At 75.0% G+C, this 114,268-nt stretch carries 107 protein-coding genes, 2 tRNA genes and 1 other RNA gene (1 of these 110 cut by a window edge); 76 read left to right on the top strand and 34 right to left on the bottom strand.

What is annotated here, in order from left to right:
* The 12 genes from KPL60_RS22800 to KPL60_RS22745 all read left to right on the top strand — a co-directional run.
* Positions 1-1,332 carry the 3' portion of a hypothetical protein gene (locus KPL60_RS22800; RefSeq protein ID WP_226367293.1) on the top strand. The gene continues 816 nt to the left of window position 1, outside the view, so only the last 1,332 of its 2,148 coding nucleotides appear in the window; the start codon falls outside the window, past its left edge; the stop codon is at positions 1,330-1,332.
* A 499-nt stretch (positions 1,333-1,831) separates the two neighbouring features.
* Positions 1,832-2,659, top strand: coding sequence for a TIGR02569 family protein (locus KPL60_RS22795; protein ID WP_226355349.1), 828 nt, complete (start codon positions 1,832-1,834; stop codon positions 2,657-2,659).
* Between the two features lies 1 nt (position 2,660).
* The gene (locus KPL60_RS22790) at positions 2,661-3,470 is read left to right on the top strand and encodes an NAD(P)-dependent oxidoreductase (RefSeq protein ID WP_226367143.1); all 810 of its coding nucleotides are present in this window, start codon (positions 2,661-2,663) and stop codon (positions 3,468-3,470) included.
* 131 nt (positions 3,471-3,601) lie between these two features.
* Positions 3,602-4,975, top strand: coding sequence for a NarK/NasA family nitrate transporter (locus tag KPL60_RS22785; RefSeq protein WP_226367142.1), 1,374 nt, complete (start codon positions 3,602-3,604; stop codon positions 4,973-4,975).
* 3 nt (positions 4,976-4,978) lie between these two features.
* Positions 4,979-7,132, top strand: a complete 2,154-nt coding sequence (locus KPL60_RS22780) for a molybdopterin oxidoreductase family protein (protein ID WP_226367141.1) — start codon at positions 4,979-4,981, stop codon at positions 7,130-7,132.
* A gap of 184 nt (positions 7,133-7,316) precedes the next feature.
* Positions 7,317-7,694: a hypothetical protein gene (locus tag KPL60_RS22775; protein ID WP_226367140.1), complete on the top strand. Its 378-nt coding sequence runs from the start codon at positions 7,317-7,319 to the stop codon at positions 7,692-7,694.
* A gap of 178 nt (positions 7,695-7,872) precedes the next feature.
* Positions 7,873-9,312, top strand: coding sequence for an FAD-dependent oxidoreductase (locus KPL60_RS22770; protein WP_226355354.1), 1,440 nt, complete (start codon positions 7,873-7,875; stop codon positions 9,310-9,312).
* Positions 9,313-9,323: 11 nt separating this feature from the next.
* Positions 9,324-11,867, top strand: coding sequence for a nitrite reductase large subunit NirB (nirB, locus tag KPL60_RS22765; RefSeq protein ID WP_226367285.1), 2,544 nt, complete (start codon positions 9,324-9,326; stop codon positions 11,865-11,867).
* Positions 11,864-12,250, top strand: coding sequence for a nitrite reductase small subunit NirD (gene nirD / locus KPL60_RS22760; protein WP_226367139.1), 387 nt, complete (start codon positions 11,864-11,866; stop codon positions 12,248-12,250). Before nirB ends, nirD begins: the two co-directional genes overlap by 4 nt.
* A 106-nt stretch (positions 12,251-12,356) precedes the next feature.
* Positions 12,357-13,547, top strand: a complete 1,191-nt coding sequence (locus tag KPL60_RS22755; RefSeq protein ID WP_226367138.1) for a uroporphyrinogen-III synthase — start codon at positions 12,357-12,359, stop codon at positions 13,545-13,547.
* A complete protein-coding gene (locus tag KPL60_RS22750) occupies positions 13,544-14,251 on the top strand; it encodes a sirohydrochlorin chelatase (RefSeq protein WP_226355357.1) in 708 nt (235 codons plus the stop codon). Before KPL60_RS22755 ends, KPL60_RS22750 begins: the two co-directional genes overlap by 4 nt.
* Before the next feature lie 2 nt (positions 14,252-14,253).
* Positions 14,254-15,036, top strand: coding sequence for a putative protein N(5)-glutamine methyltransferase (locus KPL60_RS22745; protein WP_226367137.1), 783 nt, complete (start codon positions 14,254-14,256; stop codon positions 15,034-15,036).
* A 172-nt stretch (positions 15,037-15,208) separates the two neighbouring features.
* Here the strand turns inward: KPL60_RS22745 and KPL60_RS22740 are convergent, their stop codons facing one another.
* Positions 15,209-16,162 carry a zinc-binding alcohol dehydrogenase family protein gene (locus KPL60_RS22740; protein ID WP_226367136.1) on the bottom strand — a complete coding sequence of 318 codons (954 nt, stop codon included), beginning with the start codon at positions 16,160-16,162 and terminating at the stop codon, positions 15,209-15,211.
* Positions 16,163-16,242: 80 nt separating this feature from the next.
* Here KPL60_RS22740 and KPL60_RS22735 point away from each other — a divergent pair, with 80 nt between their 5' ends.
* Positions 16,243-16,872 carry a TetR/AcrR family transcriptional regulator C-terminal domain-containing protein gene (locus tag KPL60_RS22735; protein WP_226355361.1) on the top strand — a complete coding sequence of 210 codons (630 nt, stop codon included), beginning with the start codon at positions 16,243-16,245 and terminating at the stop codon, positions 16,870-16,872.
* 6 nt (positions 16,873-16,878) lie between these two features.
* On the opposite strand, the gene KPL60_RS22730 is transcribed toward KPL60_RS22735, so the two are convergent.
* A complete protein-coding gene (locus KPL60_RS22730) occupies positions 16,879-17,160 on the bottom strand; it encodes an MGMT family protein (protein ID WP_226355362.1) in 282 nt (93 codons plus the stop codon).
* Between the two features lie 44 nt (positions 17,161-17,204).
* On the opposite strand from KPL60_RS22730, the gene KPL60_RS22725 reads away from it, so the two are divergent.
* Positions 17,205-20,696: an ATP-dependent DNA helicase gene (locus tag KPL60_RS22725; RefSeq protein ID WP_226367135.1), complete on the top strand. Its 3,492-nt coding sequence runs from the start codon at positions 17,205-17,207 to the stop codon at positions 20,694-20,696.
* Positions 20,697-20,802: 106 nt separating this feature from the next.
* Here KPL60_RS22725 and KPL60_RS22720 read toward each other — a convergent pair whose 3' ends face one another.
* The gene (locus KPL60_RS22720) at positions 20,803-21,477 is read right to left on the bottom strand and encodes a phosphatase PAP2 family protein (RefSeq protein ID WP_226367134.1); all 675 of its coding nucleotides are present in this window, start codon (positions 21,475-21,477) and stop codon (positions 20,803-20,805) included.
* 10 nt (positions 21,478-21,487) lie between these two features.
* Positions 21,488-22,336 carry an LLM class F420-dependent oxidoreductase gene (locus KPL60_RS22715; RefSeq protein ID WP_226367133.1) on the bottom strand — a complete coding sequence of 283 codons (849 nt, stop codon included), beginning with the start codon at positions 22,334-22,336 and terminating at the stop codon, positions 21,488-21,490.
* Positions 22,337-22,416: 80 nt separating this feature from the next.
* Here KPL60_RS22715 and serS point away from each other — a divergent pair, with 80 nt between their 5' ends.
* The 4 genes from serS (at position 22,417) to KPL60_RS22695 (ending at position 29,667) form a co-directional block, all read left to right on the top strand.
* Complete coding sequence (gene serS, locus KPL60_RS22710; protein ID WP_226355366.1) at positions 22,417-23,667, top strand: serine--tRNA ligase; 1,251 nt, start codon at positions 22,417-22,419, stop codon at positions 23,665-23,667.
* Between the two features lie 97 nt (positions 23,668-23,764).
* Positions 23,765-25,450 (top strand): family 16 glycosylhydrolase, encoded by a 1,686-nt coding sequence (locus KPL60_RS34830; RefSeq protein WP_308016811.1) that lies wholly within the window; start codon positions 23,765-23,767, stop codon positions 25,448-25,450.
* Between the two features lie 72 nt (positions 25,451-25,522).
* Complete coding sequence (locus tag KPL60_RS22700; protein ID WP_226355368.1) at positions 25,523-28,900, top strand: ATP-dependent DNA helicase; 3,378 nt, start codon at positions 25,523-25,525, stop codon at positions 28,898-28,900.
* 113 nt (positions 28,901-29,013) lie between these two features.
* Positions 29,014-29,667, top strand: coding sequence for an ester cyclase (locus KPL60_RS22695; RefSeq protein ID WP_226355369.1), 654 nt, complete (start codon positions 29,014-29,016; stop codon positions 29,665-29,667).
* A gap of 82 nt (positions 29,668-29,749) precedes the next feature.
* Here KPL60_RS22695 and KPL60_RS22690 read toward each other — a convergent pair whose 3' ends face one another.
* The 6 genes from KPL60_RS22690 to KPL60_RS22665 all read right to left on the bottom strand — a co-directional run bounded on the left by KPL60_RS22690 (position 29,750) and on the right by KPL60_RS22665 (position 35,864).
* Positions 29,750-31,372 carry a cation acetate symporter gene (locus KPL60_RS22690; RefSeq protein WP_226367132.1) on the bottom strand — a complete coding sequence of 541 codons (1,623 nt, stop codon included), beginning with the start codon at positions 31,370-31,372 and terminating at the stop codon, positions 29,750-29,752.
* Complete coding sequence (locus KPL60_RS22685) at positions 31,369-31,722, bottom strand: DUF485 domain-containing protein (RefSeq protein WP_226367131.1); 354 nt, start codon at positions 31,720-31,722, stop codon at positions 31,369-31,371. Before KPL60_RS22685 ends, KPL60_RS22690 begins: the two co-directional genes overlap by 4 nt.
* Before the next feature lie 189 nt (positions 31,723-31,911).
* A complete protein-coding gene (locus tag KPL60_RS22680; protein ID WP_226367130.1) occupies positions 31,912-33,579 on the bottom strand; it encodes a cation acetate symporter in 1,668 nt (555 codons plus the stop codon).
* Positions 33,576-33,914 (bottom strand): hypothetical protein, encoded by a 339-nt coding sequence (locus tag KPL60_RS22675; RefSeq protein ID WP_226367129.1) that lies wholly within the window; start codon positions 33,912-33,914, stop codon positions 33,576-33,578. Before KPL60_RS22675 ends, KPL60_RS22680 begins: the two co-directional genes overlap by 4 nt.
* Positions 33,911-34,771, bottom strand: a complete 861-nt coding sequence (locus tag KPL60_RS22670; RefSeq protein ID WP_226367128.1) for a LytTR family DNA-binding domain-containing protein — start codon at positions 34,769-34,771, stop codon at positions 33,911-33,913. Before KPL60_RS22670 ends, KPL60_RS22675 begins: the two co-directional genes overlap by 4 nt.
* Before the next feature lies 1 nt (position 34,772).
* Positions 34,773-35,864 carry a sensor histidine kinase gene (locus KPL60_RS22665; protein ID WP_226355375.1) on the bottom strand — a complete coding sequence of 364 codons (1,092 nt, stop codon included), beginning with the start codon at positions 35,862-35,864 and terminating at the stop codon, positions 34,773-34,775.
* A 117-nt stretch (positions 35,865-35,981) separates the two neighbouring features.
* On the opposite strand from KPL60_RS22665, the gene KPL60_RS22660 reads away from it, so the two are divergent.
* The 10 genes from KPL60_RS22660 to nudC all read left to right on the top strand — a co-directional run bounded on the left by KPL60_RS22660 (position 35,982) and on the right by nudC (position 46,900).
* Entirely contained in the window at positions 35,982-36,980 is a 999-nt protein-coding gene (locus KPL60_RS22660) for a TrkA family potassium uptake protein (protein WP_226356653.1), read from the top strand.
* Positions 36,981-37,026: 46 nt separating this feature from the next.
* Positions 37,027-37,719 carry a transketolase gene (locus KPL60_RS22655; protein ID WP_226367127.1) on the top strand — a complete coding sequence of 231 codons (693 nt, stop codon included), beginning with the start codon at positions 37,027-37,029 and terminating at the stop codon, positions 37,717-37,719.
* Positions 37,716-38,657 carry a transketolase family protein gene (locus KPL60_RS22650; protein ID WP_226355377.1) on the top strand — a complete coding sequence of 314 codons (942 nt, stop codon included), beginning with the start codon at positions 37,716-37,718 and terminating at the stop codon, positions 38,655-38,657. The genes KPL60_RS22655 and KPL60_RS22650 overlap by 4 nt, the downstream gene beginning before the upstream one ends.
* Positions 38,658-38,667: 10 nt before the next feature.
* Positions 38,668-39,531 (top strand): exodeoxyribonuclease III, encoded by an 864-nt coding sequence (locus KPL60_RS22645; RefSeq protein ID WP_226367126.1) that lies wholly within the window; start codon positions 38,668-38,670, stop codon positions 39,529-39,531.
* Positions 39,532-39,637: 106 nt separating this feature from the next.
* A complete protein-coding gene (locus KPL60_RS22640) occupies positions 39,638-40,513 on the top strand; it encodes a DUF4142 domain-containing protein (RefSeq protein WP_226367125.1) in 876 nt (291 codons plus the stop codon).
* The gene (locus KPL60_RS34825; RefSeq protein WP_226367124.1) at positions 40,510-41,469 is read left to right on the top strand and encodes a class F sortase; all 960 of its coding nucleotides are present in this window, start codon (positions 40,510-40,512) and stop codon (positions 41,467-41,469) included. Before KPL60_RS22640 ends, KPL60_RS34825 begins: the two co-directional genes overlap by 4 nt.
* Positions 41,470-41,776: 307 nt before the next feature.
* Positions 41,777-43,054: an aldehyde dehydrogenase family protein gene (locus tag KPL60_RS22630; protein ID WP_226367123.1), complete on the top strand. Its 1,278-nt coding sequence runs from the start codon at positions 41,777-41,779 to the stop codon at positions 43,052-43,054.
* 39 nt (positions 43,055-43,093) lie between these two features.
* A complete protein-coding gene (locus KPL60_RS22625) occupies positions 43,094-44,434 on the top strand; it encodes a pitrilysin family protein (RefSeq protein ID WP_226355382.1) in 1,341 nt (446 codons plus the stop codon).
* A 49-nt stretch (positions 44,435-44,483) separates the two neighbouring features.
* Positions 44,484-45,878 (top strand): pitrilysin family protein, encoded by a 1,395-nt coding sequence (locus KPL60_RS22620; protein WP_226367122.1) that lies wholly within the window; start codon positions 44,484-44,486, stop codon positions 45,876-45,878.
* Positions 45,875-46,900, top strand: coding sequence for an NAD(+) diphosphatase (nudC, locus tag KPL60_RS22615; RefSeq protein ID WP_226367121.1), 1,026 nt, complete (start codon positions 45,875-45,877; stop codon positions 46,898-46,900). The genes KPL60_RS22620 and nudC overlap by 4 nt, the downstream gene beginning before the upstream one ends.
* An 84-nt stretch (positions 46,901-46,984) precedes the next feature.
* Here the strand turns inward: nudC and KPL60_RS22610 are convergent, their stop codons facing one another.
* A complete protein-coding gene (locus tag KPL60_RS22610; protein ID WP_280118320.1) occupies positions 46,985-47,209 on the bottom strand; it encodes a glutaredoxin domain-containing protein in 225 nt (74 codons plus the stop codon).
* Positions 47,210-47,386: 177 nt separating this feature from the next.
* On the opposite strand from KPL60_RS22610, the gene KPL60_RS22605 reads away from it, so the two are divergent.
* The 4 genes from KPL60_RS22605 to KPL60_RS22590 all read left to right on the top strand — a co-directional run bounded on the left by KPL60_RS22605 (position 47,387) and on the right by KPL60_RS22590 (position 50,776).
* Positions 47,387-49,483 (top strand): ATP-dependent DNA helicase UvrD2, encoded by a 2,097-nt coding sequence (locus KPL60_RS22605; protein ID WP_308016819.1) that lies wholly within the window; start codon positions 47,387-47,389, stop codon positions 49,481-49,483.
* Positions 49,484-49,635: 152 nt separating this feature from the next.
* Positions 49,636-49,929, top strand: a complete 294-nt coding sequence (locus KPL60_RS22600) for a hypothetical protein (RefSeq protein WP_226367120.1) — start codon at positions 49,636-49,638, stop codon at positions 49,927-49,929.
* A 192-nt stretch (positions 49,930-50,121) separates the two neighbouring features.
* Positions 50,122-50,460, top strand: a complete 339-nt coding sequence (locus tag KPL60_RS22595; RefSeq protein WP_226367119.1) for a WhiB family transcriptional regulator — start codon at positions 50,122-50,124, stop codon at positions 50,458-50,460.
* A 67-nt stretch (positions 50,461-50,527) separates the two neighbouring features.
* Positions 50,528-50,776, top strand: coding sequence for a hypothetical protein (locus tag KPL60_RS22590; protein ID WP_226367118.1), 249 nt, complete (start codon positions 50,528-50,530; stop codon positions 50,774-50,776).
* Between the two features lie 146 nt (positions 50,777-50,922).
* On the opposite strand, the gene KPL60_RS22585 is transcribed toward KPL60_RS22590, so the two are convergent.
* From KPL60_RS22585 to KPL60_RS22575, 3 genes are all read right to left on the bottom strand, one after another.
* Positions 50,923-51,339, bottom strand: a complete 417-nt coding sequence (locus tag KPL60_RS22585) for a VOC family protein (protein WP_226367117.1) — start codon at positions 51,337-51,339, stop codon at positions 50,923-50,925.
* A gap of 407 nt (positions 51,340-51,746) precedes the next feature.
* Entirely contained in the window at positions 51,747-53,078 is a 1,332-nt protein-coding gene (locus KPL60_RS22580; protein ID WP_226355389.1) for an AarF/ABC1/UbiB kinase family protein, read from the bottom strand.
* Complete coding sequence (locus KPL60_RS22575) at positions 53,075-54,025, bottom strand: hypothetical protein (RefSeq protein WP_226367116.1); 951 nt, start codon at positions 54,023-54,025, stop codon at positions 53,075-53,077. Before KPL60_RS22575 ends, KPL60_RS22580 begins: the two co-directional genes overlap by 4 nt.
* Before the next feature lie 91 nt (positions 54,026-54,116).
* On the opposite strand from KPL60_RS22575, the gene KPL60_RS22570 reads away from it, so the two are divergent.
* Entirely contained in the window at positions 54,117-54,758 is a 642-nt protein-coding gene (locus KPL60_RS22570) for a M48 family metallopeptidase (protein WP_226355391.1), read from the top strand.
* Between the two features lie 7 nt (positions 54,759-54,765).
* On the opposite strand, the gene KPL60_RS22565 is transcribed toward KPL60_RS22570, so the two are convergent.
* Positions 54,766-56,358, bottom strand: coding sequence for a zinc-dependent metalloprotease (locus tag KPL60_RS22565; protein ID WP_226367115.1), 1,593 nt, complete (start codon positions 56,356-56,358; stop codon positions 54,766-54,768).
* 97 nt (positions 56,359-56,455) lie between these two features.
* Positions 56,456-57,460 (bottom strand): PDZ domain-containing protein, encoded by a 1,005-nt coding sequence (locus KPL60_RS22560; protein WP_226367114.1) that lies wholly within the window; start codon positions 57,458-57,460, stop codon positions 56,456-56,458.
* 268 nt (positions 57,461-57,728) lie between these two features.
* Between KPL60_RS22560 and KPL60_RS22555 the strand changes: the two genes are divergently transcribed.
* Together KPL60_RS22555 and KPL60_RS22550 are read left to right on the top strand one after the other, a co-directional pair.
* Entirely contained in the window at positions 57,729-60,650 is a 2,922-nt protein-coding gene (locus KPL60_RS22555; RefSeq protein ID WP_226367113.1) for a UPF0182 family protein, read from the top strand.
* Positions 60,651-60,744: 94 nt separating this feature from the next.
* Positions 60,745-60,821, top strand: a tRNA-Met gene (locus KPL60_RS22550).
* Between the two features lie 42 nt (positions 60,822-60,863).
* Here the strand turns inward: KPL60_RS22550 and KPL60_RS22545 are convergent.
* Positions 60,864-61,442 carry a dihydrofolate reductase family protein gene (locus tag KPL60_RS22545; RefSeq protein WP_226355395.1) on the bottom strand — a complete coding sequence of 193 codons (579 nt, stop codon included), beginning with the start codon at positions 61,440-61,442 and terminating at the stop codon, positions 60,864-60,866.
* 87 nt (positions 61,443-61,529) lie between these two features.
* On the opposite strand from KPL60_RS22545, the gene KPL60_RS22540 reads away from it, so the two are divergent.
* Positions 61,530-62,132 carry a TetR/AcrR family transcriptional regulator gene (locus KPL60_RS22540; RefSeq protein WP_226367112.1) on the top strand — a complete coding sequence of 201 codons (603 nt, stop codon included), beginning with the start codon at positions 61,530-61,532 and terminating at the stop codon, positions 62,130-62,132.
* On the opposite strand, the gene KPL60_RS22535 is transcribed toward KPL60_RS22540, so the two are convergent.
* Positions 62,099-62,701 carry a class I SAM-dependent methyltransferase gene (locus KPL60_RS22535; RefSeq protein WP_062400588.1) on the bottom strand — a complete coding sequence of 201 codons (603 nt, stop codon included), beginning with the start codon at positions 62,699-62,701 and terminating at the stop codon, positions 62,099-62,101. The genes KPL60_RS22540 and KPL60_RS22535 overlap by 34 nt on opposite strands.
* A 33-nt stretch (positions 62,702-62,734) precedes the next feature.
* On the opposite strand from KPL60_RS22535, the gene KPL60_RS22530 reads away from it, so the two are divergent.
* The gene (locus KPL60_RS22530) at positions 62,735-62,959 is read left to right on the top strand and encodes an RNA-binding S4 domain-containing protein (RefSeq protein WP_178374284.1); all 225 of its coding nucleotides are present in this window, start codon (positions 62,735-62,737) and stop codon (positions 62,957-62,959) included.
* A gap of 3 nt (positions 62,960-62,962) precedes the next feature.
* Here the strand turns inward: KPL60_RS22530 and KPL60_RS22525 are convergent, their stop codons facing one another.
* Together KPL60_RS22525 and KPL60_RS34820 are read right to left on the bottom strand one after the other, a co-directional pair.
* Positions 62,963-65,017 carry an acyltransferase family protein gene (locus tag KPL60_RS22525; RefSeq protein WP_226367111.1) on the bottom strand — a complete coding sequence of 685 codons (2,055 nt, stop codon included), beginning with the start codon at positions 65,015-65,017 and terminating at the stop codon, positions 62,963-62,965.
* 122 nt (positions 65,018-65,139) lie between these two features.
* A complete protein-coding gene (locus KPL60_RS34820; RefSeq protein ID WP_226367110.1) occupies positions 65,140-65,976 on the bottom strand; it encodes a transglycosylase SLT domain-containing protein in 837 nt (278 codons plus the stop codon).
* A 440-nt stretch (positions 65,977-66,416) separates the two neighbouring features.
* Here KPL60_RS34820 and soxR point away from each other — a divergent pair, with 440 nt between their 5' ends.
* Positions 66,417-66,887 (top strand): redox-sensitive transcriptional activator SoxR, encoded by a 471-nt coding sequence (soxR, locus tag KPL60_RS22515; RefSeq protein WP_226367109.1) that lies wholly within the window; start codon positions 66,417-66,419, stop codon positions 66,885-66,887.
* Positions 66,888-66,939: 52 nt separating this feature from the next.
* Positions 66,940-67,704 carry a tyrosine-protein phosphatase gene (locus tag KPL60_RS22510; RefSeq protein WP_226367108.1) on the top strand — a complete coding sequence of 255 codons (765 nt, stop codon included), beginning with the start codon at positions 66,940-66,942 and terminating at the stop codon, positions 67,702-67,704.
* A gap of 6 nt (positions 67,705-67,710) precedes the next feature.
* Here KPL60_RS22510 and KPL60_RS22505 read toward each other — a convergent pair whose 3' ends face one another.
* Positions 67,711-68,103 carry a hypothetical protein gene (locus tag KPL60_RS22505; RefSeq protein WP_062400607.1) on the bottom strand — a complete coding sequence of 131 codons (393 nt, stop codon included), beginning with the start codon at positions 68,101-68,103 and terminating at the stop codon, positions 67,711-67,713.
* Positions 68,104-68,110: 7 nt separating this feature from the next.
* Positions 68,111-68,353 (bottom strand): hypothetical protein, encoded by a 243-nt coding sequence (locus KPL60_RS22500; protein WP_020621780.1) that lies wholly within the window; start codon positions 68,351-68,353, stop codon positions 68,111-68,113.
* 126 nt (positions 68,354-68,479) lie between these two features.
* Here KPL60_RS22500 and KPL60_RS22495 point away from each other — a divergent pair, with 126 nt between their 5' ends.
* The 5 genes from KPL60_RS22495 to KPL60_RS22475 all read left to right on the top strand — a co-directional run bounded on the left by KPL60_RS22495 (position 68,480) and on the right by KPL60_RS22475 (position 73,199).
* Complete coding sequence (locus KPL60_RS22495; protein WP_226367107.1) at positions 68,480-69,652, top strand: acyl-CoA dehydrogenase family protein; 1,173 nt, start codon at positions 68,480-68,482, stop codon at positions 69,650-69,652.
* Between the two features lie 13 nt (positions 69,653-69,665).
* On the top strand, positions 69,666-70,694 hold the full coding sequence (locus tag KPL60_RS22490) for an acyl-CoA dehydrogenase family protein (RefSeq protein WP_226355402.1): 1,029 nt from the start codon (positions 69,666-69,668) through the stop codon (positions 70,692-70,694).
* A gap of 101 nt (positions 70,695-70,795) precedes the next feature.
* Complete coding sequence (locus KPL60_RS22485; RefSeq protein WP_020621783.1) at positions 70,796-71,305, top strand: helix-turn-helix transcriptional regulator; 510 nt, start codon at positions 70,796-70,798, stop codon at positions 71,303-71,305.
* Between the two features lie 32 nt (positions 71,306-71,337).
* Positions 71,338-72,444 (top strand): peptide chain release factor 2, encoded by a 1,107-nt coding sequence (gene prfB / locus KPL60_RS22480; RefSeq protein WP_073578362.1) that lies wholly within the window; start codon positions 71,338-71,340, stop codon positions 72,442-72,444.
* Complete coding sequence (locus KPL60_RS22475) at positions 72,441-73,199, top strand: hypothetical protein (protein ID WP_226355403.1); 759 nt, start codon at positions 72,441-72,443, stop codon at positions 73,197-73,199. Before prfB ends, KPL60_RS22475 begins: the two co-directional genes overlap by 4 nt.
* Before the next feature lie 161 nt (positions 73,200-73,360).
* On the opposite strand, the gene KPL60_RS22470 is transcribed toward KPL60_RS22475, so the two are convergent.
* The gene (locus KPL60_RS22470) at positions 73,361-74,581 is read right to left on the bottom strand and encodes a multidrug effflux MFS transporter (protein ID WP_226355404.1); all 1,221 of its coding nucleotides are present in this window, start codon (positions 74,579-74,581) and stop codon (positions 73,361-73,363) included.
* 65 nt (positions 74,582-74,646) lie between these two features.
* On the opposite strand from KPL60_RS22470, the gene KPL60_RS22465 reads away from it, so the two are divergent.
* Genes KPL60_RS22465 through ftsX form a run of 3 tightly spaced genes read left to right on the top strand, consistent with a single transcriptional unit; the run spans position 74,647 to position 76,774 of the window.
* Complete coding sequence (locus KPL60_RS22465; protein ID WP_226355405.1) at positions 74,647-75,129, top strand: MarR family winged helix-turn-helix transcriptional regulator; 483 nt, start codon at positions 74,647-74,649, stop codon at positions 75,127-75,129.
* Positions 75,130-75,181: 52 nt separating this feature from the next.
* Positions 75,182-75,871 (top strand): cell division ATP-binding protein FtsE, encoded by a 690-nt coding sequence (gene ftsE, locus KPL60_RS22460; RefSeq protein ID WP_226355406.1) that lies wholly within the window; start codon positions 75,182-75,184, stop codon positions 75,869-75,871.
* Positions 75,872-76,774: a permease-like cell division protein FtsX gene (gene ftsX, locus KPL60_RS22455; RefSeq protein WP_226367106.1), complete on the top strand. Its 903-nt coding sequence runs from the start codon at positions 75,872-75,874 to the stop codon at positions 76,772-76,774. It abuts the gene before it with no gap.
* A 4-nt stretch (positions 76,775-76,778) separates the two neighbouring features.
* Here ftsX and KPL60_RS22450 read toward each other — a convergent pair whose 3' ends face one another.
* On the bottom strand, positions 76,779-77,642 hold the full coding sequence (locus KPL60_RS22450) for an NAD(P)H-binding protein (protein WP_226355408.1): 864 nt from the start codon (positions 77,640-77,642) through the stop codon (positions 76,779-76,781).
* Positions 77,643-77,785: 143 nt separating this feature from the next.
* Here KPL60_RS22450 and smpB point away from each other — a divergent pair, with 143 nt between their 5' ends.
* The 6 genes from smpB (at position 77,786) to KPL60_RS22420 (ending at position 82,535) form a co-directional block, all read left to right on the top strand.
* Positions 77,786-78,274: an SsrA-binding protein SmpB gene (gene smpB / locus KPL60_RS22445; protein ID WP_060713108.1), complete on the top strand. Its 489-nt coding sequence runs from the start codon at positions 77,786-77,788 to the stop codon at positions 78,272-78,274.
* A gap of 25 nt (positions 78,275-78,299) precedes the next feature.
* Positions 78,300-79,259: an amidohydrolase family protein gene (locus tag KPL60_RS22440; RefSeq protein WP_226355409.1), complete on the top strand. Its 960-nt coding sequence runs from the start codon at positions 78,300-78,302 to the stop codon at positions 79,257-79,259.
* A gap of 2 nt (positions 79,260-79,261) precedes the next feature.
* A complete protein-coding gene (locus KPL60_RS22435) occupies positions 79,262-80,512 on the top strand; it encodes a trans-acting enoyl reductase family protein (RefSeq protein ID WP_226367105.1) in 1,251 nt (416 codons plus the stop codon).
* Between the two features lie 113 nt (positions 80,513-80,625).
* Positions 80,626-81,007: a transfer-messenger RNA gene (gene ssrA, locus KPL60_RS22430) on the top strand.
* Between the two features lie 107 nt (positions 81,008-81,114).
* Positions 81,115-82,338 (top strand): cytochrome P450, encoded by a 1,224-nt coding sequence (locus KPL60_RS22425; RefSeq protein WP_226367104.1) that lies wholly within the window; start codon positions 81,115-81,117, stop codon positions 82,336-82,338.
* 5 nt (positions 82,339-82,343) lie between these two features.
* Positions 82,344-82,535 (top strand): ferredoxin, encoded by a 192-nt coding sequence (locus KPL60_RS22420; RefSeq protein WP_073578396.1) that lies wholly within the window; start codon positions 82,344-82,346, stop codon positions 82,533-82,535.
* A gap of 3 nt (positions 82,536-82,538) precedes the next feature.
* On the opposite strand, the gene KPL60_RS22415 is transcribed toward KPL60_RS22420, so the two are convergent.
* Positions 82,539-83,267 (bottom strand): VIT1/CCC1 transporter family protein, encoded by a 729-nt coding sequence (locus tag KPL60_RS22415; RefSeq protein ID WP_226367103.1) that lies wholly within the window; start codon positions 83,265-83,267, stop codon positions 82,539-82,541.
* Between the two features lie 65 nt (positions 83,268-83,332).
* Between KPL60_RS22415 and KPL60_RS22410 the strand changes: the two genes are divergently transcribed.
* Genes KPL60_RS22410 through KPL60_RS22400 form a run of 3 tightly spaced genes read left to right on the top strand, consistent with a single transcriptional unit; the run spans position 83,333 to position 86,107 of the window.
* Positions 83,333-84,823: a cryptochrome/photolyase family protein gene (locus tag KPL60_RS22410; RefSeq protein WP_226367102.1), complete on the top strand. Its 1,491-nt coding sequence runs from the start codon at positions 83,333-83,335 to the stop codon at positions 84,821-84,823.
* Between the two features lie 28 nt (positions 84,824-84,851).
* Positions 84,852-85,370, top strand: a complete 519-nt coding sequence (locus tag KPL60_RS22405; protein ID WP_226367101.1) for a MauE/DoxX family redox-associated membrane protein — start codon at positions 84,852-84,854, stop codon at positions 85,368-85,370.
* Positions 85,370-86,107 carry a thioredoxin domain-containing protein gene (locus tag KPL60_RS22400; RefSeq protein ID WP_226367100.1) on the top strand — a complete coding sequence of 246 codons (738 nt, stop codon included), beginning with the start codon at positions 85,370-85,372 and terminating at the stop codon, positions 86,105-86,107. The genes KPL60_RS22405 and KPL60_RS22400 overlap by 1 nt, the downstream gene beginning before the upstream one ends.
* Here the strand turns inward: KPL60_RS22400 and KPL60_RS22395 are convergent.
* Positions 86,058-86,690, bottom strand: coding sequence for a hypothetical protein (locus tag KPL60_RS22395; RefSeq protein WP_255656411.1), 633 nt, complete (start codon positions 86,688-86,690; stop codon positions 86,058-86,060). The genes KPL60_RS22400 and KPL60_RS22395 overlap by 50 nt on opposite strands.
* A 100-nt stretch (positions 86,691-86,790) precedes the next feature.
* Here KPL60_RS22395 and KPL60_RS22390 point away from each other — a divergent pair, with 100 nt between their 5' ends.
* On the top strand, positions 86,791-88,251 hold the full coding sequence (locus tag KPL60_RS22390; RefSeq protein WP_226367099.1) for a PLP-dependent aminotransferase family protein: 1,461 nt from the start codon (positions 86,791-86,793) through the stop codon (positions 88,249-88,251).
* Positions 88,252-88,257: 6 nt separating this feature from the next.
* Here KPL60_RS22390 and KPL60_RS22385 read toward each other — a convergent pair whose 3' ends face one another.
* Both KPL60_RS22385 and KPL60_RS22380 read right to left on the bottom strand, forming a co-directional pair.
* Entirely contained in the window at positions 88,258-89,691 is a 1,434-nt protein-coding gene (locus tag KPL60_RS22385) for an SLC13 family permease (RefSeq protein WP_226367098.1), read from the bottom strand.
* Between the two features lie 78 nt (positions 89,692-89,769).
* Positions 89,770-90,258, bottom strand: coding sequence for a gluconokinase (locus KPL60_RS22380; RefSeq protein ID WP_224403973.1), 489 nt, complete (start codon positions 90,256-90,258; stop codon positions 89,770-89,772).
* A 198-nt stretch (positions 90,259-90,456) separates the two neighbouring features.
* On the opposite strand from KPL60_RS22380, the gene KPL60_RS22375 reads away from it, so the two are divergent.
* Positions 90,457-91,179: a FadR/GntR family transcriptional regulator gene (locus tag KPL60_RS22375; protein WP_226355419.1), complete on the top strand. Its 723-nt coding sequence runs from the start codon at positions 90,457-90,459 to the stop codon at positions 91,177-91,179.
* A gap of 166 nt (positions 91,180-91,345) precedes the next feature.
* On the top strand, positions 91,346-92,236 hold the full coding sequence (locus KPL60_RS22370) for a TrmB family transcriptional regulator (protein WP_374228736.1): 891 nt from the start codon (positions 91,346-91,348) through the stop codon (positions 92,234-92,236).
* A gap of 13 nt (positions 92,237-92,249) precedes the next feature.
* Here KPL60_RS22370 and KPL60_RS22365 read toward each other — a convergent pair whose 3' ends face one another.
* The gene (locus KPL60_RS22365; RefSeq protein ID WP_226367096.1) at positions 92,250-94,259 is read right to left on the bottom strand and encodes a S9 family peptidase; all 2,010 of its coding nucleotides are present in this window, start codon (positions 94,257-94,259) and stop codon (positions 92,250-92,252) included.
* 86 nt (positions 94,260-94,345) lie between these two features.
* On the opposite strand from KPL60_RS22365, the gene KPL60_RS22360 reads away from it, so the two are divergent.
* Positions 94,346-94,418 (top strand) — tRNA-Ala (locus tag KPL60_RS22360).
* 180 nt (positions 94,419-94,598) lie between these two features.
* On the opposite strand, the gene KPL60_RS22355 is transcribed toward KPL60_RS22360, so the two are convergent.
* Positions 94,599-95,816: an epoxide hydrolase family protein gene (locus KPL60_RS22355; RefSeq protein ID WP_226367095.1), complete on the bottom strand. Its 1,218-nt coding sequence runs from the start codon at positions 95,814-95,816 to the stop codon at positions 94,599-94,601.
* A gap of 62 nt (positions 95,817-95,878) precedes the next feature.
* On the opposite strand from KPL60_RS22355, the gene KPL60_RS22350 reads away from it, so the two are divergent.
* From KPL60_RS22350 to KPL60_RS22325, 7 genes are all read left to right on the top strand, one after another.
* Positions 95,879-96,880 (top strand): YafY family protein, encoded by a 1,002-nt coding sequence (locus KPL60_RS22350; protein ID WP_226367094.1) that lies wholly within the window; start codon positions 95,879-95,881, stop codon positions 96,878-96,880.
* Positions 96,881-97,024: 144 nt separating this feature from the next.
* Entirely contained in the window at positions 97,025-98,227 is a 1,203-nt protein-coding gene (locus KPL60_RS22345; RefSeq protein ID WP_226367093.1) for an MFS transporter, read from the top strand.
* Positions 98,228-98,497: 270 nt separating this feature from the next.
* The gene (locus KPL60_RS33980; protein ID WP_255656391.1) at positions 98,498-98,629 is read left to right on the top strand and encodes a hypothetical protein; all 132 of its coding nucleotides are present in this window, start codon (positions 98,498-98,500) and stop codon (positions 98,627-98,629) included.
* A 150-nt stretch (positions 98,630-98,779) separates the two neighbouring features.
* Entirely contained in the window at positions 98,780-99,187 is a 408-nt protein-coding gene (locus tag KPL60_RS22340; protein WP_226355425.1) for a PPOX class F420-dependent oxidoreductase, read from the top strand.
* A gap of 216 nt (positions 99,188-99,403) precedes the next feature.
* Complete coding sequence (locus tag KPL60_RS22335; protein WP_255656389.1) at positions 99,404-100,963, top strand: Re/Si-specific NAD(P)(+) transhydrogenase subunit alpha; 1,560 nt, start codon at positions 99,404-99,406, stop codon at positions 100,961-100,963.
* Between the two features lie 3 nt (positions 100,964-100,966).
* Positions 100,967-102,376 carry a Re/Si-specific NAD(P)(+) transhydrogenase subunit beta gene (gene pntB, locus KPL60_RS22330; protein ID WP_226355426.1) on the top strand — a complete coding sequence of 470 codons (1,410 nt, stop codon included), beginning with the start codon at positions 100,967-100,969 and terminating at the stop codon, positions 102,374-102,376.
* A gap of 94 nt (positions 102,377-102,470) precedes the next feature.
* On the top strand, positions 102,471-102,620 hold the full coding sequence (locus tag KPL60_RS22325) for a hypothetical protein (protein WP_157818481.1): 150 nt from the start codon (positions 102,471-102,473) through the stop codon (positions 102,618-102,620).
* Between the two features lie 119 nt (positions 102,621-102,739).
* Here KPL60_RS22325 and KPL60_RS22320 read toward each other — a convergent pair whose 3' ends face one another.
* Complete coding sequence (locus KPL60_RS22320) at positions 102,740-103,171, bottom strand: ATP-binding protein (protein ID WP_226367090.1); 432 nt, start codon at positions 103,169-103,171, stop codon at positions 102,740-102,742.
* A 156-nt stretch (positions 103,172-103,327) separates the two neighbouring features.
* Here KPL60_RS22320 and KPL60_RS22315 point away from each other — a divergent pair, with 156 nt between their 5' ends.
* The 7 genes from KPL60_RS22315 to KPL60_RS22285 all read left to right on the top strand — a co-directional run bounded on the left by KPL60_RS22315 (position 103,328) and on the right by KPL60_RS22285 (position 108,794).
* Positions 103,328-104,251 carry an RNA polymerase sigma factor SigF gene (locus KPL60_RS22315; RefSeq protein WP_226367089.1) on the top strand — a complete coding sequence of 308 codons (924 nt, stop codon included), beginning with the start codon at positions 103,328-103,330 and terminating at the stop codon, positions 104,249-104,251.
* Between the two features lie 291 nt (positions 104,252-104,542).
* Positions 104,543-105,247 (top strand): hypothetical protein, encoded by a 705-nt coding sequence (locus KPL60_RS22310; protein ID WP_226367088.1) that lies wholly within the window; start codon positions 104,543-104,545, stop codon positions 105,245-105,247.
* 128 nt (positions 105,248-105,375) lie between these two features.
* A complete protein-coding gene (locus KPL60_RS22305) occupies positions 105,376-106,092 on the top strand; it encodes an energy-coupling factor ABC transporter permease (protein ID WP_226355430.1) in 717 nt (238 codons plus the stop codon).
* Entirely contained in the window at positions 106,089-106,379 is a 291-nt protein-coding gene (locus tag KPL60_RS22300; RefSeq protein WP_226355431.1) for an energy-coupling factor ABC transporter substrate-binding protein, read from the top strand. Before KPL60_RS22305 ends, KPL60_RS22300 begins: the two co-directional genes overlap by 4 nt.
* Positions 106,379-107,110: a cobalt ECF transporter T component CbiQ gene (gene cbiQ / locus KPL60_RS22295; protein WP_226355432.1), complete on the top strand. Its 732-nt coding sequence runs from the start codon at positions 106,379-106,381 to the stop codon at positions 107,108-107,110. The genes KPL60_RS22300 and cbiQ overlap by 1 nt, the downstream gene beginning before the upstream one ends.
* Complete coding sequence (locus tag KPL60_RS22290) at positions 107,107-107,955, top strand: energy-coupling factor ABC transporter ATP-binding protein (protein WP_226355433.1); 849 nt, start codon at positions 107,107-107,109, stop codon at positions 107,953-107,955. The genes cbiQ and KPL60_RS22290 overlap by 4 nt, the downstream gene beginning before the upstream one ends.
* 5 nt (positions 107,956-107,960) lie before the next feature.
* A complete protein-coding gene (locus tag KPL60_RS22285; protein ID WP_226366898.1) occupies positions 107,961-108,794 on the top strand; it encodes an SAM-dependent methyltransferase in 834 nt (277 codons plus the stop codon).
* 6 nt (positions 108,795-108,800) lie between these two features.
* On the opposite strand, the gene KPL60_RS22280 is transcribed toward KPL60_RS22285, so the two are convergent.
* Positions 108,801-109,616, bottom strand: coding sequence for a crotonase/enoyl-CoA hydratase family protein (locus tag KPL60_RS22280; RefSeq protein WP_226355435.1), 816 nt, complete (start codon positions 109,614-109,616; stop codon positions 108,801-108,803).
* Positions 109,617-109,695: 79 nt separating this feature from the next.
* On the opposite strand from KPL60_RS22280, the gene KPL60_RS22275 reads away from it, so the two are divergent.
* Positions 109,696-110,925, top strand: coding sequence for an MFS transporter (locus tag KPL60_RS22275; protein WP_226366897.1), 1,230 nt, complete (start codon positions 109,696-109,698; stop codon positions 110,923-110,925).
* 9 nt (positions 110,926-110,934) lie between these two features.
* On the top strand, positions 110,935-111,723 hold the full coding sequence (locus KPL60_RS22270) for an RNA methyltransferase (RefSeq protein WP_226366896.1): 789 nt from the start codon (positions 110,935-110,937) through the stop codon (positions 111,721-111,723).
* Here the strand turns inward: KPL60_RS22270 and KPL60_RS22265 are convergent.
* Complete coding sequence (locus KPL60_RS22265; protein ID WP_226366895.1) at positions 111,711-113,297, bottom strand: AMP-binding protein; 1,587 nt, start codon at positions 113,295-113,297, stop codon at positions 111,711-111,713. The genes KPL60_RS22270 and KPL60_RS22265 overlap by 13 nt on opposite strands.
* 113 nt (positions 113,298-113,410) lie before the next feature.
* On the bottom strand, positions 113,411-114,268 hold an 858-nt coding region (locus KPL60_RS22260; protein WP_226367092.1), incomplete at its 5' end, for an MFS transporter.

Below are 114,268 nucleotides of genomic sequence, written 5' to 3'. Positions count from 1 at the left end.
GAGCGGCTGGCCGCCATCGACGACGGCATCGACAGGGCCCGCACCGCCCCGCTGCCCGGCGACGGCGACGAGACCGAGAAGGTCTCCGACGACGTGCTGGCCCTCGCCCGCGGCGAGGACCCCGCCACCCCCGCGCCGTCCGGGGTGCGCCGCAACCCCGAGGTCCTGGCCGGGGGCCGGGAGACCGGCGGGGACCGCGAGCGCGACGACGTCGGCACCAGCGGCCCGCCCGACCCGCGGGGCCCGTTGGACGAGACCCGGCCGCGGGCGGAGGGACCGGAGGGCGCCTCGGCCCGCGGTGCGGGCAGCACACCCGGTCGGGACGCGGGCCCGGGGGAGAAGCTGGGTGGTGCCGTCTCCGGTGCCGCCGACGGCGTCGCCGGCCTGACCGGCGGAGAGCCGGGCCCCGGGGACGGCGCGGGCTCGGGTGCGGGGTCGGACGCGGGTCCGGGCGCGGGTCCGGGCGGGGCGAAGAAGGCCGACCGGGCCGAGGTCGCACCGGCGTCGTCCGAGGGGCCGGTGAAGAAGGTCGGCGACGGCGTCGGCGAGGCCGCACAGGGCGTCGGGGACACCGCCGAGTCGCTGGGCAGGGGTGTCGACGACGTCGCGGGCGGGCTGACCGGGAAGAGGTCCGGCTCGGGTTCCGGCGGCTCGGACGCCGGGTCATCCGGCTCGTCCGACCAGGCTCCGGCCCCGTCCGCCCCCGCGCCGCGGGAGGAGCCCGCGCCGCGGGTGGCCGCGCCCGCGCCGAGCTCGCCCGCCCCGTCGGAGAGCTCCGGCACGGAGCGCTCCGGCTCGGGGTCGCAGGGGTCCGGCGGGAGCCGCGGCTCCGGCGGCATCGTCAGCGCCGTGGCCGGGTCCTACGTCGAGTCCGCCATGGGGCGGGAGGCGGCGGCGCCGGTGCTGGCGGAGGCCGACCGGCAGGCGGCCGAGCAGATGGCCGAGCGCAGCGGGTCCTCCGGGTCCCGGTCCGGCGGCTCGTCCGGTTCCTCCGACGGCTCGGGATCGGACTCGCGGTCCTCCGGGTCCCGCTCCTCCGGATCGGACTCCGACTCCGGGTCCTCGGAGTCACGGTCGTCCCGGTCCTCGGACTCCGGTTCGTCGGCATCCCGGTCGTCGGACTCGGGCTCGTCGTCCTCCCGGTCGTCCGGCTCGGGCTCCTCGTCCTCTTCGGAGTCGCGGTCCTCGGACTCGGGCTCGGGGTCGTCGCGGGGGGAGTCCTCGCGGAGCAGCAGCTCGGACGACTCCCGCTCCTCGTCCTCGGACTCCGGCTCCCGGTCGTCCGGGTCGGACTCGGGGCCGGACTCGGGCGGCGGCAGCTCCTGGTACTGACGGTGTCGCCCGCGGTGGCCGGCTCCCACACAGCCGGCCACCCGGGCCGGCCGCGCCACCGGGCCGGCCGCGCCACCGGGCCGGCCGCGCCACCGGGCCGGCCGCGCCACCGGGCCGGCCGCGCCACCGGGCCGGCCGCGCCACCGGGCCGGCCGCGCCACCGGGCCGGCCGCGCCACCGGGCCGGCCGCGCCACCGGGCCGGCCGCGCCACCGGGCCGGCCGCGCCACCGGGCCGGCCGCGCCACCGGGCCGGCCGCGCCACCGGGCCGGCCGCGCCACCGGGCCGGCCGCCTCACCGGGCCGGCCGCGTCACGGGACCGGCCGCGTCACGGGACCGACCGCGTCACGGGACCGACCGCCTCGCCCGGCCGACGGCCCCGCCCGCCCCGCCCCACCGGCCCCGATCGGTCCACCGTTCACCCGATCGGTCGTGGCGCGTCGCGCGGTTCGGGCGTGGCGCGACGATCGCGGGCCGGTGGCGCGGGTACCGTCCCCGCTGTGACCGCTGCCCGCACGCTCGCCACCGCGCCGGCCGCGAGCGTCCTGCCCGAGCACGTCCGCACCGCCTTCGGCGTGCGTGAGACGTCCCCCCGTCCCGTCGTGTGGGCGGGCCAGCGGGCCTGGCAGTGCGGCGACGTGCTGCTGCGGCCGGTGTCCGACCACGTCGTCGCTGCCTGGTCGGCGACGGTCCTGGAGAACCTCGAGGTCGACGGCGTCCGCCTCGCCCGCCCCGTCCGCAGCTCGGACGGCCGGTGGGTCGTGGGCGGCTGGGCCGCGTCCCGGCACGTGCCGGGCGTCCCCGAGCCGCGGCACGACGAGGTCGTCGCCGCGTCGCTGCGGCTGCACGCCGCCACCGCGACCGTGCTGCGCCCGCGCCTGCTCGACGACCGCGACGACCTGCTGTCCCGGTCCGCGGCCGCCGCGTTCGGCGAGCGCCGCCTGGACCTGCACCCCGAGACCGGCGGCCGGCTGTTCGCCGAGCTCGCCGCGCACCGCCGCACGATCCGGCTCACCCCGCAGGTCGTGCACGGCGAGCTGTTCGGCGCCATGCTGTTCGACCCGACGGGGCGGCCCGCCGTGCTCGATCTCGTGCCGTTCTGGCGGCCCGCGGAGTGGGCGGCGGCGGTCGTCGTCGTCGACGCGGTCGCCTGGGGCGGTGCCGACGAGGAGCTGATCGAGCGCTGGTCGGAGCTGCCCGAGTGGCCGCAGTCGCTGCTGCGCGCGGTCCTCTACCGGCTGGCCCTGCACGCCCAGCACCCGGACGCGACGACCGAGTCGCTCGCCGGGATCGAGCGGGTCGCGAGCCTGGTCAGCCGCCGGCTCTGACGTGGCCGCTCCCAGCACGCTGCTGCTCACCGGCGCCGCGGGGAACATGGGGACGCTGCTGCGGGGTCGGCTGGCCCGCGACGGCCGGACCCTGCGCCTGCTCGACACCGCGGAGCTGCAGGCCGGTCCCGGCGAGCAGGTCCGCACCGGCTCGGTGACCGACCCGGACGCGGTCGCCGCCGCGACGACCGGTGCCGACGCCGTCGTCCACCTCGCCGGGATCAGCGGTGAGGCGGGCTGGGACGACATCCTCGCCGTCAACGTCGAGGGGACCCGCACCGTGCTCGACGCGGCGGTCGCCGCCGGGGTGTGGACCGTCGTGCTCGCGTCCAGCAACCACGCCGTCGGCTTCCGGACCCGCGACGACGGCGTCCCGCTGCCCGCGGACGTGGGCCACGCCCCGGACACCTTCTACGGCTGGTCCAAGCACGCGATGGAGGGACTGGGCCGGCTCTACCACGAGCGGTTCGGCCTGACCGTGGTCTCCGCGCGGATCGGCAGCTGCTTCCCCCGGCCGTCGAACCCCCGGATGCTCGCGACCTGGCTGTCCCCGGACGACGCCGCCCGCCTGGTCGAGGCGGCCGTCGACCCGGGCACCCGCGGCCACCACGTCGTGTGGGGCGTGTCGGCCAACACCCGTCGCTGGTGGTCGCTGGAGGAGGGCGCCGCGATCGGCTACCACCCGCGCGACGACGCCGAGGTCTTCGCCGGGGAGCTCCTCGGCGGCACCGAGCCGGACCCGGCCGACCCGGTGCACCACCGGGTGGGCGGCGCGTTCTGCGACGCCCCGCTCGGCGTCCCGTTGCGCTGAGGCGGCTCACAGCCGTCGCGACACCCGTGTGAGATAAGCGTTGCGGGGGTGTCACACGGGGCCACCCGTCGGAAACTGGGGCTCCCTAGCGTCGTCGACGACGTGACCGCCGGCGATCAGGAGACCGATCCGTGACCACCACCTCTGCCCCGGGGCGCCGCATCGGCGGCCGCTGGATCGACCGCTGGGACCCCGAGGACGAGGGGTTCTGGCAGCGCACCGGCTCGGCGATCGCCCGTCGCAACCTGTGGCAGTCGATCTTCTCCGAGCACATCGGCTTCTCGATCTGGACCATCTGGTCGGTCCTGGTGCTGTTCATGGGGCCCGAGTACGGGTTCACCGCGGCGCAGAAGTTCTTCCTGGTCGCGGTACCCACGCTGGTCGGGTCGATCCTGCGGCTGCCCTACACCTTCGCCGTCGCCCGTTTCGGCGGCCGCAACTGGACGATCTTCGCGGCGTCGCTGCTGATCGTGCCCACGATCCTGGCGATGGTCGTGCTGGAGCCGGGGGTGTCGTACACGACGCTGCTGGTCGTCGCCGCGGTCGCCGGCGTCGGCGGCGGCAACTTCGCGTCGTCGATGGCGAACATCAACGCGTTCTTCCCGGAGAAGGAGAAGGGCTGGGCGCTGGGGCTCAACGCCGGCGGCGGCAACCTCGGCGTGCCGGTCGCGCAGCTGCTCGGCCTGCTCGTCATCGCCACCCTCGGCGCGGGCTCCCCGCGGGTGCTGCTGGCGGTCTACCTGCCGTTCATCGTGATCTCGGCGTTCCTGGCCTGGAAGCGGATGGACAACATCGCCGCGATGTCCAACGACACCGGCGCCTTCACCGAGGCCTGCCGCGACCGCCAGACCTGGATCATGTCGTTCCTCTACATCGGGACGTTCGGGTCGTTCATCGGCTACTCGTTCGCCTTCGGCCTGGTCCTGCAGAACCAGTTCGAGCGGACCCCGCTGCAGGCCGCCGCGGTCACCTTCATCGGCCCGCTCATCGGGTCGCTGATCCGCCCCTACGGTGGCAAGCTCGCCGACCGGTTCGGCGGCGCGGTGGTCACCCTGTGGAACTTCGTCGGCATGGCGGTCGCCACGCTGGTGATCATCTTCGCCTCGGGGATCGGGTCGCTGACGCTGTTCACGATCGGCTTCATCGCCCTGTTCACGCTGTCCGGCGTCGGCAACGGGTCGACCTACAAGATGATCCCGGCGATCTTCACCGGGCGGGCGCGCGTCGCGATCGCCGGGGGCGCGGACCGCGGGACCTCGTTCGACACCGCGCGACGGCTGTCCGGTGCCGTCATCGGCATCGTCGGTGCGGTCGGCGCGCTGGGCGGGCTGTTCATCAACCTCGCCTTCCGCCAGTCGTTCATGACGGTGCAGTCCGGCACGCCCGCGTTCTGGAGCTTCCTGGCCTTCTACGTCCTCTGCATCGGTGTCACCTGGGCCGTGTACCTGCGGCCGCGCCCGGCACTGGTCGGGAGCACCGAGGCCGCCGCGATGGCCCGGGTCTGAGCCGTGGGTCCGGACGACCGGACCGCCACCCACTGCCCGTACTGCGCCCTGCAGTGCGGGCAGTGGGTCGGCCCGTCCGGCGAGGTCGACGCCCGTGACTTCCCGACCAACGCCGGGGGCATGTGCCAGAAGGGCTGGACCTCGGGCGCTCTGCTCACCCATCCGCAACGGCTGACGTCGCCGCTGGTCAGGACCTCGCGGACGGCCGGTTTCGTCGAGACCGGCTGGGACGACGCGCTCACCGGCGTCGCCGCTCGGCTCGCCGCGCTGCGCGCCGAGCACGGCCCGGACTCGGTCGCGGTGTTCGGCGCGGGCGGGCTGACCAACGAGAAGGCCTACCTGCTCGGCAAGTTCGCCCGGGTCGCGCTGGGCACCAGCCAGATCGACTACAACGGACGGTTCTGCATGTCCTCGGCCGCCGCCGCGGGCAACCGGGCCTTCGGGGTCGACCGCGGGCTGCCGTTCCCCGTCACCGACCTCGACGACGCCGAGCTGGTCGTGCTCGCCGGCGCGAACGTCGCCGAGACCATGCCGCCCCTGATGTCGCACCTGAGCGGGGCGCGCCTGGTCGTCGTCGACCCGCGGCGCACCCCGACCGCGGAGCGCGCGCTCGCCTCCGGCGGGCTGCACCTGGCGCCGCGCCCGGGCACCGACCTGGTCCTGGCGCTGGGGATGCTGCACGCCGCCGTCGTCGACGGGCACCTCGACCTGTCCTACGTGGACGACCGGACGACCGGTTTCGACGACGTCTGGGCGATCGCCTCGCAGTGGTGGCCCGAGCGCGCGGAGCGGGTCTGCGGGGTCGCCGCCACCGACATGCGCACCGTCGTGCGGTGGCTCGCGGAGTCCGCGCGGCGCTACGTGCTCACCGCGCGCGGCGCCGAGCAGCACGCGCACGGCGTCGACACCGTCGCCGCGTGGATCAACCTGTCGCTGGCGCTCGGCCTGCCCGGCCGCCCCGGCTCCGGGTTCGGGACGATCACCGGGCAGGGCAACGGCCAGGGCGGGCGCGAGCACGGACAGAAGTCCGACCAGCTCCCCGGCTACCGGCACATCAGCGACCCGGCCGCCCGCGCACACGTCGCACGGGTGTGGGGGGTGCCGGAGCCCTCGATCCCCGGGCCCGGCCGCAGCGCCGTCGAGCTCCTCGACGCCCTCGGCCGCCCCGGCGGACCGAAGGCGCTGCTGGTGTTCGGCTCGAACGTGCTCGTCTCCGCGCCCGACGCCCGCGCCGTCGCCGAGCGGCTGGACGCGCTGGACCTGCTCGTCGTCGCCGACGTGCTGCCCGGCGAGACCGCGCTGCGCGCCGACGTCCTGCTCCCCGTCGCCCAGTGGGCCGAGGAGGAGGGGACCATGACCAACCTGGAGGGACGGGTGCTGCGCCGCCGCCGCGCGCTCGCCCCGCCGCCCGGGGTGCGCACCGACCTCGAGGTGATCGCCGGGCTGGCCGCCGCCCTCGACGCGCCGGGGGAGTTCCCCGGCGACCCGCGGACCGTGTTCGACGAGCTGCGCCGCGCCTCGGCCGGCGGCATCGCCGACTACGCCGGCGTGTCCTACGCCCGGCTCGACGCGGGCGAGGCGCTGCACTGGCCGGTCCCCGCCGACGACCACCCCGGGACCCCGCGGCTGTTCACCGAGCGCTTCGGCCACCCCGACGGACGCGCCCGGATGCTGCCGGTCGACCACGTCGAGCCGGACGAGGGCACGGGCGGCGACTTCCCTCTGACCGTGACGACCGGGCGGGTGCTGGTGCACTACCAGTCCGGCGCGCAGACCCGGCGGGTCGCCGAGCTGGCGGAGGTCGCGCCCGAGGTGTTCGTCGAGGTGCACCCGGACACCGCCGCCCGGCACGGTCTCGCCGACGGCGACCTGGCCGACGTCGTGTCCCGGCGCGGGACGACGACGGCGCGCGTCCGCTGCGTCGCCTCGCTGCGGCCGGACACGGTGTTCCTGCCCTTCCACTTCGGCGGGGCGGGGGCGGCGAACAACGTCACCAACCCGGCCCTGGACCCGGTGAGCCGGATGCCGGAGTTCAAGGTGGCCGCGGTGCGGCTGGAACCCGCCTCGACGGAACGGGGCAGATCCGCCGGCCCCGGAGCCGGGACCGGCACCGCCGCCGAGCTGAGTCCCACCGGCGCGGGCCGGTCCGCGCGCTGATCCGCTGCCCGCGCGCGTCCGGACACGCGCGAGCCGCGGATCACCGCGCGCTCTGCGGATCACCGCGCGCTCGGCGGATCATGACGCGGGCGGTGGGCGCCGCGCCCGCTGCCGGGGGGAGCCGCCCGGGCGTGCACCGGAAATCGCGTAGCTGTCGTGCGTTGTCAGGGATACCCTGACAGACATGTCCGCATCCGAGCACCGCACCCTCGTCGACCACGCCCTCGTCGTCGACGTCACCGAGGCGGCCCGGGCCGTCACCGCGGCGGCGGTCGCCGAGCTGGACCGCCGCGCCGACGCCGTCGCCGGTATCCCGCCGCTGCCCGGCACGCCGGAGTGGGAGGCCGAGCAGGGCACCGACGGCCCGGCCCGTCGTGAGACCGCCTGGCAGCTGGCCGCGTTCCGGATCGCCCTGGCCGCCGGGCTCGACCCGCTGCCGCAGCTGGTCGGGCTCCGCCGCATCGGGGTCAGCTGGGAGACGGTCGGCCGCGCCGCCGGGATCACCCGCCAGTCCGCGCACGAGCGGTGGTCGGCCCGGGTCGCCGCCGTCCTCGACCGCTGAGCGCAGCACCCCGCGCACCGCGAAGGCGCACCTCGCACACCCTGCAGAGGCTGCGAGGTGGGCGGAACCGCTGCGAGGTCCCGGCTCACGGACGGCGCCCGCCGAGAATGAGGACCTCGTAACGCCCGTGCAATGGCCGGCGTTCTGCCCGTAACCCCCCGTTCCTACCGTCGGTGTCATGAGCAGGCGCGTGGTGGTGATCGGGCACGGCATGGTCGGTGCCCGTTTCGTGGAGGAGGCCCGCCGGCGCGACCCGGACGGCGAGCGGGTGACGCTCACCGTCCTCGGCGCGGAGCCCCGCCCCGCGTACAACCGGGTGCTGCTGTCCACCGTGCTCGCCGGCGGGCTGCGGCCCGCCATGGTCGCGCTGCCCGTCGTCGACGGCATCGTCCTGCACACCGGCGTCGCGGCGACGGCGCTCGACCGGACCGCGCGCGTCGTCCACGCCGACGACGGCACCGTCCACCCCTACGACGAGCTGGTCCTCGCCACCGGCTGCCGCGCCTGGCTCCCGCCGGTCGACGGTCTCGCCGACCCCGGCGCCCCGGAGGTCCCGGCCCGCGGCGTGAGCCTGTTCCGCGACCTCGACGACTGCGAGCGCATCCTCGACGCGGCCGTGCCGGGCGCGCGGATCGCCGTCGTCGGGGGCGGGCTGCTCGGGGTCGAGGCCGCCCGCGGGCTCGCCGGACGCGGCGTCGCCGTCACCCTCGTGCACCCGCGCACCCACCTGATGGAGCGCCAGCTCGACGCGGGCGCCGGCGACGTGCTCGCGACCGCGCTGCGCGGGCTCGGGGTCGACGTCCGCTGCGGTGTCGGCGCCAAGGCCTGGGACCCCGAGACCGGCCTGGACTGCGACGACGGCTCCCGGATCGCCGCGGACCACGTCGTCGTCGCCGCCGGGGTGCGTGCGAACACCGGGCTGGCCGCCGACGCCGGGCTCGCGGTCGACCGGGGGATCCTCGTCGACGACCGCCTCGCCACCGACGACGGCCGGGTGCACGCCCTCGGCGACTGCGCGCAGCACTCCGGCGCCCCGGGCGGGCTCGTGCAGTCCGGCTGGGAGCAGGCCGCCGTCCTCGCCGACCTGCTGACCGGCACCGACCCGGCCGCGCGCTACCGCGGCACCCGCCCGGTCACCCGGCTCAAGGCCCGCGGCATCGACCTCGCCGCCCTCGGCGACCCCACTGCGGGCGACGAGGAGCTGAGTGTCTCCGACCCCCGGCGCGGCCGCTACGGCGTGCTCGCGCTGCGCGACGACCGCGTCGTCGGGGCCGTCCTCATGGGACTGCCCGACGCCGCCGCCATGATCACCGGGCTCTACGACTCCGGCGCCCCCGCTCCCGAGGACCGGCTCGCGCTGCTGCTCGGCCGGGCCCTGCCCGGCGAGACGTCGCCCGCCACCGACCCGGGCCGGATGCCGGGCGCTGCCGTGGTCTGCCGCTGCAACAGCGTCACCAAGAACGCGCTGGTCACCGCGTGGCGCGCGGGTGCCCACGACGTCGACGCGCTGTCGCGGCGCACCCGGGCCGCCACCGGCTGCGGGAGCTGCCGCGACGTCGTCTGCGGGATCCGGGACTGGCTGGCCGACATCGACCCGCCGCAGGAGAGCGCGGCATGAAGGAGCAGAGCATGAGCCGTCTGGTCGTCGTCGGGAACGGCATGGTGGGCCACCGCCTGGTCGCCGCCGTGCGGGACCGGGACACGGCGGGGGACTGGGAGATCACCGTCCTCGGCGAGGAGTCCCGCCGCGCCTACGACCGGGTCGCCCTGTCCTCCTATGTGGACGGCACGTCGGAGGAGGAGCTGCGCCTCGACGACGACGACCTGCGCGGCGACCCGCTCGTCACCTACCACCTCGGCGACGCCGTGGCGTCGATCGACCGCGACGCCCGCCGCGTCACCACCGCGTCCGGCCGCACTCTGACCTACGACGCGCTGGTGCTCGCCACCGGCTCGTACCCGTTCGTCCCGCCGGTCCCCGGCAAGGACCTGCCCGGCTGCTTCGTCTACCGCACCCTCGACGACCTGGACGCGATCAAGGCCGCCGCCGCGGCCGCCGCGGACGACCCGGCGCGCAAGGGACGGCCGTCGGCGATCGTCGTCGGCGGCGGGCTGCTCGGCCTGGAGGCAGCCCGGGCGATGCGGCTGCTCGGGCTGTCCCCGCAGGTCGTCGAGATCGCACCGCGGCTCATGCCGGTCCAGGTCGACGAGGGCGGCGGCGCACTGCTCGAACGTCTCGTCACCGGCCAGGGCATCGCCGTCCGCACGGGGGTGTCGCTGTCCGGCGTGTCCACCGACCGCGGCCGGCTGGTCGGGACGCTGTCCGACGGCGTCGAGCTCGACGCCGACCTCGTCGTGTTCTCCGCCGGCATCCGTGCCTCCGACCGGCTCGCCCGCGACTGCGGCCTGCCCGTCGGCGAGCGCGGCGGGGTGTGGGTCGACGACCGCTGCCGCACCTCCGACGACGCCGTCTGGGCGATCGGCGAGTGCGCCGCCCTGGAGGGCCGCACCTACGGCCTGGTCGCGCCGGGCTACGCGATGGCCGAGGTCGTCGCGGACCGGCTGCTCGGCGGGCAGGCCCGGATGACGCCCGAGGAGCTGGACATGTCCACCCGGCTCAAGCTGCTGGGCGTCGACGTGGCCAGCTTCGGCGACGCCCACGCGACCACCGAGGGCGCGCTGGAGATCGTCGTCAACGACCCGGTGGAGGGCACCTACTCCAAGCTGGTCGTCTCCGACGACGCGTCGACGCTGCTCGGCGGGGTCCTGGTCGGCGACGCCTCGCGCTACGGCTCGCTCCGCCCGCTGGTCGGGGCCCGGCTGCCCGCCGACCCGGTCACCCTGATCTCGAAGGGCGGGGCCGAACCGGACGCGTCCGCGCTGCCGGACTCCGCGCAGATCTGCTCGTGCAACGCCGTCACCAAGGGTGCGTTGTGCGCGGCCGTCGCCGACGGCGCGCACACCGTGCCGGAGCTGAAGGCCTGCACCCGCGCCGGGACGACCTGCGGCTCGTGCGTCCCGGCGCTCGCCCGGATCCTGGCCCAGCAGGGCGTCGAGGTCTCGAAGGCCCTGTGCGAGCACTTCGACCACTCCCGCGCCGAGCTCTTCGAGATCGTCGCCGGGGCGGGCATCACCTCGTTCTCCGCGCTGATCTCCCGGCACGGCCGCGGGTCGGGCTGCGACATCTGCAAGCCGGTCGTCGGGTCGATCCTCGCGACGCTCTACAACGAGCACGTCCTCGACGGCGAGCGCGCGACCCTGCAGGACACCAACGACCACTTCCTCGCGAACATGCAGCGCAACGGCACCTACTCGGTGGTGCCGCGGATCGCCGGTGGCGAGGTGACCCCCGAGGGCCTGATCGTCATCGGCGAGGTCGCCCGCGACTACGGGCTCTACACCAAGATCACCGGCGGGCAGCGGATCGACATGTTCGGCGCCCGCGTCGAGGACCTGCCGGCGATCTGGCGACGCCTGGTCGACGCCGGGTTCGAGTCCGGGCACGCCTACGGCAAGTCGCTGCGCACCGTGAAGTCCTGCGTCGGCACGACCTGGTGCCGCTACGGCGTGCAGGACTCGGTCGGCCTCGCCGTCGAGCTGGAGCTGCGCTACCGCGGGCTGCGCAGCCCGCACAAGCTCAAGTCCGGCGTCTCCGGCTGCGCACGCGAGTGCGCCGAGGCCCGCTCCAAGGACTTCGGCGTGATCGCCACCGAGCACGGCTGGAACCTCTACGTCGGCGGCAACGGCGGCTTCACCCCGCGCCACGCCGAGCTGCTCGTGTCCGACGTGGACACCGCGACGCTGGTCCGGACGATCGACCGGTTCCTGATGTTCTACGTCCGCACCGCCGAGCGGCTGCAGCGCACCGCGCCGTGGATCGAGGCGATGGAGGGCGGGCTGGACCACCTGCGCGACGTGATCGTCGAGGACTCGCTCGGCATCTGCGGCGAGCTCGACGCCGCGATGGCCCGCCACGTCGACTCCTACGCCGACGAGTGGGCCGGCGTCCTGGCCGACCCGCAGAAGCTGGAGCGGTTCGTCTCCTTCGTCAACGCGCCCGACACCCCCGACCCCACCGTCCGGTTCGTCGAGGAGCGGGGACAGAACGTCCCGGCCCCCGGCCGTCCCGACGAGCCCGTCCTGATCGGCCTCCCGGAGGTGTCCTCGCGATGACCACCACGACCACCACGGCCGCCGTCCCCGCCCCGGCCGGGACCGAGCCCACCGGCTGGCTCACCGTCTGCCCGGTGGACCGGCTGCTGCCCGGCCGGGGGGCCGCCGCACTCGTCGGCGACACCCAGGTCGCGTTGTTCCGTCTCGCCGACGGCTCGGTGTACGCCCTGGGCAACATCGACCCGTTCACCGGGGCCGCGGTCGTCTCGCGCGGCATTGTCGGCGACCGCGGCGGCGAACCGACCGTCGCCTCGCCGCTGTACAAGCAGGTCTTCGCCCTGCGTGACGGCCGCTGCCTCGACGGCGCCGACGGCGAGGCTGTGAGCCTGCCCGCGTTCGCGGTGCGGGCCATGGGCGACGCGCTGCAGGTCGGGCTACGGTGAACGGGCCTTCCCGCACCGTCGTGCCCACCACCACCCGCGACGCTCCCGGCGACCTCCGCGCGTCCTCCGCGCCGGCCGGCCGGGGTATCGGAGGAACGGAGAACCGGTGACCCGATCCGCCGCACGAGACACCGCCGCCGCGCCCGACGCGGCCGCGGTGCCACCGCTGGCCGGGTTCACCGTCGGCATCACCGCCGCCCGGCGCGCCGAGGAGCTCGCCACGATGCTGGAGCGCCGCGGCGCGAGCATCCAGCACGGGCCCGCGCTGCGCATCGTGGCCCTCGCCGACGACGCCGACCTCGAGAACCGCACCCGCGAGCTCGTCGCCGCACCACCGGACATCACCGTCGCGACCACCGGGATCGGCTACCGCGGCTGGATCGAGGCCGCCGACGGCTGGGGGCTGGGCGAGGACCTGCTCGCCGCGCTCGGCCGCTCGGAGATGCTCGCCCGCGGCCCCAAGGCGCGCGGCGCGATCCGCGCGTCGGGCCTGGTCGACGCCTGGTCCCCGGAGTCGGAGTCCACCGCCGAGGTGCTGGAGCACCTGCTCGACCGCGGCGTCGAGGGCACCCGGATCGCGGTGCAGCTGCACGGCGAGCCGCTGCCCGACGTCGTCGACGCCCTGGAGATGGCGGGCGCCGAGGTCGTCACGGTGCCGGTCTACCGGTGGGCGCCGCCGCTGGACCTCGGCCCGCTGGACCGGCTGATCGACACCACCCTGGCCGGCGGGATCGACGTCCTGGCGTTCACCAGCGCCCCCGCCGCGGCCGGGATCCTCGCCCGCGCCGGGGAACGCGGTCTGCGCGAGGACCTGCTCACCGCGCTGCGCGGCCCCGTGCTGGCGCTGTGCGTCGGCCCGGTCACCGCGGCACCGCTGGAGGCGCTCGACGTGCCGACCGTGCAGCCGCAGCGCTCCCGGCTCGGCGCGATGGTGCGGACCTGCGAGTCCGTCGCCCCGGCCCGGGCCCGCAGGCTCCCGGTCGGCGGCCACCAGCTGGAGCTGCGCGGACACGCGGTGCTCGTCGACGGCACGCTGTGCCCGCTCCCGCCGACGCCCATGGCGCTGCTGCGGCTGCTCGCCAAGCGCCCCGGCCGGGTCGTGTCCCGCGCCGAGCTGCTCGCCGCGCAGCCCGGTGGGGCGGGCGACGAGCACGCCGTCGAGAACGCGATCGGCCGGCTCCGCGCGGCACTCGGCGTCCCCGGCCTGGTGCAGACCGTGGTGCGCCGCGGCTACCGGCTCGCACTCGAACCCGAGCACGGCGCGCACTGCGCCGAGGACCCGGAGGTGACCCGGTGACCGGGCTCCCGCTGCTCCTCGTCGCGCACGGGTCGCGCTCCGACGCCGCCGACGCGGTGATCCGGTCGCTGGCCGCGGCCGTCGCCGCACGCGGCCCGCAGGTCGAGGTCTGCTACGTCGACGTCCGCGGCCCCAAGGTCGTCGACGCCGTGATCGGGCTGCAGGACCGCGGCCACGACGGCGCCGTCGTCGTCCCCGCGTTCCTCGCCGCCGGCTACCACGTGCGCACCGACCTGCCCGCCCAGCTCGCCGAGGTCGGCGCCGACCCGGCCCGGTTCCCGGTCACCCGCTCCATGGGTCCCGACCCGCTGCTCGCCGCCGCGGCCCTGGACCGGCTGCGCACGGCCGGCTACCGCGACGGCGACGCCGTCGTCCTCGCCGCCGCCGGCTCGTCGGACCCGTCCGCGGTCGCCCAGGTGCACGCGAGCGCCGGGATGCTCGCCCGCCGGGTCGGCCGTCCGGTCCCGGTCGGGTTCGCCGCCACCGGCAGCCCGTCGGTGACCGAGCTGGTCGCCCGGCTGCACGACGCCGGGGAGCAGCGGGTCGCGGTCGCGTCCTGGCTGCTGGCCCCCGGGGTCTTCCAGACGCGGCTGCTCGGGTCGGGGGCCGACGTCGTCGCCGACCCGCTGGGCGTGCACGACGACGTGGTGACCGCCGTCCTCAAGCGCTACGCCGCCGGGGCCGCCGCAGTGCTCGCCGCCTGACCGTGCCGCGGCCCGACCCGGACCTGGTCGCCCGGCTGCGGGCGGCGGGCTGCGTGTTCGCCGAGGACGAGGCCGCGCTGCTCGCGGCCGCGGCCGACGGGCCGGAGCTGGAGACGCTGGTCCGGCGCCGCGTCGCCGGGGAGCCGCTCGAGCACGTCCTCGGCCGGGTGGACTTCGACGGGCTGACCGTGCGGGTCACCCCGGGGGTGTTCGTGCCGCGCCGTCGCAGCGAGGCGCTGGTGCAGGCGGCCGTCGCCGCGCTGCCGGGTTCCGCGCATCCCGGGCGCCCGCTCGTGGTCGACCTCTGCTGCGGCTGCGGGGCGCTCGGGCTCGCCGTCGCGCGACGGGCCGCCGTCGAGCTCCACGCCGCCGACGCCGACCCGGTCGCCACCGCCTGTGCCGCGCAGAACCTGGCCGGGGTGGGGACGGTGCACACCGGGGACCTGTTCGCCGCGCTGCCCACCGGGCTGCAGGGACGCGTCGACGTGCTCGTCGCGAACACCCCCTACGTGCCCAGCGGCGCGATCGGCTCGATGCCCCCGGAGGCCCGCGACCACGAGCCCCGCACCGCGCTCGACGGCGGCCGCGACGGCCTCGACCCGGCCCGCCGGGTGGCCGCGGGGGCGGGGGAGTGGCTCGCGCCGGGCGGGGCGCTGCTGATCGAGACGGGCACGGCCCAGGCCCCGGTGCTGGCGCAGGTGTTCGGCGGGCACGGCCTCGTCGCGCGCATCGGGCACGACCAGGACCGCGACGCGACCTGGGTGCAGGGCCGCGTCACGGTCTGACCGGGGGCTTCGTGTCCCGCTTTGCTCTGCTCACCGATACGCAGCAGCCCGCCCAGCCGCCCCGTCGATCACCGCCCGGCGCATCGAGACGCACGTTTCCGCCCCGGCGAGGGCGAGAACGTGCGCCTCGATCGGGCGGCGGGCGACTGCTGCGTCATGGTGAGCAGAGCGCTCAGCCTGTGGTCACCACCAGGCGTCCGGGAGCGTCCGCGGTCCAGGCCCGCTCCACGTCGCCCAGCTCCGCCACCCGCAGCGGGATCCGGAGCCCCTCGGTCGCGACGGCGTCGAGCAGGCGTGGCAGCTCCGCGAACAGCAGCGCGGGGTCGATGCTGCCCCCGCCGCTGCCGGACACGTCGATCCGGCGGGCACGCAGGATCGACGCGTCGAGGGCGACGGTCCGGCCCGCGAGCGCACCGATCTGCACGTACCGCACCGGCCGGCCGCCGTGGTGGAGGCTGCCCGACCGCAGCGCCTCGAAGGTCGCCCCGGCGACCGGTCCCCACAGGTAGTCGAGGACGACATCGGGACCGCCGTCGAGCACGGCCGCGAGGGCGGCGGTCGTCGCGGCGGGGTCGTCGGAGAGTCGGACGGGGACGACCCGGTCGTCGTCGGCGACCTGCTCCAGCGCGGCGGGGTTGCGCCCCGCGGCGATCACCCGGCCCGCGCCGTGGTGCAGCGCGATCCGCACGGCGAGCCCGCCGGAGGCGCCCGTCGCGCCGAGGACGAGGACCGTGCCACCCGGCGGGACGCCCCGGTCGACCAGCGGCATCCACGACGACATCGCCGGGTTCACCACCGCCGCGGCCAGCTCGGTCGGCAGCGCGTCCGGCACCGGCACCGCCCACCCCGCCGGGACCACGGTGCGCTCGGCGATCGTCCCGTAGGGGGCGGGGCAGCCGCCGGTGTAGATCCGGCGGCCGTCGAGCTCGGCGACCCCGTCCACCCCCGCGACGAACGGCAGCGTGTCCCCGGCGGAGTAGTGGGTGCCCGCGGCGACGGACCGCACCAGCTGGTGCACCCCGGCGGCGAGCATCCGGACCTCGACCGTGCCGTCGCCGGCCACGGGATCGGGGAAGTCGGCGCAGGCAGGCGGCGCGCCGAAGGTCGAGACGACGGCTGCCTTCATGAGGACACCTCCGTTGAACAGTGTTCAAATCCGATGTCGCCTACACTCCTCTGAACACTGTTCAACGTCAAGGGGGCGGCGTGGCTCTGGACCGCGACGCGATCGTCGACGCCGCGTTCGACCTGCTCGCCGAGGGAGGCCTCGACGCGATCACCGCCCGCGCGCTCGCGACCCGGCTCGGCGTGCGTGCCGGGGCGCTCTACTACCACCTGCCGGACATGGCGGCCCTGCGCGACGAGATGGCGACGCGCATCGTGCGGCGGATGCTGGAACGGGTGGGCGAGGCCGCCGGACTGGGCTGGGTGGACCTGCTGCGGTCGGCGGCGACCACGAGCCGGGACACGCTCCTCGGCCACCGGGACGGCGCCCTGCTCGTGGCCGGCACCTACCTGCTCGACGACGCGGCCCTGCGCTCGCTGGAGGTGCCGCTGGCCGCTCTCGTCGCACAGGGGTTCACCCCGCTCGACGCGCAACGGGCGCTGACGACGGTGAACGCGTTCGTCGTCGGGCACGTCATCGAGGAGCAGCAGCGACACGACCCGGTCCGGGGTGCGGCCTACACCGCCGAACGGCGCCGGGCCCGGCTCGACCCCGACGCCCAGCCGCTGACCCACGCGCTGAGCGACGAGGTCGCCGCGCTGCCGGTCGAGACCTTCACCTGGGGGGTGGAGGCGATCGTCGCCGGGATCGGGGCGCGCCGGCGGGCCTGAACCGGCTCAGCGCCTGCGGTGCTCGCGGGGCAGCCGGCCGTCGACCATCAGGATCCCCTCGGCCCGCAGCCGGGCCGCCTGCTCGGCGGCGATGTGCGGGGCCGAGCGCCCGTCCGCGCGCAGCACCCGGTGCCACGGCAGGTCGTGGCCGTCCTCGGCGAGGATCCGGCCGACCAGGCGCGCCGAGCGGATCCCGGCCAGCTCGGCCACCTCGCCGTAGCTGAGGGTCTGCCCGGGCGGGATCGACCGGACGACCTCACGCACCCGCTCCAGGGTCTCCTCGTCCACGCCTGCAGTCTGACGTTGTCGGTGCCCCGTGGTCTCATCGCCCCATGAGCCGAACAGCCACCGAGCAGGCGTCGCCGCGCCTGGTGCGTGCGGACCCCCGGCCCGCTCCCGTGCGGGAGTGGTCCGGTGCCGCCGCGCGGGTGCTCGCGCACGAGCGCGGTGCGCTGCGGGTGCTGGGCGGGCCGGGCACGGGCAAGACGAGCCTGCTGCTCGACGCGGTGGTCCGCCGGATCCGGGCCGGGGAGCCGCCGGGGTCGGTGCTGCTGCTGGTGGGCAGCCGCCGGGCCGCGGAGGAGCTGCGCGGCCGGCTCACGTCGCTGCTGACCGCGGGCGGGGGTGAGCTCGCCGGGGACTTCGGTGTCCGCACCACCCGCGAGCTGCTGGTGCGGACGGTGCACTCCTACGCGTTCGGGGTGCTGCGGCTGCACGCGGCGCGCTACGAGGACCCGCCGCCGCGGCTGCTGGCCTCGGCCGAGCAGGACGTGGTGGTCCGCGAGCTGCTCGCCGGGGAGATCGACGGCTGGGGCGGCACCGTCCCCGGCTCGGGCTGGCCGGAACGGCTCGACCCGGCCCTCGGGCTGCCCGGGTTCGCCGCGGAGCTGCGGGAGCTGCTGCTGCGGGCGGCCGAGCGCGGGCTGGGGCCACGCGAGCTGGCCGAGCTGGGGCGCGAGCACGGGCGCGAGGAGTGGGTCGCGGCGGCCCGGTTCTTCCGCACCTACGAGGAGGTCACGCTGCTCCGCGGGGCAGCGGGGCGGGGTGCGCCACAGGCGACGGCCCCGGCGCTGGACTCGGCCGAGCTCGTCGCCGCCGCGCTGGACACCCTGGCCGCGGACCCGGACCTGCGGGAGCAGGAGCGGCGCCGGGTCCGGCACCTCCTGGTGGACGACGCGCAGGACCTCGACCCGCAGCAGATGGAGCTGGTCGCGGCGCTGGCCGAGCACGCCGGGTCCACGCTGCTCGCGGGCGACCCCGACCAGGCGGTCCTGACCTTCCGTGGCGCGGACCCGCAGGGCCTGACCGTGCTCGACGCGCCCACCGAGGTCCTCACCGTCGACCACCGCCAGCGGCCCGGGGTGCGGGCGGCGGGCCTGCGGGTGGCGGAGAAGCTGCCCGGCTCCGGGGTGACCCGGACCCGGCGCGGCCCGGAGCAGGATGACCCGGCCCCCGAGGTCCCGGAGGGGGCCGGGGTGGGCGAGGCGCTGCAGGTCCGGGTGTTCGGGTCGCCGTCCGCGGAGGCCGGCTGGATCGCCGACCGGCTGCGGCGCGCACACCTCGTCGACGGGGTGCCGTGGTCGGACATGGCGGTGCTGTCCCGGTCCGCGCGGCGCACCCTGCCCGCGCTGCGCCGGGCGCTGGCCGCCGCCGGGGTCCCGCTGGCCGCACCACCGGACGAGGTGCCGCTGCCGCGCCAGCCCGCCGTCGTGCCGCTGCTGCTGGTGCTGCGCGCGGCGTGGCGGCCGTCCGCGGTCGACGCCGACCTCGCGACTTCCCTGCTCACCTCACCGCTGGGCGGTGGCGACCCGATGCGGATGCGTCGGCTGCGTCGCGGCCTGCTGCGGATGCACGCCGCCGCGGGGCACGACGTGCGGACCTTCGCCGACGACGAGCGCGTCGAGGCGGGCGAGGTCGACCCGGCCGCGGCGAGCAGCGACCCGTTGCTGGTCGGGATGCTGCGCGACGCCGTCGCGGGCCGGCCCGACCCGCTGCCGATGCTCTCGCCCGCCGAGGCCGCCCCGATGCGCGACGTGGGCCGCCTCCTCGACACCGCCGCCCGCTCGATCGGCGCGGGTGAGCAGGTCGAGGAGACGTTGTGGAAGGTGTGGCGGCGCACCGGCCTGGCGAAGCGCTGGAGCGAGGCCAGCGCCCGCGGCGGCCCCGGCGGCGCGGCCGCCGACCGGGACCTCGACGCGGTCCTGGCCCTGTTCGACGCGGCCGCCCGCTACACCGACCGGCTGCCCGGCGCCGACGTCGGCGGGTTCCTGGAGTACCTGCTCGACCAGCAGCTGCCGGGGGAGACCCTGGCCCCGCAGGCGCCCCGGGGCGGCGCGGTCGAGCTGCTCACCGCACACGGCGCCCGCGGCCGGGAGTGGACGGTCGTCGCGGTGCCCGGGGTGCAGGAGGGGCTGTGGCCCGACGTACGGCTGCGCGGCAGCCTGCTCGGCCACGAACGGCTCGTCGACCTCGTCGGCGGGGTCGCCGCCCCCGACGACGCGGTCTCCCGCACGGCGCCACTGCTCGCCGAGGAGCGGCGGCTGTTCTACGTCGCCTGCACCCGAGCCCGGACGACGCTGCTGGTCAGCGCCGTGCAGGGGGAGGACGAGCAGCCCTCCCGGTTCCTCGACGAGCTCGACCCCCGCCCCGCCGACGCCGCCGAGGCCCGCCCGGTGCACCGGCCCGAGCGCTCCCTGGTGATGGCCGAGCTGGTCGGGGAGCTGCGGCGCGCCGTCACCGAGCCCGACCACGGCGACCCGGCACGCGCCGCACGTCGTCACCGGGCGGCGACCCAGCTGGCCCGGCTCGCCGCGGACGGCGTCCCCGGTGCCCACCCCGACGACTGGTACGGCGTCGCGGACCTGTCCGACGGCGCCCCGCTGCGCGCCGAGGGCGAGCTCGTCCCGATCTCGCCCTCCGACGTCGAGACGATCGCCGGCTGCCCGCTGCGCTGGGTGCTGTCCCGGCACGGCGGCGACGAGACCGGCGCGCTGGCGGCGGTCACCGGGTCCCTGGTGCACGCGCTGGTCCAGGCCCGCGCCGCCGGGGCCGACCCGGTGGAGCTGGAGGAGGCGCTGCGCTCGGCGTGGCGGCGGCTGGACTCCGGGGCGCCGTGGTTCGGGCGCCGCGAGCTGGTCCGGGTGCGCGAGATGCTCGCCGCCTTCGACGACTGGGTCCGCCGCAGCCGTACCGAGGGGCTGGAGCTGGTGGCCGTCGAGCAGCCGGTGCAGCTGGACCTGGACGGCGAGGACGACAGCGAGGGCGACGACCCGGGCCTGCCTCCCGGCGGCATCGGTGCGGGCGACGACGACCCGGCGGGGGCCGCGCTCCTGCCGGTCGACACCGACGGCGACGGCGCCGGGGGGCGCGGCGGCGGGGCCGCGCGGGCGGCCCGGCGGGTCCGGCTCCGCGGCCGGGTCGACCGGCTCGAACGCGACGACCAGGGGCGCCCGGTCGTCGTCGACGTCAAGACCGGGAAGACGGCCACCTCGGCCCGGGCCACCGCCGAGCACCACCAGCTGGCCGTCTACCAGCTCGCGGCCTCGCTCGGCGCGTTCGACCAGCTCGTCGGGGGTGGGGTGGAGCCGGGCGGGGCGCGGCTGCTGTTCCTGGCCGACCGCAAGGCCAACGGGGAGGCGAAGGAGCCGCAGCAGGCGGCGCTGCGCCCGGAGGAGATGGGGCACTGGCGCGACGTGCTGATGACCTGCGCCGAGGACTCGGCGGGGGCGGTGTTCGTCGCACGCGCCGGGCCGGACTGCGACCGGTGCCCGGTCCGCACCAGCTGCCCCGCGGTCGAGACCGGCCGGACGGTGGTGGACGGGTGAGCGGGTCCGGCCGCGTACCGGCACGGGCCACGCACCCGGCCTTGCCGGGCCCGCGGTCGGGTCGTGCAGCCGGCCCGGGCTCCACACCTGTGGGGCCGGACCCCGGTCAGGTCGTGCGGACGGGCCGGACCCGGCGGTCGGCGACCCGGTCGATGACCAGCGCCGCGCCCAGCCCGAGCGCGACGGCGGCGCAGAACCCGCCGACGGTGTCGGTGGCGTAGTGCGCCCCGATCCGCACCATGCCGGCGCCGACGGTGCCGCCGGCCAGCAGCGCCGTCGCGGCCAGGGTGGCGAAGGCGGGCCCGGTGCGGGCCACCGGCAGCAGCCCCACCAGCAGCAGTGCGACGAGGAGCCCGATCGACACCGCGCCGCCGGTGTGGCCGGAGGGGAAGGCGTAGCCGTCCGCGGTGGCGGTGCCGATGGTCCGGCCGATCAGCGGCTTGAGCACCGTCGTCGCGACGCCGGTCAGGCCGGGGCCGACGACGGCCAGCACGGCCAGGCGCCGTCGTCGCAGGTACAGGGCCAGCGCGGCGACCAGCAGCGCGCACAGCACGACCGTCGGCGGGGACCCGAAGGTCACCGCATCGGCGAGCAGGGAGCCCGAGCGGTGCCCCAGCGCGTCCAGCGCGGTGTCGGCGCCCCGGTCGATCCGCCCGGCGGTCGCATCGCCGCGGTAGGCCCAGGCCAGGACCGCGAAGACGGCGACGGCCGCCGCCACGATCAGTGGCGCCGGCCGTCGCAACGGTCCCAGCAGGGACGGGTCGTCGGGGGTGGGGCGCACCCGGCCCAGGCTAGCCCGCGCTGCCGAGCCCCAGTGCGCTCGCCAGCCGCCGCAGGTCGCCCTCCGGCTCGGCCATCCCGCGCGTGATGACCTGGGCGCAGACGTGGTCGGCGCCGGCGTCGAGGTGCTCGTCGAGCCGGGCCGCGACCTGCTCGGGGGTGCCGTGCGCGACGAGCGCGTCGATCAGGGCGTCGCTGCCGCCGTCGTCGAGATCGGACTCGGCCCAGCCGAGCCGCTTCAGGTTGTTCCGGTAGTTGACCAGGCCCAGGTAGGGCTTCTCGACGGCCGGGCGGCCCAGGGCGCGGGCGGCGGCGGGGTCGTCGTCGAGCACGACCTTGTGCTCCGGCGCGATCAGCGGTCCGGTGCCGTAGCGCTCGCGGGTCGAACGGGTGTGCTCGGGCGTGGTCAGGTACGGGTGCGTCCCGGCGGACCGCTCACGGGCCAGGTCGAGCATCTTCGGGCCCAGCGCCGCGAGGGCACGCCCCTCGGTGGGGACGCCGAGCTCGTCGAGCCGGTTCACGTAGGCGACGAGCGCCGCGTACGGGCGGGTGTAGTCGCTGGTGGCCTCCGGGTGCCCGACGCCGATCCCCAGCAGGAACCGGCCCGGGTGCCGCGCCTCGATGCGGTGGAAGGACTCCGCGACCTCGTCGGCGGGGGTGGCCCAGATGTTCACGATGCCGGTGGCCACGGCCAGCGACGTCGTCGCGTCGAGCAGCGACTCGGTCAGTGCGAGGTCCCCGGGCGGGGAGCCGCCGACCCACACCGCACCGAACCCGAGCTTCTCGATCTCCGCGGCGAGATCGGGGGACAACCCGGTCTCGTGCCGCCAGACGCCGTACCGGCCGAGGGAAACACTCATGGTGGTGAGTACCACCGCGCGGGCCCGATCATTCCCGGTCCTACGATGGCCCCTCCACTACGCGAGAGGCTGGAACAGCAGTGATCGACCTCAAGGCGGCCCGACAGGACCCGGACACCTTCCGCACGGCGCTGTCCCGTCGCGGTGCGTCCGCGGACTTCGACGCCCTGCTGGAGGTCGACGCCCGCTGGCGGGAGGCCACCGACCGCGTCGGCAGCCTGCGCGCCGCGGCCAAGCAGCGGCCCAAGGGCAAGCCCACCCCCGAGCAGGTCGAGCAGTTCAAGCAGGAGAAGGAGGAGCTGCGCGCCGCCGAGGACGCCCTCGCCGCCGCCGACGTCGAGCGCTCCGAGCTCCTCGCCCGCATCCCGAACCTGCCCGACCCGACGGCCGCCGACGGCATGGCCGAGGAGGACGCGGTCACCGTCCGCACCTGGGGCGAGCCGCCGGTCTTCGACTTCACCCCGCGCGACCACCTGGACCTGGCGTCGTCGACGGGCCGGGTCGACATGGCCCGCGGCGCGCGGCTGTCCGGGTCGCGGTTCGCCTACCGCTTCGGCGATGTCGCGCGGCTCGAGATGGCCCTGTTCCGCTACGTCATGGACAAGCTGGCCGGCGAGGGCTTCGTCCCGGTGCTCGGCCCGGTCCTGGCGAACGAGCGGGCGATGTACGGCACCGGCTTCCTGCCGACCGAGGCGTCGAACCTCTACGAGCTGGAGAAGGACGGCCTCTACCTCACCGGCACCTCCGAGGTCGCGCTCGCCGGGATCCACATGGACGAGATCGTCGAGCTCGACACGCTGCCCGCGCGCTACGTCGCGTTCTCGACGAACTTCCGCCGCGAGGCGGGCGCGGCCGGCAAGGACACCAAGGGCATGTTCCGGGTGCACCAGTTCGACAAGGTCGAGATGTTCGTCTACTGCCTGCCGGAGAACTCCCAGGACGTGCACGAGGAGCTGCTCGCCCACGAGGAGTCGATCGTGCAGGAGCTGGGGCTGCCCTACCGGGTGCAGAACATCTCCGTCGGCGATCTCGGCAACCCGGCCGCGAAGAAGTACGACATCGAGGCCTGGTTCCCCGTCCAGGAGCGCTACCGCGAGATCACCTCGTGCTCCAACACCACCGACTACCAGGCACGACGCCTGAACGTCCGGTTCCGCCGCGAGGCCGGAGCGCCGACCGAGAACGTGCACACGCTCAACGGGACCGGCGCCACCGCCCGCGCCATGCTCGCGATCATGGAGAACTTCCAGGACGCGAACGGGACGGTCACGGTGCCGGAGGTGCTGCGGTCCTACGGCGCCCCCGCGACCGTCGGGACCCCGCCGGCCTGATCCCGGTTCGCAGGCGGGGTGACGCGCGCGACCTCCTGACGGGGCAACCGAACGGGGGCCCGCGCGTCCTGCTTGCGTGGAGAAATCGGGGAGTGGTGTGTCGCGGGGCGGGGAACGCCCGGACACGTCGCGCCACGCCGCCCCCGCCGGGGCCGACGCCCGCCGTCCCGGCTCCCACCGTTCCGAGGACCGGCCGGACACCGCGGACTCCGGTCGGCACCGCTCGCCCGAGCCGGCCGTCGACGGACCTCGTGCCGCCGCACCGTGGCCGACCGGGCGGCGGGCCGCGTCGTCCACGCCCCGGACGACGGCACCCGCGGTCCCGCCCGTGCCGCGGCCGGTCGCCCACCGGGCGGTGGCCCCGGCGCCCGCGGCGGCAGGCCCGGTGGACGCCGCGTGGCCGACCGCCGGTCGCCGTGGGCCGGTGCCGCCGGTCCGCCGGACGTCGTCGGCAGCCGGCCCCGAGCCCGCCCGGCCCACCGCCCGCGGACCCGTCGCCCGCCCCGAGGACATCGTGGCGTCGACCGTCGCCCTGCCCGCCGCGGACCGCACCCCCGTCGACCGTGTCCCGGAGTCCCGCCGCCCCGGTCGCGTGGTGCCCGCGCCGTCGCGCCCCGCCCCGGGGACGGGCTCCCCGGACACCGTCCCGGGCCCACGCCGAGCGCCCGGGCCTCCGGCCGCCGCGGCACCGGTCTCCGCGGTCCGGACCCTCGCAGCGAGGACCCCCGCAGCGACGACCCCGGCGGCGTATGTCCCCGCGACGCCGGAGCCGGTCGCCACGACCTCCCGCATCCGCCCCACCGAACACGGAGCCCGGGCGACGGTCGTCCGCGCCGAGCGCGCGGACCGTGCCGAACGGGCGGACAGCGCCGGACGGCCGGGCCGTGCCGGACGGGCGGGCCGTGCCGGACGCCGCGAGCGCCCGGACCGCGCCGTCACCGGCCTGCGCCGCCGCATCGCGCACGGCGCCGGCGCGATGGCGCTGGTGCTCGTCGCCGTCGCCGGGCTGACCTGGACCGTGCTCGTCCCGCCGGACGGCACGGCCGTCGCCGCCGACCCGGCGACCTCCGCGCTGGACAACCAGCTGCCGCCCCCGCCGCCCCCACCCCCGCCGCAGCAGTGGCGCCAGGTCGGTGGCGACGAGTTCGACGGCTCCCGCGTCGACCGCTCCATCTGGAGCGTCTACAACTCGCCCGGCGGGTTCGGCAACGGACTGCGCCGCCCGTCCGCGGTCGGCGTCGGCGACGGCCTGCTCACCGTGACCGCGCGCCCCCGGGCCGCGGGCGGGGGCGTCTCCGGCGGCGTCGCGATGCACGACGGTCAGCTCTACGGCCGCTGGGAGTTCCGCGCCCGCACCGACGTCGGCAACGGCTACAGCCCCGCGATCCTGCTCTGGCCGGACTCCGAGCGGTTCCCCGACGACGGGGAGCTCGACATGATGGAGATCCCGTTCGGCGACCGGCACGCGGCCACCGCCTTCGTCCACTACGGCGCGCAGAACCACATCCTGTCCACCGACACCCCCGGCGACTTCACCCAGTGGCACACCTTCGCCCTGGACTGGCTGCCGGACCGGATCACCTGGTACGTCGACGGGGTGAAGAAGTGGGAGGTCACCGACCGCCGCGCGATCCCCACCACCCCGATGCACCTGGCCATCCAGCTCGACCAGGGCCCGGCGGCGAAGTGGATCCCCGGCCCGGACGCGACCACCCCCGACGAGGTACGCCTGCAGGTCGACTGGGCCCGCGTCTTCGCACCGGTCGACGACGCCGGACGCTGACCCGCCGCCGGGGCCGGGCCGGGACGGCGCCGGGTGGCGAACCTGTCGGTGACGCCGGGTAGAACGGTCCGCGTGGACCCCACCCCCGCCGAGCTGGCACACGCGCTCGGTCTGCACCCGCCGACCGAGGAGCAGGCCGCGGTCATCGCCGCCCCCGCCGGGCCGGCGCTCGTCGTCGCCGGGGCGGGGGCCGGCAAGACCGAGACGATGGCGGCCCGCGTCGTCTGGCTGGTCGCGACCGGCCGGGTGCTGCCCGAGCAGGTCCTCGGGCTCACCTTCACCCGCAAGGCCGCCCAGCAGCTGGGCACCCGCGTCCGGTCCCGGCTGCGCCGCCTCGCCGGGGCCCGGCTGCTCGACGACCTGGACCCGTCCGGTGCCCGGCGCGCCGCGCTGCTGGCGGGTGAGCCCACCGTCGCGACCTACCACGCCTACGCCGGGCGCCTGGTCGGCGAGCACGCGCTGCGGCTGCCCGCCGAGCCCGCCGCCCGGCTGCTCGGCCCGACCGCGGCCTGGCAGCTGGCCCACCGGGTCGTCTCCACCTGGGCCGCGGACCTGGAGATCGACCGGGTCCCCGCGACGGTCACCGGCTACCTGCTCTCGCTGGCCGGGGAGCTGGGGGAGCACCTCGTCGAGCCGGACCAGGTGCGGCGCCTCGCCGAGCGGATGCTGCCGGTGCTGGAGCACGCCCCGCCCGGCAAGCGGCAGCGCGCCGAGCCCTCGGCCGGGTACAAGGCCCGCATCGCCGGGCAGCGGATGCGCTGCGAGCTGCTGCCGCTGGTCGAGGAGTTCGCCCGGCGCAAGCAGGCCGAGCAGGCCATGGACTTCGCCGACCAGATGGCCCTCGCGGCCCGGATCGCCGAGGCCGACCCGGAGGTCGGGCGGATCGAGCGTTCCCAGTACCGGGCCGTGCTGCTCGACGAGTACCAGGACACCGGGCACGCCCAGCGGGTGCTGCTCCGCGCCCTGTTCGGCGTGCCGCCCGGGCTCGCCCCGGAGCCGGAGGACGGCCCGGACCACCGCTCGGTCACCGCGGTGGGCGACCCCTGCCAGTCGATCTACGGCTGGCGGGGCGCGAGCGCCGGGAACCTCGCGCGCTTCCGCACCGACTTCCCCGCCGCGGGCGGCGACCCCGCGCCCGTGCACGGGCTGCTCACCAGCTTCCGGAACCCGGCCGAGGTGCTCGTCCTGGCCAACCGGGTCTCCGAGCCGCTGCGGACCGCGCCCGGCACCGTGCGGGTGGGGGAGCTGCGCCCGCTCGACGGCGCCGGCCCCGGCGACGTCCGGGCCGCCCTGCTGCCCGACGTCGCGGCCGAGGTGGCCTGGACCGCCGACGGCATCGCCGAGCGCTGGCACGCGGGCCACGACGAGGGCACCCCGCCCACCGCGGCCGTGCTGGTCCGGCGCCGCTCCGACATGGACGCGCTCGCCGCCGCGCTGCGCGACCGGCGGGTCCCGGTGGAGGTCGTCGGGCTCGGCGGGCTGCTGTCCACCCCCGAGGTCCGTGACCTCGTCTCCGCGCTGCGGGTGGTGTCCGACCCGCTCGCCGGACCGGCTGCCGTCCGGCTGCTGACCGGGCCGCGCTGGCGGCTCGGGATCGCCGACCTGGCCGCGCTGTGGCAGCGTGCCCGCGAGCTCGTCCCGCACCGCCCGGCCCGCCCCGGGCCGCTGTCGGCCGCCGACCTGGCGCTCGGCGCACTTCCCGGTGAGCAGGCGGAGCAGGCCGGTCTCGTCGACGCCCTCGACGACCCGGGCGGCCCGGAGCGCTACTCCCCGGCCGGGTTCGACCGGATCCGGCGCATCGGCCGTGAGCTCGCCCAGCTGCGCGCCCGCACCGCGGCCCCGCTGACCGACCTGGTCGCCGACGTCGAGCGGACCCTGCTCCTCGACGTCGAGACGATGGCCCGCCCCGGCCCCACCGGCCGGGCGCACCTCGACGCGTTCGCCGACGTCGTCGCCGACTTCGCCGCCGGTGCGGACGTGCCGTCGCTGCCGGGTCTGCTCGACTACCTGGAGACCGCCGAGCAGGCCGAGGAGGGGCTGACCCCCGGCGAGGTGGAGGTCGCCCCGGACCGGGTGCAGATCCTGACCGTGCACGCGGCCAAGGGGCTCGAATGGGAGGTCGTCGCCGTCCCGCACCTGGTCGCCCAGGTCTTCCCCGGCCGCAAGATGTCCGGCTCCTGGCTCAAGGACCCGGCCGCGCTGCCGGTGCCGCTGCGCGGCGACGCCGACGACCTGCCCGGCCTGGCACTGCCCCCGCCCGGCGCCGACCGCAAGCAGGTCGAGACCGCCCTCGACGACCACGACGACGCCCTCGACGAGCGCCGCCTCGCCGAGGAGCGCCGGCTGTTCTACGTCGCGCTCACCCGGTCCGAACGGGTGCTGCTGGTGTCCGGGCACCGCTGGCCCGCGACGGGGGAGAAGCCGAAGGAGCCCTCGGTGTTCCTGACCGAGCTCGCCGAGATCCTGGAGGGTCCCGGCGGCTCCGAGGTCGGTGTGCTGGAGCAGTGGGCACCGCCGCCCGAGCTGGGCACCGGCAACCCGGCGCTGGGTGTCGAACGGACCGCGCAGTGGCCGCCGGACCCGTTCGGCGACCGCGCCGACGACGTGCGCTCCGGGGCCGACCTGGTCCGCGCCGCGCTGCGGGCCCGGCGCCCGAAGCGGCCGCGCCGCGCCGCGCCCGCCGACCAGCTCGCACTGGAGCTGCCCTCGGCTCCCGACGCGGAGCCCGGGGCCGGCGTGGTCGACGCCGAGGGGGACCCCGAGGGCTGGGCCGCCGACGTCGACGTCCTGCTCGCGGAGCGGGCCGCCGCCGCGCAGCGGCCCACGGTGTCGCTGCCCGGGCGGCTGTCGGTGAGCCGGCTCGTCGAGCTCGCCGACGACCCGGACGCGCTCGCCGTGCGGCTGCGCCGTCCGGTGCCGATGCCGCCCAACCAGCACGCCCGCCGCGGCACCGCGTTCCACGCCTGGCTGGAGCAGCGCTTCGGCGCGGAACGCCTGCTGGACATCGACGAGCTGCCCGGCGCCGCCGACGAGTCGGTCTCCTCGGAGGCCGACGCGACCGAGCTCGCCGAGCTGCAGGCCGCGTTCGAGGCGTCGGAGTGGGCGGACCGGCTGCCCGTCGACGTCGAGGTGTCGTTCGAGACGGTGCTGGCCGGGGTCGCCGTGCGCGGCCGGATGGACGCGGTGTTCGCCGACCCCGACGGCGGCTGGACGGTCGTGGACTGGAAGACCGGTGGCCTGCCCGCCGAGGACCGCAGGCAGGCGGTCGGGGTGCAGCTGGCCGCGTACCGGCTGGCGTGGGCGGCACTGCAGGACGTCGAGCCGGACCGGGTGCGGGCGGCGTTCCACTACGTCCGCGACGGCGTCACCCTCCGCCCGGCCGACCTGCTCGACGCCCGCGCGCTGCACGACCTCGTCGCGGGGGTGCCGACGGCCTCGGCCGAGGTATAGACATCGTCTATCGCGAACCGTCGGAGCATCGACGGCGCGACGGGATGGCTCCGCGGCCGGGGCGCGCTGTACCGGACGGGCACGGAGGTACCGGGCCCGGAAGGAGTACGGCGATGCGGGCGCGCAGGACGATCGGGACCGTGGCGGCCGCGGGAGTGGCGGTGGCCGTCCTCGCGGGCTGTGGCGGAGCGGCGGCGACCGGGACGACCGGCCCGGCGGACTCCGGCGCCGGGACGACGGCCGCGCCGGTGGGCGCGGCACCCCGCCCGGCCGACGACGCCGACCTGGTCGACCGCACGCACGGGCTGGTCGAGCCCGGCACGGTCCATGTGGACGGATCGCTCGACACCGAGGCGGCCCGGCACGCCGTCGGCGTCGCGCAGGAGCTCTACACGTTCTGGGACACCGGCGACCGGACCCACCTGGACCGGGCCGTCGACCCGTCGTTCGTCGACCGGACGCTGCCCGCCGGACGCCCCCAGGGGCCGGACGGCCCGGTGGCCGCTTCGGCCGGGTTCCGGGCCGCGGTGCCCGACCTGCACTGCGAGCTCGCCGACCTGTACGTCACCGGCGACACGGTCACCGCTCGGCTGGTGTTCCGTGGCCGGTTCACCGGCGGGTACGAGGGGGTGCGGGGCCACGGGCAGGTGATCGACTTCGGCGCGATCGACGTCCAGCACATCGGCCGGTCGGGGCGGATCGTCGAGGACTGGCACCTGGAGGACAACCTGACGTTCCTGCAGCAGGCCGGGATCGTGCGCGGCTGAACCCCGCCCCGGCACCCCGGAACGCGGAGAGCCCGCGCCCCCGTCGACGGGGACGCGGGCTCTCCGCGTGGGGTGGCTCGGGTCAGTGCGACTCGGCCTTGGCGATGCCGGCACCGGTCAGGGACCGGACCTCCATCTCGGCGTACTTGCTGCCGTCGTGGCGCTTCTGCCCGATGTAGGTACCGACCACGCCGAGCAGGAACGACAGCGGGATCGAGACCAGGCCGGGGTTGGCCAGCGGGAACCAGGCGAAGTCCACGGTCGGGAAGATCGAGGTCTCCTTCCCGGAGACCACCGGCGAGAAGACGATCAGCACCAGGGTGCTGATCAGGCCGCCGTAGATCGAGAACAGGCCGCCGGTGGTGTTGAACCGCTTCCAGAACAACGAGTACAGGATCGTCGGCAGGTTCGCCGACGCCGCCACCGCGAAGGCCAGCGCCACGAGGAACGCGACGTTCTGGTCCTTCGCGAGGATGCCGCCGACGATCGCGACCACGCCGATCACGATCGCGGTCCGCCGGGCGACCCGGACCTGGGTGGCCTCGGTGTCCTTGACCTCGCCCCGCTTGATCACGTTGATGTAGACGTCGTGCGCGAACGAGGCCGACGCGGTGATCGTGAGCCCGGCGACGACCGCCAGGATCGTCGCGAACGCGATCGCGGCGATGATGCCGAGCAGCACCGGTCCGCCGAGGGCGGCGGCGAGCAGCGGCGCTGCGGAGTTCACCTTGCCCGGCGCGGCCTGGATGGCCTCCGGCCCGACGATCGCACCGGCGGCGAAGCCGATGACCAGCGTGAACAGGTAGAACAGGCCGATCAGCCAGATCGCGACCTCGACCGACTTCCGGGCCTCCTTCGCCGTCGGCACCGTGTAGAAGCGCATCAGCACGTGCGGCAGCCCCGCGGTGCCGAGGACCAGCGCGATCCCGAGGGAGATGAAGTCGATCTGCGAGGTCAGCGACGCGCCGTACTGCTGGCCGGGGGCGAACAGGCCCTCGCCCTTCGGCGAGCCGTCCGCGGCGGCCTGCATGATCGACGAGAAGTTGAAGCCGAACAGCGCCAGCGCCCAGATCGTCATGACCAGCGCGCCCGCGATGAGCAGCACCGCCTTGATCATCTGGACCCAGGTCGTACCGCGCATGCCGCCGATGAGGACGTAGGCGATCATCACGACGCCGACGACCGCGATCACGACGCCCTGGGCGAAGCCGCCCGAGATGCCGAGCAGCAGCGAGACCAGCGCACCGGCACCGGCCATCTGCGCGAGCAGGTAGAAGAACGACACCGCGAGCGTCGAGGTGGCCGCCGCGGCGCGGATCGGGCGCTGCTTCATCCGGAACGCCAGGACGTCGCCCATGGTGAAGCGGCCGGTGTTGCGCAGCAGCTCCGCGACCAGCAGCAGCGCGACCAGCCACGCGACCAGGAACCCGATCGAGTAGAGGAAGCCGTCGTAGCCGTTTATCGCGATGGCGCCGGCGATCCCCAGGAACGACGCCGCCGAGAGGTAGTCACCGGCGATCGCGAACCCGTTCTGGGTGCCGGAGAAGCCGCCGCCTGCGGTGTAGAAGTCGGCCGCGGTCTTCTTCGCGTGCCGGCTGTTGACGTAGAACACGATCCCCAGCGTCACGATGACGAACGCCAGGAAGATCGAGATGTTGAGCGCGGGGTTGCTGTCCGCCGTCGCCGCCAGGACTGTCGGGCTCATCGGGTCCCCTCGATCTCGCCGCGGAGCTTCGACGACAGCGGGTCGAGCACGCGGTCGGCGTAGCGGATGTAGACCACGGTGATCGCGAAGGTCGACACGAACTGCAGCAGCCCGAGGATCAGCCCCAGGTTGATGTTGCCGAGCACCGGGGTGGCCATGAAGTCCGTCGCGAAGGTCGCGAGCAGCACGTACAGCAGGTACCAGGCCAGGAACCCGGCGGTCACCGGGAACACGAACCCGCGCAGCCGCTTGCGCAGCTCCTGGAAGTCGGGGCTCGCCTGCACGGCGGCCCAGTCGGGAGTGTCCGGCGTCGGACCACCGGGCTGCTCGTCGGACTCGGTCGTACTCACGTATGCCTCCTTGCACAAGCCACGCACGGCCACGGGACCGGACCCAGGAAAGGGCCTTCGGGCCGTGTGCGGAACCCCACACGCACGCTCCGGGCGGCCCAAGATGCGAGCGGCCGACGACCGGACGATCGAGCGCGGCACCGAACGACGAGCGGTCTTGACGCCGATGTCGCCGCTACGCTAAAGCGCTCACTCCCGATCGGCCAGATGGAGCCGCAGCATCGTAACTTCCGCGTCCGACGGAACGTGATCGCCCAGTGACACGGCGATCATGACGAGGAACGCGCAGGGCACCGACCACAGCGCGGGCTGGGCGAGCAGCATGCCCGCCGTCCCGCCGAGCCCGAGCGTGGCGCCCAGCGCCATCGACCCGACCGTCGCGAGCAGCCCGGTGACCATCCCGGCGTACGCGCCGCGTGCGGTCAGCCCCTTCCACCACAGGCCGAGCACCAGCAGCGGGCAGAACGTCGACGCCGCGACGGTGAACGCCGACGTCACCGCCGCGCTGACGTCGACGCGCACCATCAGCAGCGCCGCCGGTACGACGGCCGCCGACGCGGCCAGCGCGGTCAGCCGCAGCCGGCGCAGCCCCGAGGGCATGAGGTCGTGGGCGAGCGCGCCGGACAGCGCGAGCAGCAGCCCGAGCGAGGTGGCCAGGAACGCGGCGAACGCCCCCGCGGTGAGCATCGCGGTCAGCGCCGCCGCGGTGCCGCCGCCGGTGACGCGGCCGGGCAGCGTGACGATCGCGGTGTCGGTGCCCTGCGAGAGGTACAGCTCGGGGGTGAGCACCGTCCCGAGCAGCCCGTAGACGATCGGGAACAGGTAGAACGCGCCGAGCATCGCGACGGTGATCGCCGCGGTGCGCCGGGCGCCGCGCCCGTCCGGGCTGGTGTGGAACCGCACGATGATGTGCGGCAGCCCCATCGTCCCCAGTGCCGTCGCGACCAGCACCGACCAGGTCGTCAGCAGCGGCGAGGTGTCGGCGGTGCCGAGCAGCGGCAGCGCCCAGTCGGCGCTGCCGGGGACGGGCAGCGACGCCCGGTCGCCGCCCAGCTCGGGCACGGCGGCACCGTCGGGGAAGACCCAGACGGCGTCGGCGGCGGCGTGGTGCGGGCCGGGGGCGAGCGGGGCCGGCACCCCGTCGACGACCACGACGGTCGGCTCGGTCAGCACGAGCTCGGTGTCGAGCCGGAAGTCGACCGGGGTCTCGGCGGTGAACCGGGTGAACTCCGGCGGTGCGGCCATGTCGGCGCGCAGCTGCGGCCCGGCGAGCAGCAGCAGCCAGATCGCGGGCCCGGCGAACAGCAGGAGCTTGAGCGCGAACTGGAACGCCTGCACGTAGGTGGCGGCGCGCATCCCGCCCAGCGCCAGGGTCAGCCCGACGGCGAGCCCGGACACCACGACCCCGACCCAGTAATCGACACCCGACACCAGCGTGAGCAGCTGCCCGGCCGCGACGATCTGCGGCACCAGGTAGAGCACCGCGATCACCACGACGACCACCGCGCAGAACCGGCGCAGCGACCGCGACCCGAGGCGGGCCTCGGCGAACCCGGGCACGGTCAGCGCCCCGGAACGGCGCATCGGCGCGGCGACCAGCGCGAGCATCAGCAGGTAGCCCGCGGCGAACCCGACCGGGTACCAGAGCGCCCCGGTGCCCTCCTTGATCACCAGCCCGGCGACGCCGAGGAACGACGCGGCCGACAGGTACTCCCCGGAGACCGCGGCCGCGTTGAGCATCGGCGAGGTCCGCCGGGACGCGACGAGGAAGTCCGAGGTGGTGCGCATCGCCGCGACGCCACGTGCCCCGATCAGCACCGTGACCAGCAGCAGGGCGACGACCGCGGCGGCCGTCACGGGCGTTCCGCGCGTTCGGCCCGGCGCAGGTGCCACCACGCCAGCACGCCGAGCAGCGGGTACGGCAGCCAGGCGACCGCGATCCAGCCCAGCGGGAGTCCCCCGACCCGCCACTGGGCCAGGTCCGGCGCGAGCCGCAGCAGTACCGGCAGCCCGAACAGCAGCACCGCGGCGCAGGCCAGGGTGACCACGGCACGCCGCAGCTGGGCCCGGCGCAGCCCGCGGGCCCGCTCGGCCAGCCCCGGGTCGAGCGACGCGGCCGGCTGCGGGCGCGGTACGGCGGTCCCCCGCTCGGGCGGTGCGCTGACCGCGACCCGGCGCGGGCGGGCGGTCACGGCCGCCCCCGGCCGCTTCCCGGGCCGTCGCCGTCGGGGGCGCGGTGGCCGTCGAGCGCCCCGGCGGTGGCCGCGGCGAGCAGCTGGTCGCGCAGGTCCCGGGCGTGACGACGGCTGACCGGCACGTCCCCGGCGTCGGTGTGGGCGAGCAGGCCGCCGCCGGCGTCGCTGCGCAGCTCGCGGACCGCGGGCAGGTGCAGCAGGAAGCTGCGGTGCACCCGGACGAAGCGGTGCGGGTCCCAGTGCTCCTCCAGCCGGGACAGCGGGATCCGCACCAGGTGCGAGCCCCCGGGCAGGTGCAGCCGCACGTAGTCGCCGTGGGCCTCGACGAAGCGGACGTCCTCGCGGCGGACGTAGCGGGTGCGCCCGGCGGCCTCGACCGGCAGCACGGCGAGCTCGTCGACGCGGGGCAGCGCGGGCCCGGACGGTTCCGGTGCGGTCGTGCCCGGGGTGCCCGGCCCGGCGGCCGAGCGGCCCGCCCGGGCCCGGTGCACCCGGCCGAGCGCGTCGGCGAGCCGGTCCGCGCCGACCGGTTTGAGCAGGTAGTCGACGGCGCCGAGGCCGTACGCGGCGACGGCGTGCTCCTCGAACGCCGTCACGAAGACGATCTCCGGCGGCGTGGCCATCGCGGCCAGCACACCGCCGAGCTCCAGGCCGTCCATCCCGGGCATGGTGATGTCGAGGAAGACGGCGTCGAACCGGCCGGTGGGGATCGCGCGCAGCGCCTCGACCGCGCCGCCGGCCCGGGCGACCTCGCCGACGTCGGGCGCGTCGGCCAGCAGCGCGCAGATCTCGTCGAGGGCGGGGGCGACGTCGTCGACGGCCAGCACGCGCAGCGGCTCGGCGGAGGCGGTCACCTCAGATCACCACCCCGGGCTGGAACCGCGGGATCCGCAGCACGATCCGGGTGCCCGCGCCGGGCGCGGTCTCGATGACCAGGCCGTGGTCGGGGCCGTAGACCGCGCGCAGCCTGCGGTCGACGTTCACCAGCGCCAGCCCGGCCCCCTCGGCGGTGCCGGCCAGCACGGCGCGGGCGTGCTCGGGGCTCATGCCGGGCCCGTCGTCGTCGACGGTGATCACGCAGACGTCCCCCTCGGCCTCGCCGCTGACCTGCACCAGCCCGCCGTCGGGGGAGCGCTCGACGCCGTGCTGCACCGCGTTCTCCACCAGCGGCTGCAGGGCCAGCACCGGGACCGGCACCGGCAGCACCTCCGGCGCCACCCGCACCTGCACCCGCAGCCGCTCGCCCAGCACGGCGCGGGCGAGGGTCAGGTAGGCCTCGACCGAGCGGAACTCCCCGGCCAGCGGCACGTAGTCGCCGCGCGCGGCGAGCGAGTGCCGGATGAACTCGGCGAAGGTCTCCAGCAGGTCGCGGGCGCGCGCCGGATCCGAGCGGACGAACGAGGCGATCGTGGTGAGCGCGTTGTAGACGAAGTGCGGCGAGATCTGGGCCCGCAGCGCGCGCAGCCGGGCGGCCTCGGCCTCGGTCTCGCCGTCGGCCAGCCGGGCGCGTTCGAGGGCGTCGGCGACGAAGGCGGCGGCCCGGCGGGCGGCGGCCGACCCGACCCCACCGGCCAGGACGAGCACCGGCCCGTCGCCGACCGGCAGCGCGGTGCGGCCGGCCTCGGTGAGCCGTCGCCCGCGGGCCCGCCCGGCGAGCGCGACGCCGTCGGCGCGGCCGGGGCCCCACCACGAGTCGGGCAGGCCGGGCCGGACCAGCCCCGCCGCCTCGGCACCGCAGAGCCCGGCGAGCCGGCGCAGCGCCTCGGTCGCGGCGGCGGACCCGGCCGGTTCTCGCAGGCCCGCGGCGACGGCGACGCCCGTCTCGAGGGCCTCCGTCGGGTCCGGCCCGGGCGCGGCGGCGCCGCGGAACCGGCGCGCGCTCAGCCGCGGCCGCAGCGACGTGCGCGCAGCCGGCGTCGCACGTTCGTGGTCCCCCTCGGCCGACACCTGAGTGAGGATAGGGCCCGTGCGGTCGGTGCGGCGCGACCTGGGCGCTAGCCTTCGCACGTGATCGGCTCCACCCGGCTCAGCGAACTCGATCCCCAGGTCGAGGGTGCGCTGCGGATGCCGGACCCGCGGTCGGGCCCGGTGCGCTCGCTGGTGACCCGCCTGGCGATCGCGGTGTTCGCGCTCGGCGCGACGACCTTGATCGTCTTCTTCGGGCGCGACGGCTACCTCGACAACAACGGCGCGGGCGAGATCTCGCTGCTCGACGCCCTCTACTACGCGACGGTGTCGCTGTCGACGACCGGCTACGGCGACATCGTGCCGGTCAGCCCGATGGCCCGCTCCATCAACATCGCGGTGATCACCCCGTTGCGGGTGCTGTTCCTCATCGTCCTCGTCGGTACGACCGTCGAGCTGCTCACCGAGCGCTCGCGGCAGTCGTTCCGGATCCAGCGCTGGAGGTCGCGCGTGCGCGAGCACATCGTCGTCGTCGGCTACGGCACCAAGGGGCGCGCGGCGGTGGAGACGCTGCTGGGCGACGACGTGGACCCCGGGAAGATCGTCGTCGTCGACACCGACCGGGCGCGGCTGGACGTGGCCTCCGGATTGGGCCTGGTCACCGTGTCCGGCAACGCGACCCGCTCCGCGGTGCTGCGCATCGCCGGGGTGCAGCTGGCGACGACGCTGGTCGTCGCCCTGGACCGCGACGACACCGCGGTGCTGGTCACCCTGACCGCCCGCGAGCTGTCCAAGTCGATCTCGATCGTCGCCGCGGTGCGCGAGGCGGAGAACGTGCACCTGCTCCGTCAGTCCGGCGCCAGCTCGGTGATCGTGTCCGACGAGACGGCCGGGCGGCTGCTCGGCGTCGCGACCCGCTCGCCCGCCGTCGTCGAGGTGGTGGAGGACCTGCTCACCCCGGACGCCGGCTTCGCGATCTCCCAGCGCCAGGTCGAGCCGACCGAGGTCGGCGGCTCCCCGCGGCACCTGCCCGACATCGTGCTCGGCGTGGTGCGCGGCGAGCAGCTCTACCGGGTCGACTCGGCCGCCGTCGACGCGCTGGAGCGGGGTGACCAGCTGCTCTACGTCCGCAAGGCGACCCCGCCGGACGAGGAGTAGCTCGGCCCCTTGACCTGAAGTCGACTTCAGGTCACAGGGTGGTCACATGCGATCACCGACCGGCTACGCCGACCTCGCCGGGCTGATGACCCGGATGACCGGCGACGAGAAGCACGAACCCGCCGCGACCTCCACCCTCGACGTCCTGTGGGTGCTCTACGACCGCATCCTGCGCGTCGACCCGCAGCATCCCGACGACCCCGACCGCGACCGCTTCCTGGTCTCCAAGGGGCACGGTCCGATGGCGCTCTACGCCGTCCTCGTCGCCCGCGGGTTCCTCGACGACCACCTGCTCGACCGGTTCGCCGGGTACGACTCGACCCTCGGGCACCACCCCGACCGCACGCTCGTGCCCGGGGTGGAGATCTCCTCCGGCTCGCTCGGCCACGGGCTCGGACTGGCCGTCGGCACCGCGTCGGGGCTGCGGCTGCAGGGCCGCGACGCGCGCACCGTCGTCCTCGTCGGCGACGCCGAGCTCGACGAGGGCTCCAACTTCGAGGCGATCCAGTACGCGGGCCGCGCCGGGCTGTCCGGGCTCAGCGCCGTCGTCGTCGACAACGGCTCGGCCTCGCACGGCTGGCCCGGCGGGATCGCCGGCCGCTTCGCCGCGGAGGGCTGGGCCGCCGTCGACGCCGACGGCCGCGACCACGACGACCTCGAACGCGCCTTCCGCACCGCACACCCCGACCGGCCGCTCGCGGTCGTCGCCCACGTCGAACCGAAGGGGAGCCCGCGATGAGTGCCTTTGCTCTGCTCACCGATACGCAGCACGCCACCACCTCCGAGCCCGTGACCCCGCCCGACCAGCGGGAACGCTTCTACGGCCTGCTGCCCGAGCTGGTCGCCTCCGACCCGCGGGCCGTCGCGCTGCTGGCCGACATCGGCGCCGGCTACGTCGACGTCCCGCCCGACCTCGCCGACCGCGTGATCAACGTCGGCATCCGCGAGCAGCTGCTCGTCTCCGCCGCCGGTGGGCTCGCGCTGACCGGGATGCGCCCGGTCGTGCACACGTTCGCGCCGTTCCTCGTCGAACGGCCCTACGAGCAGCTCAAGCTCGACCTCGGCCACCAGGGCGTCGGGGCGCTGCTGGTGTCGGCCGGCGGGTCCTACGACATGGCGGGCGCGGGGGAGACCCACTTCGGCCCGCGCGACGTGCCGCTGCTCGACACCCTCGAGGGCTGGACCGTGCACGTGCCCGGGCACGCCGACGAGGCCGAGGCGCAGCTGCGCGCCGCCCTGCCCGGCGACGACCGGGTCTACGTCCGGCTGTCGGGTGCGTCCAACGCGCGGCCGTACGGCACCGGGCCGTCGATGACGGTGCTGCGCCGCGGGGGCCGGGGGACGGTCGTCGCCGTCGGGCCGCTGGCGGACCGGACGCTGGCCGCCGTCGAGGGGCTCGACGTCACCGTGCTCTACGCGCCCACCGTGCGCCCGTTCGACGCGGCCACGCTGCGCGCCACGCTGTCCGAGCCGGACGTCGTGCTCGTCGAGCCCTACCTGGCCGGGACCTCGGTGCGGCCGGTGGCCGAGGCGCTGCACGACGTGCGGCACCGGGTGCTCGGGCTCGGGGTCGGCGCCGCCGAGCTGCGCCGCTACGGCAGCCCGGAGGACCACGACGCCGCGCACGGCCTGGACGTCGCGGGCATCCGGCGATCGGTCACGCGGTTCCTCTCGTAGGGTCGGGGCCGTGCGTCTGGCCACCTGGAACGTGAACTCCGCGAAGTCCCGGCTGCCGCGGCTGCTGCCGTGGCTCGACGAACGGGAACCCGACGTCGTCTGCCTGCAGGAGACCAAGCTCTCCGATGACGACTTCGCCGCGAGCTTCGACGAGGCCCTGGCCGAGCGCGGCTACGCGAGCGCGCACCACGGCCAGGGCCGGTGGAACGGCGTCGCCCTGCTGTCGCGGGTCGGGCTCGACGACGTCGTGCGCGGCCTGCCCGACGAGCCCGTCTTCACCGAGGGCGGGCTGGCGGAGCCGGACGCGCGCGCCGTCACCGCCACCTGCGGCGGGCTGCGGGTCACCTCGGTCTACGTGCCGAACGGCCGCAGCCCGGAGGACCCGCACTACGCCTACAAGCTGCGCTGGCTCGCCGCGCTGCGTGAGCAGGTCGCGGCGGGCGACCCGGACTCGACGGTGGTCGCCGGGGACGTCAACATCGCCCCCACCGACGACGACGTCTGGGACCGTTCCCTGTTCGACGGCGCCACCCACGTCACCCCCGACGAGCGGGCCGCGCTCGCCGCGCTGCTCGGGACCGGGCTGCGCGACGTCCTGCGCGAGCGCTGGCCCGACGAGCGTGTGTTCAGCTACTGGGACTACCGGGCCGGCCGGTTCCACCAGGACCAGGGGATGCGGATCGACCTGGTGCTGGCCGGGTCGGGCCCGGCCGACCGTCGCGCGGCGGTGTGGGTGGACCGCAAGGCGCGCAAGGGGAAGTCGCCCAGCGACCACGCCCCGGTCGTCCTGGACCTCGACGAGGCCCCCGACGGCGACGTCGGCCCGGTCGTCCCGCCGCCGTCGGCCCCGGCGCCGCTCAGCCGTCGGCGATAGCCACTCGCCGCCCGCGTGGGGACCCGTCGTGTGGTTCGAGTTGCAACCTTCGGAGCAAGCCGATAGCCCATCAGGCGTACACCGCTCTCTCCGGGGGATGACTCGCATGATGCGTACGACCACGAACCACCCGCGCCGGATCAGCCGCACCGTCGGTGCCGCCGTCGCCGCGGCCGCGCTCGTCGGGCTGACCGCCTGCGGTGGCGAGACGCCGCAGGTGCCGAACCTGCCCGACAACCTCCCGCAGGTCCCGGGCGTCGGCGACCCGCGCCAGGCGTTCGGCGACGCGCACCAGAAGGCCCTCGGCCTCGCCGCGCTCGGCGGCATCGGCCTGGAGCAGGGCGTCGGCGACAAGGTCAAGGAGCTCGCGCCGCAGGTGCAGGGCGAGGGCCAGCAGATCGACGACAAGCTGCGGGGGCTGGCGTCCTCGGTCGGCGTCTCGCTGCCCGACCAGGTCTCCCCGGAGATCCAGTCCCAGGTCGACGACCTCAAGGCTCGCACCGGCGAGCAGTTCGACCAGGGCTGGCTGCAGGCCGCTCAGGAGCAGGTCGGACAGCTCAGCGACCAGGCCCAGCAGCTGCTGAACGTGCCCGGCCTGCCGCCGGAGCAGCTCGACCAGGCCCGGGCGCAGCTCACGAACCTGGGTGAGCTGAAGACCAAGCTGGACCAGGCCGCGGCTGAGGCCGGCGCCACGACCCCGGGCTCCGGCTCGGACAACCCCGCCGAGAACGGCACCGACGGGAACGCCGCCGGGTCCGGCGACGGGACCGCGCCCGGTGCCGGCACCGGCACCGGCACCGGCTCGGCCTCCGGTTCCGGTGACGCCGCGGGCCAGGGCGGCTCCGGCGCGCCCGCCGTCGACGCCGGCACCGGCGGTCAGGCCGCGTCGGCGTCCGACGCCGCGCTGCCCGTCGCGCTCGGCGGTGCCGGGCTGCTGCTGCTCCTCGCCGGTGCCGTCCGGCTGCGTCGCGCCCGCGCGTGACACCGCGGCGCCGGCGCCCGGCCGGGGGCGTACGGGGAGCGGCCGCGCTGCTGCTCCTCGGCGCCGCCCTGCTGGGCGCCGGCGCCGGTCTCGCACTCGGTGACGACGCCCGCGTCGAGGCGAGCGACCTCGGCGCCGTGCCCGCGGGACCCGTGCCCGCCGCGACGCGTGCGGTGCCGGTGGCCCGGGCGCTGCCGGTCCTGGCGCCGCCCGACCCGGCTCCGGTGACCGGGGCGCCCGACGCCGCGGCGCTGCCGGGGGAGGTTGCTCCGGGTCCCTCCGGCGTGACTGCCGCCCTGCCCGCGCCCGGTGCTCCGCCCGCGCCCGCCCCGCTCCCGGGTGCGCCTGCCGCCCCGCCCGCGTCTGACCCGCTCCCCGGTCCCGGTGACCGCACCGGCCCCCCGCCCCGCTCCACCGGCCCGGCGCCGATCGCGCCGCGCGAGCCGTGGACCGTCTCGGCGGTCTACCCGCTCCCGGCACCCGAGCCCGGCGCCGCGTCGCCGCCGGTCGTCCCGGCCGTCCTGGAGCTCCCCGCCCGCGGCCTGTCCGCCCCCGTCGACGCGGTCGGCACCGCCCCCAACGGCGGGATGGTCGTCCCCGACCAGGTGCGCACGGTCGGCTGGTGGGCCCCCGGTGTCCTCCCGGGCGGCGCGTCCGGGAGCGCCGTGATCGCCGGCCACGTCGACTCGCGCACCCAGGGCATCGGGTTCCTGTCGGTGCTGCCGCAGCTCGTCGCGGGTGAGCCGGTCGTCGTCCGTGGCGCCGACGGTCGCACCGCGGCCTACCGGGTCGTCGCGCGTCGTGAGTACGGCAAGCACGACCTGCCCCGCGAGGTGTTCCGCCGGGACGGCGACCCGCAGCTCGTCCTCATCACCTGCGGCGGGGTGTTCGACCCGGCCGCGGGGAGCTACGAGTCGAACATCGTCGTCTACGCCGTGCCGACCGCTGCGCCCTGAGCCATCCCGCCTCACCCCGCTGCCGGGCCACGCGGTGCGCAGCGCCGAGATGCAGCCCAGCGGGCGGTGGAGATCCACAAATCCCGCTGAGCTGCATCTCGGCGACTGCCGGGGCCGCACGCACTCGTCGAGATGCGGCTCAGGGTTCCCCACCGGGCCCGGCGGCGGCCCTGGGCTGCATCTCGACGCGCGGGCACGGTCCGGCGTCCGGGACGAGCGGGCGGCCGCTGCTGCGTATCGGTGAGCAGAGCAGAGCCTCCCGGATACCCACTCGGGCCCGCGACGGCGACCGCCTACCCTGACCTGCGTGAGCAGCACCGTGACCACCCCGCAGGAGACGACCGAGGCGCCGGAGTTCGCCGCCGTCCGTGAGGCCGCGCAGCGCGCCCGGGCCGCCGCCCCGGCCGTCCGCGCCGCGGGCGAGGGCCGGATCGACGACGCCCTGCGCGCCGCCGCCTCGCTGATCCGGGACCGGGCGCACGAGCTGCTCGACGTCAACGCCGCCGACGTCGCCGCCGCCGAGCGGAACGGCATGGCCGCGGGCCTGCTCGACCGGCTGCGTCTGGACCCCGAGCGGCTCGCCGGCATCGCCACCCAGCTCGAGGTGCTCGCCGCGACCCCTGAGCCGCCCACCGAGTGGCCGGTCCGCACGCTGGAGACCGGCGAGCGGGTGTTCGAGCGGCGCATCCCGGTCGGCGTCATCGGCGCGGTGTTCGAGGCCCGGCCGAACGTGACCGTCGACGTCGCCTCGCAGGTCCTCAAGGCCCGCAGCGCCGCCGTCCTGCGCACCGGGTCCGCCGCGCTCGGCAGCGCCACCGCGCTCGTCGAGCAGGTGCTGCGCCCCGCCCTGGCCGACGCCGGGCTCCCCGAGGCCGCCGTGCAGCTCGTCCCGCTGCCCGGCCACGCCGGCGCCGAGGCCCTCGTCGGGCTGCCCGACCTGGTGCCGCTGGTCGTCGTCCGCGGGTCGGGGGACGTCACCCGCAAGCTGTCCGTGCTCGGCGCGACCGCGGGCACCCGGGTGCTCGCCCACGCCGACGGCGGCGGTGTCCTCTACCTCGACGCCAGCGCCACCGAGGCCGACGTCACCCGCCTGGTCACCGACTCGACCGACCGGCTCGGCGTCTGCAACCGGCTGAACCTGCTGCTCATCGACCGGCCCGTCTACGACACCCTGCTGCCGGTCGCGAAGGCCGCCCTCGACGCCCGCGGCGTCGCGCTGTCGCTGCCCCCGCACGACCACCCGCTCGGCCACGAGTGGGCCCTGGACTCCGGCGCGGAGGCGCACGTGACCGTCGCCGTCGTCGACGGGCCGGACGACGCCGCCGACACCGCCGCCCGGGAGACCTCCGGCCTGGCCGCGACGATCTGCGCCGCCGACGAGCAGGTCGCCCGGCGCTTCATCGACCGCTACACCGGCACCGGGGTGTTCTGGAACGCGCCGTCCCGGCTGCTCGACGGCTACAAGCTGCTCGGGCTGCCCGAGACCGGCATCAACGTCGACCACACCCCCGGCCCGCGGGGCCCGGTCACCTACCGCGACCTCGGGCTGCGCCAGTTCGTGATCCTGCCGCCCGAGCACGCCTGACCGGGCAGGTTGTCGGGGGTGGGGGATAGCCTCGCTCCCGTGTCCGTGATCGCCGACAAATCCGCTCTCGAGCTGCACCGGGCCACGCTGGCCAACGGGCTGCGCGTGCTCGTCGTCCCGGACCCGGCCACCCCGGTGGTCGGGGTCTCGGTGCACGTCGACGTGGGCTTCCGTTCCGAGCCGGAGGGCCGCACCGGCTTCGCGCACCTGTTCGAGCACCTGATGTTCCAGGGCAGCGAGAGCCTGGAGAAGCTGGAGCACTTCCGGCAGGTCCAGTCCGCGGGCGGGATCTTCAACGGCTCGACCCACCAGGACTACACCGACTACTTCCAGGTGCTGCCCGGTGCGGCGCTGGAGCGGGCGCTGTTCCTGGAGTCCGACCGGCTGCGCGCCCCGAAGCTCACCGTCGAGAACCTGCGCAACCAGGTCGACGTCGTGAAGGAGGAGATCCGGCTCAACGTCCACAACCGCCCCTACGGCGGGTTCCCGTGGATCCTGCTGCCGCCGGTCCTCTACGACACCTTCCCGAACGCGCACAACGGCTACGGCGACTTCTCCGAGCTCGAGCAGGCGAGCCTGGACGACGCGGCCGCGTTCTTCGACACCTTCTACGCGCCGGGCAACGCGCTGGTCACCGTGCACGGTGACCTGTCCGAGCACGGCGTCGACGGCACCCTCGCCCTGGTCGAGCGGCACTTCGGGGACATCCCCGCCCGGCCCGTCCCGCAGCGGCCGTCGTTCGCCGAGCCCGCCCCCGGCGCGGAGCGGCGGCAGACCGTGGCCGACGCCCACGCCCCGCTGCCCGCGCTGGCACTCGGCTACCGCGTCCCCGACCCGGCCGCCGAGCCCGACGCCTACCTGGCCCACGCCATGCTCGCCACCGTCCTGGCCGACGGCGAGGCCTCGCGGCTGCAGCGCCGCCTGGTCCACGGCGGCGCCGACGGAGCGGGCCTGGTCACCGACGTCTCGGCGTCCAACGGCCTGATGGGCGGTCCGTTCGACGCCCGCGACCCCGACACCTTCACGATCACCGCGGTGCACCCGGCCGAGGTGTCCGCGGACCGGGTCACCGCCGCGGTCGACGAGGAGCTGGACCGCCTCGCCGAGCAGGGCCCCGGCACCGAGGAGCTGGAGCGCCAGACCGCCCGCTGGGTCGCCGCCCTGCACCGCGAGGACGACCGCGTCATGTACCGGATGCTCGGGCTCGGCGCCCGCGAGCTGCTCTACGGCCGCGCCGAGCTCGCCGTCGAGCTCCCCGGCAGACTGGCCGCCCTGACCGGTGCCGACGTCGCCGCCGCGGCCGCCCGGCTGCGTTCGGCCGGGCGGGCCGTCCTGCTGGTCGAGCCGGCCGCCGAACCGACCGGGGACGGCGACGCGTGAGCGCCCCGACCCGTCCCGGCACCGTGAACCACACCGAAGGGGGCTCCGCGTGAGCGCCGCCCGCACACACCGCAGCGCGGAGGAGATCGGCCGCACCGAGCGCGGCCCCCGCCCGCTGCCCGCGCTCGGCCGCACCAAGGAGGTGCCGCTGCCGGACGTGCTCACCGAGACCCTGCCGAACGGGCTGACCGTCCTGGCCGCGCGCCGACCCGGGGTCCCGCTGGTCGAGACCGTCCTGCGCATCCCGGCCGCCTCGCCGGAGCCGGTCGCCGACGCCGCCCGCACCGCGGGCACCGAGGTGCTCGCCGAGACCATCCTGACCGGCACCGCGGGCCGCGACCGGGTCGGCATCGACGACGCGCTGGCCTCGGTCGGCGGGGAGCTCGGCGTCGCCGTCGACCCGGAGTACCTGCAGGCGGGCGGCTCCGCGCTGGCCACCGGTCTGCCGACGGTCCTCGACGTCCTCGCCGACGTCCTCACCGCCGCCACCCACCCCGACGCCGAGGTCGCGCGCGAGCGGTCCCGGCTGGCCGAGCGGATCGCCGTCGCCCGCGCGCAGCCGCGCACCGTCGCCCGCGAGGCGCTGATGCGCCGCCGCTTCGGCGACCACCCCATCGTCTCGGAGATGCCGACCGCCGAGGCCGTCGCCGCGGTCACCCCGGAGCGCGTGCGGGAGCTGCACGCCGACGTCGTCGTCCCGGACGGGGCGAGCCTGGTCCTCGTCGGCGACATCGACCCCGAGGCCGCGATCGCCGAGGTCGCTCGCCGGCTCGGGGGGTGGACCGGCGACCACCCCGCCCGGTGGCTGTCCGCCCCGCCGGTGCCGCAGGCGGGCGACCTGGAGCTGGTCCACCGGCCCGGCTCCGTGCAGTCCCAGCTGCGCCTCACCGCGCCCGGCCTGGACCGCACAGACGAGCGCTACACCGCGTTCCAGCTCGCGAACCTCGTGTTCGGCGGCTACTTCTCCTCGCGCTGGATGGAGAACATCCGGGAGGACAAGGGCTACACCTACGGCGCGCACTCCGGGCAGGAGTTCGTCCCCGGGGGCGCGGTGCTCGGCCTCGACGCCGACGTCGCCTCCGACGTCACCGCCGCCGCCCTGCTCGAGACCCGCTACGAGCTCGGCCGCATGGTGGCGGTCCCGCCGACCGAGCAGGAGGTCACCTCGGCCCGTCGCTACGCGATCGGCTCGCTGCTGATCTCGCTGGACAGCCAGTCCGCGCTGGCCGGCACCCTGTCCGCGCTGCACGCCGCCGGGCTCGACGTCGACTGGCTCCGGGACCGGCCGCGCCGGCTGGAGGAGGTCATCGTCGACGAGGTCGCCGCGGCCGCCACCGCGCTGTTCGCGCCGACCCGGTTCACCGGGGTGGTCGTCGGTGACGCCGACGTGGTCGGGCCACCGCTCGCCGCGCTCGGCGGCGTGGTCCGCGGAGGCGGGCGATGAGCCCCGGGGACTTCTCGCTGACCGAGGAGCCGGTGCTGTCGCGCAACGCGCTGTCCCGCGACGAGAACCGGCGCCTGGACCCGGGCTACGTGCGCGACACGTGGGCGAAGGCGCGCGTGGTCGTCGTCGACGAGTCCGGACGCACCCCGGTGGACTGGGAGGTCGAGCCGGGCCGCGAGTTCCGCGAGGTCGACGCCGCCGCCTGGGACGACGCGGCGGGCCGTGGCGGGCACGTCCGGACCCGCGCGGGCACCGACGTCGCCGCGGAGCCGCCGGCCGAGGCCGTGCTGCTCGGCGAGCGCGAGGGCGTCCCGTACTGGGCGGTGCGCGTCGGGACCGAACGCACCGCCGACAGCGACATCTTCACCGGCGAGGGGGAGTGGGCGGACCTGCGCGCCGCGGGCGCGTTCCTCGACCCGCTCGGGTCCGGGCTGCTCACCGGCGCGGTCGCCACGCTGAACTGGCACGACCGGGCCCGGTTCTGCGCGATCGACGGCACCCGCACCCGCCCGCACAACGCGGGCTGGGCCCGGGTCTGCGACAACGGCCACGAGGAGTACCCGCGCACCGACCCGGCGATCATCTGCCTGGTGCACGACGGCGCGGACCGCGTCCTGCTCGCCCGCCAGCCTGTGTGGCCGGCCGGGCGCTACTCGGTGCTCGCCGGGTTCGTCGAGTCCGGCGAGTCGCTGGAGGCGTGCGTGCACCGCGAGATCTCCGAGGAGGTCGGCATCGCCGTGTCCGACGTGCGGTACCTCGGCAGCCAGGCGTGGCCGTTCCCGCGGTCGCTGATGGTCGGCTTCCACGCGATCGGGGACCCGGAGGTCCCGCTGACCCCGCAGGACGGCGAGATCGCCGACGCCCTGTGGATCACCCGGGACACGCTGCGGGCGGCACTGGCCCGCGGCGACTGGGGCACCCGGGACGAGCCCGACCCCACCGACGGACCGGTGGTCATGCTGCCGGGGAAGGTCTCGATCGCGCGCACCATGCTGGAGTCCTGGGCGGCCGCCGGGGACTGATCCCGCAGACGAAGCGGCGGCCCGCCCCCGGTGAGGTACCGGTGGCGGGCCGCCGCGCTCCGTGGTGGGAGATCAGGGGAGGTGTCAGACCCCGAGCCGGGTCTTCACCTCGGAGAAGCTGGGGTTCGTCGCGACCGACTCGTCCGGGAAGACGACGGTCGGCACCGTGCGGTTGCCGCCGTTGGCCTTTTCGACGAACGCCACGGCGTCCGGCTCGCGCTCGATGTCGATCTCGCGGTAGCCGATGCCGGCCTGGTCGAGCTGCAGCTTGAGACGACGGCAGAAGCCGCACCAGCTGGTCGTGTACATCGTCAGGTCCGCCATACCGGGTGCAACGGGCCCGCCCGCGGGATTCTTCCCGCCCCGCTGTGAGCTGCCCGGCACCCGGACGGGCGGGACGGGCGGCCCGTGACCGTCAGGGGTGGGTGTCAGGATGGGTGGGTGCCGTCCCGATCCGCCGCCCGCCCCGCCCGTGCGACCCGCGCCGTGCCGGACCCGGCGGCCCCGATCGGCGCGGACGGTCTGGACCCCGAGCAGCGGGCCGCGGTGCACGCGCCGCGCGGCCCGGTCTGCGTCCTCGCGGGGGCGGGCACCGGCAAGACCCGCACGATCACCCGGCGGATCGCCCACCTGGTGACCTCGGGCCACGTCGCCGCCACCCAGGTCCTCGCCGTCACCTTCACCGCCCGCGCCGCGGGGGAGCTGCGCACCCGGCTGCGTGCGCTCGACGCCTCCGGGGTGCAGGCCCGCACCTTCCACGCCGCGGCGCTGCGTCAGCTGCGCTACTTCTGGCCGCAGATGGTCGGCGGTAGCCCGTGGCCGCTGCTCGACGGCAAGCTGCGGCTCGTCGGCCAGGCGGCCGCCCGCGCCCGGGCCGGCACCGACTCCGACGCGCTGCGCGACCTCGCCTCCGAGATCGAGTGGGCGAAGTCGACCCTGGTCGCCCCGTCGGACTACGCGGCCGAGGCCGCCCGCCGTCGCCGCGACACCCCCGGCCCGGCCGAGCAGGTCGCCGCCGTCTACGCCGCGTACGAGGAGCTGAAGAACGCGAGCGAGCAGCTCGACTTCGACGACCTGCTCCTGCACACCGCGATCGCGCTGGAGGAGCACGGCGGCGTCGCCGAGGAGTTCCGGTCCCGTTACCGGTGCTTCGTCGTCGACGAGTACCAGGACGTCACCCCGCTGCAGCAGCGCCTGCTCGACGCCTGGCTCGGCGACCGCGACGACCTCACCGTCGTCGGCGACGCCAACCAGACGATCTACACCTTCGCCGGCGCCTCCCCCCGGTACCTGCTGGAGTTCCCGCGCCGCTTCCCCGACGCGGCGGTCGTGCGCCTGCAGCGCGACTACCGCTCCACCCCGCAGATCGTCGGCTGCGCGAACCAGCTGATCGGCGCCGCCCGCAACCGGCCCGCCGGGTCCCGGCTGCAGCTCATCGGGCAGCTCCCGCCCGGCCCCGACCCGGACTTCTCCGAGCACGACGACGAGGCTGGGGAGGCCGCCGCCGTCGCGGGCCGGATCCTGACCCTGATCAACGACGGCACCGAGCCGTCGGAGATCGCGGTGCTGTTCCGGATCAACGCCCAGTCCGAGGCGTTCGAGCAGGCACTGTCCGACGCCGGCGTGCCCTACCAGATCCGCGGCGGCGAGCGGTTCTTCAACCGGCCCGAGATCCGCCGGGCGATGCTCGCGCTGCGCACCGCGGCGCCGGACCAGCGGCCGGGCACCGACCTCGTCGACGTCACCCGCGCGGTGCTCACCGCCCGCGCCGGGCTGACCGACGAGCCGCCGAAGGGCGCGACGCTGCGCGCGCAGTGGGAGTCGCTGCTGGCGCTGGTCGGCGTCGCCGAGGAGCTGGCCGCGGTCGAGCCGCAGGCCGACCTGCGCCGGTTGTGCGGGGAGCTGGAGACCCGCGCCGACCACGCGCAGGCGCCCGTGGTCAACGGCGTCACGCTGGCGTCGCTGCACGCCGCGAAGGGCCTGGAGTGGGACGCGGTGTTCCTCGTCGGACTCGCCGACGGCACCCTCCCCATCGGCCACGCCGGCGACGACGAGGCCGCCGTCGAGGAGGAACGCCGGCTGTTCTACGTCGGCGTCACCCGCGCCCGGCGGGTGCTGTCGATGTCGTGGTCGCTGTCCCGGGCCTCCGGGCGCGGGCCGAAGCGACGCCGCTCGCGGTTCCTGTACGGACTGATCCCGGACTCGCACCCGGCGTCCCGGGTGGCCGGCGAGCACCGGCCCGGGGGAGCCCGGCCCAAGTGCCGCGTCTGCGGGACCCCGCTGTTCGGGACCACCGCCACCAAGCTCCTGCGCTGCGACGACTGTCCGTCCGATGTGGACCTGGAGCTGCTGGACCGGCTGAAGCAGTGGCGGTCGGCGGCGGCGAAGGCGCAGGACGTGCCAGGCTTCGTCGTGCTCACCGACGCCACGCTCACCGCGATCGCGGAGCAACGGCCCGCCGGACCGTCGGCCCTGGTGGGCATCCCGGGGATCGGCGCGGCCAAGCTGGACCGCTACGGCGACGACGTGCTGCGGGTGCTCGCCGAGCACGCGGCGGAGGGCTCACGACCCCCTCTTCGGTAGGGATCGGCGTGAACTTCCGGCGAGACTTCGAATAATCGGTTGCAGTGCCGTGCGCAGCACTTCTACTGTCGTCGGCACCAGGTGGAGCGCCATGCTCCCGACACAGACGCGTCGCGCGGGAGACCGCGGACGGAACCGGAGGAGGTGACGAGATGGGCACGATCGACACGACCGACCTGATCGGCACCACCCTGTCCGTCCCGGCCCCGGTGTGCGTCCCGGAGCAGACCGTCGTCGCGCACGACGTCGCTCACGCGGGCATCGCGGTCACCGCGGTGTCCGGCGTCCGCCGTCGCCACCAGGGGGTGGCGCTGATCGCGCCGTCGACGCTCCGCGCCACGGGTGAGGTGTACCCGCTGGGCGGCATGCCGGTCGCGGTCACCGGCCCGATCTTCGATGACAAGTGCACAGCTGCGTTCGTTCCCGGGCGCCGAGGGGGTACCTGACCCTCAGCACCCAGCGAGTCCCATCGGGGCCGCGGAACCCACGCACACGGGTTCCGCGGCCCCGATTTTCTTTGTCCCCGATTCCGTCCCGAGAGATGACAGGTCCCGACCGGACCGGTCTGACCAGTTGCAGATGAAGTTCGATCGAGGAGGTCGATCGTGTACGTGCGATCCGTTCCGTGTGACGGCGGAATGATCACCGAGCAGTCCGGCGGCGGCGCCGGACCCGACGAGGTGCGGCTGCGGTCCGTGCCGAGCGTGGGCTCGGTCCTGCCCTGCCGCAACGGCGACGCCGACCTGTGGTTCGCCGAGGCCCCGGCCGAGCTGGAGGAGGCGAAGTCCCGCTGCGGCGGCTGCCCGCTCCGGCAGGCCTGCCTGGACGGCGCGCTGGAGCGCGCCGAGCCGTGGGGCGTGTGGGGAGGCGAGATCTTCGACCACGGTCGGGTGATCCCGCGCAAGCGCCCGAGGGGGCGTCCCCGCAAGGCCGACCTGGAGCGCGACCGGGCCCTGGCCCTGGCCGCGAGCCGCTGACCACAGCCGTACCGGCGCGACGCGCACCGCGGCGCCGCCGACCCACCAGACCCGAGGAGACCGAGACATGAACGACCTGAAGCCGGCACCGGCCGCGCGACCGATTCTCCGCACCGACCATTCGTCCCACCTCGTGAACCAGGAGAACGTGATGACGCTCATCCAGGAAGCGCTGGCGAGATCCCATCAGCAGGAGGCCCAACGGGCGGCGGCCGAGCACCGGCTCGCGCGCCGGCTCACCGCGGGCCGTGGCTGGTCCCGGATCGCGGCCTGGGCCGCCTCCCGCGCCGAGCGGGCGCGGCTGCGCGCCGGCTGATCCCGCCGCCGACCGCCGTGATCGGTGCCCCGTCCGGACCCCGCGTCCGGGCGGGGCACCGTCGTGTCCGGGACCTGCCGGTCCGCCGGCGGGAGCGGGTGCCTGCTCGTCGCTTTGCTCTGCTCACCGATACGCAGCACCCCAGGTCAGGGTGCCGACGACCCGGTGAAGACGTCGGCGAACTCCGCCGATGGCGCGATCTCGGTGATCACGTCGACCAGTACCCCGTCCGGCCCGGCGACGACGAAGTGCCGCTGCCCGAAGTCCTCGTCGCGCACCGGGAGCAGCGCCTCCAGCCCACCACGGACGACGAGACGGTCCCACTCGGCGTCGACGTCGTCGACCTCGAGGTTCACCAGCGTCCCGGCGGCGGACCGGCCGCGGTACGCCGTCGGGATCGTCGGATGGTCCCGGTCGAGGACGGCGAGCTCGAAGCGTCCGCGACGGAGGCTGACGTACCAGTCGGTGTCGAAGACGATCTCGAATCCCATCAGGCCGGTCCAGAACGCGCGGGCGGCCGGGACGTCGGCCGTCGCGAGGACTGGGTAGCAGCTCTGGAGCACGGCACCCTCCTATACGCATACCCTCGGTATGTGAAATCTATCGACGTACCATCAGTACGTCAAATGGGGGGAGAGGGCACGGGAACTCCGGTCCGAGCAGCGCGAGCGGATCCGGCAGGCGGCGCTGGACGAGTCGGCGCGCCTGTTCTCCCGCAACGGGTACGGCGCGGTCGGGCTGCCGGCCGTCGTCGCCGGGCCGGAGTGACAAAGGGCACGCTCCACCACCGGTGCGACGACGAGCGGCGCTGTTCGCCGCGGTCCTGGCGCGGTGGGCGGACCGTGTGGCGGACCGGGGCCCCCGAAGGCTCCGCCAGTGGCGCCGACCTGCGCTGCTGCGTATCGGTGAGCAGAGCAAAGCGACGACAGGACACCCCGTCCCGCAGGACCGGAGTACCGAAGGGGAGGGGTCAGCCGGTCGGGGCGTCCGGCTCGAACATCTCCGGCTGCCACTCGGCGACGATCTCCCGCAGCCGCACGTGGGAGTCGAGCTGGCACAGGATGCCGACGGTCCCCATCGTCACCCGGTGCACCAGCAGGAACCGCGGAGGTAGGTTCAGCGACCGGCCGATCGCCGCCTCCGGACTGCGGAGGTCACCGACCCGCTCGGCCTGCTTCTGGATCCACCGGCGGCTGAAGTGGAACTCCTCGGACCCCAGCGGCTCGGTGAAGGGTGCGAGGTAGCCGAGGATCTGCTCGGACTCGATCCGGGCGCCGTCGCGGACGAACCCGGCCGAGCGCATCAGGGCCATCAGGTCGCCGCTGCGCCCCTCGAGCGCGTACTTGGTCATCGTGACCAGCTCGGGGGGCATGCCGTCGGGCATCCGGGCGACGGCACCGAAGTCGAGGACGAGCAGGCGGCCGTCGTCGAGGATCCCGAAGTTGCCGGGGTGCGGGTCGGCGTGCAGCAGGTGCGCGCGGTCCGGCGCCGAGTAGTGGAAACGGGCCAGCTGGTTGCCCGCGTGGTCGCGCTCCTCGCGGGTGCCGTCGCGGATGATCGAGGCCAGCGGGCGGCCCTGCACCCACTCGGTGATGACGGCCTTGGGTGCGGACCCGACCACGCGGGGGATCTTCACGTCCGGGTCGTCCTCGTAGAACGCGGCGAACTCGCGCTGGTACGCGGCCTCGTCGCGGTAGTCGAGCTCCTCCTCCATGCGGTCCTTGAGCTCCGCGACCAGCGGCTTGATCTCCATGCCGGGGACCAGCGGCTGCAGGATGCGGCTCATCCGCCCGAGCTGACGCAGGTCCGAGCGCAGCGCCTCCTCGGCGCCGGGGTACTGCACCTTGACCGCGACCTCGCGGCCGTCGCGCTTCCAGACCGCGCGGTGCACCTGGCCGATGCTGGCCGAGGCGGCGGGCGTCTCGTCGAAGTCGGCGAACCGGGACCGCCAGGACCGCCCGAACTGCTGGGTGAGCATGTAGTCGACGTCGGCCATGGGCATCGGTGGCGCCGCGGACTGCAGCTTGGTGAGCGCCTCGCGGTAGGGCTCGGCGTACTCGTCGGGCACGGCCGCCTCGAACACGCTCAGCGCCTGCCCGAACTTCATCGCGCCGCCCTTGAGCTCGCCGAGCACCTCGAACAGCTGCTCGGCGCTCTTGGCCGCGAGCTGGGCCGCGATCTCGTCGCGGTCACCACCCGTGAGACGGCGCCCGAACCCTGCTGCGGCACGTCCGGCGACGCCGAGCGGGAGGCCGGCGAGCTTGGCGGTGCGCGAGGCGGTTCTCCGGGGAATGTCGCTCACACGGTGATTGTCCACCCGGCCGGGGGAGTCCCGCACGCCGCGGTGGGCCCCGGTGCGCTGTCCGGTACCGCCGCAGCCGCTGTGCCGCAGGAACAACCGGGTCGTCGGAACCCCGGACGGGTGACGACCGTCGCCGCGTCCGCGTCGACCTCCAGCACCGCTCCCCACGACGCGGGCGGCCGGCCGCCGCGTACCGGCCCGTCGACGGCGGCGAGCACCTGGCCGACCGCCACCGCCGCCGTCGCGACCAGCACGTGCGGTGCCGCCGACGACGGCCCGCCGGCCGCCCCGGGCGCCCCCGCACAGCCGGGACACGGCCCCCGGCCCGGCAGGACGAGCGGCCCCACCACGCCGCGGCCGTCGCGCAGGGCCACGAACAGGTGCTCCGACGGAGCCTCCGGCGGCACCGGCCCGTCGCCGGTGAGCACCACCAGATCCGCGGGCACCCGCCGGGGCGGATCGGTGTCGGCACCGGCGTCGCGCAGGAACGCGCGCAGCTCGTCCCCGCGGTCCCGGCCCGGCCCCACCGGCAGCCCGGCCAGCACGTCGTCGGCGCCCGTCACCCCGCCGACCTGCGGGTACAGCTGTCCGATCCCGGCCCGGGCCAGCCCGGCGACGACCGCCACGGCGAGCGCGCCGGCGCCGCGGACCTCGACGAGCGTGCCCTCCCGGCGCCGCCGGACCCGGTCCTCGACGTCCGGGTCGGCGAGCAGCCCGGCCCGCCACAGGACGGCGAGCAGCACCGCGACCTCGTCGTCGCCCCGGGTGAGCGCACCGGTCGGGCACGGACCGTCGGCGAGCCGGTCCAGTGCGGCGACGGCGGCGGGGGACAGCTCCTCCAGCAGCCGGGCCCGTGGTGGGCCGGACCCGATCCGGCGGGCGCGGGGCCCGGCCGGGAGGACGGCGAGGTGGGCGGCGAGCGCGAGCCGTGCGGGCAGTCCGGTCACCGGCGCCACGGTGCCCGGTCCGTGCGGCGACGGGGCCGGAACGCGTCCGCGCCGTTCGCATCCGCGAACCGGGGCGGCCTACCCTGGGGCCATGGCGAGTCCCCCGGTAGAGGTCCGACGCAGCGCCCGCCGGAAGCGCATGGTCAGTGCCCGGCGGGAGGGGGAACGGCTCGTCGTGTTCATCCCGGGCTGGATGTCCGCCGAACAGGAACGCGACTGGGTCGCGGAGATGGTGAAGCGGGTCGAGGCGAGCGAGGCCCGCCGCCGCTCACCGGGCCGCAACAACGACGAGGCCCTGATGCGCCGCGGCCAGGAGCTGTCGAAGCGCTGGCTCGAGGGGCGGGCGCGGCCGTCGTCGATCCGGTGGGTGCCGACGATGCGCACGCGCTGGGCGTCCTGCACCCCCGACGACGCCACGATCCGGATCAGCGAGCGCCTGCGGGACGCGCCGGGCTGGGTCGTCGACTACGTGCTGGTGCACGAGCTGGCCCACCTGCTGTCCGCCGCGCACGACGACGTCTTCTGGTCCTGGGTGCGCCGCTACCCGCGCACCGAGCGGGCCATCGGCTACCTGGAGGGCCTCAACGCCGCCGCGGAGCTCGGCATCACCGGTGTCGACGGCGACCCGGCCACCGCCGACGAGACCGACGGGGTCGCCGACGCCGACGGTGAGGTCGGCGGGTTCGGCGGGACCGGCCCCGGGATGGAGCCGGTCCGCGCGACCGGGACCTGAGCCGGGCTCAGGAGTCCTTCCGGTCCGTCCCGTCCTCGCCGTCGGTGTCCTCCGCGGAGGGCTTCTCCGAGGCCCCGGGCTCCTCCGGGGTCCCGGACGACTCGGCCTTCCGCTTCTCGGCGTCGGCCGCCATCTGGCGCTCCAGCTCGGCGATCGGGTCGTCCGGGACGGCCCCGCCGGTCGCTCCGCCGCGCACGAAGGCGGCCGGGTCGTCCAGGTCGTCGGCCGAGGGGATCAGGTCCGGGTGCGCCCAGACCGCGTCGCGGCCCTCGACGCCGCGCTCGGCGCCCAGCAGCTTCCACAGGTCCGCCGCGGCCCGCAGCTTCCGCGGCCGCAGCTCCAGCCCGACGATCGTCGCGAACGCCTGCTCCGCGGGCCCGCCCGAGGCACGGCGGCGGCGCATCGTCTCGCGCATCGCCTCGGCCCCGGGCAGCCGCTCGGTCAGCGCCTCGGCGACGACGGTGTCCACCCAGCCCTCGATCAGGGCGAGCAGGGTCTCCAGCCGGGCCAGCGCCGCTTTCTGCTGCGGGGTGTCCTCCGGCTCGAACATGCCGGACTGCATGGCCTCCTGGATCGACTCCGGGTTCGACGGGTCGATCCCGCGGGCGAGCTCCTCGATCCGCGAGGTGTCCACGGTGATGCCGCGGGCGTACTCCTCGACGGCGCCGAGCAGCCGCTCGCGCAGCCAGTGCACGTGGGTGAACAGCCGCTGGTGGGCGGCCTCGCGCGCGGCGAGGAACAGCGTGACCTCACCCGCCGGGCGGTCCAGGCCCTCCGTGAACCGGGCGACGGCCTCGGGCAGCAGTGCGGAGGTGCGCTCCGGGCCGACCGGGATGCCGAGCTCGGTGGAGGTCAGCACCTCCTTGCCGAGCTGGGCCAGGCCCTGGCCGAGCTGGCTGCCGAACGCCATCCCGCCCATCTTGCCGAGCATCCCCAGCATCGGGCCCGCCGCGCCGCGGACCTCCTCGGGCAGGCCCTCGACCCAGGCCGAGGACAGCCGCGTCGCCACCGGGTCGCAGAGCCGCTTCCAGGTCGGCATGCCGGCCCGCACCCAGTCCGACGGCGTCCAGGCCTTCACCTCGCCGCCGGAGGAGGGGAACGAAGTCGCCGGGTCGAGCCACAGCTCCGCGAGCTTCACGGCCTCGGCGACCCCGGTGCGCTGGGCGTCGGTGAGCGACGACGTCGACTGCGCGAGCTGCTGGGTGGCGATCCGGGCGGCGAGGTCGTAGTCGACGGGGCCGCCGTCGGAGGAGCCGCTGCTGGAGAGCATCTGGCCGAGCTGGGACAGCATCTGCCCGAGCTGGCTCATGTCGAACTGGCCCCCGCCGGGCATGCCCGGCATGCCGGGGATCCCGCCCATGCCGAACGCCGCGAACGGGTTCTGGCCCGCGCCGCCGGAGGCGCCCGACGGGTCGTCGGACTGGGGGTGCGACCCGAAGCCGAACGGGTCCTTCGGGCGCTCGGGCTCGCCCTTCCCGTCCTTGCCCGACGTGCCCCCGTCCTTGCCGGAGGCGTCGCCGGAACCCGAGTCGGGCTGGTCGCCGGGCTCGCGGTCGCGGTCACGGTCGGCGGGGCCGAAGCCGAAGGGGACGTCGCTCATGGCGTCCACCGTACGCGGGCCCGGGGGGTGGTCGCCGCCCCGACAGCCGGTGGATCGGGCCTGGTGGGGCGGTGTTCGCTGCGAGCGGACCGGGGAACTACGAGCAGCCGGCGGGCGTACCGCCGGTGTCGAGGGTGGTCAGCGCGCCGACCGCCTCGTCGAGGGTCCCGACCCGCACGAGCTGGAGCCCGTCGGGCGCGTCCTCGGCGGCCTCGGTGCAGTTCGCGGCGGGCACCAGGAACGTCTGCGCACCGACCTCGCGGGCCTTCAGCATCTTGAACCGGATGCCGCTGATCGGCCCGACCCGGCCCTCGGCGTCGATGGTGCCGGTGCCGGCGACGAACCGGCCGCCGGTCAGCGGACCCGGGGTCAGCTTGTCGACCAGCGCCAGGCTGAACATCAGACCGGCCGAGGGGCCGCCGACGTCGCCCAGGGTGATGGTCAGCTTCTGCCCCTCGGCGGGGGAGGTGGCCGGGGTGATGCCCAGGAAGGCCCGCGCCGGGTCGTCCGGGTGGGCGGCCGGGGTGACGGTGACCTGGCGCGGCGCGGCGTCCCCGCGGCGGATGGTGAGGGTGACCGGCTGCCCGGGGCGCGCGGTCCCCATGGCGTCGAGCAGGCCCTGGACCGAGGTCACCGGGGTGGTGCCGACGGCGCGGATCTCGTCGCCGGGCTCCAGCACCCCCGCCGACGGCGAGCCGTCGGTCAGCGCGCCGACCGTGACCCGGGTCGGCAGGTGCAGGTGGTTCAGCGCCGCGGCCTCGGCGTTCGCGATCGAGCCGTCGAACTCCTGCTGGTTGGCCTGCGTGACCTGCTCGGTGGACTCGCCGGGCGGGTACAGCGACCAGCGCGGCGCGAGCCGGTAGGTGCCCGAGGCCCACATGCCCAGCGCCCGCAGCGTCGAGATCCCGTCGGTGACGCCGACGGTGGTCATGTTCAGGTGCCCGGTCGTCGGGTAGGTCGGCAGGCCCTCCGCGGAGACGACGGGCGTGCCCTCGACCTCGCCGAGGGTGTCGAAGGTCGGCCCCGGCCCGAGGGCGACGACCGGCGCGGGGACCACGGTCCCGACCGCCGTGAGGGCCAGCAGTACGAGGACCGCGGTCACCCACGTCGAAGATCGAACGCCCACGGGACGGAACCCTACGATCGTGCGACGACGACGGCGCGCCCGACCCCGGTCCGTCCTGCGACGATGCGGGCCGGGGCGCCGGTGGAGAGCCGCCCGATGTGTCGTTTTCGTCCCGACACGCCGGGACCCGACCGCGACTTCACCGAACCTCCGTACAGTTGCCCTCGGAGAACCGTGCCGTCCCCCCAGCCGGCCGCGCTCTCCACGTGTCGTACCCGAACTGTGGAGTGTGCCCGTGTCGTCCATGCGGCCCCCTGTGGGAGCGCCGTCGCTGACCCGCCGAACCCGGATCCTGCTGGTCGCCGCGGGCGTCCTCGTAGTGCTTCTGCTCGGTGGCTCACGGCTGTTGAACTTCTACGTCGACTACCTGTGGTTCGGCGAGGTCGGTTTCCGGAGCGTCCAGCTCACCCGGCTGTTCACCCAGATCGTGCTCTTCGGGGTCGTGGCCCTGGTGGTGGGCGGCCTGGTCGCGCTGACGCTGTGGCTGGCCTATCGGTACCGCCCGGTCTTCGTGCCGGTGTCCGGTCCCGAGGACCCGGTCGCGCGCTACCGGACCACGATCATCCAGCGGCTGCGCCTGTTCGCCGTCGGCGTGCCGGTCGTGATCGGGCTGATCGCCGGGCTCGCGGCGCCGACGCAGTGGCAGACCGTGCAGATGTTCCTGCACGGCACCCCGTTCGGCCGCGCCGATCCCGAGTTCGGCAACGACATCGGGTTCTACGCCTTCACCCTGCCGTTCCTGCGGATGAGCCTGAACTGGCTGTTCGTCGCCGTCGCGATCTGCTTCGTGCTCGCGCTGGTGACCCACTACATCTTCGGCGGCATCCGGCTGTCCGGCCGCTCCGGCTTCGTCTCCACCGCCGCGCGCGCCCAGCTCGCCGTGCTCGCCGGGGTGTTCGTGCTGCTCAAGGCCGTCGCCTACTGGTTCGACCGGTACGACCTGCTGTGGTCCAACCGCAACGCGCAGACGTTCTACGGCGCCACCTACACCGACCTCAACGCGGTCCTGCCGGCCAAGCTGATCCTGCTGGTCATCGCGGTGATCTGCGCGCTGGCGTTCTTCGTCGCCGCGTTCCGCCAGAACCTGCAGATCCCGGCCGTCGCCGTGGTCATGCTGGTGGTCTCCTCGATCCTGGTCGGCACGGCGTTCCCGCTGGTGCTGCAGCAGTTCGTCGTCGCGCCCAACGCGAACGTCAACGAGGCCCCGTCGATCGAACGCAACATCGCGGCGACCCGGGACGCCTTCGGCATCGGGCCGGACAAGGTCGACATCAAGCCCTACGCGGGCACGTCCGAGGCGACACCGGCCCAGGTCCGGGCCGACACCGACACCATCCCCAACATCCGGCTGCTCGACCCGGGCAAGCTCAACCGCACGTTCACCCAGCTCCAGCAGCGACGGAACTTCTACGGGTTCTCGCCCAACCTGGACATCGACCGCTACACCGTCGACGGCCAGACCCGTGACTACGTCGTCGCGGCGCGCGAGATGAACGCCAACGGCCTGGTCAACAACCAGCAGGACTGGATCAACCGGCACCTGGTCTACACCCACGGCAACGGGATCGTGGCCGCGCCGGCGAACCAGGTGAACGAGGCGCTGGAGGACGCGGGCGGCTCCGGCGGCCTGCCGAACTTCCAGGTCTCCGACACCCAGCAGCAGGGCTTCGTGCCCGTCCAGCAGCCCCGCATCTACTACGGCGAGCTGCTCGACAACCAGTACTCGATCGTCGGTGCCGAGCCGGGTACCGCGCCGCGGGAGTACGACTCCGACGAGGCGCAGTACACCTACACCGGTGCCGGCGGCGTCCCGATCGGCGGGCTGTTCAACCGTTCGGTGTTCGCGCTGGCCTACGGCGAGCGGAACATCCTGTTCAACAACTCGATCAACGCCGACTCGAAGATCATGTACGTCCGGAACCCGCGGGACCGCGTGCAGGCGGTGGCCCCGTGGCTGACGCTGGACAACGACCCGTATCCGGCCGTCGTCGACGGGCGGGTGCAGTGGATCATCGACGGCTACACCACGCTGCAGAACTTCCCCTACGCCGAGCGCGTGCAGCTGGGTGACGCGACCGCGGACTCCCGGCTCGGGCCGAACGGCCAGCAGCTGCCGAACGACACGATCAGCTACCTGCGCAACTCGGTGAAGGCCACGGTCGACGCCTACGACGGCACCGTGAAGCTCTTCGCCTTCGACGAGTCCGACCCGGTGCTGCAGACCTGGGAGAAGGCGTTCCCGGGCACGGTCGAGCCGCGCTCGGCGATCACCCCGGACCTGCAGGCCCACCTGCGCTACCCGGAGGACCAGTTCAAGGTCCAGCGTGAGCTGCTGACCCGCTACCACGTCGACGACCCGAACGAGTTCTTCTCCACCGTGTCGTTCTGGGACGTCCCGTCCGACCCGACCGTGCAGGGCGGCAACGGCGGCAGCCAGGACGCACAGCCGCCGTACTACATCTACGCGGGTCTGCCGGGGCAGGAGGGCGCGTCGTTCCAGCTCACCAGCGCGCTGGTGAGCCTGCGGCGGCAGTTCCTCGCCTCGTACGTCTCGGCCAGCTCGGATCCGGACACCTACGGGAAGCTGACCGTGCTGCAGCTGCCGAACGAGACCCAGACGCTCGGCCCGCAGCAGGTCCAGGCCCGGTTCCTCGGCTCGCCCGAGGTGTCCTCCGAGCTGAACCTGCTGCGGCAGAACCAGACCACGATCGACTACGGCAACCTGCTGACGCTGCCGGTGGCCGGTGGTCTGCTCTACGTCGAGCCGGTCTACATCGAGCGGGCGGGCGGTCAGGACAACTCGACCTATCCGCAGCTGGCCCGCGTCCTGGTGTTCTACGGCGACCGGCTCGGCTACGACGCGAGCCTGTCCCGGGCCCTCGACGAGGTGTTCGGCGCCGGAGCCGGTGCCGCCGCGGGCGGTGCCGCCCCGACCACCGGGCAGCCCGCCCAGCCGACGACGCCCACGACGCCGACCACGCCGAACGGCCAGGGCGCCCAGACCCCGGCAGCGCCCAACGCGGCGCAGGCGACCGCGGCGCAGCAGATCCGTGCGGCGCTGAACGAGCTCAAGGCGGCCCAGCAGTCCGGTGACTTCGCCAAGCAGGGCGAGGCGCTGGCCGCGCTGGACCGCGCGGTCGCGGCGTTCCAGGGCGCCGGCGGCTGATCATCGTCGGGCCGGACCCCCCTGCGGGTGGGGTCCGGCCCGGTGTGTAAGGTTGTGCCTACAACACAGACGGAATGCACGCGGTTCCGTTCGGCGCGGGGTGGAGCAGCTCGGTAGCTCGCTGGGCTCATAACCCAGAGGTCGCAGGTTCGAATCCTGCCCCCGCTACCACTCACGAAGGCCCCCGGGGACACCCCGGGGGCCTTCGTCCTGTCAGGGGGTCCGCGCGTACTCGGCGACGACCACGCCGGAGCGGTACGGGGTCGACCGCACCGGCTCCCACGACCGCGGGTGGTACCCGCCGCCGTCGTCGAACAGGGGTTTGCCGGCCCCGAGCACGACCGGGTTCACCTTGAGCACCAGCCGGTCGATCTCACCGGCCAGTGCGGCGGCGAGGCGCCCGCCCCCGCAGAGCCAGATGCCGGCGCCGTCGCGCTGCTTCAGCTCGCGGGCGAGCTCCACCGGGTCGCGCCCGGTCAGGGTGATCCCGGCGGGTACCGCGTCGGCGGGACGGCTGCGGGAGAAGACGTACTGCTCCAGGTGCGGGTACGGGTCGGCGGTGACCGCCAGGCCCGCGGCGTAGGTGTTCCAGCCCATCAGCACGGTGTCGAACCGGCTGTTGTCCGCGGTCAGCCCGAGCATCTCCAGCCCGGCGGCGGGGACCGTGTCGGTCCACTCCCGCAGGATCATGTCGATGTGGTCGCCGGTCTGCGGGAAGGCGTCGAAGGTGTCGTCGGGGGCCGCGATGCGGCCGTCGAGCGAGACCGCGACGTAGTAGACGAGCTCGCGCATGCGCGGACCTCCGGGTCGAGAGAACCACGACGGGTGTCGTGGTCACCGAAAGTACAACAGGCGTCGTGGTTCGTCTAGGGTGCCCGCATGGCACGCAACGACGACCGCAGGCAGCGGCTGGCCGACGCGGGGCTGGCCGTCCTGGCCCGCGAGGGCGCCCGGGGGCTGACCCACCGCGCGCTGGACCGGGAGGCCGGCGTCCCGACCGGCACGGCGTCGAACTACTTCCGGACCCGCGCCGAGCTCGTCCGTGCGCTGGCCGACCGGATCGGGCAGCGCCTGGCGCCGGACCCGGACACCGTCGCCGGGCTGCGTGCGGGGGAGGCGGGGCCCGCGATGTTCGCCGACCACATCCGCGACATCGTGCGCCGCCTCGCGACGGAGCGGGACGTGACGCTGGCGCTGTTCGAGCTCCGCCTGGAGGCCGCCCGGCGCCCGGAGGTCGCCGAGGTCATGGGGGAGTGGCTGCGCACCGGGTTCGCCGCCGACGTCGCCTACAACCGGGCCGCGGGGCTGCCCGGCGGGCCCGCGGAGATCGCGCTGTTCCACTACGCGGTCGACGGCCTGCTCCTGGACCGGCTGACCCTGTCCATCGACCCGGACACCCCGACCGACACCGTCGTCGACGCACTCGTCGACGGGCTGCTCCCGCCCGCTCAGGGCGCCGGTGCGACCTCCAGCACCCGGTAGCCGCGCTCGGAGGCCAGGCGGGTCGTCGGGAAGCCCTGCTCGTCGCTCAGCCACCGTTGCAGCGAGTCCGAGCCCAGGTTCTTGGCCACCACCAGGTACGCCCGCCCGTCCGGGAGGAGCCGCGGGAGCCAGCGCAGCAGCAGCTCGTGCAGCGCGGCCTTGCCGGAGCGGATCGGCGGGTTGGAGTAGATCCCGGCGAAGGTGACGTCGTCGGGGACCTCCTCGGGCCGGCAGGCGGTCACGTTGCCCAGCCCGGCCGCGTCGGCGTTCTCCCGGGTGAGGCCGAGCGCGCGCTCGTTGAGGTCCACCGCCCACACCGGCAGCCGGCGGCGCCGGCTGGCCAGGGTGAGCGCGATCGGGCCGTAGCCGCAGCCGACGTCGAGCAGCGGGCCGCGGACCGGCGGCATCGGTGCGGTGTCGAGCAGCACCTTCGTCCCGCGGTCGAGACGGCTGTGCGAGAAGACCCCGGTGTCGGTCACCAGCGACAGGTCCACGTCGGACGTGTGCAGGCGGACCGACCCGCGATGGCTCGCGACGGACGGCGTGGCGCTGAAGTAGTGGTCACCCACGCCGGGTGATGCTACGGCGGGGACACTGGGGACATGAGGACGCCACAGCCCCCGCAGGACGTGCCCATCCGTGAGGAGCCGATCCGGATCGGCCAGTTCCTGAAGCTCGCCGGGCTCGCCGAGGACGGCGTGCACGCCCGCGAGATCCTCGAGGCGGGCGAGGTCACGGTCAACGGGGCACCGGAGCACCGCCGGGGCGCCCAGATCCGGCGCGGCGACGTCGTCTCCGTGGCCGGGCGGAGCGTCCGCCCGGCCTGAGGCTCACCAGCCGAGGTGGTCGAACGCCGTCGCGAGCGTCGGGGCGAGGGTCTCGGCGTAGGTCGCGGTCAGGTGGTTGTCGTCCATGTAGACGAGCACGTTGCCCACCTCGCTGCGGCAGACCGCCGGGTCGCAGATGCCGTCGGCCACGTCGGCGAACACCACGTTCGGCGGGACGCCCGGGACCGCCGACCACGGCGGGTACGGCTGGTACAGCGTGTGCCGGTCGACCTCGCAGTCCGGTGCGCCCCGGCCCTGCGTGGCGACGCAGTCGACCACGTTGAAGTCGAACCGCGGGTTGTCGCGGACCGCGACGACCGGGATCCCGGCCGCGTCGAGCCGCTGCCAGGCCTGCACGAACCCCTCGGGGGTCTGCTCGTGCAGCCCGGGCCGCACGTCGCGGCTGGCCAGGGTCAGGACCGCGTCGGGGTGCATCTCGACCAGCTGGTCGTGCACCGCGGCGTTCCAGTCGGTGCAGCCCTGGTCGTCGGCGACGGTCTCCGAGCGCACCGACATCGGGCAGGCCCCGCGGAACATGCCCACCATCGACCAGTTGCGCTGCTCGGCGATCACCGCGAGCGAGGCGGCGTACTGCTGGGCGTGCGAGTCGCCGACCACGGCGACCGTCCGCTCCGAGGTCTCCGGGTCCGGCGCGGGCACGGTGCAGACCTCGAGCTCCGCGCCGTGCTCGGAGGGCCCGCAGTCCCAGCTGGTGCCGTGGTAGCTCCAGTCGTCGGGCGCCTGCACCAGCGACGGGGTCAGCTCGGCGTCGGCCGGGTCGAGCGAGGCGAGGTCGAACTGCGGGGACAGCGCCACCGCGCCCGGGTGCGACGGCGAGCCCGCCAGCACCGGCGTCGACGCCCGCGCGGCGGCCAGCCCGTACCAGGAGCCCGCCGCGACGAGCACGGTCAGCGCGAGCACCCCGCCGGTGCGCAGCGCGCGGCGCACGTCGAGTGCGGCGACCCGCTGCTCGACGAACCGGTGGGTCAGCCAGGCCAGCACGAACGACACCGCGATCACGGCGGCGCCCTGCTCGAGGTCCAGCCGGTCCTGTCCGGTGCGCACCAGCGTGAGCGTCAGGATCGGCCAGTGCCACAGGTACAGCGGGAACGAGATGTCGCCGATCGTGCGCAGCACCCGTCCCGACAGCAGGCGGTCGACGCCGAACCGGTGCCCGGACCGCCCGGCGACCAGCACCATCGCCGCGGCCAGCGTCGGCCAGGGCGCCGCCCAGCCGGGGAACGCGCGGTCGACCTGGAGCAGGATCCCGCAGGAGACCAGCGCGGCCACGCCGCCCCAGCCGAGCACCGCGCGGGTGCCGGGGGTCAGCTCCGGCCGGTCCTCGATCCGGGAGATCCACAGCGCCAGCAGCCCGCCGAGCGCGAACTCCCAGATCCGCGTCGCGGAGTGGAAGTAGGCGAGCGGCTGGTTCACCAGCGTCAGGTACACCGAGTACGCGAACGAGGCCCCGCCGACGGCGAGCAGCGTGCCGGTGAGCCGTCGGTGCAGGTCGGCCCCGTCCCGCCGGGTCGCGATCGCGACACCGGCCACGACCAGCGGCGCGAGCAGGTAGAACTGGCCCTGGATGGACAGCGACCAGAAGTGCTGGACGATGCTCGCCGCGTTGTCACGGGCCGCGTAGTCGACCGAGTTGTGCGCCAGCTCCCAGTTCTGCAGGAACAGCAGCGACGCGACCGTCTCCCGGACGGTCGGCATCCACCGGTTCTCCGGCAGCAGCCAGAACCCGGCCACCACCCCGGCCGTGAGGACGACCGTGATCGCCGGCAGCAGCCGGGAGAACTGGCGCCGCCAGGTGGCGAGCACGTCGACCCCGCCCCGCGCCGCCGCCCGGTACAGGCCACCGGTGATGAGGAAGCCGGTGATCAGGAAGAACACGTCGACGCCGCCGGAGACCCGGCCGACCCAGACGTGGTAGACGACCACCAGCAGCACCGCCAGGGCGCGCAGGCCCTGCAGCTCCGGGCGGAACCGGGAACGCGTGGCGCCCCCGACCGTCGTTCCGGTGCGGGTGGCGGGTGCTCCACCGGGGTGCGTCACGAGTGGCAGCTCCTCGTTCGGGCACGGTTGGGTAAAGGGAAGTTTACGATTCGACCCCTACAACGACGACGGCGGCCACCGGGGTCCCCCGGTGACCGCCGCTCGTGGGGTCAGGGTCTCGCTCAGTATCCGATGTATCCGCCGTGGCTGCCGACCCGGCCACCCGCGTCGAGGGTGTCGATGCCGTAGCGGTCGATCATGTAGCGGACGCCCGCGGTGATGTTCGCGATCGGGTCGGTGATCGCCCGGTCCGCGAAGTCCGGGTGCACGTAGGCCGCGAACGTCGAGGGGATGACCTGCATGAGGCCCTCGGACGGGTTGCCGGCCGCGGCGTTGGAGTCCCAGTTGTTGATGGCGTGCGGGTTCCCGTTGGACTCCTTGAGGATGATCCGCTTGAGCCCGGTCGCGTAGGACTGGGACAGCCCCATGTGGTCCAGGGCCTCGGCGATCCAGCCGTCCAGCCCGCCCTGGGCGACGATCGCGTCGATCCGCGCCTTCTCGGCCTGGCGCGCCTGCTCGGCCGCGGCGGCCTTGGCGTGCTCGGCGGCGATCTTCGTCGCGATCTCGTGCGCCTTGCCCATGGACGCCAGGTCGGCGTCCTGGGCGGGGGCGGCGGCCTGCAGCGCGCCCGACGCGGCGGACGGCTGGGCGAAGGAGACCGGGCTGAAGAAGCCGGAGGTCGAGCCGTCCGTGGCCTTCGTGGCCGAGGGGATGTTCGCGGAGTACGCGGCCAGCGTCGTGGCGGCGGTGGTGCCGCCCTCCTCGGCGTCGGCCTGCGTCGAGGTCCCGTCCAGAGTGGTCGGGACGATCGCGGCGAACGCGCCGGAGGCGAGCACGCCGAACGCGGCGCCGGTGGCGGCCGTGCGGGTGCCCGCACGACGCGCGGCGTGCGCGGGGCCGCCGTGCCGCGGGGAACGGAGGGACGGTGCAGCGGCCGTCGCTGCGGGTGTGGTCGCCACGGGTCGGGGGAACCCGTGGTGGCCACCGGGGGAGCGGTGTCCGGGCAAGGAAACGCCTTTCAGATCACGGACGGCGCCGCGCACGAACGGCCGGGTCGGGGGTCCCGGGTGAGCCGGTCGGGGAGTCCGGCTCCAGCCCGCTCGTGATCGGGCCGTGATGACTGGGGATGACCGTAGAGGGCCCCGCCGCGGGGGTCCAGCCCCGGGGTCGTCGGTCGCCGCGCGACAGACACCGTTCACCGGTTCCGTGATCTTGAGGGCGTGTGGGACGCAACCCGGTGGACGGTGCGCCTCGGCCGACGGACGGCGGTCCTCGCAGGTGGCGGGCTCACGACGAACGGCGCAATACTGGAGTCGGCTCGAGGTTTGTACGGGCCGTCCCGATGCGCGGAACGGCGTGTGGGGGCGGCCTCGGCGGGGTAACGGGACGGGGGACGGGGATGGACACGGGCGACCTGCTGACCATCGGGGAGATCGTCGAGCGCAGCGGGTTCCCGCACTCGGCGTTGCGCTTCTACGAGCGCGAGGGGCTGATCTCCGCGACCCGGACCTCGGGCAACCAGCGCCGCTACCTGCGCAGCGTGCTGCGCAGGCTCGCCTTCGTCCGGGCGGCCCGGTCCATCGGGATCGGGCTGGAGGAGGTCCGCGCCGCCCTCGACGCGCTGCCCGCGGACCGCACGCCCACCCGGTCGGACTGGGCGCGGCTGTCGCGGTCCTGGCGCGGCAGGCTCGACGAGCAGATCGACGCGCTGACCGCCCTGCGCGACGGTCTCGACGGCTGCATCGGCTGCGGCTGCCTGTCGATGACGACCTGCCGGCTGGTCAACCCCGGCGACGCCGCCGCCGCGTACGGCGACGGTGCCCGGGTGCTGCCCGCCGCGCTGCGCCGCCCGCCGGTGCACGGCCGGTGAACCCTGCGTCGCGACCGCTGCCGTGGCGCCCCGGGCTGCCTAACCTGGGGTCGTGACCGATCTCGTACCGGACCGCTGGTTGACCGTCGACGGCCTCGCCAACGCCCGTGACGTCGGCGGCCTCCCGCTCGACGGCGGGGGCCGCGTCCGCACCGGCGTCCTGCTGCGCACCGAGTCCCTGGAGGGGCTGGGCCCGGCCGCCGTCGCGTACCTCACCGACGAGCTGGGCGTCGCGCAGGTGCTGGACCTGCGCACCGACCACGAACGCACGACCTACGGCCTCGGTGCGCTCGCCGACGCCGGGGTGCCGGTGCACCGGCTCAGCTTCATCCCCGAGACCGGGATCGCGCTGCCCGAGATCGAGGACACCCACGCGGCGGTCGATCCGATGCTCGGCCACTACCTCGCCTACCTGGAGGGCCGCGGCGAGTACGTCGTCGACGGGGTCCGCCGGATCGCGGCCCTGGACTCCGGCACGACCGTCGTGCACTGCGCCGCGGGCAAGGACCGCACCGGGGTGCTCGTCGCGCTGGTGTGCGCCGCGGTCGGGGTGCCGCGGGAGGAGATCACCGCCGACTACGCGCTGTCCGCGACCCGGATCGACGCCCTGTTCCGGAAGTGGACGACCGCCTCCGGTGAGCCGATGCCGCCAGCCGAGGAGATCGACCGGCACCGCCCGCGGGCCGAGGTCATGGCCGAGTTCCTGCGGCTGCTCGACGAGCGCCACGGCGGCCCGGTCGGCTGGCTGCGCAAGAACGGCCTCACCGATGACGAGCTGGCGCGCCTCCGGACCCGGCTGCGCGACGGGAGCGCCTGAGCACGCTCAGGGCAGCTCCTCGATCGGCACCATCGGGTCGAGCTTGCGCAGCGACCCCGGGTCCCCGGTGACCGCGGGCCAGCCCCGTCGCCGGGCGGCGGTGACGACCTGGCCGGTCACGATGTCGTCGAGCCCCTGGGAGGCCAGCAGCAGCCCGGCCTCCTGGGCGCTCTCCGGGGACAGCTCGTGGATCACGGTGTTCGGCAGGCCCAGCAGGACCTGCAGTGCGGCGTGGTGCTCGGCGTCGACCATCGACCAGGCGCGGCCGAGGGCGGCGCTGGGCACCGCGAGCACGATGTTCTCCTCCACCGCGGCCCAGACCAGGGCACGCATGTAGACGGGGCGACCGGTCGCGAAGGCCGCCAGAGCCGAGGAGTCGAGTACGCGTCCGCCGATCATCGCGGGCTCAGCCGACGGCCACGGGCGGGACCGGGCGCAGCGAACGGCGCGCGGCATCCAGCTCGTCGGCCGGCGGGGGACCGCCGTAGAGGTCGGCCAGGGTGGCCAGGGAACGGTCCCGGTCCTGTCGTGCCTGCACGGCCTCCGCCACGTAGGCGGACAGGCTCGCCGCCGATCCGCGGGACACCGCGTCCCTCGCCTCGGCCACCAGCTCCGCCGGCAGCGTGACCGTCACCCGCTCGCTGCGCATACCGAAAGGCTACTCCCTGCATACCGCCCGGGCCACGGACACGCCGCGGACAGCAGGTTACCGGCGGGTATGGAAGGCTCCGGGGCGGGACAGTGCCGACCTCACACGAAGAACGGGTGCTCATCCATGGACCTCACCTTCACCCCGGCCGAGGAGGAGTTCCGCACGGAACTGCGCTCCTGGCTCGGCGCCCACATCCCGCAGGAGTGGACCCGCCCCGGGTTCTGGGAGTCCCTGGAGGACTCCGAGAGCTTCCGGCTGCGGCGCGATTGGGAGCGGGACAAGGCCGACGCCGGGTTCGCCGGCATCCAGTGGCCCGTCGAGTACGGCGGCCGCGGCGGTACGCCCGGCATGAAGGCCATCTACGACGAGGAGACCGTCCGCGCCCAGGCGCCGCGCACGGTCAACCCGCTCGGGCTGACCTTCCTCGCGCCGACGGTCATGGCGATCGGCACCGACGCGCAGAAGAAGGAGATCATCGGCCCGCTGCTGCGCAACGAGGTCGTGTGGTGCCAGGGCTTCTCCGAGCCCGGCGCCGGCTCCGACCTCGCGGCGCTGTCCACCAAGGGCGTCCGCGACGGTGACGACTTCGTCGTCAACGGTCAGAAGGTCTGGACCACCAACGCCGTGCACGGCGACAAGATCTTCACCCTGGTCCGCACCGAGGCCGGGTCGGAGAAGCACCGCGGCATCTCGATGCTGCTCATCGACATGGACCAGCCCGGCGTGACCGCGCGCCCGCTGCGCCAGATGAGCGGGGCCAGCGAGTTCGGCGAGGTCTTCTTCGACGACGCCCGCGTCCCGGCCGCCGACTGCCTCGGCGAGATCGGTGACGGCTGGCGCACCGCGATGCTGCTGCTCTCGTTCGAGCGCGGCGCGTCCGGCATCTCCCAGTACACCGAGTTCCGTCGTCAGTACGACGAGATCGCCGCCGTCGCCCGGAGGCTCGGCCGCGACACCGACCCGGTGATCCGCGACGACCTGGCCCGCGTCCTGGTCGAGCTGGAGTGTCTCAAGCTGCACTCGATGCACGTGCTCACCCAGGTCGAGCAGGGCCGCGACCTCGGCTTCGAGGCGTCGATGACCAAGCTGCAGTGGTCCGAGGCGTTCCAGGACCTGTGGGAGGTCTACGACCGGATCCTCGGCGAGGACGCCACGCTCGACGCACTGCCCGACGGCACCGACCTGCGCCCGCTGCACGCCCAGGCCATGTGGTCGCGCTCGGTCACCATCTGGGGCGGCTCGTCGCAGGTGCAGCGCAACGTCACCGCCGAGCGCGTGCTCGGCCTGCCGCGGTAAGGGGAGCGGACACATGTTCTTCGCACTCACCCAGGACCAGCAGGAGTTCGGCACCGCGGTGCGCGACTACCTGGCCGAGCGCTTCGACCTCGCCGCCGTGCGGACGGTCGTCGAGAACCCGTCCGACGACGGCAACCCGGCGTCGCTGTGGCGCGCCGCCGGCGAGCAGGGGTGGACCGCGGTCACCGTCGACGAGGACCACGACGGCCTCGGCCTCGGCCTGGTCGAGGCCCAGGTGATCGCCCGCGCGCTCGGGGCGGGCGTCGCCCCCGGCCCGTGGCGCGGCACCGTGCTCGCCGCCGACGCGATCCGGCTCGCCGGCTCCGACGAGCAGAAGGCGGCCTGGCTGCCGAAGCTCGCCGCGGGCGAGGTGGTCGGCGCGTTCACCACCCGGGGCAGCGCCGCGACCGGCCTGCCGGTGGTGGAGTACGGCGCCGTCGCCGACGTCGTCGTCGCCCCGGCCGAGGACGGCCTGCCCGGGCTGGCGCTGGTCACCGGCGCCACGGCGTCGCCGGTCGGCAGCTACGACGGCACCACCCGGCTCGCGTCGCTGGGCGGCGGGACCGCCGAGGCGCTGCCCGGCACCACCGTCGAGCTGCAGAGGCAGCTGACCGACCGGGCGACCGTGCTGGTCGCCGCGGACCTGGTCGGCATCGCCCGCGAGGCGCTGACCCGCACCGTCGCCTACGACCGCGAGCGCACCCAGTTCGGGGTGCCCGTCGGGTCGTTCCAGGCGCTCAAGCACGCGCTGGCCGACCTGCACGTCGGGGTCACGATGGCCGAGCACGCGGCGCTCTACGCCGCGCACGCGGTGGACACCGGGCTCGACGGTGCCGAGCTCGCCGTCGCCGTCGCCAAGGCCAAGAGCAGCGACGTGGCGCTCCAGGCGACCGCGGCGATGATCCAGTTCCACGGCGGCATCGGCTACACCTGGGAGCACGAGGCGCACTTCTTCTACAAGCGCGCCAAGCGGCTCGCCGGCCAGTACGGCGACGTCGCCGTCTCCCGCGAGCGGATCGCCTCCCTGACCATCGGGGCCTGACCCGTCCGTGGGCCGCGTGAGGCCACAGTGCACCCCGTCTGCTCAGGGCGGATGTGCGCTGTGGACTCGCGCGCCCGGCGCGGACGTGGGACCGTCGGACGATGGCACCCGTCACACCGGTCAACGCCACCGCCGCCGCCCTCCTCGGTCTGCTCCACGGCGGGCCGATGACCGGCGGGCAGCTGGTGGCGGCGGCCGGTGAGCGGTTCGGCCTGTTCTTCTCCGTCACCCGCAGCCAGGTCTACCGCGAGCTGCCCGCGCTGACCGAGGAGGCGCTGCTGCGCCTGGGCAAGCAGGGCCCGCGGGCCAGCCAGCAGTACGTGATCACCGCGGCCGGCAAGCGGTCGTTCAAGCACTGGCTCGCCACCGGCGGCGACGCCGACGCCGTCCGCAGCCCGCTGGTGCTGCGGCTGCTGCACGCGGGGACGCTGACGGTCAAGCAGCGCACCGAGCTCGTCGCGGCCGCCCGTGAGGCCTACGCCGAGCGGCTCGCGGTGGCCCGCGCCGCCGCCCGTGCGACCGACGACCCCTACGGCCGTCCGGTCGCGGACTTCGCCGTCGCCCACACCCGGGCGATGATCAAGCTGATCGACGCGATCCCCCAGGACTGAACCGGGGCCCACCCCGCGTACCCTCGACGGTTGTGAACTCCGACGTCCAGGCCGACCTGAAGGACCTCGACACCACCCTGTCCAGCATCGAGGCCGTCGCCGACGTGCCCCGGCTGCGCCAGGAGATCGAGGAACTGTCCGAGCAGGCGGGCCGGCCGGACCTCTGGGACGACGTCGACGCCGCCCAGCAGATCACCAGCCGGCTGGCCTACGCCCAGGGCGACCTGCGCCGGCTCGACGACCTGCGCCGCCGCCTCGACGACGTGCCGGTGCTCTACGAGCTCGCCGAGGACGAGGGCGACGAGTCCGCCGTCGCGGACGCCGACGCCGAGCGCGCGAAGCTCCGCAGCGAGATCTCCTCGCTGGAGGTCCGCACCCTGCTCTCGGGCGAGTACGACGAGCGCGAGGCCCTGGTGACCATCCGGTCCGAGGCCGGGGGCATCGACGCCGCCGACTTCGCCGAGATGCTGCTGCGCATGTACCTGCGCTGGGCCGAACGCCACGGCTACGGCACCGACGTCTACGAGACGTCCTACGCCGAGGAGGCCGGCATCAAGTCGGCCACCTTCGCCGTCCACGCGCCGTACGCGTTCGGGACGCTGTCGGTCGAGGCCGGCACCCACCGCCTGGTGCGGATCTCGCCGTTCGACAACCAGGGGCGGCGCCAGACGTCGTTCGCCGGTGTCGAGGTGGCCCCGGTCGTCGAGACCTCCGACCACATCGAGATCGACGAGAAGGACCTGCGGGTCGACGTGTTCCGCGCGTCCGGGCCCGGCGGTCAGGGCGTCAACACCACCGACTCGGCGGTCCGGCTGACCCACATCCCGTCCGGGATCGTCGTCGCCTGCCAGAACGAGCGCTCCCAGCTGCAGAACAAGGCGTCGGCGATGGCCGTGCTGCAGGCGAAGCTGCTGGAGCGGCGCCGGCAGGAGGAGCGCGAGCTGCGCGACTCGTTCAAGGAGGCCGGGTCCTCCTGGGGCAACCAGATGCGCAACTACGTGCTGCACCCGTACCAGCTGGTGAAGGACCTGCGCACCGAGCACGAGGAGGGCAACCCCTCGCAGGTGCTCGACGGCCAGATCGACGAGTTCATCGAGGCCGGCATCCGCTGGCGCAAGCAGACCGAATCGGCCTCGTGAGCCGGGGTCGCCGGGCGTCCGCGGTCTGCGGCGCCCTCCTCGTCCTCGCCCTGGCCGGATGCACGACGGGGTCCCCGGAGCCGTCCGCCGACGGGGCGCCGCCCGCGTCCGCCACGCCGTCGGCGCAGGACACCGTGGCCGCCGCGGGCACCGCGCTGGCCGACGCCGGGTCGGCGCGGGTCGACGTCGAGCTGGACTCGGTCACCGGCCCGGTGCGCGCCTCCGGCCCCGCCCGCTTCACCCCGTTCGCCGCGGACCTCACCGTCGCCCTCGGCACCCGTGGTGCCCAGGTCAGGGTGCTCGACGACCGCGCCTGGGTCCGGTTCGGCGGCAGCGACCGCTGGCAGCCGCTGTCCACGGGGCTCCTCCCGGTCGGCGCGGTCGGCGGGATGCTGCACGCCGCGCCCGGGCTGCGCGACGTCGTCGCCGCGCCGGGGACCACGGACGTCGACGGCGTCGCCGCGACGACGTACACCGGGTCGGTGGACCTCGCCGCCGCACGGGCCGGCGCCCCGGACCCCGCGGTCGGGACCCGGCTCGACGAGCTCGCCGGGCTGGTCTCGCCGACCCCGCGGTTCACCGCCTGGCTCGGTGCCCCCGACGCCGCCCCCGCCGACCGCGGACGGCTGCTCCGGCTGCGCCTGGAACCGCAGGCCCCGGCCACCGGGACGCAGGACGCCGGCGCCGCGGTCCCGGGCGCGGTGACCGTCTCCTTCAGCGAGCCCGGGCTGCCGGTGGAGATCACCGCCCCCTGACGACGGGCCCCGCGTCCCGTCGCCCGCGCGCCTCGCCCCGGGTCGGCGCGGTGCACCGAGATGCAGCTCAGCGGGCCGTGGAGATCGACAGTTCCCGCTGAGCTGCATCTCGGCGTCGCGGCGGCCGGGCCGACGAGTGCGCGGCGCGGCGCGGGGCGGGCTCAGCGGGGCGTGGTCGCCCCGCGGGTCAGGGCGGCGAGCGACACGGCGGAGAGCGTGGCCGCGGTCAGCATGGTCACGGCCATGGCCGTCGCGCTCGACCCGACCAGCGGTGAGACCAGGGCGCCGAGGCCGAACTGGGTGGCCCCCAGCAGGGCCGAGCCCGTCCCGGCGCGGTCGCGGACCTCGCCGGTCGCCAGCGCCGCGCTGTTGCCCATCACGAACCCGAGCGTGGCCAGGGTCGCGAACAGCAGCACGAGCACCGGCCAACGGGCGGCGCCGAGCAGCACCACGACGAGCAGCGCCGCGCACAGCACGACCAGCCCCCCGACGGCGACGACGAGCTGGCGGCGCGGGGCGACCCGTGCGGCGAGCCGGCTGCTGACGATGTTGCCCAGCACCAGCCCGGCCGCGTTCGCCCCGAAGGCGAGGGCGTACTGCGTCGTGGAGAGGCCGAGGGTCTGCTGCAGCACGAACGGCGACCCGGAGATGTAGGCGAACATCATCGAGAACGACGTGGCGAAGGCCAGCACGTAGCCGACGTAGCGACGGCGGCGCAGGAGCGCCCCGACGTCGGAGAAGGTCCGTCGCACACCGCCGGAGGTACGGGCCGGGGCCGGCAGCGTCTCGTGCACCGCGAGCAGCGACGACACCAGCATGAGCAGCGCCAGCCCGGCGAGCGCCACGAAGATGCCCCGCCAGCCGACGACCCCGCCGAGCGAGCTGCCGATCACCGGTGCGACCACCGGTGCGATCCCGTTGATCGCCATCATCAGGGAGAACAGCTGCGCGGTCCGCGCGCCGGTGGTGCGGTCGGAGATCATCGCGCGGCTCAGCACCAGGCCGGCCGCCCCGCCGAACCCCTGCAGGAACCGGGCGACGACGAGCACCGCGACCGACGGCGCGACCGCGCTCGCCAGGCACGCGACGAACAGCAGGACCGTGCCGGCGAGGACCAGTCGTCGCCGCCCCCAGCTGTCCGAGAGCGGGCCGATCACCAGCTGCCCGGCCGCCAGCCCCACCAGGAACGCGGTCAGGGTCAGCTGCGCCGCCGACGCCGACGCCCCCAGCTCGGTCGCCACCGTCGGCAGCACCGGCAGGTACATGTCGGTGGCCAGCGGCGCCACCGCCGTCAGCAGCGCGAGAACGCTGATCCACACGCCGTCCGGCACGGCGCGCCCCCGCGTCGTCCTCGGCGCGGCCTGCTCGGTCCCCACGGTCATGACGGTCCTCTCGCACGGCAATCAGCTATGAAACTATATATGGATTATCGAGTAGTATTGCGACTGTGACGAAGGTCGAGGAGCACGACGACGACTGGGCGGCGCTGGTCGAGGCGGTGCACGACCTGTCGCGCGTCCTGCGGGCGGCGGGGGAGCGCGCGGTCGGGCTGGACGCGATCACCGGGTCCGAGCACGAGGTCCTGCGGTGGGTCTCCGCGCGCCCCGGGCACCCCGTCTCGGCGGTGGCCCGCGGGCTCGGCCTGCAGGCCAGCAACGTCAGCACCACCGTCCGGTCGCTGGTCGAGCGGGACCTCGTGGAGCGCCGGACCGACCCGGCCGACGGCCGTCGCGCCCTGCTCCACCCCACCGCACGGGCCGCCCGGCACCGCGAGCTCCTCGACGCGGCCTGGACACGGCAGATCCGGCGTGCGCTCGGCGACCTGGACGGCACCGATGCCGTCGCGCTGCGTGCGGCGGCCCCCGTCCTGGACCGGCTCGCCGGTGCGCTCGACCCGTCGCGGGACCCGGTCGCCGCCGGACCGGTCTGACGGGCGTGTCGTCACGGCCCGTGTACTCCGGGCGGCGGTACCGTCCCGCTCCGTGATCGAGCTGCGGGACGTCACCAAGCGCTACCCGGCGTCCGGGCGTCCGGCGCTGGACCGGGTCTCCGCGACGGTCGGTGCGGGCGAGTTCGTGTTCCTGATCGGACCGTCCGGGTCGGGCAAGTCGACGCTGCTGCGGCTGCTGCTGCGCGAGGACGTCCCCACCTCGGGATCCATCCTCATCGACGGCCTCGACGTCGCCGGGCTGCCCCGGCGCAAGGTGCCGAAGCTGCGCCAGCGGATCGGCTGCGTGTTCCAGGACTTCCGGCTGCTGCCCAAGCGCACCGTCGCCGGCAACGTCGCGTTCGCGCTCGAGGTGCTGGGGCGCAGGCCGTCGGAGATCCGGATCGCCGTCCCGGAGCTGCTGGAGATGGTGGGGCTGCAGGGCAAGGCCGAGCGGCTGCCGCACGAGCTGTCCGGCGGTGAGCAGCAGCGCGTCGCGATCGCCAGGGCGTCGGTCAACCGGCCCCCGCTGCTGCTGGCCGACGAGCCCACCGGCAACCTCGACCCCGAGACCGGGCGGGAGATCATGCAGGTCCTGGAGCGCATCAACCGCGCGGGCACCACGGTGCTGATGGCCACCCACGACTCGTCCATCGTGGACGCGATGCGCCGCCGGGTGATCGAGTTGGCCGACGGCGGCGTGCTGCGTGACGAGGCCCGCGCGGTGTACGGGGCGGGCCGGTAGATGCGCCCCGCCCTGCTCACCCGCGAGGTCTCCTCCGGTCTGCGCCGCAACGTCACGATGACCGTCGCGATGGTGCTGACCACCGCGGTCACCCTGATGTCGGTCGGTGCGGGCCTGCTCGTGCTGCGCACCATCGACGACATCTCCGCGCTCTACACGAACCGGCTCGAGATCCAGGTGGCGCTCACCCCGGACGTCTCGGAGACCGACCCGGACTGCAGCGGGCCGACGTGCGCGTCGGTGCGGAGCGCGCTGGAGGCCGCCCCGGGCGTCGGCTCGGTCTCGTTCGAGTCCCAACAGCAGGCCTGGACCCGGTTCCGTGAGCTGTTCGCCGGGCAGTCGGTCGCCGACGTCGCCCGGCCGCAGTCGCTGCCCGCCACGCTGCGGGTCACCCTGACCGACCAGCAGGCGGGCGCCGCGGCCGCCCGGGCCGCCGTCGAGGGTCGGCCGGGGGTGCGCGGGGTGATCGACCAGCGCGACGTCGTCGGGACCCTGTTCGACTTCCTGAACGGGGTGCGCAACGTGGCGTTCGCGCTCGCCGTCGTACAGGCGCTCGCGGCGATCCTGCTGATCTTCAACACGGTGCAGGTCTCGGCGTTCATGCGGCGCACCGAGGTCGGCGTGATGCGCCTGGTCGGGGCGACGCGCTGGACCACCCAGCTGCCGTTCCTGGTCGAGGCCGCCATCGCCGGGGCCGTCGGCGGGGCGCTCGCCGGGATCGGCCTGGTCGCGGCCAAGTACGCCGTCGTCGACGACCTGTTCGCCGCGATGGGTCAGGCCGGCGTGATCCCGCCGGTCCGGATCACCGACGTGCTGGTGGTCTCGGCGCTGCTCGTGCCCACCGGGGCCCTCGTCGCGGGGGTCACCGGCTACGTGACCCTGCGCGCCTATGTGAAGGTCTGAGCGCTCACCCCGCGGGGGCGAACGCCGCGGCGTGGTCGCGGGCGAACTCCTCCAGGGTGCGGGCCGGGTGGCCGGTGAGGACGGCCACGGCGTCGTCCACCCGCGCCGCCTCGCCCCGCCCGTAGTGGGCGTAGTCCTCGACCAGTCCCGCGGCCTGCCAGGGCGGCAGCACCCCGTCCAGGACGGCGGCGAACGCCTCCGGGGTGAGGTCGTCGAACGCGACCGGGTGCCCGGTGGCCCGGGTCAGGGCCGCGGCGATCCCGGCGTGGGTGACGGCGCGCGGCCCGGTGAGGTCGTGCACCGCACCGTCCGGTCCGGCGCCGGTGAGCACGGCCGTGGCGGCGTCGGCGATGTCGCGCACGTCGACCGCGCTCACCGCGGCGTCGCCGATCGGGGCGCCGAACCGGCCGGTCGCGGCGACCAGGGGGGCGAAGGCCAGCAGGCCCTGCAGGAACAGGTTCGGCCGCAGCACCACGTGGCCGATCCCCAGGTCGTGGACGTGCTGCTCCACCGCGGCGTGCCAGCGCAGGAACCGCACCGGGGAGTCCGCCCGTGCCGCGAACTGCGACAACAGCACCAGCCGGGACACCCCGGCGGTCGCGGCGGCGTCGGCCACCGCGATCTGGGTGGTCGCGGCGTCGGGGGCCGAGGGCGAGTTGAGGAAGGCCGCGTCGACCCCGTGCAGCGCCGTGGCGACGGCGTCCGGGTCGCGCAGGTCGCCCCGCACGACCTCGACGCCGGCGGCGTCGCCGAGGCGGTCGGGGTCGCGGACCAGTGCCCGCACCGTCACGTCACGACCGGCCAGCGCGGTCAGCAGGTGCCCGCCGATCCCGCCGGTCGCCCCGGTCACCAGCACCGTCGTCGTCATGTCCGTCTCCTGTGATCGTCGATCTGATACGAGAGCACTGCTCTCGCAACCGAGTGTGCACGCGACGCCGCCGAAGTGCAAGAGCACTGCTCCGGCGATGCCGCGGTCGGATACCGGTGGCGGTGCGCGGGTAGGCTGGTCGTGTGAAGGAACAGGGCCGGAAGGTGATCGCGCAGAACCGTCGGGCCCGGCACGACTACGCGATCCTGGAGGAGTTCGAGGCCGGGGTCGCGCTCAAGGGGACCGAGGTGAAGAGCCTCCGTCTGGGCCGGGCGTCGCTGGTCGACGCCTTCGCCACCATCGACGACGGCGAGATCTTCCTGCGCAACCTGCACATCCCGGAGTACGTGCGCGGCAGCTGGACCAACCACGAGCCGCGCCGCACCCGCAAGCTGCTGCTGCACCGTGGGGAGATCGACCGGCTGATGGGCAAGACCCGCGAGGGCGGGCTCACCCTGGTGCCGCTGTCGCTGTACTTCAACGACGGCAAGGTCAAGTGCGAGATCGCGCTCGCCAAGGGCAAGAAGGACTACGACAAGCGCCGTGACCTGGCCAAGAAGGACGCCCAGAAGGAGATCGCGCGCGCCGTCGGCCGTGCGGCCAAGGGGCGGGCCCGGGACCTGCGCGGCTGAGCCACGGCCCGCCTAGGGTGGGGCCGTGGATCTCCCCGTGCCACCCTCCGACGACGCCGACGTGCCCCGCTGGACCGCCGAGCTGGACCTGCCCGGCCTGGTCGACGTGCACGTGCACTTCCTGCCCCAGCGCATGCTCGACAAGGTCTGGGCCTACTTCGACGCCGCTGAGACCCACTACGGCACCCCGTGGCCGGTGCAGTACCGGCTGCCCGAACAGGAGCGGTACGCGATCCTCGAACGCCTCGGGGTGCTCGCGTTCGCGCCCCTGACCTACCCGCACAAGCCGGGCATGGGGGAGTGGCTCACCGGCTGGGCCGGCGGGTTCGCCGACGCCCACCCGCGCGCGGTGCGCACCGCGACGCTCTACCCGGAACCGTCCGTCGTGGACTACCTCGGCCGTGCCGTGTCCGACGGGGCGCGGATGGTCAAGGTGCACGTCCAGGTCGGCGGGTTCGACCCGCGCGACCCCCTGCTGCGCGACGCCTGGGGCCTGCTGGCCGACGCGGGTGTGCCCGCCGTCGTTCACTGCGGCGACGGCCCGATCCCCGGCGAGCACACCGGCCTCGGGATCTTCGCCGAGGTACTGGCGGCGCACCCCGATCTGCGGATCGTGCTGGCCCACGCGGGCATGCCGGACTTCCGGGGCGCGCTGGAGCTGCTGGACCGGTTCCCGAACCTGGTGCTCGACACGACGATGGTCGGGACCGCGTTCTCCCAGCGGATCGCGCCGCTGCCGCCGGACTGGCCGGCACGCCTGGCCGAGCACCCGGGGCGGATCGTGCTCGGCACCGACTTCCCCAACATCCCCTACGCCTACGCCGAGCAGCTCGCCGCGATCGCCGGCTGGGCCGCCGCCGAGCCCCGCCTCGGCGCGGCGTTCCTGCGCTCGGTCCTGTACGACGCCCCGGCCGCGCTGCTGGGCGTCGACCCCGTCCGACACGCCACCCCCGGCCCCGCGGCCGAGACCCCGAGGAGCTCCTAGACATGGTCAGCCCGCAGAACGACGGGAACGGCGCGGCCGCCCCGGTCGACATCGCCCTCTACGGTGCGACCGGCTTCGTCGGCGGCCTCATCGCCCGTCACCTCGCCGAGCACGCCCCGCCCGGGGTGCGCATCGCGCTGGCCGGCCGCTCCGAGGCGAGGCTCGCCGCGACCCGGGCGGCGCTGCCCGCGTCGGCGCGGGATTGGCCGCTGATCGTCGCCGACGCCGCCGACCCGGCCGCGACCGACCGGCTCGCCGCGGGCGCCCGCGTCGTGCTGAGCACGGTCGGCCCGTACGCGAAGTACGGCCTGGGGCTGGTCGGGTCGTGCGCGCGGGCCGGCACCCACTACGCCGACCTCACCGGTGAGGTGCTGTTCGTCCGCGAGGCGATCGACCGCTTCCACGACACCGCCCGCGCCAGCGGCGCGCGGATCGTGCACTCCTGCGGCTACGACTCCGTCCCCTCCGACCTGGGGGTGTTCCTCGCGCACCGGGCCGCACAGGCCGACGGTGCGGGTGGGCTCACCGAGGTCCGCACGGTCGCGACGATGCGCGGCGGGGTCTCGGGCGGCACGGTGGACTCGCTGCGCGGGCAGCTCGACACCGTCCGCACCGACCGCGACGCCCGGCGCCTGGCCGCCCGCCCGCACTCGCTGAGCCCCGACCCCTCGGCCGAGCCGACGCCGTCGCAGCCGGGTGACGCGGGACCGCCCGCCCGGCTCCCGGACGGCACCTGGACCGCGCCGTTCGTGATGGCGTCCTACAACACCCGGATCGTGCGCCGCTCCAACGCGCTGCTCGACCACGCCTACGGCCGCGGCCTGCGCTACGGCGAGCTCCAGGGCTGCGGTCGCGGGGTGTCCGGGGCGATCACCGCGGGTGTGGTCACCGGCGGGCTCGGCGCGCTGGTCGGCGCGTTCATGGTGCCGCCGATCCGCCCGCTGCTCGACCGGGTGCTGCCCGCGCCCGGGACCGGGCCGTCGGAGCGGACCCGCGAGCGCGGCTGGTTCCGGATGGACGTGCGTGCCGAGACCGAGTCCGGGCGTCGCTACCGGGTGCGGGTCTCCGGTCCCGGCGACCCCGGCTACGGGGCCACCGCGGTGATGTTCGGCGAGGCGGGCCTCGCGCTGGCCCTGGGCGGGTCCGCGCTGCCCGACCGCGCGGGCTGTCTCACCCCGGCCACCGCGCTGGGTGACGTGCTGGTCGACCGGCTGCGGGCCGCGGGGCACACCTACGAGGTCGCGGCGGGGTGACACGCCACCGGTAACCGGGATGATCGGGCGGGCGCGGGGCGTTATGCTGTGCGTCCGCCCGGGTACGTCCGGGCGGAGTGCAGGTGGACTGCGGGTCCTCCGGGACCCGACCAGGGGGTGAACGGTTTCGACTCCGATCGTTGATCGAGGTGAAGCGTGCCGAGGAAGGCGACGATGATCTCGTTAACCATGCGTCGCAAAAAAATAAGTGCCGACAACAGTCGCACTGCCCAGAGCGCTTACGCGCTCGCTGCCTGATCTTCAGGTAGGGGCTGTCGGGCCGGAGGCGTCCCCGCTCCGGGTCCCGACATCATTCAGGGGACTCACCCTGCGGTCCGGCCGCGGAACCGCAGGGGACATCCAACAGCGGCTGGGATCGTCACACCGGCTTGTTCGCGTGACCGGTGGATCCGAGTAGAGACCTAGCGGACTGCGCACGGAGAAGCCCTCGTGAACCGACGGAGGACCCGGGTTCGATTCCCGGCACCTCCACCGCCCAGCGGCCCCGTCCCGACCCCGGGACGGGGCCGTTCCTGTTTCCGGAGAAGATCGTTGCGCGATGAAACTGTGCATTGCTAACATCCTTGGTGGGAGTGATGCCGATGACCGCCGTGACCGATCCCGTGCCCACCTACCCGATGACGCGCGGGTGCCCCTTCGACCCGCCCGCCGAGCTCGCCCGCATCCGGGACGACGAGTGCCCCGCCGGGCCGGGGATCGCCCGCGTCCGTATCTGGGACGGCAGCACGCCGTGGCTCGTCACCCGCTACGACGACGTCCGCGCCGCGCTCGCCGACGAGCGGCTGTCCGCCGACGCCGACCGCGACGGCTACCCGGCCGCGTCGCGGTCGCGCCGCGTGCGCTCCCGGGGGCGCCGGCGCAGCTTCATCATGATGGACGGCCCCGAGCACGCCCGGCACCGGCGGATGCTCATCGGTGAGTTCACCGTGCGCCGCATCGAGCGTCTCCGGCCGCTGGTCGAGCAGACCGTCACCGAGCTGCTGGACGCCATGGAGGCGGGGGAGAACCCGACCGACCTGGTGCAGGCGTTCGCGCTGCCGCTGCCGTCGCTGGTGATCTGCCACCTGCTCGGGGTCCCCTACGCCGACCATGCGTTCTTCGAGTCGCAGAGCCGGATCATGGTCGACCTGACCTCGGGCGCGGAGGCGTCGGCCGCGGCGTCGGACGCGCTGCAGGACTACCTCGCCGGCCTCGTCCGGGCGCGGCTGGACGAGCCGCGCGACGACGTGCTCGGCGGGATGGCCGCCCGGGTCGCGGCCGGGGACCTCACCGTCGACGAGGCGAGCGCCTCGGCGCTGCTGCTGCTCGTCGCCGGGCACGAGACGACGGCGAACATGATCGCGCTCGGCACGCTGACCCTGCTGCACCACCCCGACCAGCTCGCCGTCGTCCGCGACGGCGACGCCGCGCAGGTCCGCGCCGCGGTCGAGGAGCTGCTGCGGGTCCTGACCGTGACCCACATCGGCCGTCGCCGGGTCGCGACCGAGGACCTCGAGATCGGCGGGGTCACGGTGCGGGCGGGGGAGGGCGTGGTGCTCGCCGCCGAGGCCGCCAACCGCGACCCCCGGCAGTGGCCGCACCCCGACGAGGTCGACGTGTCCCGCGGGACGAACCGGCACGTCGCGTTCGGGTTCGGGGTGCACCAGTGCCTGGGGCAGCCACTGGCCCGTCTGGAGCTGCAGATCGCCTACCCGGCGCTGCTGCGGCGCTTCCCGGGACTGCGGGTCACCGTGCCGGACTCGGAGATCCCGTTCCGCGACGACATGGCGATCTACGGCGTGCACGCGCTGCCGGTGGCATTCTGATGGCCATGCGCGTGATCGTGGACAAGGAACTGTGCATCGGGGCCGGTCAGTGTGTCGTGACCGCGCCCGACGTCTTCGACCAGGACGACGACGGGATCGTCGAGCTGCTGACCGACTCGCCGGCCGAGGGCGACCGGGACGCGGTGAAGGAGGCCGAGCACGTGTGCCCGGCCCGGGTGATCAGCGTGGAGGACTGACCCTCAGGCGGCGCTGACGCCGATCAGCATGCCGACCAGGTACGTGGCGCCGGCGGCGATGGCGCCGAACGCCAGCTGGCGCAGCGCCGCCGACCACCACGACCGGGAGGTGAACCGCGAGGTCAGCGCCCCCGCGACGAGCAGGCCGACGCCGCCGACGGCGAGGCCGAGCGCGAGTGAGCCGTAGCCGAGCAGGAACGTCATCAGCGGGATCAGCCCGCCGACCGCGAACGCGGCGAACGACGACGTCGCCGCCACCCAGGGCGAGGGCTTGTCGTCCAGGCTGACGCCCAGCTCCTGGCTGACGTGCATCCGCAGCGCCAGCTCCGGGTCGCGGTGCACCTCGCGGGCGACCGCGTCCGCCGTCTGCCCGGTCAGCCCCATCTCGCGGAACCGGGAGGCCAGCTCGTGCTCCTCGGCGCGCGGGTGCCGGGCGAGCTCGCGGCGCTCGACGGCGGCCTCGGCGTCGAGCGCGTCGTTCTGGGTGCCGACCGAGGCGAACTCGCCCAGGGCCATCGAGAACGCCCCCGCGACGACGCCCGCCAGCCCGGTCAGCACGATCAGGTCGCGGTCCGCCCCGCCCCCGCCGACGCCCGCGACCAGCGCGATCGTGGTGACCAGGCCGTCCATCGCGCCGAACGTGGCGGCGCGCAGCCAGCCGCCCGAGACGTCCCGATGGGAGTGGTCGTGGCTGTGGTCGGCGAGTTCCGCCTCCAGCTCCGGATCGTTCACGCCTGCAACGATAGGACGACCGCGCTCGCCGCGCGGCGGTGTGCGACCACCCCGACACTGGGTCGATGTCGTCCGATGACACGGCTCCGCTCTGGCTGTTCGCCGACCAGCTCGGCCCGCACGTGTGGGACACCGAGGAGTTCGCCGACCGCGAGGTCGTGATCGTCGAGTCCACCCGGGCGCTGGGCCGGCGGCGCCACCACCGCCAGAAGCTGCACCTGGTGCTGTCCGGGATGCGTCACCTCGCCGAGCAGCTCGGCGACCGGGCCACCTACCTGCGCACCGACACCTACCGCGAGGCGCTGGAGCAGGTCGGCCGCCCGGTGGTGGTGCACCAGCCGACGTCGTTCCCGGCGTCGGACATGGTGCGCCGTTTCGTGAAGGAGGGGCTGGTCACCGAGGTCCGGCCCACCCCGACCTTCGCGCTGGGCAAGGACGAGTTCGACGAGTGGGCCGGCGACCGCGAGACCTTCCGGATGGAGGAGTTCTACCGCGCCCAGCGCGAGCGGTTCTCCGTGCTCATGGACGGCGAGAAGCCCGTCGGCGGGAAGTGGAACTACGACCACGACAACCGCGAGTCCCCGCCGAAGGGCGCCGAGCGCCTGGACGTGAAGGAGCCCTGGAAGCCCCGCGAGGACGGGATCGACGAGCAGGTCCGCGCCGACCTCGACGCGGCCGGGTACCCCACGGTCGGCAACGACGGGCCGCGCCGCTTCGCCGTCACCCACGAGGAGGCCACCCGGGCGCTGCGGCACTTCGTCCGGCACCGCCTCGACACCTTCGGCCCGTACGAGGACGCGGTGCTGGAGCAGGACTGGGCCATGGCGCACTCGCTGCTGTCGGTGCCGATGAACCTGGGCGCACTGCACCCGCTGGAGGCGGTGCACGCCGCCGAGCAGGCCTACCACGACGGGGACGCCCGGCTGTCCAGCGTCGAGGGGTTCGTCCGGCAGATCCTCGGCTGGCGGGAGTACGTCTGGCAGCTGTACTGGCGCTTCGGGCGCGGCTACACGCGTCGCAACCACCTGCGGGCCCGCACCCCGCTGCCGGACTGGTGGACCGACCTGGACGCCGACGCCGTCACCGCGAACTGCCTGTCGCACGCCCTGGGCGGGGTCCGCGACCGCGGCTGGACCCACCACATCCCGCGCCTGATGATCCTCGGCAACCACGCCATGCAGCGTGGCTACCGGCCCGCGGAGCTCAACGACTGGTTCGCGACCGCGTTCGTCGACGGGTTCGCCTGGGTGATGCCCGCCAACGTGATCGGGATGAGCCAGCACGCCGACGGCGGCCGGATGGCCACCAAGCCCTACGCCTCCGGTGGCGCCTACATCGACCGGATGACCGACCTGTGCTCGGGCTGCGCGTTCGACCCGAAGGTGCGGGTGGGGGAGAAGGCCTGCCCGTTCACCGCGGGCTACTGGCAGTTCGTCCACCGCCACGAGGAGATGATGGCGGGCAACAACCGCACCGCCCGCGCCGTCGCCACGATGAAGCGGCTGACCGATCTCGACGCGCTGCTGGAGCAGGAGTCCGCCCGCGAGGAGTTCTGAACCGGCGGGCTCGCTAGGCTTCCCGGTCGTGACCGCAGCCCGCCCGCTCGACGTGCTGGGCACCGTGCTGCGGCTGGGGCTGGCCGCGGTCTGGCTGGTGTCGGGGGCGGTGAAGCTGTCCGAGCCGTTCACCACGGCCGTCGCCGTCGCCGCCTACCGGGTGCTGCCGAACGCGCTCGTCGTGCCGGTCGCGACCCTGCTGCCGCCGCTGGAGATCGCACTCGGCCTGCTGCTGCTCGCGGGTCTCGCCACCCGGCTCGCCGCGGTGGTGGGCACCGTGCTGCTGCTCGCGTTCGTCGCGGGGCTGGTGCAGGCGTGGGCGCGCGGGCTGGCGATCGACTGCGGCTGCTTCGGCGGTGGCGGGCCGGTCGACCCCGACGACACCGGCTACGGCCTGTCCCTGCTGCGCGACCTCGCCTTCACGGCGGCCGCGGTGTACCTGGTGGCGCGCCCGCGGACGCTGTTCTCCCTCGACGGGCGCGGGGACCGGGCCGCGGCACACGACCACGACCGGCGGGCGCCGGCGGACGCGACGGAGGAGCACTGATGGGACAGAGTGAGCGCGAGCGCCGACAGGCCGCGCAGGCCCGGCTGCAGGCGGCGGGGATCAGCTCCGCACGCACCTCGAGCGGGCTCGGTCGCAACCTCGGGATCGGCGCGCTCGTGCTGGTCATCGCCCTGGCCACCGGCGTCTACGTGCTGTACCAGAACTACCAGAAGGCGACCGTCGCGACCTACCCGGTGACCCGCGACGGCGTCGTCGTGAAGGCCGGGAACCAGGCGGCACCGGTGACCGTCGACCTCTACGAGGACTACCTCTGCCCCGCCTGCCAGCAGCTGGAGAGCGGTGTCGGGAACCAGCTCACCACCGCGGTGAACGAGGGCAAGGCGAAGATCAACTATCACCACATCGTGATCCTCGACGAGCGCTCGACCCCGCCCGGCTACTCGACCCGCGCCGGCAACGCCGCACTGTGCGCCGCCGACGCCGGGATCTTCCCCGCGTACCACTCCCGCCTCTACGCCGAACAGCCCACCGAGGGCAGTGCCGGGAAGACGGTGCAGGAGCTGACCGCGCTCGGCACCGAGCTGGGGGCCAAGGGCGACTTCGCGGGTTGCGTCACCCGCCAGGCGAACAGCCAGGCGATCGCCGACGCGACCAAGGCGGCCGTCGCCGACCCAGCGGTGGCGCCCGGCGGCCGTTTCGGGACCCCGACGGTGATGGTGAACGGGGTCAAGATGGATCTGAGCAACGGGGACTGGCTGTCGAAGGTGACGGGCTGACCGCACCCACGGTGAAGCGCGGCAGGAACCACTGCACCAGCGGCCCGACGGCGAGCGCGTAGACCACCGTCACCGGGCCGAAGACACCGCCGAGCACCCACCCGACGAGCACGACCGTCACCTCGATCGCGGTCCGCACCAGCCGCACCGACAGGCCGGTGCGGGCCGCGAGCCCGGTCATCAGCCCGTCCCGCGGGCCCGGCCCCAGTCCGACCCCGATGTAGGCCGCCGTGGCCGCCGCGTTCAGCACGATCCCGGCGACGGCGTACGCCACCCGCAGCCACAGCGCCTCCGGGGCGGGCAGCACCGCGAGCGCGGTGTCCACCGTCGCCCCGATGACGACGACGTTCGCCACCGTCCCGAGTCCCGGCCGTTCCCGCAGCGGGATCCACAGCAGCAGCACCCCGACCGCGACGACCACGGTCACCGCGCCCACCGACAGGGCCGTACGGCCGGCGACGCCCTGGTGGAACACGTCCCACGGCATCGAGCCGAGGGCCGCGCGCATCATCAGCGCCATCGAGACCGCGTAGGCGACCAGGCCGGCCACGAGCTGGGTGAGCCGCCGGGTGCGCCGCGGCATCCGCAGCGACCAGCGGGAGCTGTCGATCGTCACGAGATGGCATGCTGCCTCTGTCGGTGGCCTGTCGTCACCGTGCCACTCGAACGAAAGTGGATCGGGAATGACGCAGGGGATCGGGGCGGAGCGCCTCGCCGCGCTGTGCGGCGACGTCCACGGCGGGCGCGGCCCGGCGTACCGGGTGCTGGCCGACGCGGTGCGGGTGCTGACCGGCGACGGCAGGCTGCCGTCGGGCACCCGGCTGCCGGCGGAGCGGGCGCTGGCCGAGGCGCTGGGCGTCAGCCGGGTCACCGTCGCCCGCGCCTACCGCGACCTGCGCGACGACGGCTGGGCCGACGCCCGGCACGGGTCGGGCACCTGGGTACGGCTCCCGGACCGCACCGGGGGCGTCGACGGGGTCTGGGCGCCGGGGCCGGTCGACCGCGGCACGATCGACCTCGCCCACGCCGCGCCCGCCGCGCCCGCGGTGCTGCCCGACCTGGTCGCCCGCGCCGTCGAACGGGGTGCCGCGGAGCTGGCCGGCCACGGCTACGGCCCGGACGGCCTGCCCGCGCTGCGGGCCGCGATCGCCGACCGGTTCACCGCCCGGGGGCTCCCGACCGGGCCGGAGCAGGTCGTCGTGACGGGCGGGGCGCTGCAGGCGATCGGGATCGTCGTCGCCGAGCTGGCCGGGCCCGGCGACCGGGTGCTCGTCGAGCACCCCACCTACCCGTCGGCGCTCGACGTCGTCGCCGACGCGGGGGCGGTCGCCGTCCCGGTGTCGGCGGACGGTGCCGACGCGACCCCGCAGACCGTGCTGCCGCGGGCCGCCCGGCAGACCGCGGCGCGGGTCGCGTACCTGATGGCGGACTTCCAGAACCCCACCGGCCGCCTCCTCGACGACGACGCCCGCGCCCGGCTCGTGCAGCGCCTCGCCCGCCAGGGCACCGTCGCCCTGGTCGACGAGACCTTCGCCGAGCTGGACCTGCGCGAGGGCGCCACGGGGCCGCTGCCGTGTGCCGCGCACGCCGCCGGGCCCGACGACGTCGTCACCGTCGGCGGGCTGAGCAAGATCGCCTGGGGCGGGCTGCGGATCGGCTGGATCCGGGCCGGCCGCGAGCGCGCCGCCCGGATGCGACGACGGCTGGCCCGCGCCCAGCTGGCGCTGCCGGTGCTGGAGCAGCTCGTCGCCGTCGAGGTGCTGGAGCGGCTCGACGTGCTGCGGGCCGAACGGGTCGGGGTGCTGCGCACCCGGCGCGACCTGCTGGTCGCCGAGCTCGCCGCGGCCCTGCCGGACTGGCGCTTCACCGTCCCCGACGGCGGGCTGGCGCTGTGGTGCGACCTCGGTGCGCACGTCTCGACGGCGCTGACCGCGGCCGCCCCGCGACACGGTCTGGTGCTGGCGCCCGGGCCGCGGTTCGGGGCCGGGCACGCGTTCACCGACCGGTTGCGGGTGCCCTTCACCCACCCCGGGCCTGTGACGGCCGAGGCGGTACGGCGCCTGGCCCGCACCGCCCGCGACGTCGCCGGGCCGGGCCGGACGACCGGCGCCGACCCGGCGACCCGGGCCGGCGTCGTCGTCTGAGCGGGGTCAGATCACCAGGTCGATCAGCAGCACCAGGACCAGGCCGGAGACCGAGATGACGGTCTCCATGATCGACCAGGTCTTTATGTTCTGGCCGACGGTGAGCCCGAAGTACTCCTTGACCAGCCAGAACCCGGCGTCGTTGACGTGGGAGAAGAACAGCGAGCCCGCGCCGATCGCCAGTACCAGCAGCGAGGTCTGGGTCGGGTCGAGCGTCGGCAGCAGCGGGACGAGGATGCCCGCGGCGGTCACCGTCGCGACGGTCGCCGACCCGGTCGCGAGCCGGATCGCCACCGCGACCAGCCAGCCCAGCAGCAGCGCGGAGATGCCGGCGCCGGTGGCCCAGCCGGCGATCATCGCGCCGATCCCGGTGTCGACCAGGGTCTGCTTGAACCCGCCGCCCGCGGCGACGATCAGCACGATGCCGGCGATGGCGGGCAGCGACCTCTCCAGCGAGCCCATGATCCCGGCGCGGTTCATGCCGGATCCGGTGCCGAGGGTGACCATCGCGACCAGCACCGAGAGCAGCAGCGCGACCAGCGGGGTGCCGACGAAGTCCAGCGCGGCGCGCACCGGGTTGCCCTCGGGCGCGGCGATGTCGCCGACGGCCTTGCCCATCATCAGCACGACCGGCAGCAGCACGGTGAGCAGCGTGGCGGCGAACCCGGGGCGCCGGGTGGGCCCGCCGTCCGGGGCGTCGCGGTCGACGGCGGCGTCGTCGCCGGAGCCGCTGCCGGAGCCGGTGTCCGGGTCGGTGCCGGTGGTGGCGCCGGCCGACCCGCCGGACGCGGTGCTGCTCCCGGCCGCGACCCGGGACTCGAAGAGCGCGGGCGGGGACACGTCGACCCAGCGGGCCGCGACCTTGGCGAACAGCGGCCCGGCCAGGACGACGACCGGGATCGACACGAGCACACCGAGGACCAGCGTGATGCCCAGGTCGGCGTCGAGGATGCCGATCGCGGCGAGCGGGCCGGGGTGCGGCGGGACGAGGCCGTGCATGGCGGAGAGCCCGGCCAGTGCCGGGATGCCGACGGCGATCAGCGAGACCTGGGCGCGGCGCGCGACCAGGAAGATGACCGGCATCAGGATGACCAGGCCGATCTCGAAGAACATCGGCAGGCCGATCAGCGCGCCGACGGCGGCCATCGACCACGGCAGCGTCCGCGGGCCGGAGCGGGAGACGATCGCGTCGACCAGTCGGTCGGCACCGCCGGAGTCGGCGAGCAGCTTGCCGAACATCGCGCCCAGCGCGATCAGCGTGCCGACGCTCGCGGCGGTGGAGCCGAAGCCGTCGGAGAAGGCCTCCACGGCGTCGCCCATCGACATGCCCGCCACGCCCGCGACGAGCAGCGAGCCGATGGTCAGTGCGAGGAACGGGTGCAGGGAGAACCGCGTGATCAGCAGGACCAGTGCGACGATGCCCACCAGTGCGGCGGTCACCAGGCGACCGGCGGAGGCGACCGGCGGAGGCGACCGGCTGGGCCTGCTCCGCGGCCAGGACGAGTGCGGGGTGCAGCGTCATCGCGGGGCCACCTCCGGCCCGGTCACGGCGACGGCGCCCGCGACGATCTCGTCGACCGGCCGGCGGATGTCCAGCGTCGTCCCGGCCTCGTCGGCGGCCAGCGGCTCCAGGGTGGCCAGCTGGGAGTCGAGCAGCGCGGTCGGCATGAAGTGCCCGGAGCGCCCGCCCATGCGCTCGGCGAGCACGGCGGCGTCGCCGGACAGGTGCACGAACACCGTCGACGGCGCGTGCGAGCGCAGCCGGTCGCGGTAGGCGCGGCGCAGCGCCGAGCAGGCGACGACGAGCCCGGTGCCGGTGTGCTCGGCCAGCCGGGCGCCGACGGCGTCGAGCCAGGGCTCGCGGTCGGCGTCGGTGAGCGGGATCCCCTGGGTCATCTTCGCGACGTTCGCGGCCGGGTGCAGGCCGTCGGAGTCGGTGAAGGGGACACCGAGGGCGTCGGCGAGGGCGGCGCCGACGGTGGACTTCCCGGAGCCGGACACCCCCATCACGACGACGAGGGGGCGGGGTGGCTGCTGCGTCACTGCATCGGCTCCTCACGGGTGTGGCGGCATCGGCACACGGACCGGGGGTACCCCGCCCGTTGCGGGACCAGCGTCGGTCATAAGTAGTACTTTTTCAATACCGAATCGGTTCAGGTATGTCGAATTGCCTCGCTGCGACGATGGAGTGGCACGATTCGGCTCGTGGGTGGCGCAACGGAGGGTCTGCACGGGGACGTCCTGGACCGGCTCGGTACCGCGATCGCCGCGGGGACCATCGGGGCGGGCGAGGTCCTGCGGGCCGAGGAGCTGGTCGCGCGCTACGGCGTGTCGCGCACCGTCGTCCGGGAGGCCGTGCGCGTGCTGGAGTCGATGGGCCTGGTGCGCAGCAGGCGCCGGGTCGGCACGACGGTCGCCCCGCGGGAGCAGTGGAACGTGCACGACCCGCGGGTGATCCGCTGGCGGCTCGACGGTCCCGGCCGCGACGAGCAGCTGCGGTCGCTGTCCGAGCTGCGCTGCGGGGTGGAGCCGCTGGCCGCCGAGCTGGCCGCCGACCGGGCCACCCCCGAGCAGTGCGGTGTGCTCGTCGGCGCGGTGATGGACATGACCGTGCACGGGCGGTCCGGGGACCTGCTGGCCTACCTGGAGGCCGACGTCGTGTTCCACCGCACGCTGCTCGCGGCCTCGGGCAACGAGATGGTGGCCGCGCTGGGCGACGTCGTCGCCGAGGTGCTGGCCGGGCGCACCCGGCACCACCTGATGCCCAGCCGGCCGGAGCCGGACGCGATCCGGCTGCACCGCGACGTCGCCGACGCCGTCCGGTCCGGTGACCCGGCGGGTGCCGGAGCGGCGATGCGCGAGATCCTGCGTGAGGCGGACGCGGCGATGCGGGCCGGTGTGGCGCGCGCTCCGGGTCCCCGATTGTGATGATGGTGCGGATTCGGACGTATCAATCCGTCGTCCGCAATCGATCATAGGGGAGACCGTCGTGTGCGACGGGGCCGCGGCACCACGTCGCGGGACGGTGCCGAATGAGTGAGATGATCTCGCAATGTCCGTACGGCGGGTGACGGAAGAACTGCAACGTCTGGGCATGTCGGGGTACGAGGCGAAGGCCTACGTCGCCCTGGTCAGTGCCGGCGAGGCGGTGAACGGCTACGAGGTGGCGAAGCGGTCGGGGGTGCCGCGCAGCACCGTCTACGAGACGCTGGGCAAGCTCGTCGGCCGCGGCGCGGCGTTCGAGGTGCGGGCCGCCGACGGCACCGGCTACGTCCCGCTGCCGCCCGCGACGCTGCTGGAGCGGATGCGCCGCGACTTCGACCGCACGCTGGGCATCCTGCAGAACGAGATCCCGCGGCTGACCGCGCCACCGCAGGTGCGGCTGGTGCACTCGCTGACCGAGCGGCGCATGCTGCTCGAGCGGGCCGAGGACGTCGCCGCCGCGGCCCGCTCCGAGCTGTACGTGCTCGGCTGGCCGGAGGACGTCGAGGCCCTCAAGCCCACGATCCGCCGGGCCGAGGAGCACGGCGTCGACGTGGCCACGGTCGTCTTCGGCCCCGACGACGACCCGGTCGGCTGGCACACCGAGCACCGCTACTCCGAGCCCTCGGCGGTCGAGGACAACCTCGGCCGGCGGATGCTCATCGTCGTCGCGGACCGGGACCAGGCCGTGATCGGGGGGCTCACCGCCGACCGCACCTGGGGCCTCTACACCGACGACCCGGCCGCGGTGCTGCTCGCGCACCTCTACGTGCGCCACGACATCGCGATCCACCGCGTCGCCGACCGGTTCGCCGAGCACGGGTTCGACGAGTTCTGGGTCGACGACCCCGCCCTGCGACGGCTCCGCGAGCCCGTCGGCGAGCCGGTCCGGGCCACCGACGGCGCGCCCCGCTCCGTCGGCCCGGAGACCGACACCGTCGGCGACCTCGACGGCGCCGACGGGACCGACGAGGACGACGACGACCGGAGCCGGGCCGGCTGAGCGGCCCCGGGGCTCAGCCCGCGGGCACCCGCTCCGGCCTGCGCCCACCCAGGTGTCGGCCGAAGAAGTCGAGGATGATCTGCGCCCGCTGGACGCGGTGGCGCGGCGACCCGTCGCGTGACATCCCGTGGCTCTCCTCCGGGAACCGCCAGTACTCCACCGCCCGCCCGAGCAGCCGCAGCGCGACGAACAGCGCGTCGGCCTGCTCGACCGGGCACCGCAGGTCGTCCTCGGAGTGCAGGATCAGCATCGGCACATCGATGCCGCGGACGTGGTGCAGCGGAGACATCCGCCGGTACTCCTCCGGCGCGTCCAGCAGCGAGCGGCCCAGCTCGTGGCCGAACCACCCGGCGGCGTCGGAGCTCCAGTCCAGCGACTCCAGGTTGTTCACCGCCCGCTCGCTGCACGCGGCGGCGAACCGGGCGGAGTGGTGGGCGGCCAGCCACGAGGTGAGGTAGCCGCCGTAGGACCCGCCGAGGACGCCCACCCGGTCCCGGTCGAGCCGGTCGACGGCCGCGAGGGCGCCGTCGAGCGCGGCGAGCACGTCGTCGGCGTCGATCCCGCCCCACCCGGTCCCGGGTGCGGTCTCCGCCAGCGGGCTGCGGATCGCCCGGACCCGGTCCTGGGTGTAGCCGGTCGAGCCGTGCGGGTTGCACCAGACGACCGCGTAGCCGGCGCCCGCCCACAGCCGGAACTCGTCGAACCAGGCGTCGGCGTACTGGGTCATCGGGCCGCCGTGGATCGACAGCAGCACCGGGATCCGCCCGCCGTCGCCGGTGGCGGGCTCGTCGGGCAGCAGCACCCAGGTGTCGACGTCGCCGTCCCCGGCCGGGGACGGCACGGCCAGCCGCACCGGGGTGCGCCCGCGCGGCACGGCGTCGTGGAAGGGCTCGGTGAGCGAGGTGAGCCGGCGCAGCGACCCGTCGTCGGTGACGTGCAGCTCGCCGAGATGGTCGTGGTCGGTGACCAGGACGACGGTGGTCCCGCCCGCGCGGTCGTAGGCGGTCACCGCCCGCTCGCCGGTCAGCAGCGCCTGCGCGGTGCCCGCCCCCGCGCCGTCGGCCGCGACCCGGTACAGGTGGACCCCGCCACGGTCCTCGCAGGACACGAGCAGGTGGCCGTCGTCCCAGATCGGGGGGCGGGCGCCGGGGAAGGGCCGCCAGGTGCGGTCGATGCCGGTCGCGAGGACGTCCTCCCGCCCGGTCGCGACGTCGACCACCGCCGGCGACGCGTGCGCCGGGGTCGCCAGGTGGTCGTCGGAGGCCAGGGTGGCCAGCCGGGTGCCGTCCGGCGACCAGGACGGGTGCGTGTGATGGCGTCCGGTGCGGGTGAGCCGCCGCGGCCCGTCCCCGCCGCCCGTGGCGTCGACCAGGTAGATCCGCGCGGTCTCGTCCAGGTCCCAGTCCGGCTCGCGGTCCGCGACGACGGCCAGCGTCCGCCCGTCCGGCGACCAGGCGGGCGACGAGTGCTCGTACGGCCCGCCCGCGACGGCCACCGGGTCGCCACCCCCGGCGTCGACGACGAACACCGTCGACGGCCGGTCGATGATCCAGCCCTCCCCGTCCAGCCGGCTGAACAGCCGGTCGATCCGGCGCGGCTCGCGGGTCCGCTCGTCGTCGCCGGTGGCCCAGCGGGCCGCCCGTTCCCGGGACACGAACGCGATCCGCGTGCCGTCCGGCGACCACACCGGCTCGGACACCGGCTCCGGACGCTCGCAGACCACCACCGGCTCGCCCGGGACGCCGATCGGCAGCACCCGCAGCTGCGCGCCGCCGCCCTCCCGCCCGGTGACGACGGCCAGCCGCGTCCCGTCCGGCGACCAGGCGGGGGAGGAGTCGCCGTGCTCGGAGCCGGTCAGCCGGCGCGGCGGGCCGCTCCCGTCGGTCGGGGTGAGCCAGATCGCAGTGCGGTACCGGTTGGCGCCGAGGTCGACGCGGCGGACCGCGACGGCGACGACCGTGCCGTCCGGGGACACCGCGGGGGCGCCGAGCGTGACCAGTCGTCCGATGTCAGAGGGCTGCACGGGGCCGACGGTAGGTGCCGGTGCCGCCCGGGGCACCCCCCTTTCCGAGCCGGAAACCGGCCCGTGTAGTGTTCTTCATATCGCAAGGGGCTGTGGCGCAGCTGGTAGCGCACTTGACTGGCAGTCAAGGGGTCAGGGGTTCGAATCCCCTCAGCTCCACCCGAGACGAATCATCAGAACCCCGATCTCTTTCAGAGGTCGGGGTTCTGACGTTGTGGCCGTGGTGAGCTCTTTCCGCATCGTGCACCGGCGGTCCGCCACGCCGTGACGAGGATCCGATCCCGGGGCGGGAGGCCGGTCAGGACCGGATGCCCGGTGGCCCGTGCGGCCCGATCCACGTCAATCGCGTCCGCGGAAGAACTCCTGGATGTCGGTCACCAGCAGCTCCGGCACCTCCATCGCCGGGAAGTGCCCACCGCGGTCGTGCTCCGTCCACGCTGCGTGCGCACCAGCCGGGTCCACCTCGCGACGGACCGACAGATCCGCCGCGAAGACGGACACCGCGGACGGCGGGGCGGGCGGCGGCGTCCATCCGCCCGCGTCGCTCCACCCACCCGAGTCGCCCCAGCCCACCTCCTTGTCCCCGGCCGGTCGAGCGAAGGCCTTGTACGCCTGCATCCCCTCGTAGAGCGTGTGCGCGGTCGACCAGCCCAGCTCGTTGAACCAGTACAGGCTCACGGTGGTGAGGAGCAGGTCGAGGTCGACGGCGTCCTCGGGCAGCTCGTACGACGGATCGGTCCACTCCGCGAACTTCTCCACGATCCACGCGAGCTGCGCGACGGGGGAGTCCGTGAGCCCGTAGGCGATCGTCTGTGGCCGGGTGGCCTGGATGTGCAGGTAGCCTGTGCCGTCCTCGCGGAAGGTGTTGAACCGCTGCGCGCGGTCGAGGTCGCCGCCCGCCAGCCCGTCGAGGGACACCTCCGGGCCGAGCGGGAACGGGGTGGGACCGTTGACGTGGGTGGCGATCACCCGTCCGGCCGCGGCCATCGGCAGCATCGCGACCACGCCCGAGCCGACGTCGGTCCCCTGGGCGAGGAATCGCTCGTAGCCCAGCCTCGTCATGAGCTCGGCGAACGCCCCGGCGACCCGGAACAGGTCTCCCCAGCCCGCCTCGGTGACCGCGGAGAACCCGAATCCGGGCAACGAGGGCAGCACCAGGTGCACCGCATCCTCCGCACGGCCGCCGTGCGTCACCGGGTCGGTGAGCGGGCCGACGACGTCGAGGAACTCGGCGAACGAGCTGGGCCACCCGTGCAGCATCAGCATCGGTCGCGCCTCGGGCTCGGGGGAGCGCACGTGCGCGAAGTGGATCGGCTGCCCGTCGATCTCCGTGACGAACTGCGGCAGCGCGTTGAGCCGGGTCTCGGCCGCGCGCCAGTCGAACGTGTGTTGCCAGTACTCGGCGATCCGGCGCAGGTAGCTGGTCGGCACGCCCCGGCCCCAGCCCAGCCCGGGCAGCTCGCGGGCCCAGCGGGTGTTCGCTATACGCGCCCGCATGTCGTCGAGTTCGGTCTGCGCGACGTCGATCCGGAACGGGTGGATGCCGTTGTTCGTCATGTCCGGAACGGTAGGAGCCAATGCGGCAGATTTCGTTCCGCGAGCGGCTAGGTTCGTCGTCGATGATGTCGACCTCGGCGCGTCTGCTCCGCCTCCTCTCGCTCCTGCAGGCCCACCCGTCGACGGGCGCGGACCTCGCCGGGGAACTGGGCGTCTCCGCCCGCACCGTGCGCAACGACGTGGAGAAGCTGCGTGAACTCGGCTATCCGGTGGAGGCCGTACCGGGGGTCGGCGGAGGCTACCGGCTGGGTGCGGGTGGGTCCCTTCCTCCGCTGCTGCTCGACGACGACGAGGCCGTCGCGGTCGCCGTCGCCCTCCGGACCGCCGCCGGCGGAACCGTGGCCGGCATCGAGGAGACCGCGGTGCGGGCGCTGGCCAAGCTGGAGACGGTGCTGCCGTCCCGGCTGCGGCACCGGATCGGCACGTTGCTCGCGCACACGGTCACCGTGCCGGGCTCGCTGACCGGCCTGCCCGGTGGCGCGACCGTCGACCCGGCCGTGCTGACGGCGCTGGTGGCGGCCCGCCGGGACCACGAATGCCTACGCGTCGACCTGGTGGACAACAGTGGCGCGACGACCCGGCTGGTGGTGGAGCCCTACCAGATCGCGCACCTGCTCGGCCGCTGGTACCTCGCCGCCTACGACCGCGGATCGGCCGACTGGCGGGTCCTCCGCGTCGACCGTCTGACCCCGTGCGTACCGAACGGGCCGCGATTCGTCCCCCGCCCTCCACCGCCGCAGGGCATGGACGAACTGGTCGCTCACGGCGCTGCTCGCGCGACGTGGGAGTTCTTCGCGCGGATCCGGCTGCACGCACCGATGGAGGCCGTGGCGCAGCGACTACCGCGCACGGCCGGCACACTCACCACGATCGACGCCCGATCGTGCTGGCTCGACACCGGCGCGGACGATCCGGCGACGCTGCTGCGATACCTGTCCATGCTCGACCTGGACTTCTCCGTGCACGACTCCCCGGAACTGGCCGCCGAGCTGCGCAAACTGGCGGGACGGTACGCCGGTGCCGTCGCCGACGGGGACGACACCGATCCACCGGGGATCCGGTAGACGGTGGCCGTTGCGTGATCGTCCTCGCTCGAGGCCCGACGGGCAGCGAACCACCGGTTCTCGGTGATCTGCGGGCGGGGCCGGACGTGGGCGCCGAGGCGATCCTGCTTGCCCCGATCCCGGGCGCGGCCCGATGATTCCCCGGTGAGCGAGGTCACGCGGACCGTCCGCCGGGTCCGGATCACCCAGCTCGCCGGGTCCACAGTGGACGGCGCAGTACTGGCCACGGCGGTGCTGTACTTCAGCACACGGGTCGGCCTGGCCGCGGAGACGGTCGGGATCGTGCTGGCCGCGGCCGCAGCCTGTGCGCTGGCACTGTCGGTGCCGATCGGGGTGCTCGCGGATGCCATCGGTCTGCGACGGGCGGGCGTCGGACTGAGCGGGCTGGTGGTCGTCGCGCTCGTGGTCTACGCGCTGGCCGGCGGGCTCGTCTCCTACGCCGCCGGAGCGATCTGCTTCGTCGTCGCGCAGGCCGGGATCGGCGCGGTCCGCCAGGCCGTCGTCGCCGCGATGGTGCCGCCGCAGGACCGGGTACGCGCCCGGGCAGTACTGCACACACTGCTCAACGCCGGGATGGGTCTCGGCACGGTGTGGGGCGCAGTGGTGCTGGCCGTCGACTCGGCGGTGCTCTACCGGGCGACGTTCGTGGGCGGGGCGGTCGCGGCACTCGCCTGCGCGGTGCTGTTCGCCGGGCTGCCCGCCTCGGCCGGGGCCGCGGGCGGGGTCGCAGCGGGCCGACGGCCCGGGCTCACCGCCCTGCGCGACGGCCGGTTCGTCACGGTGACCGGCCTGTCCGCACTGCTGCAGCTCACGATGCCGGTGCTCAGCGTGATCCTGCCGCTCTGGGTGGCCACACGGACCGGCGCCCCGGAATGGATCGCTGCCGTCGCGCTCGGGCTGAACACGGTCCTCGTCCTGCTCGTCCAGACCGCCTGGGCGGCGCGGATCGTCACCGCCGCGGCCGCCCGGCGCTCGGCCGTGGTCGCAGGGACAGCGCTCCTCGTCTCATGTGTCCTGATCGGATTCGCGGGCAGTGCGGGCGGAGTGGTGCTGCCCGCGGTGCTGGTGCTCATGGGGGTGACGGTGCTGACCGCGGGCGAGATCGGGGCGGGGGCGGCGACGTGGTTCGCCGCGTTCGGCTCCGTCCCGGACGGCGCCCAGGGCCAGTACCAGGCCGTGTTCGGGATGGCGGCCTCGCTCGCCCGGATCGTCGGACCGGCGCTCGTGCTGCCACTCGTACTCGCGACCGGCGCGTTCGGCTGGCTGGCGGTCGGCGCCGTGATGGCCGCCGCGGGCGCGGCGCTCGCCGTCCTCACCGGCCGACGGACCAGCCCGGCAGAGCTGTGATCCTGCTCGACGACCGTCGGCCGGTCGTGCTGCCCGGACTGGTCGGTCGAGCTGCCGGGAACGGTGGCCGCTGCCGCACCTGAGCTCGTCGGGGGAGACCCTGACCGGGGCCCGCTGTCCCGAAGGTCGTCGGTCCCGGCTTCGCCGCCACCGTCGGGTCCGGGGCCGGCGCCCACGCCGGCTCCACCGATGCCCACGGCACCCCGGCCGCGCCCGGTACCGAACCGGCGCTCGTTGCCGTCGGTTCCGGGCCCGCACTGCGGTCCGGGCATGATCTGCCCCCTCATCGACGAGCTCCGCTCGGCACGGGAGCCGACGTCGGAGCAGGTCCTGGAGGCAGCGCCTGTCGAGCGGGTCCGCGCCGAGCTGGAGCAGTCCGCCGGGCACGGGTCGGCACGTTGAGTACCCGTGCGGCCCGCGTCGGGCTCGGCGCCGACCTCCACGTCGACGGCGGGGAGAACCGGATCCGGGCGGCGGCCGCCCGGGGCCACTACCGTGACGTCCGCGCCGACGGCCCCGCCGACGTCCACCGGATCCCCGGAAGGCTGCCCCATGAGCGCACCCCCGCCGTTGCCCGACGACCTGGTCGACCTCCTCCGGAGGGCGTCCCCGTGCTGGGTCGCCACGACCATGCCCGACGGTTCGCCCCAGCTGACCCAGACCTGGTGCGACACCGACGGCGAGCACATCCTGATCAACACCGTGGAGACCCACCAGAAGGCCCGCAACCTCGCCCGCGACCCCCGGGTCTCGGTCGCCGTCGCCGATCCGGACCAGCCCATGCGCTACATCAGCGTGCGGGGGCGGTGCGTCGCGGCCACCACCGACGGTGCGGCCGAGCACATCGACCAGCTGTCGCAGAAGTACCTGGGCCGGCCGTACCCGGGCTTCGGCGGTGGGGCCGGGACGCGGCTGCTCCTGACCATCGTCGTCGACCGGATCGTGCATCCCGGGGGATGACCGGTCCCGGCCCGGGACGGTCGGCCCCTCCCGACGACGGGTCCGCACGCACGATCTTCGCGATACGCTCCCGCCCGGCACCGCCTGCCCGTACGAAGGGGTGGGATCCTGGCCTGTGACGCAGTCGTGACTGCACGCGCCCGGTTCCGGCATTACCTTCCGAAAGGCCCGCGACCGGCGCGAGCGACGACGCGCGCGCGAGATCGAGGAGAGTGCATGAGCGACAGCCCTGAGCCGTCGGGACCGGCGATGCGGATCGGCGTGGCCGCGGAGGCGGAGCCCGAGACCCGCGTGGCGATGAGCCCCGAGACCGTCGCGAAGGTCGTCGGTCTCGGCTACGCCGCCACCGTCGAGTCCGGGGCCGGTGCCCACGCCGGCTTCACCGACGAGGCCTACGCCGAGGCCGGTGCCGACGTCGTCGACGGTCCCGTGTGGGACAGCGACATCATCGTGATGATCAACCCGCCGGCGCCCGAGGAGATCGGCAAGCTGCGCGAGGGCTCGGTACTGATCGCCATGCTCGCGCCGCGCTTCGAGGCCGAGCGGACCGAGGCGCTCACCGCCCAGGGCGTCACCGCCCTGTCGATGGACGCGGTGCCGCGGATCTCGCGGGCCCAGTCGATGGACGTGCTGTCGTCGATGGCCAACATCGCGGGCTACCGGGCGGTGATCGAGGCGGCCCACGTGTTCGGCCGGTTCTTCACCGGTCAGGTCACCGCGGCGGGCAAGGTCCCGCCGGCGAAGGTGCTCGTGGCCGGGGCGGGCGTCGCCGGGCTCGCCGCCATCGCCGCGGCGAACAGCCTGGGCGCGGTCGTGCGGGCCACCGACCCGCGCTCCGAGGTCGCCGACCAGGTGCGGTCGCTCGGCGGCGAGTACCTGGCGGTCGAGGTGGAGCAGGAGGCCTCCACCGACGGCTACGCCAAGGCCACCTCGGCGGACTACGACAAGCGCGCGGCCGAGATCTACTCCGAGCAGGCCGCGGACTGCGACATCATCATCACCACCGCGCTGATCCCGGGGCGCCCCGCGCCGAAGCTGATCACCGCCGCGGACGTCGCGTCGATGCGCCCGGGCAGCGTGGTCGTCGACATGGCGGCCTCGCAGGGCGGCAACGTCGAGGGCTCGGTGGCCGGCGAGGTCGTCGTCACCGACCACGGTGTGACGGTCGTCGGCTACACCGACCTGGCCGCCCGGCTGCCCGCGCAGGCGTCGCAGCTCTACGGCACGAACGTGCTCAACCTGCTCAAGCTCATGACCCCGGAGAAGGACGGGCGGCTCGCGCTCGACCTCGACGACACCGTCGTCCGCGGCATCACCACCGCGCACGCGGGGGAGACGCTCTGGCCGCCGCCCGAGGTGAAGGTGAGCGCGGCGCCCGCGACCCAGCCGGCCGAGGAGCCGAAGGAGAAGGAGCCGGAGAAGCCGCGGTCCCCGTACGCGGGGCTCGCCGCCGGGATCGTCGGCGCGCTGGCGCTGTTCGCGGTCACGGCGCTGGCCCCGGCCGAGCTCGCCGGGCACCTCACGGTGTTCGTGCTGGCGATCGTCATCGGCTTCTACGTCATCGGCAACGTGCACCACGCGCTGCACACGCCGCTGATGTCGGTCACGAACGCGATCTCCGGGATCATCGTCGTCGGCGCGATCCTGCAGATCGGCACCGGCGGCGACGCCCTGGTCATCGGGCTCGCCGCGGTCGCGGTGCTGCTCGCCGCCATCAACATCGTCGGTGGCTTCGCGGTGACCCGCCGCATGCTGCAGATGTTCACGAGGAGCTGAGCCGTGCAGACGTGGACCACTGCGGCGTACCTGATCGCCGCGATCCTGTTCGTGATCAGCCTCGCCGGGCTGTCGAGGCACGAGACCTCGCGCTCCGGGGTGCTGTTCGGCATCGCCGGCATGACGATCGCGCTGGTCGCCACGGCCGTCGTCGCGCTCGGCCAGGCGTCCGGGCTGGGCGTCGCCCTGCTGCTGGTCGCCGTCGTCGTCGGCGGGGCGATCGGGCTCTGGCGGGCCCGCGTCGTCGAGATGACGGGGATGCCCGAGCTCATCGCGCTCATGCACAGCTTCGTCGGCCTCGCCGCGGTGCTGGTGGGCTGGAACGGCTTCCTGGAGGTCGAGTCCGGTCACCTGCAGCTCGAGGGCTCGCTGCTGGGCATCCACCACGCCGAGGTCGCCGTCGGCGTCTTCATCGGTGCGGTGACCTTCACCGGCTCGGTGATCGCCTACCTGAAGCTGTCGGCGAAGATCAAGTCGGCGCCGCTGATGCTGCCCGGCAAGAACGTCCTCAACCTCGGCGCGCTCGTGGCGTTCGCGGTGCTGACGGTGTTCTTCGTCGTCTCGCCGCAGGTGTGGATCCTGGCCGTGCTCACGGTGCTGGCGCTGCTGCTCGGCCTGCACCTGGTCGCCTCGATCGGCGGCGGTGACATGCCGGTCGTGGTGTCGATGCTGAACTCGTACTCCGGCTGGGCCGCCGCGGCGGCGGGCTTCCTGCTCGGCAACGACCTGCTGATCATCACCGGCGCGCTCGTCGGGTCCTCCGGTGCCTACCTGTCCTACATCATGTGCAAGGCGATGAACCGGTCGTTCGTCTCGGTCATCGCCGGTGGCTTCGGGGCCACCTCCTCGGCGGCCGCCGCGGTGGAGGGCGAGCACCGCGAGGTCGACGCCGACGGCGTCGCCGAGCTGCTCGCGAACGCCGAGAGCGTCGTCATCACCCCCGGCTACGGCATGGCGGTCGCCCAGGCCCAGTACCCGGTGGCGGAGCTGACCCGCTCACTGCGCGACGCCGGCGTGAACGTGCGCTTCGGTGTCCACCCGGTCGCGGGGCGGCTCCCCGGGCACATGAACGTGCTGCTCGCCGAGGCCCAGGTGCCCTACGACATCGTCCTGGAGATGGACGAGATCAACGACGACCTCGCCGAGACCGACGTCGTGCTGGTCATCGGCGCCAACGACACGGTCAACCCGGCCGCGTCGGAGGACCCGGGCTCGCCGATCGCCGGGATGCCGGTGCTGCGGGTGTGGGACGCCAAGGACGTGATCGTGTTCAAGCGGTCGATGGCCACCGGCTACGCGGGCGTGCAGAACCCGCTGTTCTTCCGGGACAACACCCAGATGCTGTTCGGCGACGCCAAGGAGCGCGTGCAGGACATCCTGTCCTCGATCAAGAGCCTCGCGAAGTCGGGCTGACCGGCGGGCGACTTCACCCGGGCGGGGCGCAGGTGTTACCGAGCCGACTCCTGCGCTCCGCTTGCCCGGAACGTCCGGTGGGCACTCTGTGTCCATGAGTGAGAGCAGCACGCAGCACGCGAACACGACCTGGCCCCACCCCGAGAGCGAGCAGGCCCGCCACGACGGGCGCTACACCCCGGTCGCCCGTGCCGGGCACCGCGGACACCGGTCCGACGACCCGTCCACCTCCATGCGGGACTGACCACTCGCACCACCACGCCTGGTCCGCAGCCGGATCGGGCCCGATGAGAACCGGTCGCCGTCACCCGCCCTCGGGCGTGGGGTGCGGCGACCCTGTCGTCGCGGGGGTCCCCGGACCGGTCAGGACGCGGGGATGCAGAGCCCCGGACAGCGGCCGATCCGGCCCTGGAACGAGACGGTGGTCCCGTCGGGACCCGGCTCCACCCGTACGTCCTCCGCGACCGCCTCGATCATCCCGATGCCCCGTCCGCGGTGGCCGGGGTCGGTGGGCGGGTCGCGCCAGCGCCCGCGGTCGCTGACCTCCATCCGCACCCGGTACCCCTCGGCCTCACCGCGCAGCAGGACCGTCGGGGCCCCGTCCGAGCCCGCGGCCCCGTAGGCGTGCTCGATGCTGTTGGAGACGGCCTCGTTCACCGCGAGGACGAGATCCTGCACGGTCGGGCACTGTTCGTCGGTCCCGCACAGCGACGCGAGCCACCTCCCGGTCTCCCGGCGGGAGCGGCCTGCCGACCCGGGTTCGACGGGCAGCTCGACACGCAGAGTCGGGGACATGGGAGAGCAGTACCCACCAGGTCGCCGTGCAACTCATCGGAGTGACCGTCGATCGAAAGTCGACCAGGTCACGTGAAATTCGACGTGCGGGCCCGCGACACCCGGCCTACCGTCGGTCGGTGATGACAGTCGATCATCGCCGGCCGCGGAGACGGCATGGCTGAGCCGAGCAGCACGTACGCCGAGGGAGCCGAGGCGTCGCGCGCCGACGACACGGTGGGGGACCCGGTGGACGGCACGAGCGGCGACACCGCCGACGGCACGACCGGGCCCGCCCACGAGGCCGCGGACACCCGCCCCGACGAGTACGCCCACCTCCTCGCGCCCCTGCACGCCTTCGCCGCCGCCGACCCCGACGACCCGGAGCGGGAGCGGCTGCGCTCCGAGCTGGCGAGGGGCTTCCACCCGGTGGTCCGGCACATCGCCGGGCGCTACCGGCACCGCGGCGAGCCCGTCGAGGACCTGGAGCAGGTCGGCACGATCGGGCTGATCAACGCGCTGGACCGGTTCGACCCGGGCCAGGGCACCCCGTTCCTGGCCTACGCCGTCCCCACGATCACCGGGGAGATCCGCCGGTACTTCCGCGACCGCACCTGGTCGATGCGCGTGCCGCGGCGGCTCAAGGACATCCAGAGCCGCATGACCCGCGCCCAGGAGGAGCTGGCCTCGCGGCACGGCCGCGCCCCCAAGGTCTCCGAGCTCGCCGAGCACCTCGGCATCAGCCGCGAGGAGGTCATCGAGGGCCTGCAGGCCCAGGACTCCTACCGGTCGGACTCGCTCGACCAGCTCGTCGGCGACACCGACAACCCGCTCGGCGAGATCGTCGGGGGCATCGACGCCGGGATGGACGCGGTCGAGGCCCGCGAGTCGCTGCGACCCGCCCTGCGCAAGCTCCCCGAGCGGGAGCGGACCATCCTCATGCTGCGGTTCTTCGGCAACCAGACCCAGACCCAGATCGCCGCCCAGGTCGGGCTGTCGCAGATGCACGTGTCGCGGCTGCTCGCCCGGACCCTGGTGACCCTGCGCGGCCACCTCGCCGACGAGCAGACCCACCACGACGGGGTCCCCGAGGCCGGCTGACGCCCGCCCGCTACGACGACCGGGTGGCTGTGGTGGTCCGACCGGGGCAACCGGGCCGGTCCTGATCACCTCGCCGTCACCTGCGCGTTTCCCCACCGGCCTCCCGGGGCACCCTGTCGTGTTCCGCGCACGCCGTCGTCCGTCCACCGGGCCACGGTGTCGCGCACACCGAGACATTCAGCGAGACCGTCGTCCCGCGACCCGTCACCCGCACGTGCGCGGCCGGTCGGTGCTCCCACCGACCGGTACCGCGGCGTGCCGTCGGTCGCGACGACAGGAGAGGACCCGGGTATGGCCGTGCAGGAGAAGATGTTCGCCACCAAGCGTGACCGCAAGGAGGCGGAGCGGTCGTCGGCCGCGGCCGCCGGGCGCGCCGAGGTGGCGGCCGCCAAGGCGGAGCGGGCCGCCGCGAAGGCGCAGCAGGCCGCGCTGATCGCGGCCGGTGCCGCCGGCTCGGCCCAGGAGGCCGGGACGCCGGGCCCGTCGGCGAAGGACGCGAAGGCCGGGAAGAAGGCCGACGCGAAGAAGGGCAAGAAGGACAAGAAGGGCGGCCGGAAGGCCGTCGAGGCCGCGAAGGCCGACACGAAGAAGGCCCGCCGCGCGGAGGAGAAGGACGCCGAGAAGGCCGTCCGCGCCGCCGAGAAGGCCGAGAAGAAGGCCCGCAAGCAGGCGAAGGCCGAGCGTGCGGAGCAGGAGAAGGCCGCGGCCGCGGAGAAGAAGGCCGCCAAGAAGGCCAAGGCAGCGCGGCTGGAGAAGGTCGCCAAGCGCGACGCCGCCGCGAAGGCGGAGAAGAAGGCCCGCAGGCTGGCGAAGGAGCAGGTCGTCGCCGGCCGGCCGGGCAGCGGGGTCGGTACGCCCGAGACCACGCCCGCCGAGCGGGAGAACCGTCGTCGCGAGGCCGAGCAGGAGGCGGGCCGGCTCGCCGCCGCGGCCGAGCACAAGGCCACCGCCGAGCGCCCCGCCGAGGTGCACCACACCAACGGCCTGCGCCTCTGACGGCACACCGCAGCCACCGGTGACGCCCGGGCCCGGCCGGGTCCGGGCGTCGCCGTGTGTCAGGGCCTGCACACCTGACCGGATGTTCAGGCTTGCACGATCGAATGACGTGGCCGTAGCGTTCGCCCGTGCACATCGCCGAGGGCTATCTGCCGCCGCTGCACGCGGCGGCCTGGACCGTCGTCGCCGCGCCGTTCGTCGTGCACGGCGCCCGCGCCGTGGTGCGCCGCGTGCGGGAGGACCCGGACACCAAGCTGCTGCTCGCCGCGGCGGGCGCGTTCACCTTCGTCCTCTCGGCGCTGAAGATCCCGTCGGTGACCGGGTCGTCGTCGCACCCGACCGGGACCGGGCTGGGCGCGGTGCTGTTCCGACCACCGGTGATGGCCCTGCTCGGGACGGTGGTGCTGTTCTTCCAGGCCGTCCTGCTCGCCCACGGCGGGCTCACCACGCTCGGCGCCAACGCCTTCTCGATGGCGATCGCCGGGCCGTGGATCGCCTACGGCGCCTACGTCGTGGTCCGCAGGCTCGGGGGCTCGCTGGGACCCGCGGTGTTCGCCGCGGCCTTCCTCGGTGACCTCGGCACCTACACGATCACCAGCGCGCAGCTCGCGCTTGCGTTCCCCGACCCCACCTCCGGGTTCGGCGGAGCGTTCGTCACCTTCGCCTCGATCTTCTCGATCACGCAGATCCCGCTGGCCGTGGCCGAGGGGCTGCTGACGGTGCTCGTCGTGCGGCTGCTCGTGCGCATCACCCCGGACGAGCTGCGCCGCCTCGGCGTGCTGCGCCCGGCGACCACCGCCGCGACCGGTCCCACCGCCACCACCGAGAAGGAGGCGTCGGCGTGAGCCGCTCGACCGTCGTGAACATCCTGCTGGTCGTCGCCGTCGTCGCGTTGTTCGCGGTGCCGGTGCTGTTCGTGCCCGGCGAGTACGCCGGGTCCGACGGCCAGGCGGGCGAGGCCATCGAGGCCACCGGCTACGAGCCGTGGTTCAGCCCGGTGTGGGAGCCGCCGTCGGGCGAGATCGAGTCCGGCATCTTCGCGATGCAGGCCGCGGCCGGCGCGGGCGTGCTCGGCTACTGCATCGGCGTCGCCCGCACCCGCAGCCGGGAGAAGGCCGCCCGGCAGACCTGATGCTGCTGATCGACGAGACCGCCCACGCCAACCGCTGGCGGTCCCGGCACCCGGGGGAGAAGGCGTTCCTCGCCCTGGGGCTGCTGCTGCTCGCCGTCGCGCTCCCGCCGTGGCCGGGGGCCGTGCTGACCGGTGCCGCGGCGCTGGCGCTGCTGCTGGCCGGGGCCCGGGTGCCGTGGCGGACCGCGCTGCGGCTGCTCGCGCTGCCCCTCGGGTTCGTGATCGTGGGGGCGCTGCCCCTGCTGGTGACCGTGGGCGGGGACCCCTGGCTCGCGCTCGCGTCGGGCGGGCCGGCCCGGGCGGCCGCGCTCGTCGGACGCTCGCTGGCGGCGGTGTCCTGCCTGATCCTCTTCGCCGCGACGACGCCGCTCGCCGACACCCTGCCCCGGCTGCGGTGGGTGCCGCCGGCCGTCCTGGAGATCACCCTGCTCGTGTACCGGATGCTGTTCCTGCTGCTGGACTCGCTGACCGCGGTCCGGGAGGCCCAGTCCCTCCGGATGGGGTTCCGGACGCGGCGGACCACCTTCCGGTCGCTGGCCGGGCAGGGTGGGGCCGTGTTCGTCCGCGCCTTCGACCGTGCCCGCCGCCTCGAGGCCGGCCTCGCCTCCCGCGGCTACGACGGCTCGCTGCGCGTCCGGGTACCCGCCCGCACCGTCTCGCCCGCCTTCGTCGCGGCGAGCGCGGTGCTGCTCGTCGCCGTGCCGGTCCTGGCCCTGGTGGTCGTCCCGTGACCGCGGTCCTGGAGGCCCGCGGGCTGGTCTTCGCCTACCCGGACGGGCCGGTCGTGCTCGACGGGGCGGACCTCGTCGTCGACCCGGGGCGCAGGCTCGCGGTGCTCGGCCCCAACGGCGGCGGCAAGACCACCCTGTTCCGGCTGCTGCTCGGGCTGCTCGCCCCGTCGGCCGGGCAGGTCCTGCTCGACGGCGAGCCGGTCCGCCGCACCCGCCGCGGGCTGGTGCGGCTGCGCGAGTCCGCCCAGCTCGTCCTGCAGGACCCCGACGACCAGCTGTTCTCCGCCGACGTCGCGCAGGACGTGTCGTTCGGCCCGCTGAACCTCGGTCTCGACGAGGCCGAGGTCGACGCCCGGGTGCACGAGGCGCTGTCCGCCGTCGGCGTCGCCGACCTCGCCGACCGGCCGACGCACCGGCTGTCGTTCGGGCAGCGCAAGCGGGTCGCTATCGCCGGGGCCCTCGCCGTCCGGCCCCGGGTGCTGGTGCTCGACGAGCCGACCGCGGGCCTGGACCCGGCCGGGGTGGAGGAGCTCGTCGTCGTGCTGGCGGACCTGCAGCGCGCCGGGACCGCGGTCGTGCTGTCCACACACGACGTCGACCTCGCCCACCGCTGGGCCGACGACGTCGCCGTCGTCGCGCGCGGGCGGGTCCGGCGCGGCCCGGCCGCGGAGATCCTCGGCGATGCCGCGCTGCTCGCCGACGCCCGGCTCGGTCCGGCCTGGGCACCCGCGGTCGCGCGGCTGCTCGCGCTGGCGGGGCACCCCGGCGTGGCCCCCGGCACGGCGGCGGAGCTGCACGATGTCCTATCGGGACTTGCGACCCGGGAGACACCGGCGAGAGGGTGACGCCCATGACCACCCCGGAGCCCGTGCCCGACCCGGTGGACGAGATCGACCTGTCGCTCCCCAACCCGGCCCGCGTCTACGACTACATGCTCGGCGGCGCCCACAACTTCGCCACCGACCGCGAGTTCGCCGAGCGTGTGCTCGCCGTGCTCCCGGACACGCGGGAGCTCGCGCTCGCCAACCGGGCCTTCCTCGGCCGGGCCGTGCGGGCCTGCCTAGACCGCGGGCTGCGCCAGTTCCTCGACCTCGGCTCCGGCATCCCCACCGCCGAGCCGGTGCACGAGATCGCCCACCGCGCCGACCCGGCGGCGCGCGTCGCCTATGTCGACGTCGAGCCGGTCTCGGTCGCGATGAGCCGCCAGATCCTGACCGGTGTGGACGGTGCCTCGATCACCGCCGCCGACCTCACCGACGCCGAGGCCGTGCTCGCCGCGCCGGGTGTGGCGGGCCTGCTCGACCCGGCCGAGCCGGTCGCCGTGCTCGCGGTGTCGGTGCTGCACTTCGTCCGCGACGACGACCTGCTCGGCGCCCTGTTCGACCGCTACGTGACGGCGTTCGGGCCCGGCAGCATGCTCGTCGTGTCCCACGGCAGCACCGACGTCGACGACCCGCACACCGCCGAGCGGATGCGCACCATCGAGCGGTTCACCCGGGACACCGCGCAGCCGGCGCGGTCCCGGGACCGCGCCCTGCTGCGCAGGCTGCTCGTCGACCGGCCCGGGCACCGGCTGGAGCTGCTGGAACCGGGCCTGGTCGACGTCAGCGACTGGCAGGCCGAGGACGGGCAGCCGCCCGCCGGGATGTACGCGGTCGTCGGGGAGGTCGTCCCGCGACGGTAGGCCGGGTCAGTCCCGGTAGACGCCCTGGCGCTTCTCCATGAACGCGCTGACGGCCTCGGTCAGGTCGGCCGAGACCAGCTGGCCGCCGTTCCAGGTGGCGATCTGGTCGAGCCCGTCGGCGACCGAGTGGTCGCGGGCGTAGGTGATCGCGTGCTTGGTGCCGCGCAGCGCCAGCGGCGACTTCGCGGCCAGCGACGCGGCCAGCTCGGCGACGCCCGCCTCGAGGGCGTCGGCGTCGGGGTACACGCCGTTGACCAGGCGCAGCTCCTTCGCCTCGGTGCCCGACACCGGCCGGCAGGTGTAGGCCATCTCGCGGGCCACACCCTCGCCGACGATCCGCGGCAGCCGCTGCAGCACGCCGACGTCGGCGGCCAGGCCCATGTCGACCTCCTTCAGCACGAACGACGCGTCGGCGGTCGCGTAGCGCAGGTCGCAGGCGACGGCCAGGTCCAGGCCGGCCCCGATGCAGACGCCCTGGATCGCGGCGACGACCGGCTTCCGGCAGCGCTCGATCGCGGTGAGGCAGTCCTGCAGGTCGAGAATGGTGCGGCGCAGCGCGTCGGCGCCGTGCCCCATCGAGTCGTCCGACGCGGTCTCGCGCAGCCCGCCCAGCATCGACACGTCGATGCCCGAGCAGAAGTGCCGCCCGTTGCCGCTGATCACCACGACCCGCACGGCGGGGTCGGCGTCCAGCTCGCGCACCGCGTCGCGCAGCCCGAACCACATCGGCTCGTGCAGCGCGTTCGCCGCCTTCGGGCGGTCCAGGCGCAGTCGCGCGACCCCGTCCGCCACCTCGACCGCGATCCCCGTCGGTTCACCCATGTCGCGTCACTCCGTCCTCGTCGCCGGTCCTCGCTGCGGAGGCTACCGGTAGGTAACCCCCGGCTGGCAGGATGCGGCGGTGCGGCAGGGAGGCCGGGGGGACCGGACGTGGCTCGCGGCCTGCGGGCTGCTGTTCGCGACGGCGTTCGGCACGAACGTCCCGACCCCGCTGCTGCTGGTCTACCGGGCCGAGCTCGACCTGTCGGCGAGCACGCTCGCCGCGATCTTCGGGGTGTACGCGCTCGGGCTCGCACCGTCGCTGCTGCTGGGCGGGCCGGCGTCGGACCGGTTCGGGCGGGTGCGGGTGCTGCTGCCCGTCGCCGCCGGGGTCGCGGGGGCGTCGCTGCTGTTCCTCGGCGGGGCGTCGGCACTGTGGCTGCTGTTCGCGGCCCGGTTCCTGCAGGGGCTGGCGTCCGGTGCGGTGTTCTCGGTGGGCAGCGCCTGGCTGCAGGACCTCGCCGGGCCGGACGGCGCGCCGCGGGCCGCGCGGGCGGCGTCGGTCGCCCAGACCGCCGGCTTCTGCCTCGGGCCGCTGACCTCCGGGCTGCTCGCGACCTCCGGGCCGCTGCCGCTGGCCCTGCCCTACCTCGTGCACGTGGCCCTGCTGGTGGTGGCGGTCGCCGCGGTGCTCGCCACCGTCGGGACGGGGACCCGCCCGGCCGGGCCGCCGTCCCGCGGCCTGCTGCCCCGGCCGGGCCTGACCCCGGCCGCGCGGCGGGTGTTCGTGCGGGTGGTCGTGCCGACCGCGGTGTGCGTGTACGCGTTCCCGTCGGTCGCGGTGACCGTGCTGCCGCTGCTGCTGCCCGGGATCTCCGGTGCGGTCGCGTTCACCGGGCTGCTCGCCGCGCTGACCCTGGGCACCGGGACGCTGGTGCAGCCGTTCGCGCACCGCCTCGGCCGCCGCACCGGGCCCGCCGGGGCCGGGCTGGGCGCCCTCGGGGCCGCCGCCGCGACGCTCACCTCGCTGCTCGCGCCACCCGGACCGGCCGCCGTCGCGGGCGTCGCGGTGGCCGGGGTGCTGTTCGGCGCGGGTGGCGGGCTCTGCCTCAACGCCGGGCTCACCCGCGTCGGCCGGCTGGCGCCGGCGTCCGGGCGGGGCGCGGTGAACGGGCTGTTATACACCGCCGCCTACACCGGGTTCGCCGCGCCGTGGCTGGCCACCGCGTTCGTCGCGACGACGGCGCTCGCCGCCCCGCTGGCGGTGCTCGCCGTCGCGGCCGCGGTCACCGCCGGGTGGCTCGCGGTCCGCTCCGGGGACCCGGACCGGGCACCCGGTCCCGGCCGGTCCCCGGAGGCCCCGCCGTCCTAGGCTCGTCGGGTGCCCGACCTGACCAGCACCGCCAACCCGCGTGTCAAGAACCTGGTCCGGCTGCGCACCCGCCGCCACCGCGACGCCGCGGGCGTCACCGTGATCGAGGGGCACGACGAGCTGGCGCTCGCGCTCGACGCCGGCGTGGAGCCGACCGAGGTGTACTGGGCGCCGGACCTCGTGCGGTCGGACGCGCTGCTGGCCCGGATGCCGTCGGCGCGGGTGTTCTCGGTGACCCGCGAGGTGTTCGCCCGGATCGCCTACCGCGAGTCCCCGGACGGCTGGCTCGCCGTCGCCCCGGCCCCCGGCCGCCCGCTCGACGAGCTGGACCTCGGCCCGGACCCGCTCGTGCTCGTCGCCGAGGGCGTCGAGAAGCCCGGCAACGTCGGGGCGATGCTGCGCACCGCCGAGGCGTGCGGGGTGGACGCCGTGGTCATCGCGACCCCGGAGCGCGGCGGCACCGACTTCGCCAACCCCAACGTGGTGCGGGCGTCGAAGGGGACGGTGTTCGCGGTGCCGGTCGCGTCCGCGTCCACCACCGAGGTCCTCGACTGGCTCGACCGGCGCGGCATCGCCACCCTCGTCACCACCCCGGCCGGGACGACCGGGCTCGCCGGCGCCGACCTGACCGGGCCGACCGCGCTGGTCATCGGGACCGAGGCCACCGGGGTGACCGACGCGTGGCTCGACCGGGCCGACGCCACGGTGGTCATCCCGATGCGCGGGCGGGTCAACTCGCTCAACGCCTCGATCGCCGCGGCCGTGGTGCTCTACGAGGCGGTCCGTCAGCGCGGCTGACCGGCGAGCTCGGCGCGCAGCCGCTTCTTGTCGGTCTTGCCGATCCCGGTCAGCGGGATCCGCTCGACGAACTCCACGGTGTCCGGCACGTACATCGCGCCGGCGCGGTCGGCGACCAGGCCGGTCAGCTCGTCCGGGCTCGGCGCCGGGGAGTCGGTGACGACGGCGGCGTGCACGGTCTCGGTGCCGTCGTCGTCGGGCACCCCGAAGACCGCGGCGTGCCGGACGGCCGGGTGCTCCATGAGCAGGTCCTCCAGCTCGGAGGTGTACACGTGCCCGCCCACGACGACGATCATGTCCTTGACCCGGTCGAGCAGGTGCAGGTAGCCGTCGGCGTCCTGGCGGGCGACGTCGCCGGTCCGCACCCACCCGTCGACGACGGTGGCGGCGGTCAGCTCCGGCTGCTTCCAGTAGCCGTCCATCTCCATGCCGGTGTGCACCCACAGCTCACCGCGCCCGCCCGGGGCGACGGGGCGGCCGTCGGCGTCGGTGATCGCGATCGTGGTGGTGGGGATCGGCCGCCCGACGGTGCCGAGCAGGTCGGGGTTCCGGTGCTCCTCGGCGGTGAGCACGCTGATCCCGCCGGCCTCGGTCTGGCCGTAGAACTGGGTGAACACCGGGCCGATCCGGCGCAGCGCCTCGGCGATGCGCCGCGGGTTGGCGGGGGCGCCGCCGTAGACCAGCGACCGCAGCGACGACAGGTCGGTCCGGTCCAGGTCGGGGTGGTCGAGCAGGCGGTAGATCAGCGGCGGCAGCAGGAAGCCGTGGGTGATGCGCTCCCGCTCGACGGCGGCGAGGTAGGCGCCGGGCTCGAAGTCGTCCTGCAGGACGACGGTGCCGCCGTCGGCCAGGGTGCGGTCGGCGAGCGCCCCGCCGACGTGGGCGACCGGCGTGGCGACGAGCAGGCGCGCGCCGGTGTCGCCGCTGCCGAACCCGCCTGCCCCGCGGCGCATCGCGGCACCGCGACGGTGGTGGTCGAAGGTGTAGGTGATGCCCTTCGGGTGGCCGGTGGTGCCGCCGGTGTGCCGGATCTGCTCGACGGCGTCCGGCCGGGCGCGGCCCAGGACCGGTGCGGTGGACGCCGTCGCGGCCTCGGCCGTCACGTCGGTGTCGGTGCCGTGCGGGCCGAGCCAGAGCACGTCGACGCCGGAGACCAGCGCGAGGACGGGCTCGGCGGCCGCCGCGGCGTCGGCGTCGACGAGGACGAGCGGCGCCTCGACGTCGTCGACGATGCGGGCCTGCGCGGCGGCGGACAGGCCCTCGTGCGGCTGGGCGATGCCGGCCCCGAGCAGCGTCACCGCGAGCCGCGCGACGATCGCCTCGGGCGTGTTCCCGGCCAGCAGCGCCACGACCCGGCCCGGCTCGACCCGGTCGTCGAGGGCGTGGGCGAGCCGGTGCACGGAGTCCACGAGCTCGCCCGCGGTGATCCTGCGGTCGCGGTGCACCAGGGCCTCGCGGCCGCGGTCGGCGGCGAGGGCGTCGAGGAGCTCCTCGACGTCGCTGTGCAGGGCGGTCCCGCTCTGCGTGGCGGTGTCGTTGCGCGGCGCGGTGGCGCGGTCCAGACCGGCGGACATGTCCGGGCTCCTCTCGACGGGATCGTTGTCTTACGCAACGATCAACTCGAGGGCAGGCTTCCCGGAGGTGATCTGATCGACACCTCTCGCTTGTGTGACCTGCCAGGCGGTCCTCAGGCGGCCAGGGCGAGCTCCTCGCGCCGCTCGGCGCGTTCCATCCGGACCGCCACCCCCAGTGCGGCCAGTCCCAGCAGCGGCAGGACGGTCGCGACCGCGGCGGGCGTGGTCCAGCCCCATCCGGCGGTCAGCACCAGGGCGCCCAGTGCGGCCCCGAGGGCGTTGGACACGTTGAACGCGGCGTGGTGCAGCGCCGCGCCCAGGGTCGGGCCCTCGCGACCGGCGTCCATCAGCCGGGTCGCCAGCGCCGGGGTGGTCGCGGTGGTGGTGAACGCCAGTGCGAACAGCGCCAGCAGGGCCAGCACCGGCGACGACGCCGTCACCGCGAACACGGCCATCGCGACCGCGGCCGAGGCGAGCCCGGCCGCGATCGTGCGCACCGGGGCGGCCTCGGCCAGCCGGCCGCCGACCTGGTTGCCCAGGGTCATGCCGACCCCGAACACCGCCAGTGCGAGCGGCACCGCGGAGACGGCCAGGCCGGACACCTCGGTGAGCACCGGGGTGATGTAGCTGTACACGGCGAACGAGCCGCCGAACCCGGTCGCGATGACCGCCATCGTGATCCAGACCTGGCCGCGGCGCAGCGCCGACAGCTCGCCCAGTACCGAGCCGCGGCGCTCGTCGCGGACGTCGGGGACCAGGCGCCAGACGGCCAGCATCGTGAGCGCCGCGACGGCGCCGACGGTCAGGTAGGCCGCGGGCCAGCCCGCGTTCTGCCCGAGCCAGGTCGCGCCCGGCACGCCGACGATGTTGGCGATCATCAGCCCGCTCATCACCGTCGCGATCGCCCGTGGCCGCCGCTCGCGGGGGACCAGGGAGGCGGCGAGCACCGAGGCGGTGCCGAAGTAGGCGCC

This window comes from Pseudonocardia sp. ICBG162, from assembly GCF_020496225.1.
Lineage (GTDB): Bacteria > Actinomycetota > Actinomycetes > Mycobacteriales > Pseudonocardiaceae > Pseudonocardia > Pseudonocardia alni.
The sequence above is the reverse complement of the archived record's forward strand: the minus strand, read 5'-3'. Positions and strand labels throughout refer to the sequence as shown.

Coding starts and splice junctions, on each gene's coding strand:
- KPL60_RS22775 (WP_226367140.1), top strand. CDS start 7,317: ATGTCCGCATCCGAGCACCGCACCCTCGTCGACCACGCCCTCGTCGTC.
- KPL60_RS22770 (WP_226355354.1), top strand. CDS start 7,873: ATGAGCAGGCGCGTGGTGGTGATCGGGCACGGCATGGTCGGTGCCCGT.
- nirB (WP_226367285.1), top strand. CDS start 9,324: ATGAGCCGTCTGGTCGTCGTCGGGAACGGCATGGTGGGCCACCGCCTG.
- nirD (WP_226367139.1), top strand. CDS start 11,864: ATGACCACCACGACCACCACGGCCGCCGTCCCCGCCCCGGCCGGGACC.
- KPL60_RS22740 (WP_226367136.1), bottom strand. CDS start 16,162: ATGAAGGCAGCCGTCGTCTCGACCTTCGGCGCGCCGCCTGCCTGCGCC.
- KPL60_RS22725 (WP_226367135.1), top strand. CDS start 17,205: ATGAGCCGAACAGCCACCGAGCAGGCGTCGCCGCGCCTGGTGCGTGCG.
- KPL60_RS22715 (WP_226367133.1), bottom strand. CDS start 22,336: ATGAGTGTTTCCCTCGGCCGGTACGGCGTCTGGCGGCACGAGACCGGG.
- KPL60_RS22695 (WP_226355369.1), top strand. CDS start 29,014: ATGCGGGCGCGCAGGACGATCGGGACCGTGGCGGCCGCGGGAGTGGCG.
- KPL60_RS22690 (WP_226367132.1), bottom strand. CDS start 31,372: ATGAGCCCGACAGTCCTGGCGGCGACGGCGGACAGCAACCCCGCGCTC.
- KPL60_RS22660 (WP_226356653.1), top strand. CDS start 35,982: ATGCCGGACCCGCGGTCGGGCCCGGTGCGCTCGCTGGTGACCCGCCTG.
- KPL60_RS22655 (WP_226367127.1), top strand. CDS start 37,027: ATGCGATCACCGACCGGCTACGCCGACCTCGCCGGGCTGATGACCCGG.
- KPL60_RS22650 (WP_226355377.1), top strand. CDS start 37,716: ATGAGTGCCTTTGCTCTGCTCACCGATACGCAGCACGCCACCACCTCC.
- KPL60_RS22640 (WP_226367125.1), top strand. CDS start 39,638: ATGATGCGTACGACCACGAACCACCCGCGCCGGATCAGCCGCACCGTC.
- nudC (WP_226367121.1), top strand. CDS start 45,875: ATGAGCCCCGGGGACTTCTCGCTGACCGAGGAGCCGGTGCTGTCGCGC.
- KPL60_RS22610 (WP_280118320.1), bottom strand. CDS start 47,209: ATGTACACGACCAGCTGGTGCGGCTTCTGCCGTCGTCTCAAGCTGCAG.
- KPL60_RS22600 (WP_226367120.1), top strand. CDS start 49,636: ATGGGCACGATCGACACGACCGACCTGATCGGCACCACCCTGTCCGTC.
- KPL60_RS22595 (WP_226367119.1), top strand. CDS start 50,122: ATGATCACCGAGCAGTCCGGCGGCGGCGCCGGACCCGACGAGGTGCGG.
- KPL60_RS22590 (WP_226367118.1), top strand. CDS start 50,528: ATGAACGACCTGAAGCCGGCACCGGCCGCGCGACCGATTCTCCGCACC.
- KPL60_RS22570 (WP_226355391.1), top strand. CDS start 54,117: ATGGCGAGTCCCCCGGTAGAGGTCCGACGCAGCGCCCGCCGGAAGCGC.
- KPL60_RS22565 (WP_226367115.1), bottom strand. CDS start 56,358: ATGAGCGACGTCCCCTTCGGCTTCGGCCCCGCCGACCGTGACCGCGAC.
- KPL60_RS22555 (WP_226367113.1), top strand. CDS start 57,729: ATGCGGCCCCCTGTGGGAGCGCCGTCGCTGACCCGCCGAACCCGGATC.
- KPL60_RS22545 (WP_226355395.1), bottom strand. CDS start 61,442: ATGCGCGAGCTCGTCTACTACGTCGCGGTCTCGCTCGACGGCCGCATC.
- KPL60_RS22540 (WP_226367112.1), top strand. CDS start 61,530: ATGGCACGCAACGACGACCGCAGGCAGCGGCTGGCCGACGCGGGGCTG.
- KPL60_RS22530 (WP_178374284.1), top strand. CDS start 62,735: ATGAGGACGCCACAGCCCCCGCAGGACGTGCCCATCCGTGAGGAGCCG.
- soxR (WP_226367109.1), top strand. CDS start 66,417: ATGGACACGGGCGACCTGCTGACCATCGGGGAGATCGTCGAGCGCAGC.
- KPL60_RS22505 (WP_062400607.1), bottom strand. CDS start 68,103: ATGATCGGCGGACGCGTACTCGACTCCTCGGCTCTGGCGGCCTTCGCG.
- KPL60_RS22500 (WP_020621780.1), bottom strand. CDS start 68,353: ATGCGCAGCGAGCGGGTGACGGTCACGCTGCCGGCGGAGCTGGTGGCC.
- KPL60_RS22495 (WP_226367107.1), top strand. CDS start 68,480: ATGGACCTCACCTTCACCCCGGCCGAGGAGGAGTTCCGCACGGAACTG.
- KPL60_RS22490 (WP_226355402.1), top strand. CDS start 69,666: ATGTTCTTCGCACTCACCCAGGACCAGCAGGAGTTCGGCACCGCGGTG.
- KPL60_RS22485 (WP_020621783.1), top strand. CDS start 70,796: ATGGCACCCGTCACACCGGTCAACGCCACCGCCGCCGCCCTCCTCGGT.
- KPL60_RS22470 (WP_226355404.1), bottom strand. CDS start 74,581: ATGACCGTGGGGACCGAGCAGGCCGCGCCGAGGACGACGCGGGGGCGC.
- ftsX (WP_226367106.1), top strand. CDS start 75,872: ATGCGCCCCGCCCTGCTCACCCGCGAGGTCTCCTCCGGTCTGCGCCGC.
- KPL60_RS22450 (WP_226355408.1), bottom strand. CDS start 77,642: ATGACGACGACGGTGCTGGTGACCGGGGCGACCGGCGGGATCGGCGGG.
- KPL60_RS22435 (WP_226367105.1), top strand. CDS start 79,262: ATGGTCAGCCCGCAGAACGACGGGAACGGCGCGGCCGCCCCGGTCGAC.
- KPL60_RS22425 (WP_226367104.1), top strand. CDS start 81,115: ATGACCGCCGTGACCGATCCCGTGCCCACCTACCCGATGACGCGCGGG.
- KPL60_RS22420 (WP_073578396.1), top strand. CDS start 82,344: ATGCGCGTGATCGTGGACAAGGAACTGTGCATCGGGGCCGGTCAGTGT.
- KPL60_RS22410 (WP_226367102.1), top strand. CDS start 83,333: ATGTCGTCCGATGACACGGCTCCGCTCTGGCTGTTCGCCGACCAGCTC.
- KPL60_RS22400 (WP_226367100.1), top strand. CDS start 85,370: ATGGGACAGAGTGAGCGCGAGCGCCGACAGGCCGCGCAGGCCCGGCTG.
- KPL60_RS22395 (WP_255656411.1), bottom strand. CDS start 86,690: ATGCCGCGGCGCACCCGGCGGCTCACCCAGCTCGTGGCCGGCCTGGTC.
- KPL60_RS22390 (WP_226367099.1), top strand. CDS start 86,791: ATGACGCAGGGGATCGGGGCGGAGCGCCTCGCCGCGCTGTGCGGCGAC.
- KPL60_RS22380 (WP_224403973.1), bottom strand. CDS start 90,258: ATGGGGGTGTCCGGCTCCGGGAAGTCCACCGTCGGCGCCGCCCTCGCC.
- KPL60_RS22370 (WP_374228736.1), top strand. CDS start 91,346: ATGTCGGGGTACGAGGCGAAGGCCTACGTCGCCCTGGTCAGTGCCGGC.
- KPL60_RS22355 (WP_226367095.1), bottom strand. CDS start 95,816: ATGACGAACAACGGCATCCACCCGTTCCGGATCGACGTCGCGCAGACC.
- KPL60_RS22350 (WP_226367094.1), top strand. CDS start 95,879: ATGATGTCGACCTCGGCGCGTCTGCTCCGCCTCCTCTCGCTCCTGCAG.
- KPL60_RS33980 (WP_255656391.1), top strand. CDS start 98,498: ATGATCTGCCCCCTCATCGACGAGCTCCGCTCGGCACGGGAGCCGACG.
- KPL60_RS22340 (WP_226355425.1), top strand. CDS start 98,780: ATGAGCGCACCCCCGCCGTTGCCCGACGACCTGGTCGACCTCCTCCGG.
- KPL60_RS22335 (WP_255656389.1), top strand. CDS start 99,404: ATGAGCGACAGCCCTGAGCCGTCGGGACCGGCGATGCGGATCGGCGTG.
- KPL60_RS22325 (WP_157818481.1), top strand. CDS start 102,471: ATGAGTGAGAGCAGCACGCAGCACGCGAACACGACCTGGCCCCACCCC.
- KPL60_RS22320 (WP_226367090.1), bottom strand. CDS start 103,171: ATGTCCCCGACTCTGCGTGTCGAGCTGCCCGTCGAACCCGGGTCGGCA.
- KPL60_RS22315 (WP_226367089.1), top strand. CDS start 103,328: ATGGCTGAGCCGAGCAGCACGTACGCCGAGGGAGCCGAGGCGTCGCGC.
- KPL60_RS22310 (WP_226367088.1), top strand. CDS start 104,543: ATGGCCGTGCAGGAGAAGATGTTCGCCACCAAGCGTGACCGCAAGGAG.
- cbiQ (WP_226355432.1), top strand. CDS start 106,379: ATGCTGCTGATCGACGAGACCGCCCACGCCAACCGCTGGCGGTCCCGG.
- KPL60_RS22285 (WP_226366898.1), top strand. CDS start 107,961: ATGACCACCCCGGAGCCCGTGCCCGACCCGGTGGACGAGATCGACCTG.
- KPL60_RS22280 (WP_226355435.1), bottom strand. CDS start 109,616: ATGGGTGAACCGACGGGGATCGCGGTCGAGGTGGCGGACGGGGTCGCG.
- KPL60_RS22265 (WP_226366895.1), bottom strand. CDS start 113,297: ATGTCCGCCGGTCTGGACCGCGCCACCGCGCCGCGCAACGACACCGCC.